Origin of the sequence: uncultured Sulfitobacter sp. (assembly GCF_947499945.1) — a bacterium.
Lineage (GTDB): Bacteria > Pseudomonadota > Alphaproteobacteria > Rhodobacterales > Rhodobacteraceae > Sulfitobacter.
Map to the genome: position 1 here is coordinate 172,326 of NZ_CANMQD010000001.1, position 114,077 is coordinate 286,402.

The 114,077-nt window shown below is 56.8% G+C and carries 117 protein-coding genes (2 of these 117 cut by a window edge); 47 read left to right on the top strand and 70 right to left on the bottom strand.

Annotated elements, in window-relative coordinates; translation table 11 throughout:
- The 7 genes from Q0775_RS00830 to Q0775_RS00860 form a co-directional block, all read left to right on the top strand.
- Positions 1-1,109, top strand: partial view of a glycosyltransferase family 2 protein gene (locus Q0775_RS00830; RefSeq protein ID WP_298857211.1) — the 3' portion only. 1,291 nt of this gene lie to the left of the window's left edge; 1,109 of the gene's 2,400 nt are visible here — the last part of the coding sequence; the start codon falls outside the window, past its left edge; the stop codon is at positions 1,107-1,109.
- Positions 1,110-1,808: an FkbM family methyltransferase gene (locus Q0775_RS00835; protein WP_298857212.1), complete on the top strand. Its 699-nt coding sequence runs from the start codon at positions 1,110-1,112 to the stop codon at positions 1,806-1,808.
- Positions 1,808-2,863, top strand: a complete 1,056-nt coding sequence (locus Q0775_RS00840; RefSeq protein WP_298857213.1) for a glycosyltransferase family 2 protein — start codon at positions 1,808-1,810, stop codon at positions 2,861-2,863. The genes Q0775_RS00835 and Q0775_RS00840 overlap by 1 nt, the downstream gene beginning before the upstream one ends.
- 114 nt (positions 2,864-2,977) lie before the next feature.
- Entirely contained in the window at positions 2,978-3,913 is a 936-nt protein-coding gene (locus Q0775_RS00845) for a phosphoadenosine phosphosulfate reductase (RefSeq protein ID WP_298857214.1), read from the top strand.
- Positions 3,914-3,945: 32 nt separating this feature from the next.
- Positions 3,946-4,977 (top strand): dihydroorotase, encoded by a 1,032-nt coding sequence (pyrC, locus tag Q0775_RS00850; RefSeq protein WP_298857216.1) that lies wholly within the window; start codon positions 3,946-3,948, stop codon positions 4,975-4,977.
- Between the two features lie 51 nt (positions 4,978-5,028).
- Positions 5,029-5,706 carry an orotate phosphoribosyltransferase gene (locus Q0775_RS00855; RefSeq protein ID WP_298857218.1) on the top strand — a complete coding sequence of 226 codons (678 nt, stop codon included), beginning with the start codon at positions 5,029-5,031 and terminating at the stop codon, positions 5,704-5,706.
- Positions 5,707-5,847: 141 nt separating this feature from the next.
- The gene (locus tag Q0775_RS00860; protein WP_298857220.1) at positions 5,848-7,344 is read left to right on the top strand and encodes a replicative DNA helicase; all 1,497 of its coding nucleotides are present in this window, start codon (positions 5,848-5,850) and stop codon (positions 7,342-7,344) included.
- A 141-nt stretch (positions 7,345-7,485) separates the two neighbouring features.
- Here Q0775_RS00860 and Q0775_RS00865 read toward each other — a convergent pair whose 3' ends face one another.
- Complete coding sequence (locus Q0775_RS00865) at positions 7,486-8,799, bottom strand: dienelactone hydrolase (protein WP_298857222.1); 1,314 nt, start codon at positions 8,797-8,799, stop codon at positions 7,486-7,488.
- Positions 8,800-8,971: 172 nt separating this feature from the next.
- On the opposite strand from Q0775_RS00865, the gene alr reads away from it, so the two are divergent.
- From alr to Q0775_RS00885, 4 genes are all read left to right on the top strand, one after another.
- The gene (gene alr, locus Q0775_RS00870) at positions 8,972-10,006 is read left to right on the top strand and encodes an alanine racemase (protein WP_298857224.1); all 1,035 of its coding nucleotides are present in this window, start codon (positions 8,972-8,974) and stop codon (positions 10,004-10,006) included.
- Complete coding sequence (locus Q0775_RS00875) at positions 10,003-10,452, top strand: paraquat-inducible protein A (RefSeq protein ID WP_298857226.1); 450 nt, start codon at positions 10,003-10,005, stop codon at positions 10,450-10,452. Before alr ends, Q0775_RS00875 begins: the two co-directional genes overlap by 4 nt.
- Before the next feature lie 137 nt (positions 10,453-10,589).
- Positions 10,590-11,399, top strand: a complete 810-nt coding sequence (locus Q0775_RS00880; protein ID WP_298857228.1) for a DNA repair protein — start codon at positions 10,590-10,592, stop codon at positions 11,397-11,399.
- 188 nt (positions 11,400-11,587) lie between these two features.
- On the top strand, positions 11,588-11,719 hold the full coding sequence (locus Q0775_RS00885) for a hypothetical protein (RefSeq protein WP_298857230.1): 132 nt from the start codon (positions 11,588-11,590) through the stop codon (positions 11,717-11,719).
- 163 nt (positions 11,720-11,882) lie between these two features.
- Here the strand turns inward: Q0775_RS00885 and Q0775_RS00890 are convergent, their stop codons facing one another.
- Positions 11,883-12,344, bottom strand: a complete 462-nt coding sequence (locus Q0775_RS00890; protein WP_298857232.1) for an SH3 domain-containing protein — start codon at positions 12,342-12,344, stop codon at positions 11,883-11,885.
- A gap of 61 nt (positions 12,345-12,405) precedes the next feature.
- Here Q0775_RS00890 and radA point away from each other — a divergent pair, with 61 nt between their 5' ends.
- From radA to Q0775_RS00945, 11 genes are all read left to right on the top strand, one after another.
- The gene (gene radA, locus Q0775_RS00895; protein WP_298857234.1) at positions 12,406-13,773 is read left to right on the top strand and encodes a DNA repair protein RadA; all 1,368 of its coding nucleotides are present in this window, start codon (positions 12,406-12,408) and stop codon (positions 13,771-13,773) included.
- A 30-nt stretch (positions 13,774-13,803) separates the two neighbouring features.
- Positions 13,804-14,361, top strand: a complete 558-nt coding sequence (locus Q0775_RS00900; RefSeq protein WP_298857236.1) for a CvpA family protein — start codon at positions 13,804-13,806, stop codon at positions 14,359-14,361.
- 124 nt (positions 14,362-14,485) lie between these two features.
- Positions 14,486-15,562, top strand: a complete 1,077-nt coding sequence (locus tag Q0775_RS00905; protein ID WP_298857239.1) for a PAS domain-containing sensor histidine kinase — start codon at positions 14,486-14,488, stop codon at positions 15,560-15,562.
- 103 nt (positions 15,563-15,665) lie between these two features.
- A complete protein-coding gene (purF, locus tag Q0775_RS00910) occupies positions 15,666-17,150 on the top strand; it encodes an amidophosphoribosyltransferase (RefSeq protein ID WP_298859888.1) in 1,485 nt (494 codons plus the stop codon).
- A gap of 1 nt (position 17,151) precedes the next feature.
- Positions 17,152-17,724: a hypothetical protein gene (locus Q0775_RS00915; protein WP_298857241.1), complete on the top strand. Its 573-nt coding sequence runs from the start codon at positions 17,152-17,154 to the stop codon at positions 17,722-17,724.
- A gap of 125 nt (positions 17,725-17,849) precedes the next feature.
- On the top strand, positions 17,850-18,242 hold the full coding sequence (locus Q0775_RS00920) for a DUF1801 domain-containing protein (protein ID WP_298857243.1): 393 nt from the start codon (positions 17,850-17,852) through the stop codon (positions 18,240-18,242).
- A 114-nt stretch (positions 18,243-18,356) separates the two neighbouring features.
- Entirely contained in the window at positions 18,357-18,623 is a 267-nt protein-coding gene (locus Q0775_RS00925; protein ID WP_298857245.1) for a type II secretion system protein N, read from the top strand.
- Between the two features lie 42 nt (positions 18,624-18,665).
- Positions 18,666-19,310, top strand: coding sequence for an SDR family NAD(P)-dependent oxidoreductase (locus tag Q0775_RS00930; protein ID WP_298857247.1), 645 nt, complete (start codon positions 18,666-18,668; stop codon positions 19,308-19,310).
- A 60-nt stretch (positions 19,311-19,370) separates the two neighbouring features.
- Entirely contained in the window at positions 19,371-20,156 is a 786-nt protein-coding gene (gene surE / locus Q0775_RS00935; RefSeq protein WP_298857249.1) for a 5'/3'-nucleotidase SurE, read from the top strand.
- Positions 20,153-20,818 (top strand): protein-L-isoaspartate(D-aspartate) O-methyltransferase, encoded by a 666-nt coding sequence (locus Q0775_RS00940; RefSeq protein WP_298857251.1) that lies wholly within the window; start codon positions 20,153-20,155, stop codon positions 20,816-20,818. Before surE ends, Q0775_RS00940 begins: the two co-directional genes overlap by 4 nt.
- Before the next feature lie 60 nt (positions 20,819-20,878).
- Complete coding sequence (locus tag Q0775_RS00945) at positions 20,879-22,123, top strand: LysM peptidoglycan-binding domain-containing M23 family metallopeptidase (RefSeq protein WP_298857253.1); 1,245 nt, start codon at positions 20,879-20,881, stop codon at positions 22,121-22,123.
- A gap of 17 nt (positions 22,124-22,140) precedes the next feature.
- Here Q0775_RS00945 and Q0775_RS00950 read toward each other — a convergent pair whose 3' ends face one another.
- From Q0775_RS00950 to tatA, 4 genes are read right to left on the bottom strand one after another with little or no spacing between them, the layout of a single operon-like run.
- A complete protein-coding gene (locus Q0775_RS00950; RefSeq protein ID WP_298857256.1) occupies positions 22,141-22,986 on the bottom strand; it encodes an ATP-binding protein in 846 nt (281 codons plus the stop codon).
- Complete coding sequence (gene tatC, locus Q0775_RS00955; protein WP_298857258.1) at positions 22,983-23,909, bottom strand: twin-arginine translocase subunit TatC; 927 nt, start codon at positions 23,907-23,909, stop codon at positions 22,983-22,985. Before tatC ends, Q0775_RS00950 begins: the two co-directional genes overlap by 4 nt.
- The gene (tatB, locus tag Q0775_RS00960; RefSeq protein WP_298857260.1) at positions 23,906-24,373 is read right to left on the bottom strand and encodes a Sec-independent protein translocase protein TatB; all 468 of its coding nucleotides are present in this window, start codon (positions 24,371-24,373) and stop codon (positions 23,906-23,908) included. The genes tatC and tatB overlap by 4 nt, the downstream gene beginning before the upstream one ends.
- A 6-nt stretch (positions 24,374-24,379) precedes the next feature.
- Positions 24,380-24,601 carry a twin-arginine translocase TatA/TatE family subunit gene (gene tatA, locus Q0775_RS00965; RefSeq protein ID WP_298857262.1) on the bottom strand — a complete coding sequence of 74 codons (222 nt, stop codon included), beginning with the start codon at positions 24,599-24,601 and terminating at the stop codon, positions 24,380-24,382.
- Between the two features lie 177 nt (positions 24,602-24,778).
- Here tatA and Q0775_RS00970 point away from each other — a divergent pair, with 177 nt between their 5' ends.
- On the top strand, positions 24,779-25,444 hold the full coding sequence (locus Q0775_RS00970) for a YafY family protein (RefSeq protein ID WP_298857263.1): 666 nt from the start codon (positions 24,779-24,781) through the stop codon (positions 25,442-25,444).
- On the opposite strand, the gene Q0775_RS00975 is transcribed toward Q0775_RS00970, so the two are convergent.
- The 6 genes from Q0775_RS00975 to Q0775_RS01000 all read right to left on the bottom strand — a co-directional run bounded on the left by Q0775_RS00975 (position 25,441) and on the right by Q0775_RS01000 (position 30,627).
- On the bottom strand, positions 25,441-25,797 hold the full coding sequence (locus Q0775_RS00975) for a Lin0512 family protein (protein ID WP_298857265.1): 357 nt from the start codon (positions 25,795-25,797) through the stop codon (positions 25,441-25,443). The two genes, Q0775_RS00970 and Q0775_RS00975, sit on opposite strands and share 4 nt — an antisense overlap.
- A complete protein-coding gene (locus tag Q0775_RS00980) occupies positions 25,794-26,141 on the bottom strand; it encodes a Lin0512 family protein (RefSeq protein WP_298859890.1) in 348 nt (115 codons plus the stop codon). Before Q0775_RS00980 ends, Q0775_RS00975 begins: the two co-directional genes overlap by 4 nt.
- A gap of 9 nt (positions 26,142-26,150) precedes the next feature.
- The gene (locus Q0775_RS00985) at positions 26,151-27,236 is read right to left on the bottom strand and encodes an ABC transporter ATP-binding protein (protein ID WP_298857267.1); all 1,086 of its coding nucleotides are present in this window, start codon (positions 27,234-27,236) and stop codon (positions 26,151-26,153) included.
- A gap of 39 nt (positions 27,237-27,275) precedes the next feature.
- Entirely contained in the window at positions 27,276-28,631 is a 1,356-nt protein-coding gene (locus Q0775_RS00990) for a sodium:proline symporter (protein WP_298857269.1), read from the bottom strand.
- A gap of 95 nt (positions 28,632-28,726) precedes the next feature.
- Entirely contained in the window at positions 28,727-29,848 is a 1,122-nt protein-coding gene (locus tag Q0775_RS00995) for a DNA alkylation repair protein (RefSeq protein ID WP_298857270.1), read from the bottom strand.
- Positions 29,848-30,627 carry an SDR family oxidoreductase gene (locus Q0775_RS01000; protein WP_298857272.1) on the bottom strand — a complete coding sequence of 260 codons (780 nt, stop codon included), beginning with the start codon at positions 30,625-30,627 and terminating at the stop codon, positions 29,848-29,850. Before Q0775_RS01000 ends, Q0775_RS00995 begins: the two co-directional genes overlap by 1 nt.
- Positions 30,628-30,766: 139 nt before the next feature.
- Between Q0775_RS01000 and Q0775_RS01005 the strand changes: the two genes are divergently transcribed.
- From Q0775_RS01005 to Q0775_RS01020, 4 genes are all read left to right on the top strand, one after another.
- The gene (locus Q0775_RS01005) at positions 30,767-31,777 is read left to right on the top strand and encodes a Hint domain-containing protein (protein ID WP_298857274.1); all 1,011 of its coding nucleotides are present in this window, start codon (positions 30,767-30,769) and stop codon (positions 31,775-31,777) included.
- Between the two features lie 116 nt (positions 31,778-31,893).
- Positions 31,894-33,513: a peptide chain release factor 3 gene (locus Q0775_RS01010; RefSeq protein WP_298857276.1), complete on the top strand. Its 1,620-nt coding sequence runs from the start codon at positions 31,894-31,896 to the stop codon at positions 33,511-33,513.
- Complete coding sequence (locus Q0775_RS01015) at positions 33,513-34,466, top strand: glycosyltransferase family 2 protein (protein WP_298857278.1); 954 nt, start codon at positions 33,513-33,515, stop codon at positions 34,464-34,466. The genes Q0775_RS01010 and Q0775_RS01015 overlap by 1 nt, the downstream gene beginning before the upstream one ends.
- A 123-nt stretch (positions 34,467-34,589) precedes the next feature.
- Positions 34,590-36,221 (top strand): DEAD/DEAH box helicase, encoded by a 1,632-nt coding sequence (locus Q0775_RS01020; RefSeq protein WP_298857279.1) that lies wholly within the window; start codon positions 34,590-34,592, stop codon positions 36,219-36,221.
- An 84-nt stretch (positions 36,222-36,305) separates the two neighbouring features.
- Here the strand turns inward: Q0775_RS01020 and Q0775_RS01025 are convergent, their stop codons facing one another.
- From Q0775_RS01025 to Q0775_RS01165, 29 genes are all read right to left on the bottom strand, one after another.
- Positions 36,306-37,973, bottom strand: a complete 1,668-nt coding sequence (locus Q0775_RS01025; protein ID WP_298857280.1) for a ribonuclease J — start codon at positions 37,971-37,973, stop codon at positions 36,306-36,308.
- Positions 37,970-38,749: a type III pantothenate kinase gene (locus Q0775_RS01030; protein WP_298857282.1), complete on the bottom strand. Its 780-nt coding sequence runs from the start codon at positions 38,747-38,749 to the stop codon at positions 37,970-37,972. Before Q0775_RS01030 ends, Q0775_RS01025 begins: the two co-directional genes overlap by 4 nt.
- A 21-nt stretch (positions 38,750-38,770) precedes the next feature.
- Positions 38,771-39,505 (bottom strand): biotin--[acetyl-CoA-carboxylase] ligase, encoded by a 735-nt coding sequence (locus Q0775_RS01035; RefSeq protein ID WP_298857284.1) that lies wholly within the window; start codon positions 39,503-39,505, stop codon positions 38,771-38,773.
- Between the two features lie 8 nt (positions 39,506-39,513).
- Entirely contained in the window at positions 39,514-40,953 is a 1,440-nt protein-coding gene (gene nuoN / locus Q0775_RS01040; RefSeq protein ID WP_298857286.1) for an NADH-quinone oxidoreductase subunit NuoN, read from the bottom strand.
- A gap of 10 nt (positions 40,954-40,963) precedes the next feature.
- Positions 40,964-42,526, bottom strand: coding sequence for an NADH-quinone oxidoreductase subunit M (locus Q0775_RS01045; RefSeq protein WP_298857288.1), 1,563 nt, complete (start codon positions 42,524-42,526; stop codon positions 40,964-40,966).
- Positions 42,526-44,622, bottom strand: coding sequence for an NADH-quinone oxidoreductase subunit L (gene nuoL, locus Q0775_RS01050; RefSeq protein ID WP_298857290.1), 2,097 nt, complete (start codon positions 44,620-44,622; stop codon positions 42,526-42,528). The genes Q0775_RS01045 and nuoL overlap by 1 nt, the downstream gene beginning before the upstream one ends.
- Positions 44,623-44,626: 4 nt before the next feature.
- Complete coding sequence (gene nuoK, locus Q0775_RS01055) at positions 44,627-44,932, bottom strand: NADH-quinone oxidoreductase subunit NuoK (protein ID WP_025062630.1); 306 nt, start codon at positions 44,930-44,932, stop codon at positions 44,627-44,629.
- Between the two features lie 202 nt (positions 44,933-45,134).
- The gene (locus Q0775_RS01060) at positions 45,135-45,737 is read right to left on the bottom strand and encodes an NADH-quinone oxidoreductase subunit J (RefSeq protein WP_298857299.1); all 603 of its coding nucleotides are present in this window, start codon (positions 45,735-45,737) and stop codon (positions 45,135-45,137) included.
- Positions 45,734-46,162, bottom strand: a complete 429-nt coding sequence (locus Q0775_RS01065; protein ID WP_298857301.1) for a carboxymuconolactone decarboxylase family protein — start codon at positions 46,160-46,162, stop codon at positions 45,734-45,736. The genes Q0775_RS01060 and Q0775_RS01065 overlap by 4 nt, the downstream gene beginning before the upstream one ends.
- Complete coding sequence (locus Q0775_RS01070) at positions 46,159-46,689, bottom strand: hypothetical protein (RefSeq protein WP_298857303.1); 531 nt, start codon at positions 46,687-46,689, stop codon at positions 46,159-46,161. Before Q0775_RS01070 ends, Q0775_RS01065 begins: the two co-directional genes overlap by 4 nt.
- The gene (gene nuoI, locus Q0775_RS01075) at positions 46,686-47,174 is read right to left on the bottom strand and encodes an NADH-quinone oxidoreductase subunit NuoI (RefSeq protein ID WP_298857305.1); all 489 of its coding nucleotides are present in this window, start codon (positions 47,172-47,174) and stop codon (positions 46,686-46,688) included. The genes Q0775_RS01070 and nuoI overlap by 4 nt, the downstream gene beginning before the upstream one ends.
- 1 nt (position 47,175) lies before the next feature.
- Complete coding sequence (gene nuoH / locus Q0775_RS01080) at positions 47,176-48,216, bottom strand: NADH-quinone oxidoreductase subunit NuoH (RefSeq protein WP_298857307.1); 1,041 nt, start codon at positions 48,214-48,216, stop codon at positions 47,176-47,178.
- A gap of 6 nt (positions 48,217-48,222) precedes the next feature.
- The gene (locus Q0775_RS01085; RefSeq protein WP_298859892.1) at positions 48,223-48,579 is read right to left on the bottom strand and encodes a hypothetical protein; all 357 of its coding nucleotides are present in this window, start codon (positions 48,577-48,579) and stop codon (positions 48,223-48,225) included.
- A gap of 23 nt (positions 48,580-48,602) precedes the next feature.
- Positions 48,603-50,618, bottom strand: coding sequence for an NADH-quinone oxidoreductase subunit NuoG (nuoG, locus tag Q0775_RS01090; protein WP_298857309.1), 2,016 nt, complete (start codon positions 50,616-50,618; stop codon positions 48,603-48,605).
- Positions 50,619-50,622: 4 nt separating this feature from the next.
- Positions 50,623-51,024 (bottom strand): DUF5333 domain-containing protein, encoded by a 402-nt coding sequence (locus Q0775_RS01095; RefSeq protein WP_298857311.1) that lies wholly within the window; start codon positions 51,022-51,024, stop codon positions 50,623-50,625.
- 111 nt (positions 51,025-51,135) lie between these two features.
- Entirely contained in the window at positions 51,136-51,468 is a 333-nt protein-coding gene (locus Q0775_RS01100) for a hypothetical protein (protein ID WP_298857313.1), read from the bottom strand.
- Between the two features lie 92 nt (positions 51,469-51,560).
- A complete protein-coding gene (locus tag Q0775_RS01105) occupies positions 51,561-51,800 on the bottom strand; it encodes a hypothetical protein (RefSeq protein WP_298857316.1) in 240 nt (79 codons plus the stop codon).
- A 4-nt stretch (positions 51,801-51,804) separates the two neighbouring features.
- Entirely contained in the window at positions 51,805-52,113 is a 309-nt protein-coding gene (locus Q0775_RS01110) for a hypothetical protein (protein WP_298857318.1), read from the bottom strand.
- Positions 52,110-53,408 (bottom strand): NADH-quinone oxidoreductase subunit NuoF, encoded by a 1,299-nt coding sequence (nuoF, locus tag Q0775_RS01115; protein ID WP_298859894.1) that lies wholly within the window; start codon positions 53,406-53,408, stop codon positions 52,110-52,112. Before nuoF ends, Q0775_RS01110 begins: the two co-directional genes overlap by 4 nt.
- A gap of 5 nt (positions 53,409-53,413) precedes the next feature.
- Positions 53,414-53,638, bottom strand: a complete 225-nt coding sequence (locus Q0775_RS01120; RefSeq protein ID WP_298857320.1) for a DUF5337 family protein — start codon at positions 53,636-53,638, stop codon at positions 53,414-53,416.
- Between the two features lie 15 nt (positions 53,639-53,653).
- Complete coding sequence (locus tag Q0775_RS01125) at positions 53,654-54,598, bottom strand: hypothetical protein (RefSeq protein ID WP_298857322.1); 945 nt, start codon at positions 54,596-54,598, stop codon at positions 53,654-53,656.
- A gap of 37 nt (positions 54,599-54,635) precedes the next feature.
- The gene (locus Q0775_RS01130; protein WP_298857323.1) at positions 54,636-55,889 is read right to left on the bottom strand and encodes an NADH-quinone oxidoreductase subunit E; all 1,254 of its coding nucleotides are present in this window, start codon (positions 55,887-55,889) and stop codon (positions 54,636-54,638) included.
- 8 nt (positions 55,890-55,897) lie between these two features.
- Positions 55,898-56,278: a hypothetical protein gene (locus tag Q0775_RS01135; RefSeq protein WP_298857324.1), complete on the bottom strand. Its 381-nt coding sequence runs from the start codon at positions 56,276-56,278 to the stop codon at positions 55,898-55,900.
- Between the two features lie 17 nt (positions 56,279-56,295).
- The gene (locus Q0775_RS01140) at positions 56,296-56,568 is read right to left on the bottom strand and encodes a hypothetical protein (protein ID WP_298857326.1); all 273 of its coding nucleotides are present in this window, start codon (positions 56,566-56,568) and stop codon (positions 56,296-56,298) included.
- Between the two features lie 12 nt (positions 56,569-56,580).
- A complete protein-coding gene (locus Q0775_RS01145) occupies positions 56,581-56,982 on the bottom strand; it encodes a hypothetical protein (protein WP_298857328.1) in 402 nt (133 codons plus the stop codon).
- The gene (locus tag Q0775_RS01150) at positions 56,979-58,205 is read right to left on the bottom strand and encodes an NADH-quinone oxidoreductase subunit D (RefSeq protein WP_298857329.1); all 1,227 of its coding nucleotides are present in this window, start codon (positions 58,203-58,205) and stop codon (positions 56,979-56,981) included. Before Q0775_RS01150 ends, Q0775_RS01145 begins: the two co-directional genes overlap by 4 nt.
- Before the next feature lie 197 nt (positions 58,206-58,402).
- Positions 58,403-59,008 carry an NADH-quinone oxidoreductase subunit C gene (locus Q0775_RS01155; RefSeq protein ID WP_298857333.1) on the bottom strand — a complete coding sequence of 202 codons (606 nt, stop codon included), beginning with the start codon at positions 59,006-59,008 and terminating at the stop codon, positions 58,403-58,405.
- Positions 59,005-59,544 carry an NADH-quinone oxidoreductase subunit B family protein gene (locus Q0775_RS01160; protein WP_298857335.1) on the bottom strand — a complete coding sequence of 180 codons (540 nt, stop codon included), beginning with the start codon at positions 59,542-59,544 and terminating at the stop codon, positions 59,005-59,007. The genes Q0775_RS01155 and Q0775_RS01160 overlap by 4 nt, the downstream gene beginning before the upstream one ends.
- A complete protein-coding gene (locus tag Q0775_RS01165; RefSeq protein ID WP_298857338.1) occupies positions 59,535-59,900 on the bottom strand; it encodes an NADH-quinone oxidoreductase subunit A in 366 nt (121 codons plus the stop codon). The genes Q0775_RS01160 and Q0775_RS01165 overlap by 10 nt, the downstream gene beginning before the upstream one ends.
- Positions 59,901-60,184: 284 nt before the next feature.
- Between Q0775_RS01165 and Q0775_RS01170 the strand changes: the two genes are divergently transcribed.
- Both Q0775_RS01170 and Q0775_RS01175 read left to right on the top strand, forming a co-directional pair.
- Positions 60,185-61,195, top strand: a complete 1,011-nt coding sequence (locus tag Q0775_RS01170; RefSeq protein WP_298857341.1) for a hypothetical protein — start codon at positions 60,185-60,187, stop codon at positions 61,193-61,195.
- 344 nt (positions 61,196-61,539) lie between these two features.
- Positions 61,540-62,532: an HWE histidine kinase domain-containing protein gene (locus Q0775_RS01175; protein ID WP_298857344.1), complete on the top strand. Its 993-nt coding sequence runs from the start codon at positions 61,540-61,542 to the stop codon at positions 62,530-62,532.
- Between the two features lie 53 nt (positions 62,533-62,585).
- Here the strand turns inward: Q0775_RS01175 and Q0775_RS01180 are convergent, their stop codons facing one another.
- The 12 genes from Q0775_RS01180 to Q0775_RS01235 all read right to left on the bottom strand — a co-directional run bounded on the left by Q0775_RS01180 (position 62,586) and on the right by Q0775_RS01235 (position 74,990).
- Complete coding sequence (locus Q0775_RS01180; RefSeq protein ID WP_298857347.1) at positions 62,586-63,368, bottom strand: crotonase/enoyl-CoA hydratase family protein; 783 nt, start codon at positions 63,366-63,368, stop codon at positions 62,586-62,588.
- Positions 63,369-63,428: 60 nt separating this feature from the next.
- A complete protein-coding gene (locus Q0775_RS01185) occupies positions 63,429-64,283 on the bottom strand; it encodes a hydroxymethylglutaryl-CoA lyase (RefSeq protein ID WP_298857349.1) in 855 nt (284 codons plus the stop codon).
- A 27-nt stretch (positions 64,284-64,310) separates the two neighbouring features.
- Complete coding sequence (locus Q0775_RS01190) at positions 64,311-64,967, bottom strand: glutathione S-transferase family protein (RefSeq protein ID WP_298857351.1); 657 nt, start codon at positions 64,965-64,967, stop codon at positions 64,311-64,313.
- Positions 64,964-66,907, bottom strand: coding sequence for an acetyl/propionyl/methylcrotonyl-CoA carboxylase subunit alpha (locus Q0775_RS01195; protein ID WP_298857353.1), 1,944 nt, complete (start codon positions 66,905-66,907; stop codon positions 64,964-64,966). The genes Q0775_RS01190 and Q0775_RS01195 overlap by 4 nt, the downstream gene beginning before the upstream one ends.
- Positions 66,908-66,909: 2 nt before the next feature.
- Positions 66,910-67,605, bottom strand: coding sequence for a hypothetical protein (locus Q0775_RS01200; protein ID WP_298857355.1), 696 nt, complete (start codon positions 67,603-67,605; stop codon positions 66,910-66,912).
- Between the two features lie 111 nt (positions 67,606-67,716).
- Positions 67,717-68,133 carry an ASCH domain-containing protein gene (locus Q0775_RS01205; RefSeq protein WP_298857357.1) on the bottom strand — a complete coding sequence of 139 codons (417 nt, stop codon included), beginning with the start codon at positions 68,131-68,133 and terminating at the stop codon, positions 67,717-67,719.
- 74 nt (positions 68,134-68,207) lie between these two features.
- Entirely contained in the window at positions 68,208-69,812 is a 1,605-nt protein-coding gene (locus Q0775_RS01210) for a carboxyl transferase domain-containing protein (RefSeq protein ID WP_298857359.1), read from the bottom strand.
- Positions 69,809-70,270, bottom strand: a complete 462-nt coding sequence (locus Q0775_RS01215) for a hypothetical protein (protein ID WP_298857361.1) — start codon at positions 70,268-70,270, stop codon at positions 69,809-69,811. Before Q0775_RS01215 ends, Q0775_RS01210 begins: the two co-directional genes overlap by 4 nt.
- Complete coding sequence (locus tag Q0775_RS01220; RefSeq protein WP_298857363.1) at positions 70,267-71,787, bottom strand: AMP-binding protein; 1,521 nt, start codon at positions 71,785-71,787, stop codon at positions 70,267-70,269. Before Q0775_RS01220 ends, Q0775_RS01215 begins: the two co-directional genes overlap by 4 nt.
- Positions 71,784-72,947 carry an acyl-CoA dehydrogenase family protein gene (locus Q0775_RS01225; protein WP_298857365.1) on the bottom strand — a complete coding sequence of 388 codons (1,164 nt, stop codon included), beginning with the start codon at positions 72,945-72,947 and terminating at the stop codon, positions 71,784-71,786. The genes Q0775_RS01220 and Q0775_RS01225 overlap by 4 nt, the downstream gene beginning before the upstream one ends.
- A gap of 170 nt (positions 72,948-73,117) precedes the next feature.
- Entirely contained in the window at positions 73,118-74,314 is a 1,197-nt protein-coding gene (locus Q0775_RS01230; protein ID WP_298857367.1) for a DegT/DnrJ/EryC1/StrS family aminotransferase, read from the bottom strand.
- Between the two features lie 4 nt (positions 74,315-74,318).
- Entirely contained in the window at positions 74,319-74,990 is a 672-nt protein-coding gene (locus tag Q0775_RS01235; protein WP_298857369.1) for an HAD-IIIA family hydrolase, read from the bottom strand.
- Positions 74,991-75,137: 147 nt separating this feature from the next.
- On the opposite strand from Q0775_RS01235, the gene glmU reads away from it, so the two are divergent.
- Genes glmU through Q0775_RS01255 form a run of 4 tightly spaced genes read left to right on the top strand, consistent with a single transcriptional unit; the run spans position 75,138 to position 79,539 of the window.
- Positions 75,138-76,490, top strand: a complete 1,353-nt coding sequence (glmU, locus tag Q0775_RS01240; RefSeq protein ID WP_298857372.1) for a bifunctional UDP-N-acetylglucosamine diphosphorylase/glucosamine-1-phosphate N-acetyltransferase GlmU — start codon at positions 75,138-75,140, stop codon at positions 76,488-76,490.
- A 1-nt stretch (position 76,491) separates the two neighbouring features.
- Complete coding sequence (glmS, locus tag Q0775_RS01245; RefSeq protein WP_298857374.1) at positions 76,492-78,312, top strand: glutamine--fructose-6-phosphate transaminase (isomerizing); 1,821 nt, start codon at positions 76,492-76,494, stop codon at positions 78,310-78,312.
- Positions 78,312-78,869, top strand: coding sequence for a pyridoxamine 5'-phosphate oxidase family protein (locus Q0775_RS01250; protein ID WP_298857376.1), 558 nt, complete (start codon positions 78,312-78,314; stop codon positions 78,867-78,869). Before glmS ends, Q0775_RS01250 begins: the two co-directional genes overlap by 1 nt.
- Positions 78,862-79,539 (top strand): DNA alkylation repair protein, encoded by a 678-nt coding sequence (locus Q0775_RS01255; RefSeq protein WP_298857378.1) that lies wholly within the window; start codon positions 78,862-78,864, stop codon positions 79,537-79,539. The genes Q0775_RS01250 and Q0775_RS01255 overlap by 8 nt, the downstream gene beginning before the upstream one ends.
- 95 nt (positions 79,540-79,634) lie before the next feature.
- On the opposite strand, the gene Q0775_RS01260 is transcribed toward Q0775_RS01255, so the two are convergent.
- The gene (locus Q0775_RS01260) at positions 79,635-80,243 is read right to left on the bottom strand and encodes a hypothetical protein (RefSeq protein WP_298857380.1); all 609 of its coding nucleotides are present in this window, start codon (positions 80,241-80,243) and stop codon (positions 79,635-79,637) included.
- Between the two features lie 56 nt (positions 80,244-80,299).
- Here Q0775_RS01260 and moaA point away from each other — a divergent pair, with 56 nt between their 5' ends.
- The 3 genes from moaA to Q0775_RS01275 are packed head-to-tail and all read left to right on the top strand — an operon-like array spanning position 80,300 to position 83,627.
- Positions 80,300-81,307: a GTP 3',8-cyclase MoaA gene (moaA, locus tag Q0775_RS01265; RefSeq protein WP_298857382.1), complete on the top strand. Its 1,008-nt coding sequence runs from the start codon at positions 80,300-80,302 to the stop codon at positions 81,305-81,307.
- Between the two features lie 5 nt (positions 81,308-81,312).
- Entirely contained in the window at positions 81,313-82,590 is a 1,278-nt protein-coding gene (locus Q0775_RS01270) for a 3-deoxy-D-manno-octulosonic acid transferase (RefSeq protein WP_298857384.1), read from the top strand.
- On the top strand, positions 82,587-83,627 hold the full coding sequence (locus Q0775_RS01275) for a glycosyltransferase (protein WP_298857386.1): 1,041 nt from the start codon (positions 82,587-82,589) through the stop codon (positions 83,625-83,627). The genes Q0775_RS01270 and Q0775_RS01275 overlap by 4 nt, the downstream gene beginning before the upstream one ends.
- A 77-nt stretch (positions 83,628-83,704) precedes the next feature.
- On the opposite strand, the gene Q0775_RS01280 is transcribed toward Q0775_RS01275, so the two are convergent.
- From Q0775_RS01280 to Q0775_RS01305, 6 genes are all read right to left on the bottom strand, one after another.
- The gene (locus Q0775_RS01280) at positions 83,705-84,868 is read right to left on the bottom strand and encodes a M20 aminoacylase family protein (RefSeq protein ID WP_298857388.1); all 1,164 of its coding nucleotides are present in this window, start codon (positions 84,866-84,868) and stop codon (positions 83,705-83,707) included.
- A gap of 70 nt (positions 84,869-84,938) precedes the next feature.
- Positions 84,939-86,105, bottom strand: a complete 1,167-nt coding sequence (locus tag Q0775_RS01285; protein ID WP_298857390.1) for a M20 aminoacylase family protein — start codon at positions 86,103-86,105, stop codon at positions 84,939-84,941.
- A 12-nt stretch (positions 86,106-86,117) separates the two neighbouring features.
- Positions 86,118-87,461, bottom strand: a complete 1,344-nt coding sequence (locus Q0775_RS01290; RefSeq protein WP_298857391.1) for an FAD-binding oxidoreductase — start codon at positions 87,459-87,461, stop codon at positions 86,118-86,120.
- A 13-nt stretch (positions 87,462-87,474) separates the two neighbouring features.
- A complete protein-coding gene (gene argE, locus Q0775_RS01295) occupies positions 87,475-88,638 on the bottom strand; it encodes an acetylornithine deacetylase (protein WP_298857393.1) in 1,164 nt (387 codons plus the stop codon).
- Complete coding sequence (locus Q0775_RS01300) at positions 88,635-89,342, bottom strand: SDR family oxidoreductase (protein ID WP_298857395.1); 708 nt, start codon at positions 89,340-89,342, stop codon at positions 88,635-88,637. The genes argE and Q0775_RS01300 overlap by 4 nt, the downstream gene beginning before the upstream one ends.
- 5 nt (positions 89,343-89,347) lie before the next feature.
- Entirely contained in the window at positions 89,348-91,180 is a 1,833-nt protein-coding gene (locus Q0775_RS01305; protein ID WP_298857397.1) for an ABC transporter ATP-binding protein, read from the bottom strand.
- A gap of 351 nt (positions 91,181-91,531) precedes the next feature.
- On the opposite strand from Q0775_RS01305, the gene Q0775_RS01310 reads away from it, so the two are divergent.
- The 4 genes from Q0775_RS01310 to Q0775_RS01325 all read left to right on the top strand — a co-directional run bounded on the left by Q0775_RS01310 (position 91,532) and on the right by Q0775_RS01325 (position 96,705).
- A complete protein-coding gene (locus Q0775_RS01310) occupies positions 91,532-93,253 on the top strand; it encodes a peptide ABC transporter substrate-binding protein (RefSeq protein WP_298857399.1) in 1,722 nt (573 codons plus the stop codon).
- A gap of 106 nt (positions 93,254-93,359) precedes the next feature.
- Entirely contained in the window at positions 93,360-94,427 is a 1,068-nt protein-coding gene (locus Q0775_RS01315) for an ABC transporter permease (protein ID WP_298857401.1), read from the top strand.
- The gene (locus Q0775_RS01320) at positions 94,420-95,421 is read left to right on the top strand and encodes an ABC transporter permease (protein ID WP_298857404.1); all 1,002 of its coding nucleotides are present in this window, start codon (positions 94,420-94,422) and stop codon (positions 95,419-95,421) included. The genes Q0775_RS01315 and Q0775_RS01320 overlap by 8 nt, the downstream gene beginning before the upstream one ends.
- 210 nt (positions 95,422-95,631) lie before the next feature.
- Positions 95,632-96,705, top strand: a complete 1,074-nt coding sequence (locus Q0775_RS01325) for a YeeE/YedE family protein (protein ID WP_298857405.1) — start codon at positions 95,632-95,634, stop codon at positions 96,703-96,705.
- Here Q0775_RS01325 and Q0775_RS01330 read toward each other — a convergent pair.
- The 4 genes from Q0775_RS01330 to Q0775_RS01345 all read right to left on the bottom strand — a co-directional run bounded on the left by Q0775_RS01330 (position 96,641) and on the right by Q0775_RS01345 (position 101,754).
- Complete coding sequence (locus Q0775_RS01330) at positions 96,641-97,930, bottom strand: DUF3422 family protein (RefSeq protein WP_298857407.1); 1,290 nt, start codon at positions 97,928-97,930, stop codon at positions 96,641-96,643. The two genes, Q0775_RS01325 and Q0775_RS01330, sit on opposite strands and share 65 nt — an antisense overlap.
- A 125-nt stretch (positions 97,931-98,055) precedes the next feature.
- Positions 98,056-98,523, bottom strand: coding sequence for a hypothetical protein (locus Q0775_RS01335; RefSeq protein WP_298857409.1), 468 nt, complete (start codon positions 98,521-98,523; stop codon positions 98,056-98,058).
- 201 nt (positions 98,524-98,724) lie between these two features.
- Positions 98,725-100,164, bottom strand: coding sequence for an NAD(P)(+) transhydrogenase (Re/Si-specific) subunit beta (locus Q0775_RS01340; RefSeq protein ID WP_298857411.1), 1,440 nt, complete (start codon positions 100,162-100,164; stop codon positions 98,725-98,727).
- A gap of 15 nt (positions 100,165-100,179) precedes the next feature.
- A complete protein-coding gene (locus Q0775_RS01345) occupies positions 100,180-101,754 on the bottom strand; it encodes a Re/Si-specific NAD(P)(+) transhydrogenase subunit alpha (protein ID WP_298857413.1) in 1,575 nt (524 codons plus the stop codon).
- 323 nt (positions 101,755-102,077) lie between these two features.
- Between Q0775_RS01345 and Q0775_RS01350 the strand changes: the two genes are divergently transcribed.
- Positions 102,078-102,830, top strand: coding sequence for an SDR family oxidoreductase (locus Q0775_RS01350; RefSeq protein ID WP_298857415.1), 753 nt, complete (start codon positions 102,078-102,080; stop codon positions 102,828-102,830).
- Positions 102,831-102,882: 52 nt separating this feature from the next.
- Here Q0775_RS01350 and Q0775_RS01355 read toward each other — a convergent pair whose 3' ends face one another.
- The 4 genes from Q0775_RS01355 to Q0775_RS01370 all read right to left on the bottom strand — a co-directional run bounded on the left by Q0775_RS01355 (position 102,883) and on the right by Q0775_RS01370 (position 104,808).
- Positions 102,883-103,662, bottom strand: a complete 780-nt coding sequence (locus Q0775_RS01355) for a gamma-glutamyl-gamma-aminobutyrate hydrolase family protein (RefSeq protein WP_298857417.1) — start codon at positions 103,660-103,662, stop codon at positions 102,883-102,885.
- 96 nt (positions 103,663-103,758) lie between these two features.
- Positions 103,759-104,184 (bottom strand): heme-binding protein, encoded by a 426-nt coding sequence (locus Q0775_RS01360; RefSeq protein WP_298857419.1) that lies wholly within the window; start codon positions 104,182-104,184, stop codon positions 103,759-103,761.
- 142 nt (positions 104,185-104,326) lie between these two features.
- Complete coding sequence (locus Q0775_RS01365; RefSeq protein WP_298857421.1) at positions 104,327-104,482, bottom strand: DUF2256 domain-containing protein; 156 nt, start codon at positions 104,480-104,482, stop codon at positions 104,327-104,329.
- Between the two features lie 77 nt (positions 104,483-104,559).
- Positions 104,560-104,808 (bottom strand): hypothetical protein, encoded by a 249-nt coding sequence (locus tag Q0775_RS01370; protein ID WP_298857423.1) that lies wholly within the window; start codon positions 104,806-104,808, stop codon positions 104,560-104,562.
- A gap of 127 nt (positions 104,809-104,935) precedes the next feature.
- Between Q0775_RS01370 and pepN the strand changes: the two genes are divergently transcribed.
- The 3 genes from pepN to Q0775_RS01385 are packed head-to-tail and all read left to right on the top strand — an operon-like array spanning position 104,936 to position 108,459.
- Positions 104,936-107,479, top strand: coding sequence for an aminopeptidase N (gene pepN, locus Q0775_RS01375; RefSeq protein ID WP_298857425.1), 2,544 nt, complete (start codon positions 104,936-104,938; stop codon positions 107,477-107,479).
- A gap of 18 nt (positions 107,480-107,497) precedes the next feature.
- Positions 107,498-108,028, top strand: a complete 531-nt coding sequence (locus tag Q0775_RS01380) for a hypothetical protein (RefSeq protein ID WP_298857427.1) — start codon at positions 107,498-107,500, stop codon at positions 108,026-108,028.
- Entirely contained in the window at positions 108,025-108,459 is a 435-nt protein-coding gene (locus tag Q0775_RS01385; RefSeq protein WP_298857429.1) for a hypothetical protein, read from the top strand. Before Q0775_RS01380 ends, Q0775_RS01385 begins: the two co-directional genes overlap by 4 nt.
- On the opposite strand, the gene Q0775_RS01390 is transcribed toward Q0775_RS01385, so the two are convergent.
- On the bottom strand, positions 108,456-109,199 hold the full coding sequence (locus Q0775_RS01390) for a transglycosylase SLT domain-containing protein (RefSeq protein ID WP_298857433.1): 744 nt from the start codon (positions 109,197-109,199) through the stop codon (positions 108,456-108,458). The genes Q0775_RS01385 and Q0775_RS01390 overlap by 4 nt on opposite strands.
- Before the next feature lie 273 nt (positions 109,200-109,472).
- Between Q0775_RS01390 and Q0775_RS01395 the strand changes: the two genes are divergently transcribed.
- The 3 genes from Q0775_RS01395 to Q0775_RS01405 all read left to right on the top strand — a co-directional run bounded on the left by Q0775_RS01395 (position 109,473) and on the right by Q0775_RS01405 (position 113,214).
- On the top strand, positions 109,473-110,906 hold the full coding sequence (locus Q0775_RS01395; RefSeq protein ID WP_298857435.1) for a hypothetical protein: 1,434 nt from the start codon (positions 109,473-109,475) through the stop codon (positions 110,904-110,906).
- Positions 110,907-111,059: 153 nt separating this feature from the next.
- The gene (locus Q0775_RS01400; protein WP_298857436.1) at positions 111,060-112,610 is read left to right on the top strand and encodes an AMP-binding protein; all 1,551 of its coding nucleotides are present in this window, start codon (positions 111,060-111,062) and stop codon (positions 112,608-112,610) included.
- 190 nt (positions 112,611-112,800) lie between these two features.
- Positions 112,801-113,214 (top strand): cytochrome c, encoded by a 414-nt coding sequence (locus tag Q0775_RS01405; RefSeq protein ID WP_298857438.1) that lies wholly within the window; start codon positions 112,801-112,803, stop codon positions 113,212-113,214.
- Between the two features lie 97 nt (positions 113,215-113,311).
- On the opposite strand, the gene hemN is transcribed toward Q0775_RS01405, so the two are convergent.
- Positions 113,312-114,077 carry the 3' portion of an oxygen-independent coproporphyrinogen III oxidase gene (gene hemN, locus Q0775_RS01410; protein ID WP_298857440.1) on the bottom strand. It continues 590 nt past the right edge of the window, so only the last 766 of its 1,356 coding nucleotides appear in the window; its start codon lies off the right edge, out of view — the gene reads right to left on this strand; its stop codon occupies positions 113,312-113,314.

Genomic DNA, 114,077 nt, shown 5'->3' on the forward strand with positions numbered 1-114,077 from the left:
CCCCCCACAACAAAATGGGATCAGTCAACGAGGAAGAACTGGCCGCCGCCTACACCCCGATCACCCCGCGCGAGCTGCCAGAGGGAAACACTGGCAATGTCATTGTCGGATGTATGAAGAACGAGGCACCTTATATTGTAGAATGGGTCGCCTACCACCGCGCCATGGGTGTGGATAATTTCCTTATTTATACAAATGGATGTGAGGACGGCACCTCAGAAATCCTCGACCGCCTACAAGAGATGGGCGTTCTCCAGCACCGCAACAACGACGAATGGAAGGGGAATTCGCCACAGCAATATGCCCTAAACCAGTCGCTCAAAGAGCCGCTGATCAAAAACGCGGAATGGATCATCCACATCGATGTGGATGAGTTTATGAACGTGCGCTGCGGCAATGGGACATTGCAGGATTTTCTCGCTGCTGTGCCAGACGCCACCAATGTCGCCATGACGTGGCGCATGTTTGGTCATAACGGGGTAACGCAACTCAATGATGATATGGTCATAGACCAGTTCGAGACTTGCGCCCCCAAGTTCTGTCCAAAGCCGCATACTGTCTGGGGCTTTAAGACCATGTTCAAGAACATCGGTGCTTACGAAAAAATCTCCTGTCACCGGCCCAACAAACTCGACGAGGCATTCAAAAACAAGGTCAAATGGGTCAATGGCTCGGGCAAGGATATGACCCGCGAAGTGGCCGAAAACGGCTGGCGTTCATCAAAGAAATCAGTGGGCTATGATCTGATCCAGCTTAACCACTATGCCCTGCGTTCCGCCGAAAGTTTCCTGATCAAACGCCAGCGTGGGCGCGCACTGCATGTCGACCGCTCCATCGGGATCAACTACTGGATCCGCATGGATTGGTCCGATTTCCGCGACATCACAATTAAGAGGAACATGCAGCGCCTCCAGCTTGAGTACAAGCGTCTGATGCAGGACGATATTTTGCGCGGCTGGCACGAAAAAGGCCGCGACTGGCACTGCGCAAAGGCAGCCGAGCTGCACCAGAACCCTGAATTCGCGGACCTCTACAAAGAAGCGCTCGCCGTCAAACTTACCGAGACTGAGCGCGTGGCCTATGCCCTTGCACTGGATTTGGAGAGCTAGATGAGTGACGCGGGCGTTACCCCCAACCCCTTTGTCATGTCAAAGGGTATCAAGTTCCCCAAGGACGGGCACTTCATTACCGGACAGTTGCGAACCGCCCTGCGTGAGAACCGCTATGAGGCAAAAGAGGCGCAATGCGTCCTTCGGCTGGTACGCGACGAAGATACAGTGATTGAGTTGGGCGCAGGCATCGGATTTATGTCCACACTGGTCGCCACGCGGCGTAATATCAAAGGCGTTTTTGCCTTTGAGGCCAACCCCGCCCTCATCCCCTATATCCAGTCCGTGCATGCCGCCAATGATCTGACCAACGCCCATGTCACCCATGGCATTCTGGGCAAACGCAATGGCAGCGCAAAGTTCTATGTGCGCAATAATTTACTGTCTTCTTCCATGGAAAAAATTGAGGGCGACACAGCCGAGAATACACGAGAAGTGAAGGTCGATGTTCTAAACGCGTCCCATGTGTTTAAGGAGATTCAGCCTAATATCCTTATCGCCGATATAGAGGGGGCCGAGGCGCATCTTCTGCCCCACCTCGATCTCACGGGCCTGCGCGGCGCTATGATCGAGCTGCACCCGCAATATATCGGTCCAGAAGGGGTCAACACAGTGTTCCGCGCCATGATAGACGCAGGCCTTGCCTATTATCCTCGCGGCTCCACTCATAAGGTCGTCTGTTTCAGACGCGCGTGGTAATGCCCCATCTTGCGATTTTGTGTGTGCGCAATGAGGCCGCATTCCTGCTGGAATGGCTCGCCCATCACCGCGCTGTGGGGTTTAACAATTTTCTGATATTTTCCAATGATTGTCAGGACGGAACCGACGCCATGCTCGACCGATTGGAAGAGATGGGCCACGTCACTCACATCCGCAATGATGGCCCCTATGACAAGGGCGGGATACAATTTACCGCGCTCAAGAAAGCAGCCAAGCACCCGTTGGTCAAACAGGCCAAGTGGATTTTGCCGCTTGATGTGGACGAGTTCGTCAATATTCACTGTGGTGATCACACACTTGGCGCCCTGCACGCAAACATCCCCGATGCCACTGCCATAACGCTCACGTGGCGTCTGTTCGGCGCTGGCGACAATGTCAGGTACGCCGATGCACCTGTGCTCGAAACCTTCACACGCGCAGCCCCTACAGTGATGTACTGGCCGTGGCGGGCGTCGATGTTCAAAACCCTCTACCGCAACGATGGCACCTACAAAAAACCTGGTGTGCATCGGCCCCGCGACACCAACGAGAAAAAGTTGGGCAATGCCCGCTGGTTTGATGGCAACGGCACCGCCCTTCCCGAACAATTCACCACCAAACGCATCTTTTCCAACTTCGGCCAAGACAACTATGGCCTTGTTCAGCTCAACCACTACCCCCTCGGCGCCATGGAAAGCTATCTGCTCAAGGCGGACCGTGGTCGCGCCGTGCACAGCGCTGATATGCTGGGCGTTGATTACTGGGTGGAGCGGAATTTCAACACCGACGAGGATCTCAGCATCCAAAGTCTGGGCGCACCACGAAGCGCCGAACTCGACGCTCTCAAAGCGGACGAGTCCCTCGCCAAACTGCACGCGGATGCCGTGCAGTGGCGCAGCAACCGTTTTGACCAGCTCATGCAGAAAGAGCCGTTTCGCGCCCTCTTTGGGCGACTGATGATGACCCCTCCATCCCGCCCTGTACCGCGCAACGCCGCACAATTCATGATAAACTACGCCAACCTTGCACGCCGTACGCCCAAGAACCAAGCCTGACACCTTGCCATAATATAGCGCGAATTTTGCGTAATTTCGCCCCATTGCTTTGCTACCCCTCATCTTGAAACCGCATGCACCTCACGCCATGCGGGTCAATTTGAGGACGCAGACATGGCAGATGAAAACCTGACATTCGAGACATCCCTTGCGGGTATGAAAAAAGCCAACTGGATCGCCGCCGTAGAAGAGCTGTGCGACGAAGACGGCTATTTCGAGCGTTTGGGAAAACGGCATTATGCTGCTTTCATTGAGAAATCATCAACGCTGCTGGTCTCCTTCGAGACACTTCAGGGCATCCCCGCCCTCTCGCCACTGGCCCAACCCTTGGGCTGGGAAATGATGCAAGCGCACGGCTGGTCCAGCCTGTGCATTGCCTCCAACGGCGATACGTGGTTCCGCGACCACGCCGTCTATGGCTATTTCGACCGCTTGATCGACGATGGCTTCTTTGACGATTTCGAGACTGTCATTTTCTATGGCGCTGGCCCATGTGGCTATGCCGCCGCTGCCTATTCAGTGGCCTCCCCCGAGGCCCATGTGCTCGCCGTGCAGCCGCAAGCAACGCTTGATCCGCGCATTACCGAATGGGACGACCGATTCACCGATATGCGTCGCACCGATTTCACCTCACGCTTTGGGTATGCCCCCGATATGTTGGATGCTGCGGCAGCGGCCTATGTTGTCTATGATCCGCGCGAACACCTTGATGCGATGCACGCGGCACTTTTCACAAAATCCCACACCCGTAAGCTGCGCCTGCGCCATATGGGGGATGCCATCCAGACTGATCTGTTGGAGATGGAGCAACTTGGTCCCCTCCTGCTTGCAATAAGTAGAGGCACGCTGGACGATCTGACTTTCGCCCGCATGATGCGCGCACGCCGCGATCATCCCCCCTATCTGCGCAATCTCTTAGCGTCATTGGATGGCGACGGGCGTGAAACGCTCGCTCTCGCGCTGGCCCGCAATGTCACGTCCCGCATGCACGCCCCCCGTTTCACCCGACGCCTTGCTGCGGCGGCAAAATCAGATGGCGATGACGACTAGCGCAGCCATTAATGTCATGCTAGCACGCTGCCATGACAAAAATCCTTACGATCCGCCGTCCTGATGACTGGCACCTGCACCTGCGCGATGGCGATATGCTCCGCGCGGTGTTGCCGCATACCTCCCGCCACTTCGCCCGTGCGATCATCATGCCGAATCTGGTGCCGCCTGTGGTTACTGCCGCTGATGCACGCGCCTACCGCGACCGGATCATGGCCGCCCTGCCCGATGGGGATGATTTTACGCCCCTGATGACGCTTTATTTGACCGAGGATACCGATCCGTCCGACGTGGCCGCCGCCCATGCCGAGGGATTAATCACCGCAGTTAAACTCTACCCCGCAGGCGCCACCACAAATTCAGCCTCCGGTGTCAGCAACTTTGCGAATGTTGCTAAGGTACTAGAGAAAATGGCCGAAATCGGCCTGCCGCTCTGCACGCACGGCGAAGTGACCGATGCTGATGTGGACATCTTCGACCGCGAGGCCGTGTTTATCGACCGCATCCTCGATCCCATGCGCCGCGACCACCCCGGTCTGCGCGTGGTGATGGAGCATATCACCACCTCCAACGCCGTCGATTATGTGAAGGCCAACGACAAAAACCTTGGCGCGACGATCACAACGCATCATCTGGTGATCAACCGAAATCACATTCTCGCAGGTGGCATCAAACCGCATTACTACTGCCTGCCTGTGGCCAAACGCGAAGAACACCGCCTCGCCCTGCGCGCTGCCGCGACTTCAGGTGATGCCCGCTTCTTCCTCGGCACTGATTCCGCACCCCATACGGACGTGAACAAACTTCTGCCCTGCGGCTGTGCAGGCTGCTTTACCGCGCTCAATACCATGTCAATTCTCGCCGAAGTGTTTGAGCAGGACGACGCGCTGGATAACTTGGAGGCCTTCGCCTCCCTCAATGGCCCCGCCTACTACGGACTGCCCGCGAACGAGGCCACACTGACCCTCACGCGCAGCGTCCCGACCTATCCGGCCCACATCCATACATCCGAGGGGCCCGTGACCGTCTTTGATCCCGACATGCCGCTTAATTGGTCCGTATAACTCTATTCTGCCCCCTAAACTCAATCAAACCTCTGCCACCAAGGACCCGTCATGATCCCTACCACATACCCAGACGCATCCGAGATCGCCCGCCTGACCGCCCGCATGCTGCTGGAGATTGGTGCCGTGAACTTTAATACGGACGAGCCCTACACGCTGGCCTCTGGTCTGCCGTCGCCCAGCTATATTGACTGTCGCAAGCTGATCTCCTACCCGCGCATCCGCTCGACACTGATGGATTTTCTGACCATCACCGTTATGCGGAATGCGGGTTTCGAAGCCTTCGACAACATCGCAGGCGGCGAGACGGCAGGTATCCCTTTCGCAGCTTTGGTGGCGGAACGCATGGCCCTTCCCATGACTTACGTGCGTAAAAAGCCAAAAGGCTATGGCCGTAATGCCCGCATTGAAGGTGACATGTCCGAGGGCCAGCGCGTGCTATTGGTTGAAGACCTGACCACGGATGGCGGCTCGAAACTCAGCTTTGTAGATGCGATCCGCGAAACGGGAGCGACCTGTGGCCATACGGCTGTAATATTTTACTATGACATCTTCCCCGAGACAAAAAAAACGCTCGGTGATCACGGTGTAGAACTTCATCACCTGTGCACATGGTGGGACGTTCTGGCCGAGGCAAAAGCCCAAGGCTCGTTTGCTGAATCCACACTCAACGAGGTGGAAAAATTTCTCAAATCTCCCCGTAAGTGGCAGGAAGCCCGTAAAGGCTAATACCATAACTTGACGCAGCGCGCCTTGTAGACGCAAGATGTAGCTGCGCAGAAACCTGCCAAAGGTTATCCACAAAAACATACAATTTGCGCACCGACTCCCCCTTCGCTATGACAGCGACGGGGATAACGGGGGTACGATATGAACGAGATTTCGACACTGGGCACTGCAGGCATTGCCGTTCAGGCTGCGGAAACGATGCCGCATTCCATTGAAGCTGAACAGCAGCTGCTAGGCGCTATTCTCACCAATAACGATATCTTTGATCGAATCGCGTCGATCATCAGCGACAAGCATTTCTATGATCCGGTACATGCCCGCATCTTCGAAATTGCCGCCGCCCGCATCGCCAAAAACAATCTCGCCAGCCCTGTTACCCTCAAGGCGTTCATGGAAGATGACGAAGGCCTTCAGGAGTTGGGCGGCCCCGCCTATCTTGCCCGTCTCGCGGGTGCCGCGATCTCGGCCTTTGCCGTGCGCGACTATGCCAACATGATCTACGATCTGGCCGTGCGTCGCGATCTCATAGGTCTTGGCCGTGATATCGCTGCAAAAGCGGCCACCGTTGACGTCGCAAGCGAGCCGCGCGAGCAAATTGTTGAAGCCGAGCAAGCCCTTTATAAACTCGCCGAACAAGGTCAATCGGAGACAGGCTTCCAGAGCTTTCTTTCTGCAATCAAGAGTGCTGTAGATGTAGCGAACGCGGCCTACCAGCGGGATGGCGGCCTATCTGGTGTCTCTACAGGGCTGATAGATATGGATAAAAAGCTGGGTGGTTTGCACCCTTCCGACCTTTTGATCCTTGCGGGTCGTCCTTCAATGGGAAAAACCTCGCTCGCCACCAACATCGCCTTCAACGTTGCCAAGGCGTATAAACGCGGACAACTGCCCGACGGCTCTGAAGGCGCCATTGATGGCGGTGTCGTCGGATTCTACTCGCTCGAGATGAGCGCCGAACAGCTGGCTGCACGTATCCTGTCCGAGGCCTCGGAAATCCCGTCCCAGCAAATTCGCTCAGGTGATATGACCGAGCCGGAGTTCCGGCGTTTTGTCGATGCCGCCAAGGCGCTTGAGGCCTGCCCGCTTTTCATCGACGACACGCCTGCTCTGCCGATCTCGCAGCTTGCCGCCCGTGCGCGCCGCCTCAAACGGACCCATGGCCTTGATGTACTGATTATCGACTACCTCCAGCTGGTGCGCGGCACGGGCAAGAACGAGAACCGCGTGAACGAGATTTCCGAGATCACGATGGGCCTTAAAGCAATCGCAAAAGAGCTTCATATCCCCGTAATCGCACTGTCCCAGCTCTCGCGGCAGGTGGAGAACCGCGAAGACAAGCGGCCCCAACTCTCTGACCTGCGTGAATCAGGCTCGATCGAGCAGGATGCCGACGTGGTTATGTTTGTGTTCCGCGAAGAATATTATAAAGAGCGTGAGAAGCCAGGCGATCACGAGTTGGACAAAATGGCTGTTTGGCAGGACGAGATGGAGCGGCTGCATGGTCGCGCCGAAGTTGTTATCGGCAAACAGCGTCACGGCCCCATTGGAACCGTCGAGTTGAGCTTTGAAGGCCGCTTTACCCGCTTTGGCAACCTTGTGAAGCCATGGCAGCAAAATGCAGATGAACAAGAATTCTAATTGCCATGTATAACCTTGGGTAAAAGTATTGCCGCGCCAACTGAATCTTTTTTAATACAATAACTTACACGCTAAAGCTTATGTGAGTGAACTTTATGCAAAAAGAGCCGCATTCTCATGCGGCTCTTTGTTTTTTATCTATTATTGAGGCGACTTGGCCTCATATTTCAGTCCTTTGGCCGTCCCTTTGGCAAATCCTTTCCAATGGGTGTGGTCCTCTTTCTCGGTGCCGTCTTCATTCATCGACCACACGCCTGCGTTGGAATCCTCAACCAGCGTCAGATAACCGGCAGCGGCCTCGTCGCCCTTGAGGCGTTCATCCATCCATGCCGTTATAAAATGCTGCGCGATGTTGTTCATTCGCACGGTATCCCAAACCGGATCGCTATAGTGCTCCGAAATGTCAAAGCCCTTTTCCTCGTTGAAATAATAGCTCTCGGCCGGTGCTGGCATCGGTGCTGCCGCGTTATGGCCGCCGTTTACGTAGGTAAGCAGAGCCGTCTCTACCCCACTCACATTATCCCAGATCGCGCGCACACCGTTATCGTATAGGGAGGTATCGTCCTGTGAGCCTGCGATGAACAGCATCGGGATCTTCACCCCCGCAAGGCCTTCAGCGTCCCAGAACCCTGTGTTCATCCCCCAAGGCCCTATGGCGACCGCCGTTTTGATCCGTGGATCGGGCAGCGCGTTATGGGTGTCCGAGCCTACCTGATGGATGCCCAGTGTGCCGTGCGGTCCACCCCAGCTGTAGCCAACCGAGGCTTCGGTCACACCACCGCCTGCAGTGATGATCGCGCCGTAGCCACCCATAGAATACCCGATGAGCCCTGCATTACTGGCATCATACAGCCCTGCAAATTCAGCACCTTCCGCCGCTTTGCCCGCCATTTCTTCCAGCACAAACAACTGGTCAAGCGAGCGGTTTACAAGCGTCGAGCCGAAGGCTGATTGGGTGCGGTACGTGCTGTCGGTATGGTCGATGGAGGCAACGACGTACCCTTTGGAAGCCAAATTCTCTGCCAGATGCGACATCAAAAACCGGTTCCCAGGGTAGCCGTGGCTAATCAAAACCAGCGGATAGGGCGTATCTGTAACCGCAGGCGCCGCGTTGCGTATGGCTTTGCCTGTCAGGGTGACTTCAGTCGTGCCGTCGCGCAAATAGGCCCTCAGCTCATTCGAGCCTGTAGCCCCTTCCGCTGCCGGATACCACATCTCGACCGTCAGCGGACGGTCATAGCGCGGCAATTCCGCAGGTTTCTCGGCGGCGGGATCAATGGCTAGGATATTGATCTGGTTCGGGTTCACCAGTTCCAGCTGGCGCACGCCAATGGGCACGTCACCATAAGCGGCAAGTGCAGGCGCATTGGGCAGTTGGCCGTCAATTGGATTGGCAACCGCAGCACCAGCGACAAGCAACGCCGTCGGGACAAGGGTTTTCGCAAGTGTTTTCATTATCGTCTCCTCCTCTTTTAAAAACAGTGTAGAGCCATCGCCTCACCTCACAAGTGATAGTTTTTTGACGTAGCGGCGGATTGTACAGCAAATCAGCCTCAGGTGCGCGGTTCTCTGGGCCATTCGCACTGATCATCTTGACGCCGCGCCAAAGACAGTCAAAACCTGCCCCATGAGCACCGGAAAACTGACAATCGACCTCAACGCCATCGCTGCCAACTGGCAGGCGCTGTCCAAAATCGCGCAGGTCGAGACAGGCGCAGTCGTTAAAGCAGACGCTTACGGCTTGGGCGTCGCACAAGTGGCCCGCCACCTTGCTACTGCAGGCGCGCGTCAGTTTTTTGTAGCTGTGGCCGAAGAAGGTGTGGCCCTGCGCCGAGCCCTTGGTTCAGGGCCGGTTATCTCTGTCTTTTCCGGCCACATGCACGGCGATGCTGATCTCATTGCGGGGGCCAATCTAGTACCGCTAATCAATTCCGTTGATCAAATGCTGCATCACGTCGAAGCCTTGCCCGCCCATCCTTTTGGCATCCAGCTTGATACAGGAATGAACCGTCTGGGGATGGAGCCGTCCGAGTGGTCGGCCCTGCGCGAAATCGCACTGGCGCAGAACCCGACCCTGCTGATGTCGCACCTTGCCTGCGCGGATGAGGTTGATCATCCGATGAACGAACAGCAACGCGCGCTTTTTGACGATATGACCCAAGGCCTTGATGTGCCGCGCTCTTTATCAGCAACAGGTGGCACGCTGCTGGGTGAGGACTTCCACTATGACATGGTCCGCCCCGGCGTTGGGCTCTATGGTGGACTGCCCTTTGCAGCAGCCCAACCCGTTGTGACCCTTGATTTGCCCGTGGTCCAGATCCGTGATGTCGCCGAGGGCGAGACCGTTGGATATGCAAATGCATGGACCGCAGTGCGCCCCTCGAAAATCGCAACTGTCTCTGGCGGTTATGCCGACGGGTTAATCCGCGCGATGGGAGCCAAGGCCAGAATGCATTCGGACGGCATAGCCGTTTCCGTCGTGGGCCGCGTATCGATGGACCTGATAACTCTGGACGTGACCGACCTGCCGACCCCGCCCAAATCCTTGCAACTCATCGGCGCACATCAATCCGTTGATGCTGTTGCAGATGCTGCAGGCACCATCGGCTATGAAATCCTGACCAGCCTTGGTGCACGCTATGCACGGAACTGGCGTGAATGACCTTGCTGCGCATCGCTAATCTGTCGCTGCTTATCCTTTATCCGGTTGCATGGTTCGCGCCGCTGATGCGTGCAGGCCTACTGCCCCTGTTCGGCCTGAGCGAGATTTCTGTTATGACGGGCCTACAGTCGCTTTGGGCTTCTGATATTTTTTTGGCGCTGGTCGTGACCATCTTTGCTCTCTTTGCACCCTACTTGAAAACAATCGGCCTTGCCCTGATCCATTTCGACCTGCTCAGCCCGAGGGTCGAAAAAGTGCTGGAAATTCTGGGCAAACTGGCAATGGCAGACATCTTTTTGATTGCCCTCTACATTACCCTCACAAAAGGAATCGGTATCGGGCGGATCGAAGTTGCTTGGGGGCTGTATCTCTTTACCTTCTGCATCCTCGCGTCCCTTGTTATCAGCTGGAAAACACAACAATCCTTACTCAAAAGCGTTGATTAACTGCCGCATAGGAAACAAATCGGGGAGTTGATCCCATTTGTTGGTTAATTTTCCCTTTGCAGACTTGCGCAAGGTCTTTAAGTTGTAACTTACGGTGGTGAGCGAGAAATTGCCCACACAGTCACCTGAGGATAGTAATGCAACAGCTGAAGACCATCGGGGTTTTTTTTCAATTTGTGATGCAGCGTCTGGCGCTGTTTTTCTTCGCAGCCTGTGCTGCGGGCCTTGCCACTGCGACGATAATGGCCGCTTTGGGCAACTGGGCGTGGGTTGAAATTCCGGTGAGTTACGCAGGAGAACCTGTTGAAAATGCAGGAATGTACCTGCAAATCTTTGCCACCGTTCTTGCTGCGGGTATATGCTTTTTCTTGCCGTCCAATGTGCGCATCATGCAGCTTGAAAATTCGCACCGCCGCTTCACCGTCTCAATGGACGATGTGGCACGTGCTTACGGCGCTGTGCATGCCGCTGACCGTGGGCGCACGTTTCAACTCAGCTCTGAGTTTGACGCTGTGCGCGAACGCCTTGCCTACCTGCGCGACCACCCTGACCTGAGTACGCTTGAGCCTGCCCTGCTGGAAACAGCCGCGCAGATGAGCCACATCAGCCGCGAGCTTGCAGAAGTGTACTCAGATGAGAAAATCGGCCGCGCCCGCGACTTCCTCAAACAGCGTCAGGAAGAGATCGAGCAATTTAACAGCCGCCTTGATCAAGCCAAATCCATCTCGACCGAAATGAAACATTGGTTGCACGAAGTCGAACTTGAAGAGAGTGTCGCCGCCGCACAGCTTGCGCGCCTGTCCGAAGAGATGAGCGAAATCCTTCCCCAGCTTGGGCGCGAGACGGTGTTGCGTGTACAAGATGCTGAGCAGCTTGAAGAAGAGACACCTCTCGACAGCACCGCGTTGGACAACAGTGTCTACGAGCTGCCGAAGGCTGCGGAATAAATTCTAGTTGATATGGCGTGAGTGTATCCGACCAAAGGTACTTTCTGCTTTGAGTGGCCGCGCTGCCAATTGTCTTTGGTCCAGACCACTACGAGTCCATTACCGGCATAAATGATGCGTTTGCCAGCATGCTGCGCCCCCGGCCCTTCGTGCAGGTTCAAAAAGCCCTCTGACGTAGGCTGGACATAATGCGTCTCGCCGTCAATGTGCGTGTAGGTCCCGACAAACCGATGCGCTGCCCGCGCGATTTCCCCATTCTCCAGCTTCACAAAAAGCTGTCGCCCCGCTCTGCCATCAACATGACAGAATCTGCGGGGTAATGTCGTGCCACGATCATATGGGACGTTCCCCGCCCTGCACGCAAATCAAGATAACCTGATCAGCATCAGCTACAAAACAGGTATCTGCTGTGGCAGCAGTTGCCATGAGCACGAGCCCTGCCGCCAAAAGAAAAACTCTCTATAACCCGCGCAACACAGATTATCATTTAAGATAGCGGGAGTGTGCCCAACCTGTGCGCCCATTGCTGTGGCGCACGTGAATCCAGTTGCCAGAGCGGCCAATCATTTTCACTTCGGTACCAGTATATAGACGCTGCTTGATGCGGTAGCCTGTCCCCGGCCCGGAACGCATATTCAGAAACCCGTCATTCGTCGGCTGTACATACAAGAGCGGTCCATTACTGCTCACCACCCGAACAAGGAAACTCTGGGAAGCCCAGCCGATTTCACCGTTTGACAGGCGCACCTTAAGCCAGTTGCCCCGTTTGGCCAGACGTGTGACCTCGTTACCAGGGTACAGGCGCGTGATGATCCCGTGATTGGTGCCAGGCCCTGCACGCAGGTTGAGATAGCCGTCAGACATGCCTTGGGCGGTATAGGTTTGGGCCAAAGCAGCCGTCGCCACAAAGAAAAATCCAAGGATTAGTGCAAGTCTTCTGATCATATCGTGTCCCTCGTAATCGTTTCTTATTGATCCTGCCCCCTGCAAAGGTCATCAAAGCGGCATGGCAAAACCAATCAAAAATTTCTCGTGCAGCAAATGCGCTGCATCTTTTCCAAAATGGTCTGGTCGCTGCGATAATTGCGGGGAATGGAACACTATTCAAGAAGATAAGGGCATCAGTGCAGGTCCCCCCTCCAAGTCCTTGGGGGCGCGGCGCGGGTCGTCGATGGAGCTGATGGACCTCGCGACTGAAGAGGCACCACCGCCGCGCACCATGTCGGGCTTGGGCGAATTGGACCGCGTGCTGGGCGGTGGCCTTGTCGCAGCCTCGGCTATTCTGGTCGGCGGTGATCCGGGCATTGGGAAATCCACCCTCCTGCTCCAAGCCGCCGCAGCCTTTGCCAATCGCGGCCTCAAGGTTGTCTATATCTCGGGCGAGGAAGCCTCCGCGCAGGTCCGCATGCGGGCCCAACGCCTTGGCCTGTCCGAGGCGAAGGTCAAACTGGGCGCAGAGACAAATCTGCGCGATATCCTCACCACACTGGATAAAGAGCGTCCTGCGCTGGCAATTATTGATTCGATCCAAACCATGTGGGCCGATAATGTTGAAAGCGCGCCTGGCTCGGTGTCTCAGGTTCGCGCCGCCTCCCATGAGTTGACCAGTTTCGCCAAGCGCACGGGCACGTCTGTTGTACTGGTGGGCCACGTCACCAAAGAGGGCCAGATCGCAGGCCCGCGCGTGGTTGAGCATATGGTGGACACAGTCCTCTATTTCGAAGGCGAGCGCGGCCACCCCTTCCGTATCCTACGCTCCGTTAAAAACCGTTTTGGACCCGCCGACGAGATAGGTGTGTTCGAGATGACAGGCCGTGGCTTGGCCGAAGTGACCAATCCCTCCGCTCTTTTCCTATCCGAGCGTGGCGCACCCTCTGCGGGATCGGTAGTCTTCGCAGGTATCGAGGGTACCCGTCCTGTGCTGGTCGAAATCCAAGCCCTCGTCGCCCCCTCGCCCCATAGCCAAGCCCGCCGCACCGTTGTCGGCTGGGATGGCGGGCGTCTCGCAATGATCCTCGCAGTGTTAGAAGCACGCTGCGGGATTCCTTTTGCGGGGCTTGATGTCTACCTCAATGTGGCAGGCGGCATGAAAATATCAGAGCCTGCTGCCGATCTTGCAGTCGCTTGCGCGCTTTTGAGCGCACGCGAGGATACTGCATTACCCGCGGAAACCGTGGTTTTCGGGGAACTTAGCCTGTCAGGCGCACTTCGACCTGCAACACAGACGGAAAACAGGTTGAAAGAGGCGCAAAAACTTGGTTTTACGTCCGCAATAGCACCCAAAGGCGGCAAGGCCGTGGTTGTGGAAGGCATCACAATGCGCCCCATGACCGATCTGACTGCATTTGTGGGCGAAATATTCGGCGCGGGCTAACGCGCCCCCAAGATAAAAGGCGAGACGAGCATGGAAGGTTTTACCATCATTGACGGCGTTGTGGCGCTAGTCATCGTGATGTCGGCACTGCTCGCCTACGGTCGCGGATTTGTACGTGAGTTGATGGCGATTGTCGGCTGGATCGCTGCCGCCGTTCTCGCTTATCTTTTTGCGCCTCAGGTTGAACCGCTGGTACGCGAAATCCCTGTTGTAGGCGATTTCCTCGCTGACAGCTGCGAATTATCGATTATCGGCGCTTTCACACTTGTTCTGGCGATCACACTGGTTGTCGTATCCTTGTTCACGCCTTTGTTTTCCTCACTGGTTCAGCGCTCTTTCCTTGGTGGATTCGATCAGGCGATGGGGTTTATTTTTGGTGTAGCGCGCGGCATCTTACTGGTGGCGATTGCCTTCTTTGTCTATTCGACCGTCATCACAGGCCAGCAGTTTACCATCGTGGACGAGAGCCGATCATCCGCTGTGTTTGGCCGCTTCACTGACGACATCCAGAACTCCGACCCCGATCAAGCACTCGGCTGGATTACCGGCCGCTATGAGCAACTGGTATCAAGCTGTTCTGAAAGCTAATCGCTTACGTTTAAGTAAGTCGTAACTGTCAGCCACTATGCCTGTCTCCAAAGCGGAGAGATGATACATGGTGTTAAACGACTTCTTTAAACTTGTTGACTGTGTACCAACGCCCATTTTTGTTATGGACGTCATCCCCGGTAAGGCGCCCGTCTATGCGCACTATAACGTTGCAGCGCTGGAAAAAACGGGACGTTCGTTAAGCGATATTGTTGGCAAAACCTCGATTGACGTGTTCGGGTCCGAATTTGGTACCGCCGCCTGTGAGGAGCAACAAAAAACGATCACATTGGGCAAGCAGCGCAAATATGAATACGAACTGCCGCTGAAAGACGAAATTCGCATCGTGCGGACCACGCTCACCCCGCAATTTGACGCAAAGGGACGCGTTATTCGTCTGATCGGAAATCCAATTGACGTGTCTATCGAATGGGTTGCTCAAAACGCCAAGACAAAGCTGGAGACCATTAGCACAGAGGTTGAACAGTTTATCGCCATGGCAGCCCATGACCTGCGCACGCCGATGCGTAATGTTCTGTCATTGGCCGAACTGCTCGAAGAGGGTTTTGAGAACCATGGTGACGGTAAGATTGAGTTGATCGAACTACTTAAAGACACTTCCGAGAAATCTATGAGTTTGATTTCCGATGTCCTCTCCTATGCAAGCACACTCAATCTTTCTAGCACGACCACACTCTATCCTTTTGAAACCATGTGCCAGAATCTGATGCATGTGCTTGATCCTCAGGGACTGCACCGTATCGAATGTACCTCCATCACCTTGTCGGGCGAGAAAAGCGTCATGCAGATTGTGTTGCACAACCTCATCGACAATGCACTTAAACACGGCAATACCGCCAACCTTACGGTGCGCTGCCATGCGCGGATGTTGGGTACGTCCGAAGTGGAAGTGACGGTAAGCGATGATGGCGCCGGGTTTGACAATCCGGGCAAGCTTTTTTTGGAAACGGGACAGTTTCTTGTGGACAGCGGATATGGCCTTCTTGCCATCCGCAAACTAATTCTTGCTCGCGGCGGTAAAATAACGGCGTTTAACCATGCCGAAACGGGCGGCAGTGCAGTGCAATTCACATTGCCGAGCCAGACCGTAACCCTGTCCGAGGGTTCAGAGCGCTTTTCCCGCTCTGAACCCTCCGCCATGACCGAGCATCACAAAGGCCATCCGCGCACCAGTGTATGAAAACTGCAAACGCCGCGTGACTCTCCGCTTCAGGTTTCGTAAGACGCTCTTAACTTTTGCCGGTCTCAGGAGCACTCCCTTGTCCCACACCCCGCCCAAGATAATGCCGCCCGCTCACCCTTTTGACGCGTCTTATCTCTCGGACACTGAGGATGGTGATAAACTAAAGGAAGAATGCGGCATTTTTGGTGTGATCGGTGTTGCCGATGCAGCAAATTTTGTAGCTCTTGGCCTGCACGCGCTCCAGCACCGAGGTCAGGAAGCGGGTGGAATCGTCACCCACTGCCCAGACGCCGGCTTTCAATCTGCCCGCCGCTTCGGCTATGTCCGCGATAATTTCACCAGCCAGAAAGTCATGGAAACCCTGCCCGGTTCACTGGGCATTGGCCATGTGCGCTACTCTACATCAGGCTCAAAGGGGCAGACCGCGATCCGCGATGTTCAGCCGTTCTTTGGCGAGTTTGCCATGGGCGGTGCCGCAATCGCGCACAATGGCAACATCACCAACGCCAACGCCCTGCGCCGCGAGTTGATCGAGCGCGGCTCGATCTTTCAATCCTCCTCGGACAGCGAATGTATCATTCATCTCATGGCCCGCTCCCTCCAGCAGAACATCCCCGAACGGATGGAAGATGCACTGCGCCGTGTTGAGGGTGCTTTTTCTATCGTCGCCATGACCCGTACCAAGCTGATAGGTGTGCGCGACCCACTTGGCGTGCGCCCTCTGGTGCTTGGCAAACTCGGTGACGGCTTCGCGCTCAGCTCCGAGACTTGTGCCCTCGACATCATCGGTGCGGAGTTTGTGCGCGAGATCGAGCCCGGCGAGATGGTGGTCATCACCGAAAAAGGTGTGCAAAGCCACTTCCCCTTCCGTCGCCAGCCGTCCAAATTCTGCATCTTCGAGCATGTCTATTTCTCCCGCCCCGACAGCATCCTCGGTGGCCGCTCTGTTTACGAAACCCGCGAGGCAATTGGACGTGAGTTGGCCAAAGAAAGCCCTGTTGACGCTGATATGGTCTGCCCCGTGCCTGACTCAGGCACCCCAGCCGCCATCGGTTTCAGCCTGGAAAGCGGCATTCCCTACGCGATGGGCATCATCCGCAACCAGTACATGGGCCGCACGTTTATTGAGCCGACCGAGAGCATCCGCAACATGGGTGTGCGTCTCAAACTGAACGTAAACCGTGCGCTGGTAAAAGGAAAACGCATCATTTTGGTAGACGATTCGGTTGTGCGTGGAACCACCAGCCGCAAGATCAAAGAAATGATCCTTGATGCTGGTGCTGCCGAGGTCCACTTCCGAATTGCTTCCCCGCCAACTGCATGGCCGTGCTTCTATGGCGTAGACACGCCTGACCGCGACAAACTGCTGGCCGCCACCATGTCCGAGGATGAGATGCGCGACCACTTGGGCGTCGACAGCCTCAAGTTTATCTCACTCGACGGTCTCTACCGTGCAGTGGGCGAGGCAAAAGGCCGCGACAAAGCCTGCCCACAATATTGCGACGCCTGCTTCTCTGGCGAATATCCCGTAACCCCTTCAGACAAAATTACTGAGGGTTTCAAGATGAAGTCGGCCGCCGAGTAAGATGCTTGATCCCAAAGCAGGACGCGCCCGTGTTGTTCGGGATGGTGACAAACTTGTCGTGTCAATCAAAGCAAAGCGGCACTTTTTTTTAAGCGCGTTCATCGGGTTTTGGCTACTTGCATGGGCCTTTGGATGGGTGGCGGTTGCGAGCACCCTGCTTTTTGGAGACACGGGATCGACCAGTCTTTTTCTCTTCGGATGGCTGGGGGCTTGGACTGCTGGCGGCGCGATGGCCATTGCAACGTTCCTCTGGCTTGTCGCTGGCCGTGAATCGATTGAATTCTCGACACGGCAGGTCTCAATTACCCGACACATCCCGATTTGGTCGAAAAAGGTGGACTGCGATTTCTCGCAAGTCAAAGGGTTGCGCGTCGAAGAAAAGATCAATGGCCCTGTTCAGAACCAAGTACCCAACTGGTTCAGCCGGAAATCAGGGAACATACGGTTAGATTACGGCGTACACTCTTTGGGCTTTGGGATCGAGTTGGACCAAGCAGAGGCAGCACAGGTTGTTCGCACCATACTTGCTGTCTTTCCTGAACTTGGAACAGATCCGTCACTGCCAACGGCCTGACACTCTGCGCGGCCACTCGCGATAAGAACGTGCTACGAAGACCCTCAGCCGCACAAGCGCCTTTTCATGTCCCATCTTTTTCTTACTGTCAAAACCTGTCAGCGCATTTGTGCTATACTCCTCCCATGACAGATGCATTTGAAACCATCCTTGCAACATGGCCCCCAGAGGCACGCGCGCAATTCAACGAGATGCGCGCGCTGATTCTAAAGGCAGCAGCAGAAGCCGATGTTGGCCCCATCGAGGAAAGCCTCAAGTGGCGCGAGCCTGCATGGCGGCCCAAACGTGCCAAGCAAGGGACTACGCTGCGCCTGAACTGGCACGCAAACCTGCCCAGCACCATTGCGTTATTCGTGGGTTGTCAAACAACCCTCAGCGCAACCATGAAAGACATATACCCGACTGATTTCATTTACGAATCCAATCGCGGCCTGCGCCTCAAGCTAGGTGAACCCTTGCCTGAACAAGCTATCGACCATCTCGCCAGATTGGCCTTTACCTACCACCGAAAAAGCTGACCAGCGCCCTTTCGCCGAAGACATGGCAAGGGTCTGCCGAGGGATGCCACGCCCCCTTCTCCCGCTGACGAACAAGGCATAGCTGACGCACTGAAACGTAATTCAGGAGCGATCATGGCCACCCAACACGAAGGCACCCCCACACCCGCAATCGTCGAAACCCACGCCACCCAAGAGGCAAAGTTGGGCCGCATTGCCCTGCTTGGGACATTTGGCTCGGCCAATGCTCCCCGCGCCATTGTTCGCTTGCCCCGTGGCAATACCCAGACTGTCACAATTGGTGACGCACTTGCCGGTGGCACAGTCGCGGCCATCAGTGCGGACCGCCTGATCCTGTCGCGGATGGGCAATGAGCAGATTTTGCGGATGCCGCGCGGTTAAGCGCCCCTTGACGACACGCACTCGCCCGCGCATATCCCTCCCATGATACAGAAAACCGCATTGATCACAGGCGCCTCGCGCGGCCTTGGTGCCGCCTTCGCCGAAGCGCTTGCGCCCACCCATCACATCATCGCCGTGGGCCGCACAGTCGGCGCGCTCGAAGAGCTTGACGACCGTATCAAAGCACTTGGTGGCAGTGCCACACTCGCCCCGATGAATGTGACGGACACGGCCGCCATGCAAACCCTGTGTCGCGGTATCTATGATCGCTGGGGCAGCCTTGATATGTGGCTGCATACCGCAATCCATGCCGCGCCGTTGACGCCGACCCACCACATTGATGCAAAAGACTTCGAAAAGTCGATTGCGGGCAACATCACTGCAACGGCAACACTCATCAACTATGTCGCCCCCCTGCTCGGCACAGAGGGCCAAGCCGTGTTTTTCGATGATCCCATCGCAGGCGAGAAGTTTTTTGGCAGCTATGGTGCGACAAAAGCAGCGCAAATCGCTCTCGCCCACAGCTGGCAGGCCGAAACTGCCCGCATAGGGCCGCGCGTCGAGATTGTGACACCGCACCCCATGCCAACAGCCACCCGCGCCCGTTTCTTCCCCGGTGAAAGCCGCGAAAACCTGCATGATATCCATGCAGAGGCCGCGCGTCTTCTGGCAACACTCCAGAAATAACCACAGCCTCGCTTGCCCGTATGAGCCGCCTCGCCTATCAAGGCGAAAAGGGGCAATTTCATGCGTATTCTTGTGACGAACGATGACGGCATTAACGCGCCGGGTTTAATTGTGCTTGAGGGCATTGCAAAGTCATTGGCAGGACCAGATGGTGAGGTCTGGACGATTGCCCCCGCCTTTGAGCAATCAGGCGTTGCGCACTGCATTAACTACGTCAAACCAACGCTCATCACCGAGCTAGAGCCACGTCGCTATATGATTGAGGGCAGCCCCGCTGACTGTATCCTATGCGCCCTCTATGACCCGATGAAGGATGCACGCCCCGACCTGATCCTCTCCGGCGTGAACCGTGGCAATAACGCCGCCGAAAATACGCTCTATTCCGGTACCATCGGTGCCGCGATTGAGGGCGCACTTCAGGGTGTCCTGTCTATCGCACTGTCGCAATTCTATGGCCCTGACAACCGCGACCTTGAGAACCCTTTCGAGACTGCAGTACAGCATGGCGCAGACGTCTGCCGCCGCATCCTAGCGCAACAGCCAAAGGACGAAAATGGCTATAGCGTGTTCTGGAATGTAAATTTCCCCCCTGTCGCCGCCGCTGATGTCAAAGGCATCCGCACAGCACCCCAAGGGCGCAGGCCGGGCGTGAACTTCTCGACGATACCGCATGATGCCCCCAATGGGCGCCGCTTTTTGTGGATCGCTGGCGGCAACCAACAGGTTGCCCCTGCGGACGGCACAGACGCAGCCGTTAATCTAGAAGGTTATATTTCCGTTACACCCATGCGTGCAGACCTCACGGCCCATGACGCCTTCCCTGATCTGAGCGACATCAACACATGAACGACCTGCCAGAAGACACCCCTTCAGAGGCCGAGCGCAAAATGCAATTCCTCTATGCGCTGCGCTCCAAAGGCGTGACAGACAAGAATGTACTGAGCGCTATGGAGGCCGTGGACCGTGGCCCCTTCATCCGCGGCCTTTTTGCCGAACGTGCATATGAGGACATGCCCTTGCCCATCGCCTGCGGTCAAACCATCAGTCAGCCTTCGGTTGTTGGTCTGATGACCCAAGCGTTGGAAATTACGCCTCGTGACAAGGTGCTGGAGATTGGCACTGGCTCCGGCTATCAGGCCGCAATCCTCAGCAAGATTGCCCGCCGCGTCTATACTATCGACCGCCACCGCCGCTTGGTCCACGAAGCGCGTGCTGTATTTGAGGCACTCGACCTCAACAACATCACCGCGATCACCGCCGATGGGAGCTTTGGCTTGCCCGAACAGGCCCCCTTTGACCGCATCATCGTAACAGCCGCTGCCGAAGACCCCCCCGGCCCCCTGCTTGCCCAACTCAAAGTTGGCGGCATTATGGTGCTCCCCGTAGGTCAGTCGGACGCCGTGCAACACCTTATTCGGGTGCGGAAAACCGCCGATGGGCTAGAATATGACGAAATGCGCGCAGTTCGCTTTGTTCCGCTTCTGGAGGGGTTGGGCAAAGACACATAATCTGGTAGTGTAATGCAAAATCTCGGGTACACGAGATGGGCAGTGACAAGGACATACCAGATGACACGACAAAACGCGCGCACTAACCTGCGCCTTTCGCTTCTTGCGGGTGCTGCATGTATCACGCTTGCGGGCTGCTCCGAGCCCCTCGATTTTGATCTTCGCGGCCTCGGCGGCGGCTTTACAACCGCCAATGCCGCAACAGCCCCCCTTGCGGCGCGGCCTTTGCCCGATGACCGTGGCGTGATTTCATATCCCAACTATCAGGTCGCCGTGGCCCGCCGTGGTGACACGCTCAAGGATGTCGCCTCCCGCCTTGGGCTAAACGCTGCGACCCTCGCCAAATACAACGGCATCGACGCGGACGTTCCCTTGCGCAAGGACGAGATCATCGCCTTGCCCACCCGCGTAGCAGAGCCATCTCCCGCTACAGGTTCCGCAACAACTGGCCCGATCAAACCCGTCGATATCACATCAGTCGCAGGGGGTGCGATTGACCGCGCTCCTGCCACCCCCAGCGTTCAGACAACTGCGCTGGCCCCTGCGCCGTCCGCGACGCCGCCCGCTCAAACGGGAAAGGAACCGATCCGCCACAAGGTCGAGCGTGGAGAGACTGCATTTACGGTGGCGCGCCTCTACTCGGTGCCGGTGAAGGATCTGGCACAATGGAACGGACTTGGGGCAGACTTTGCCATCCGCGAAGGGCAATTCCTGCTAATCCCTGTACCCTCACAGAGCCCACCCAAAGTAGCCCCCGCGCAAACTGCCGCAGCAACCCCGCTGCCAGGTGCCGGGTCTTCCACGCCTACACCCCCTTCGGCGACCAAACCGCTGCCTGCAGAGAAGATTAAACCGGCGGCAGCGGCGCCTGTGCAAACCGCAACAGCAACCACAAAGCCGGCAGAGCCGCCAAAGCCTGTCGCCGATGTGGGCAAAGTCACCAAGCCTGTCGCCACTGGCAAACTGGTCAAACCCGTGAGCGGGACAATCATCCGCGACTATTCAAAGGGTAAGAACGAGGGCATTAATATCAAAGCCGCCCCCGGTACAGCAGTTAAAGCAGCAGACGCTGGAACAGTTGCCGCAATCACAAAAAGCGCAGACGGCATACCAATCGTCGTTGTGCGCCACACTGGCAACCTGCTCACCGTCTATGCGAACGTGACGGACGTGAACGTGAAACGGGGCGATACAGTCTCACGCGGTCAAAGCATCGCTAAATTGCGCAGTGGTGATGACTCGTTTGTGCATTTTGAAGTGCGCGAAGGCTTCGACAGCGTCGATCCCAACCCCTTCATCAATTAGGAAAATAGCGTTGCGCGTTACCCGCGCAGCGCGACCCCCCGCCGTCCTGCCAAATCGGTAAAGAACTGCCATGCCACACGGCCCGAACGACTGCCCCGTGTGGCCTGCCATTCAATCGCTTGCGCCCGCAGGTCTGCGTCGTCAATCTCGACGCCATGCGCATCACAATAGCCGCGGATCATCGCAAGATACTGGTCCTGATCGCAAGCATGAAATCCCAGCCAGAGGCCAAAGCGATCCGAGAGCGAAACCTTCTCCTCTACCGCTTCCGCAGGATTAATGGCCGAGCCGCGCTCGTTCTCAATCATATCGCGGGGCATCAGGTGGCGGCGGTTCGACGTGGCATAGAGAATGACATTCTCCGGTCGCCCCTCAATCCCACCATCTAGCACCGCCTTGAGCGATTTATATTGGGCATCATCATGGCCAAAGCTCAGGTCATCGCAGAACAGAATGAACCGCTCGGGTGCGCCACGCAGCAGGTTGAGTAAACGCCCGACCGACGGCAAGTCCTCACGCTGCAACTCTACCACTTTCAACTGCGGAAATTTCGCATCAAGTGCGCCGTGCACAGCCTTGACAAGGCTGGATTTTCCCATACCGCGCGCGCCCCAAAGAAGCGCATTATTCGCGGGCAATCCCGCCGCAAACTGCCGTGTGTTTTGCAGCAGCGTATCACGCGCACGCTCCACCCCCAGCAACAGGCCAATTTCAACCCGCGCCACATGGTCTACAGGCTCAAGTCGGTCTGGCCCCGTGTGCCAGACAAAGGCAGACGCACTGGCGAAATCAGGTGCGGACACAGGCGCCGGAGACATCCGCTCCAACGCCTGTGCAATCCGGTCCATCGGATCATCTATCATTTCAAATCGTCCTTGGTGTCCTCAACGATGGGGTCTTCACGGTCCATCTCGTCCGCCATTGCGTCAAAGTCGGCCTCGTCCTCTTCATCATAAAAACCATCTGCACGCAGCTGCTTTTCACGCTTGGTGTCGACACGGCTCACCAGAAAAATTGATACTTCATACAGGCCATAAACCACCACAAACAGGATCAGCTGCGTAACAACATCAGGGGGCGTCACAAGTGCCGCCAGCAGCAAGATACCCACCAGCGCGTACTTACGAACATTGCGCAGACCCGGCGCATCAACCAACCCTGCCTTACCCATCAGCGTCAGCAGCACAGGCAATTGGAAACACAACCCAAAGGCCACGATCATTTTCAACGTGATATCAAGGCTCTCGTTCACCTTACCGTTGAAGACAATATCAATGCCGGAGGTCGTCGCCTCCCCCGTGGCGATCATCGCCGAGAGGTAGCTGGCTGCATCCGAAAATCCGAGGAAGAATTGCATCGCCAGCGGCACAACCACATAATGCGCAAAGGCCGCCCCCATGAGGAACAAAACAGGCGAAGCAATCAGGAACGGTAAAAATGCATTCTTCTCGTTCTTGTACAGACCCGGTGCCACAAAACGCCAAAGCTGCGTGGCAATCACCGGAAAGCTGATCGCAAGGCCGCCCACCATAGAGATACGAATGAGGGTAAAGAAGTACTCCTGCGGGGCAGTGTACTGCATTACAGGGTTGGGGTTGCCCAGATTGCGCATGGTGTTTTCAATCGGTACCAGCAGGAAATCGAGGATCGCGCTGCCGAAGGAAAAGCAGATGATCATCCCCACAATAAACGCCAGAACCGAGCGGATGAGCCGCGTGCGCAGCTCTGCCAGATGCTCGATCAGCGGCGCGGCACTATCGTCAATGTCATTTTCGGTGGCACTCATATGTCCGCTTTCTTTGCCGCTTGGCTCGCTGCGAGAGCCGCCTCAAGCTCTTCGGCCTTCTCAAGCGCTTCTTTCGCTTCGCGTGCTTTGCGCTCTGCTGCCATACGCGCACTGTTGGCTTCGATCTTTGCCGAAGCGTCGGCTTTCTTCGCAGCCAACTTGCCTGTCTCGCTCTCGGGATCGAGGTTGGTCAAGCTGCTTGCCGCGTCCTTGACCCCGTCCATGGCGGCACCCACGGGATTCGTCGCCGCCTTAAGCGATTTGTTCAGACCGCTAGCCATTTCGCGCACGCCCGTATCGTCAGCCGCATCATTCATCGCTGATGAAAATTCGCGGGCCATCCCTTTGGCTTTACCGACAAACTGGCCCACGCGGCGAAACATCACCGGCAGATCCTTGGGGCCTACGACGATCAACGCCACAACCCCCACCACCAGCATTTCGGTCATGCCAATATCGAACATCTGGTCTTACACCTTGTCCTTGGTCTCAACATCAGGCTGGGGCACATCGGCCACGTCGTCTGCTTTATCGTCCAGCAGCTCTTTTTCGCCTTCGTTGATACCCTTCTTAAAGCTCGTGATGCCTTTGCCGACTTCACCCATCAGGGACGAAATTTTACCCCGACCAAAAAGCACCAATACAACAACCGCGATGAGCAGCAGACCTGGCAAACCAATATTGTTCAGCATGTTTCTTCTCCTATCAAAAAAAATATTGCCCCCATAAATGGAAGGCTGTCAGCAGAATGTTTAGCAAGGATGTTGCACTGCCAACATGGCAAAGGCTCAGAACAGCCCCGCCAATCACAGATTTTATGCGTGGTTTTCGACCTTGCCGCACCCAACTGACAGGTTTATGTCAGTATCATGTGCCGTTCCAACCGCCTCTTCGATCTGCTCCAGACCCTGCGCGATGGTCACTTGCACACCGCGCAGACCTTGGCAGAGGCAACTGGCGTGAGCGTGCGCACCCTCTACCGCGATATGGAAACACTGGTCGCCTCTGGCGTACCTGTCATCGGCACAAGAGGCACAGGTTACCGCCTGCCGCCCACTGTCACCTTGCCGCCGCTCACCCTGACGCCAGCGGAACTGGAAGCGCTCAACCTCGGCCTTGCCATCGCGTCCGAGGTGGCCGACCCCGATCTGAAATCAGCAGCGCTCAGCCTCACCGACAAACTTGATGCAGTGCTGCCCGAAACTGCCGTTGCCGAAGCAGACGCGTGGAAATTCACGAAAAATCCTTTTGCAAATACCGCACGCGGATTTGCCCAGATGCCAACCCTCCGCGCCGCGATCAAAGCACGCCAAAAGCTGCGGATCACCTATACGTCAAAAGACGGCGCAGTCACTTCGCGCACCATCCGCCCCCTGCATATGGAATATATGAGCCGCGTTTGGACCCTCACCGCATGGTGCGAGTGGCGCAGCGCCCACCGCGCCTTCCGCCTTGACCTGATCAACACCGCCGAAGCCCTGCCTGAGCTGTTCACTGACGAGGCAGGCAAAACACTAGCCGATTACCGCCCCTAGCCCTTGATCTGCCAGTCCGTCTGCGGTGGTAAGAACGCTTCAACGCTTGCTTGGGCAATTACAATCGTCTCGCCATTAGAGGCCACATTCAAACCGCCATGCACTGCCACAACTTCGGCCCGTCCACGCGGCAATGTCGCGCGTAAGGCATCAAGGTCAAGTGCATCAGGTTCCTGCACACCTACGGTCACTTGCACACGCATCGCATCATGGGGCAACTCCAGCACTCCGAACAAGGGCAAGGAGGAATGACGAAACGCATCCTCAATCGCACGCTTGGCAGCTTTGGTATAATCCATACCGTACAGGTCATTGCCCATGCCCATCTCGATGATAATCCGCTGTTCGATCATGCGCGTTTCTCCATGTCAAAGCCAACAGACAGCGCCACATTGGCCATAATCGTGGGGTTGCCTGTCCCCTCGGGGCGCGGCACGTCGAGGCCCCCCTTGGTCACGTTCACTATCACGTCGCCATAGGGAAAAACCGCCCGAAGCACGTCAACATCCACCGCTTCAGGATTTTGCACCCCCACGTCCAGCACAATCCGCATGTCCGCTTTGTCAAAACCGAACAGCTCCGCCAGATTGATCGAGTTGTGCCAAAGCGCATCGCGCAACGCCCGCTCCGCCGCTTGGGTATAGTCCCCCCGCCGCAGCGATGTTCCCATCCCGAATTCCACCATCAGTTTTTGCATCTGCATCCCCTAATCCTCGGCCCGAAAGACAAAGCATTTGTCGCGCCTGATTGTCAGCCACATCACAGTACCCGCCGAAGGCATAAACACATTCGGCACAGTCGCCTTTAGGCTTGAGCCGTCGTGATCCATGCGAAATTCCACAAGGCTCTCGTTGCCCATAAACCGCGCCCGCTCCACCACAGCACGCGCAGGGGTGCCATCGGCCGCTGTGGGCAACGGACCCTTGCCTGCACGGTCAAAATCAATGCGCACGTGCTGGGGGCGGAACACGATATCAACCGCGGTGCCATCCGGCACACCCGGCGCAAGGAAGCGCCCGAAGGCCGTATGCGCCAGGGCACCCGACACATCCGCCCGCACCACATTGGCGTCCGAGAAGAAGGCGACCGCAGCACGGTCAATGGGGCGCGTGTAGACGTTATAGGGCGCACCTTGTTGCACAATCTTGCCATCGCGCATCAGGGCAATCTCGTCCGCCATGCGCATCGCCTCGTCCGGCTCATGGGTGACCAGCAAAACGGCCGTGTCCTCTTCTTTGAGGATGCTCAAGGTCTCGTCACGGATGCCATCGCGCAGGCGGTTATCAAGGCCGCTAAATGGCTCGTCCATCAGCATAATTCGCGGCTTGGGCGCTAGCGCACGGGCCAGCGCCACGCGCTGCTGCTCTCCGCCCGACAACTGGTGCGGGTAGCCGTCGATGAATCGCAGCAAATCCACCCGCGCCAGCAATTCTTCCACCCGCGCGCGTTTCGACGCCTTACTGCCACGCAGCCCGTAGCCCACGTTATCGGCCACACTCAGATGCGGAAACAGAGCAAAGTCCTGAAACATCAGACCAATCTCGCGCCGCTCAGGCGGAATGCGAAACACCGTGTCACAGATCAACTCACCGTCCACATGGATGGTCCCGCTGTCCTGCATCTCGACCCCTGCAATCATGCGCAGGGTCGTGGACTTGCCACAGCCCGATGGCCCCAGCAGGCACGTCACCTGACCCGGCATAATCTTGAGGCTCACATCATCCACAACGGCACGGCCATCAAAGCTGCGGTGCAGATTGCGGATTTCCAAACGGGGCGTGTCGGTCTTCATGACTGGCGTTATCCGATCATTTCTGTCGGATAGCAGCTATCAGCGCCGCCGCGCCCCTGCAAGCACTGCGGCAAAGCCTGTGCTAAGAACGCAGAGGCAGATCAGCAAAAGCTGCTCGTATTTGTGCCCCTCCATCAGCCACGGCGCGACGATTTCCCAACCCCGCGCAAAATAGACAAAGGCACCCAGCATCGCCGCGCCAAAAGCCACTAGATATGCCCAGACCGCGATCTGCCGCCCCATAACCAGCCCGACAACCAACACAGGTGTCAGGAACATAGAGGCCGTCCCGCTCACCGCCACTGCATCAAACAGCGTCGCATTGCCCCACAGCGTGAGAAGCGTCCCCGCCAGCATAAACACCACCATTACCAACCGCCCAGCGGTCAGAGTGCGCGGCAAGCCTCCTTCCTCCACCACCAGACGAGAAGCCGAGGAAAGAGCGGAATCAAGTGTGCTCAGCGCCGAAACCAGCAGCGAGATCATCAGCAAGCCAAACACCCACGGCGGGAACATCACAGCCCATGTGCCGATCAGCTCCCCCTCATAGGCAGCCCCCACCAGCCCCGCCTGAATACCGAAAAAACCGAACCCGATGATGCAGGTCGTGCTGATCCAGAAGGCATGCAGAAACGAGCGGCGCGTGGTATCACGATCCGCAATAAACCCGCGGTCCATCATCACGGGATCATGGGCCGGATAGGAGAATACCTGTAACGCCGCCACCGCCAGCAGCACCCAGCCATTATAGCTTCCTGCTGTCCCCCGCGCCGTGACCACTGCGCCCAGATCAAACGCAGGCGAGATCACCAGCGCCACAAATGCCACGCCAAAGACCACCAGAAACACAACCATCTGCACCACATCCGTGCGCAGCGCCGCCGACAGCCCACCCCATGCGGAATAGGCCAGCCCCAGTAGGGCCACGATCCAGATCGCCGCTGTGCCGCTGCCTTCCAGCACCGCGTTAAAGATGAGGCCCACAACCACCAAATTTGCAAACACCTCCGACAACAGCCGCAAGGCGATGACAAAGTTATAGCACCCGTTGCCCGTGCCCCCGAACCGCGCGCCGATCCAGTCCTGAACCGAAGTGGCACCGCCCGCGCGCAAGCGTCCGACGATAAAGCCTCCCGTCAGGAACGAACCGTAGTAGGCCGCATAAGCCAGTGTCCCTGCCATCCCGTAATAATAACCAAGGATCGCCGCGTTCATCAGGCTTCGCGCAAAAATCCAGGTCGTGACTTGGCTCAGCACCAGCACCCACAGCCCCGGACTTTGCCCTTGCTCATCCTGCCCGCCAAAAAAGCCTTCAACGCTCGCACGGCGCGGCGCGGCGAGGATCGAAGCCAGAACAATCGCGCCAAACACGGCAATTAGAACAACGGGATGCATGGGAAACCTCTCACAGAACTTTCCCGCAGCGCTAAGTCACGGCACCTCTGATATCCATCCCCAAAACCGCGATCTGTCAGAAACGTGAAGGACCGTCAGTCGGTCAACGCAAAATCAGCGTTTGCCACATCGCGCCCGTTCACCTGAACCGTGATGACATGCGCGCCAGCGTGCAACGCAAACGTGCTCATCCCACCTTTGAACTTGTGGGATTTCTTCAGTATCAAAGGCCCGTCCGCTTTGACCTGCCCCACTTTCAGCTTGAACACTTTCTGAGCCGATTTGCCCGAAGGTCGCGCAAACTCGATGCGATAGTCCACCAGCACAGGCACGGCCATATCGCTGGTCAATTTGATCTCGAACGCCAGCGCATCTCCAATCGTGACGCTATTATCCGCCAAAACGATCTGCGCCACGACAGGTACATCCGCCGCATAGCCCAAAGCTTCCATAGCACCAGCGTGCCCTTGCTTAATCAAGGTCCGAAGGGCGTGCCGTTTTATCCAGTTCAACTCTTTCGCGTCCTGCCGACCCGCCCCCTCCCACTGCGCAAGGCGCGCCAGAACGGCATCCGGCACTACTTTACTCAGATCATTGAGGTGGTTCGCCACCGAGCGGGTCACAAACCGCGCCTGATCCGAATGGAGCATGTCGAGCAGCGGCAAAGTCTGCTCTGGCGTCAACCCCACATTCTGCGCCCATGGCAGCCGTGGCCGCGTCCCCTCACTCACCAAACGGCGCACATGGTAGTTGTCGTCCATGGCCCAAACAGCCATCTCCGCCAAAGTCTGCTCAGGCCAGCGGTTGAGGAAGTGGCGAATGTAGAACTCCATCGAGAACCGCTGTGTCGCTTGATAGAGAACCCCCATCGCGCGGACACGGTGCGCTTCCAACCCATGCCGCGCGGCCAGAATACCATGCACACAATGGATAAAATGGCCGAAATCATCATCAGCATTGGAAGGATCCAACTGCGCAGGCAAAGCCGCTTCAAGCTGATCAGCCATAGCCTCGAAGTCATCTGCCAACTGCTCTTCCAAACAGTCCGCCATCCACTCCATCCGCGCCATCAACTCACGCTCGGCAAACCCCGAGAGAACCTGCGCAGCAAAACGGTCAGGATCAAAGTCAGGCACGCCAGCGGCAAACTCCGCCGCCAGCCGCCCGACTGTATCCGCGTTAAACAGGTGATCCTTCAGCGAAAACTTATCAACCATTACATAGTGATATTCGTCGCGCCACCGTCCAGCAGAATAGACTGCCCCACGATGAACCCCGCATGCTGCGAGCACAGAAACGCACAAGCCGCGCCAAACTCGTCGCGCGTGCCGTAGCGCCCCGCAGGGATCGTCGCCGACCGCTCGGCCCGCGCCTCGTCCAGCGTGATCCCTTTGGCCGCAACCACACCACCGTCCAGCGCATCTGCGCGGTCCGTCGCATGAATACCGGGAAGCAAATTGTTGATCGTGACACCCTTGCCTGCAACCTGACGAGAGGTGCCAGCAACATATCCCGTAAGGCCCGTACGAGCCGCATTGCTCAATCCCAGGACAGCAATCGGGGCACGAACAGACTGTGATGTAATGTTGACCACGCGGCCCCACCCACGGTCCATCATGTCAGGCACCAATGCTTTGATCAGCGCAATCGGAGCAAGCATATTGGCATCCAGCGCTTTGATGAAGTCTTCACGCTCCCAATCGGTCCACATGCCCGGAGGGGGTCCACCCGCATTATTAACCAAAATATCAACGCCTTGCGCTACTTCGATTACAGCGGCTTGCCCCTCTTCGGTCGCCACATCAGCCGCCACGGTGACGATGTTTACGCCGTAGGTACTGCGTAGCCGCTCGGCGGAAGCCTCAAGCGCTTCGGCACCCCGCGCGTTCATCACCAGATCTACACCAGCTGCGGCCAAATGCTCGGCACAGCCCAGCCCGAGGCCCTTTGACGAAGCGCAAACCAGCGCTTTTTTTCCTTTTATTCCCAAATCCACATCTTCTCTCCCTACCTAGTTTTGCACAGTGCTATCGCAGCGCACGGGAACGCGCCAGCAAAACACCCCTCCATTGACCGCAACCCGCCACAATTCTAAGGTATGCAAACGGCTAAGCAGTCTAAAAAAGGCACTCCAGATGTCCAGCAGTTCCCTCTCGTCACAAAGCGTTCCTGTCTACGTCGCAGGGCAAATCCGCGCCACTGACGGAGCCAACATGGGCGATGTGATTTCCTTCGCAAGCGAGTTGATCCTCGACGACGTATACGAAGTTGACTTCGGCGCAGACCCTTCCCGTTTGTCACTGGTTGCCCGCGATGACGCCAGTTTTTCAATTGGCCATGACACCACCATCGGCACCCCCGGCGCTGTGGTGCATCTCGACAGTGCACTTACCTTCATGTCCCCCGACAGCAGCACCGCCGACGCCATTCTGCTGGTCGAAGTAGACGAAGCGGGCGATGTGGTTGAAATCTATCTACTGCCCTTCAGCGCGTTGAACTCAAAAGTGGAATACCGTCTTGTCGGCATCGACCGCGAAAACGGGCACAGTAAATTCGCCCAAGTTGCCTGCGTCAGCTTTACCCGCGGCACACAGATCACCATGGCCTCTGGCGCACAGCGCCCTGTGGAGGAACTGGTCGTCGGTGATCGCATCCTGACCCGTGATGACGGTGTACAAACCCTGCGCTGGATCGGCACCTCCACCACCCGCGCGGTGGGTGAATTCGCCCCCATCCGCATCGCCGCTGGCACGCTCAACAATACCGCAGATCTTCTGGTCAGCCCCGATCACCGCCTTTTCATCTATCAACGCACCGATGAGTTGGGCGCTGGACGCTCCGAGCTGTTGGTAAAAGCACGCCATTTGGTCAACGGGACAAGCGTGACAATGGATGAAGGCGGCTTTGTCGATTATTTCCAGCTTCTCTTTGACAGCCACCAGATCATTTACGCCGAGGGCATCGCCGCCGAGAGCATGCTGATTAACAGCCGTACCCGCCCTGTCCTGCCCGCTGATTTATCCGAAAGCCTTGGCAAACATGTCAAGGGGCACTCCGATCTGCCCCATGCAGGCCTCGACGTGAACGAAGGACTGCTCAAACATCGCGACGCCGCCGCAATGCTCAAAAAGGCGTCCAGTCGCTGAGGCTCGCAGCTGCGTCTTGCCTCTGGGCCAGTGTAGGGTATGTGTACCGCCCGAATACATAATGCAGCGCAGCCCAAAGCCCGCGCCGCAAAACCAGATCAGGAATGAGCCGTAACATGCTGGATACAAATAAAAACAGACCTGATCTGCCCCTCGAGATCGCCCGCCGCCGCACCTTTGCGATCATCAGCCACCCCGACGCGGGAAAAACCACGCTCACGGAAAAATTCCTGTTGTTCGGGGGTGCGATCCAGATGGCGGGTCAAGTGCGCGCCAAGGGCGAGGCCCGGCGGACCCGCTCCGACTTTATGGCGATGGAAAAGGACCGCGGCATTTCCGTCTCCGCCTCCGCCATGTCGTTCGACTATCAGGGCAAGGACAAGAATTACCGCTTCAACCTTGTCGATACACCCGGTCACTCGGATTTTTCCGAGGACACCTACCGCACGCTAACGGCAGTAGATGCTGCCGTTATGGTCATTGACGGTGCCAAAGGGGTGGAAAGCCAGACACAAAAGCTGTTTGAAGTCTGCCGCATGCGCGACCTGCCCATCTTGACCTTTTGTAACAAAATGGACCGCGAAAGTCGGGATGTCTTCGAGATCATTGACGAAATTCAGCAAAATCTCGCGATTGACGTGACCCCTGCCAGCTGGCCCATCGGCGTAGGCCGCGATTTTGTCGGCTGTTATGACATCCTGCGCGACCGCCTTGAGCTGATGGACCGCGCCGACCGCAACAAAGTGTCGGAGTCGATCAAGATCGAAGGCCTTGATGATCCCAAACTGGCCGAACACGTGCCCGCCAATCTGCTGGAGAAACTCAAAGAAGACCTTGAGATGGTGCGTGAATTGATGCCACCGCTTGATCCTGTGCTCATGGCCGAAGGGTCGCTCACCCCGATTTGGTTTGGCTCTGCCATCAACTCCTTCGGCGTCAAGGAACTCATGGACGGCATCGCTATTTTTGGACCGGAGCCGCAAATCCAGAAGGCCGAGCCACGCGAAATTCTGCCCGAAGAAAAGAATGTCACCGGCTTTGTCTTTAAGGTGCAGGCAAACATGGACCCAAAACACCGCGACCGCGTTGCCTTTGTCCGCCTTGCATCCGGGCATTTCGAACGGGGCATGAAACTCACCCATGTACGCACCAAAAAGGTAATGACCATCGCCAGCCCCGTCATGTTCCTCGCCGCTGACCGCGAATTGGCAGAAGAGGCATGGGCAGGCGACATTATCGGCATCCCCAACCACGGCCAGTTGCGTATCGGCGACACACTCACCGAGGGCGAAGCGATTCGCGTCACAGGCATCCCCTCTTTTGCGCCGGAACTGCTGCAAGGTGTCCGTGCAGGCGATCCGCTCAAATCCAAACACCTCGAAAAGGCGCTGATGCAATTCGCCGAGGAAGGAGCTGCCAAAGTGTTCAAGCCCTCCATCGGGTCGGGCTTTGTCGTGGGCGTTGTGGGCCAGCTTCAGTTTGAAGTGCTGGCCTCACGGATCGAGCTGGAATATGGCCTGCCCGTCCGCTTTGAGCAGTCACAGTTCACATCTGCCCGTTGGGTCGATGGCCCAAAGGCTGCCGTCGACAAATTCACCGAGGCCAACAAACAGCATATCGCCACCGACAATGACGGCGATATCGTCTATCTCACCCGCCTCCAGTGGGACATCGACCGCGTCGACCGCGACTACCCCGATGTCAAATTGACCGCGACAAAGGAAATGATGGTCTGATGGTGAAATGGGGCATTGTCGCGACGATCAAGGCGGACACCGCCACGATCCTGCGCTTCGCCGCCTACCATCTCGAACTTGGTGCACACCGCATCTACATCTATCTCGACGCGCCCAACCCAGAGGCCCAAGAGGCCCTGCGCGAACACCCCAAATGCCGCGTTGTGCGCTGTGACGACGGCTATTGGGACCGCCACAACAATGGCAAACGCCCCCCCATGCACCAGCCGCGCCAGACGCTGAATGCCACCCGCGCCTACAACCGCGCGAACGAGGTCGACTGGCTAATGCATATGGATGTAGACGAGTTTCTAGTCGCCGAGGGCCAGATCACCTCTCACCTTGCCGCGCTGCCCGACGATATCCAGTGCGCCCGCGCGCGGCCCATGGAACTGCTCGCAGGGGGTGATCCACAGGTCGAGGCCGCGTTCAAAACCTTCATCCCCGCAGGCAAACAACGCGAACAAGTGGTGGCAAAACTCTATCCCACTTTCGGCCAGCACCTAAAAGGTGGGTTCCTGAGCCATATCGCCGGCAAGATATTTGTGCGCACGGGTATCAAAGACCTCAAATTCCGGATTCACAACGCGTTTCTCGACGGTGAGACAAATCCCAACCATATCGAAATGCCCGACATCCACCTTGCCCATTTCCACGCCACGGATTGGGACACATGGCACAGCCATTTTGCCTATCGCCACATAGAGGGGTCATACCGCGCCGATCTTGGCCCTGCGCGAAGCCGTGATCGTGGCGGCATCACCATGCACGAGCTTTTCGCCCTCATCGAGGAGGAGGAAGGAAAAATGGGCCTGCGCGTGTTCTTTGACGAGGTATGCTCAGATACCCCCGCCCTGCGCATGCGTCTGGATGCAGCCGGACACCTCTATTGTACACGCTTCCCATTTAACACAACTCTAGCGAAACACTTCCCTGACTTCGCAAATATTTGACGCTCCCGCTACAAATTGCTATGCGCTGTGGAGATATGTTGCGGCAGGTGCCGCCCCTTGGGCCAATCGGGCCGACATACGCGCTGACGCGGGCCAAGATGTGTCCGCAACTAACGGATACACATGATAAAATTTTCTGATTTAAGCCTGAACCCCAAGGTCCTGAAAGCGATTGAAGAGGCGGGTTACGATACGCCAACACCGATTCAGGCAGGCGCCATTCCACCCGCCCTCGCAGGACGCGACGTTCTGGGCATTGCACAAACCGGTACAGGTAAAACCGCCAGCTTCACGCTGCCGATGATCACCATGCTGGCCCGTGGCCGTGCGCGTGCGCGCATGCCGCGCAGCCTTGTGCTCTGCCCCACGCGGGAGCTGGCCGCCCAAGTCGCCGAAAACTTCGAGACTTATGCCAAATACACCAAGCTGACCAAGGCACTGCTGATCGGTGGTGTTTCGTTCAAGGAACAAGACAAGCTGATCGACAAAGGCGTTGATGTACTCATCGCCACACCTGGCCGTCTGCTCGATCACCATGAGCGGGGCAAACTGATCCTCACCGACGTTAAGGTCATGGTTGTGGACGAAGCGGACCGCATGCTCGATATGGGCTTTATCCCCGATATCGAACGCATCTTCGGCCTCACTCCGTTTACCCGCCAGACCCTCTTCTTCTCCGCCACCATGGCACCCGAGATCGAGCGGATCACAAACACCTTTCTCAGCAACCCCGAGCGGATCGAGATGGCCCGTCAGGCCACGACTTCGGAGACGATTGAGCAAGGTGTGCTGATGTTCAAAGCATCGCGTAAAGACCGCGAAGCCACCGAAAAGCGCAAAGTTCTGCGCGCCCTTATCGACGCCGAGGGCGACAAATGCACAAACGCCATCATCTTTTGCAACCGGAAGATGGACGTGGACGCCGTTGCCAAGTCATTGAAAAAATACGGCTATGACGCAGCGCCCATTCACGGAGATCTGGATCAAAGCCAGCGCACCAAGACGCTGGATGGCTTCCGCGCTGGTGATTTGAAATTCCTCATTGCCTCTGATGTGGCTGCACGTGGCCTTGATGTGCCCTCAGTGAGCCACGTGTTTAACTTTGACGTGCCCAGCCACGCCGAAGACTATGTGCACCGGATTGGCCGCACTGGTCGCGCAGGACGTGATGGCAAAGCGATCATGATTTGTGTGCCACGCGACGAGAAAAACTTTGAAGATGTTGAGCGCCTTGTCCAAAAGGAAATTCCGCGTCTCGAGAACCCTCTGGGTGGTGATAAACCTGCCGAGGCAAAGGCGCCTGCGGCAAAGTCTGACGCAAAGACCGGAACCTCTGACAAGCCAAAGCGTAGCCGCTCACGCAGCCGCAAAACCGACGATGCGCCAAAAGCTGAGGACACAGTAGCAACCGAAGCACCTGTCCTTGAAGAAGCCAAAGCACCGCGCAAATCCACGCCACCAAAGGCCAATTCCCGCGCGATGGAAGCGCCGAAAGATGCGCCACAATCAGAGCCAAAGCAAGAGCCTGAGCTCAATGTCGCGCCCGAGGCCAAGTCAGAGCCAAAGCAAGAAGCGACCACAGCAGACGTGCCGAAGGACAGTGATAACAACGATCGTCGCACTTCACGCTCACGCGGTGGCCGCAATAACAACAACAACAATGACCGTGGTGGTAACAACAACAAGGTCGTAGGCCTTGGTGATCATACCCCTACCTTCATCGAGCTTAGCTTTGCGGACCGCCCCAAAGACTAAGTCACTACCGTTAAACAAAAAAAGCCCCGCATATCCTGCGGGGCTTTTTTTATATCTAGCGTGAGGCCAAAGGCCCCGAGGGGATCAGCTCAAACGGCTGACCACGACGGTGACTTCCGGCTTTTTACCAATCTCGTTCTGCGAAGACTGACGTGCAACTTTGCGCAAACCGTCATCGAGTGCCTTGTCATCCCGCAGGGTTTTCGCCCCTGCCCGACCAAGCCATTGCCCCAAATCATGCTCGACCACATCGGTCAGCTCAGTCTTGCTGATGCCCTTTTCAGGCAAGCCCATAGTGTCGACCCAAGGATCGCCGAGCGGCTCATCGTTTTCATCCATCAGAACGGTCACGGTCATATGGCCGTTAAGTGCCATGCGGATACGATCCCGCACCACACCGTCCAATGCGCCAACCTGACATGAGCCATCCAGATAGGTACGGCCCGTCTCAACATATTCCGCGACTTTCGGTGCATTGCCAGACAAATCAATCATCATACCATTGACGGCCAGAACACCCGTATAGCCTTTGCCATTGGCAATTTTTACATGCTCACGCAAATGGCGGTGCTCCCCATGCATCGGGATAACCGCTTGTGGCTTAAGCAGGTCATGCAGCGTCTCGATGTCAGGACGATTCGCATGCCCAGATACATGATACTTACCGGAGCTGTCATCGACCACATCGACACCAATCTCGGAAAACTGATTAATGATGCGGATCACACCTTTTTCATTGCCCGGAATGGTCTTGCTTGAGAAAAGGAACATGTCCCCCTCCTGCATCGTTAAACCCATATATTTGCCACGAGCAAGCTGCGCGGAGGCTGCACGACGCTCCCCTTGCGATCCAGTCACCAGCAGCAACAAATTCTCGCGCGGTACATCACGCGCCTGCTCAGGGCTGATCGTGGGCGGGAAGTCGGTCAGAACGCCTGTCTCGACAGAGGCCTCAACCATCCGCTTCATCGCACGGCCCAGCAGCACGACAGAGCGTCCCGCTTTTTGACCTGCAACCGCCAGTGTTTTCACACGTGCAACGTTAGAGGCGAAGGTTGTCGCGACAACCATGCCCTGTGCACCCGCCACCAATTCGGTGATGGCCTCTGGCAATGTCGCCTCGGAGCGACCTGCCTCGGGGCTAAAGACATTGGTACTGTCGCAAATCAAGGCTTTGATACCATCTTTGGCGATCTCTTCGAATGCAGCGGGGTCAAAGGCTTCGCCGACACCAGGTGTCAGGTCCACTTTGAAATCGCCCGAATGCACGATACGGCCCGCAGGCGTATCAATGATCAAAGCCGAGCTTTCGGGGATTGAGTGCGAGATCGGCTGAAAGCCTACCTTGAACGGCCCTGCCTCAACTTGATGCGGGAAGGTGCCCACAATCGTCACCGCGTCATCGGGGTGATTGTATTCGGACATCTTGCGCTTGGCGATATTGGCCGTAAACTTCCGCGCATATATCGGCGCCTGCAAACGGTCATAAGTATGGGCGATGCCACCCACGTGGTCTTCATGCGCATGCGTCACGAAAATCGCTTCGATCTGCTTTTTACGCTGCACCAGCCAGTCGATGTCGGCGATGATCAAATCAACGCCCGGTGAAGTGTCCATATCGGGAAACGCCACACCAAGGTCAACAACAATCAGCCGCTCCTTGCCGGGTTTACCGTAGCCATAGACATAGGCATTCATGCCAATTTCGCCCGCCCCACCGAGGGGAAGGTAGATTAATCTTTCAGTGCTCATTCGCTCACGAGTTCCTTGTTATATTTATGTATCACGGTCAGGCCGTGCATCGTCAAATCATCTTGATATTCGTCAAACAGGGCTTCTGCCTGTTGAAACAGCGGGGCCAGCCCGCCAGTGGAGATCACACGCATCTCGCGCCCACGCTCCGCCTTTATCCGCGCACATATCTCACGCACGAGGCCGATGTAACCCCAGAACACGCCCGATTGCATACAGGCCACCGTATTGGTGCCCACCACGTGGGTCGGTTGGGTAATATCGATATGCGGCAAAGCTGCGGCCGCGTTGTGCAAAGCCTCCAGAGAGAGGTTCACACCGGGCGCAATAACGCCGCCAATATAAGCCCCGTCAGTGTCGGACACGTCGAAGGTGGTCGCCGTGCCAAAATCCACAATGATCAGATCCCCGCCGTAAAGGTCAAACCCCGCCACCGTATTTACCAGCCGGTCAGGCCCTACCGCCGTCCCCGCATCTACCCGCACATCGACAGGCAACGCGCATTCAGGCTTGCCCACCACCATCGGACGGGTATGGAAATACCTATCCGCCAGCACCCGCAAGTTCCACACCACACGCGGCACAGTGGAGGAAATGACCATATCAGTGATCTCGGCATCAATGTCGTTGAGTTTCATTAGCGTACTGAGCCACACGTAGTACTGGTCCGCCGTGCGCTGCCATTCCGTGGCAGTGCGCCATGTGGCGATAAATTCGGTGCCGTTCCAAATGGAAAAAACGGTATTCGTATTACCGCAATCAATCGCCAAGAGCATAATCCGCCCTCCTTACAGTTTTTAGAAATAGACATCCGCCGCAGTGATCGCCACGCGACCTTTTGCCGTGTTGAGGATGAGGTTACCGCTTGCGTCGACATCTTCAAAGACACCAATCGTCTCGTCACGCATGGTACATGCCGTGACAACTTCGCCAATCCGCGCCGCGTGAGAAAGCCACGCCGTGCGAATGGGGGCAAAGCCGTATGTCGTGAACTGATCCTCCAGCCGCGCATAAGCGCTCGCGAGCACATCCAGAAAAGCCTCGGGCGCAACAGCCACCCCTGTCTCAGCTAACACACTCACTGGCGTTACGGCCCCCTGCTCCACTTGCGCCGCCGTCGGCGCATGGGCAAGGTTCACACCAATCCCGATCACAAGGTTCTCGCCCACAGTTTCCAACAGGATTCCCGCGACTTTTCCGCCGTTGAGCAAAACATCATTGGGCCATTTGAGGGCAAAGGAGTCCTCGCGCCCCGTTACCGCAACAAAGGCCTCTCGTAACGCAAGGCTCGCCACAAAACTCCGCAGCGCCGCATCCGCAGGGCTGCCCGTCCGGCGCATGATCAACGTTCCCGCAAAATTATCACGCGGCGTAGACCACGCCCGCCCGCGCCGTCCGCGCGCTGCCGTCTGCTCAATCGCTAAAATCCACGCTGGACCTGTGAGTGTCGGCGCCATACGCGCCGCCTCGGACAATGTGGAATCGAGCGTGTCAAAGACATGCCTTGAATAGCCTTGGGGCCACTCAGCCATGGGATCGCTTAATTAACAAGCGTCGCCGCCGCCAAACCTGCAACACTTTCGATACCGAACATGTTGATGATCCCCACCAGCATAATTACCGCAGATGCGATAAGGAACCCACCCAAAAGACCGCCACGGTTGCTGTCAACCGCATCGGAGCGATCCTCACCAAAGTACATGAGGAACACGATCCGCAAATAATAATAGGCACCGATAGCTGAAGCGACCGCACTTGCGATGACAAGCCATGTCAGCCCGCTCTCTAGAGCAGCGCGCCAGACATAAAGCTTACCAAAGAACCCAAGGAAAGGCGGCACACCCGCAAGGCTGAACATCAGCACCAGAAGCGTGAGCGCACGGCCCGGGTTGTTCTTGGAATAAAGGCTCAGCGCCGAAATATCGGTAACAGGCTGGCCGTCTTTCTCCATAAGCAAAATGAAGGCAAAGACACCGATGTTCATCGTCACATAGATCGCCATATAGATCAGCATCGCCTGAACGCCAAAGGCAGTTCCCGCCGCAAGACCCATCAACGCATAGCCCATATGGGCAATCGATGAATAGGCCATCAAACGCTTGATGTTGGTCTGGCCGATCGCCGCAACTGCACCGAGGAACATCGACAGGACCGACAGCAAGGCAACGATCTGCTGCCAATCCCCCACTGCGTTGCCAAAGGCATCGTGCAGAACGCGTGCAAACAGACCCATCGCAGCAACTTTCGGCGCCGTGGCAAAGAACGCAGTAACGGGCGTCGGTGAACCCTCATAGACATCTGGTGTCCACATGTGGAACGGTACTGCCGACACTTTGAACGCCATCCCAGAAATCAGGAACACGATACCAAACAACATACCGAGCGAAGTTTCCCCTGCCTGCGCTGTGGTTATGATACCCGCGAACGATGTGGTTCCCGCATAGCCGTAAACCAGCGACGCACCATAAAGCAGCAGACCGGAGGACAGCGCGCCAAGTACAAAATACTTGAGACCCGCCTCGGTCGATTTCACGCTGTCACGGCGCAAAGAGGCCACGACATAAAGGGCCAGCGACTGAAGCTCCAAACCCATATAAAGAGCAATCAGATCACCGGCAGAAACCATCATCATCATGCCGACGACACTCAGCGCCACAAGAATCGGATACTCGAACCGCAGTAAATCACGCTTTTTCATATAAGCTTCGGACATGATCAGCACACAGGCCGCCGAGATCAGGATCACAACTTTTGCAAACCTTGCAAAGCCGTCATTCACAAACATACCGTTGAAGGCTTGGACAGTCTCACTTGAACTGCTCGCGACCATAAGTGCGACGACAACCAACACCGCAGAGATGCCCCAAAGGATCGGGCGTGCCAGCTTGTCCTGCCCGCCGTAGGCCCCCACCATCAGCGCTGCAATAGCACTGAGTGCGAGGATAATTTCGGGCAGGATCACTAGGATATCGTTAGTCATGTCTTTCGCCTTAATTATGGGCTTCGGCGGTGTGCGTCACAGCCTCGGCTGCGGCAACGGCCGTATCATAGTTTTCAACCAGCGCCGCAACAGTCGGCCCGATCACATCCAGAATAAGAGCAGGATACACGCCCAACAGCAGTGTCATCACCACCAGCGGCGCAAAAATCCACTTCTCACGCGCGTTCATATCTGTGATCGCTTTCAGGCTTTCTTTGATGAGGTCCCCCATCACCACACGGCGATAGAGCCACAGCGCATAAGCCGCCGAGAAGATCACACCCGTCGTGGCAACGGCCGCAACCCACGTGTTCACTTGGAACACAGCCATCAGCGTCAGAAATTCACCAACAAAGCCGGACGTGCCCGGAAGGCCCACGTTGGCCATGGTGAACAACATGAACAGCATCGCGTAAACCGGCATTCGGTTCACCAAGCCGCCATAGGCGTCAATCTCGCGTGTGTGCATGCGGTCATAGATCACGCCCACTGCAAGGAACAGCGCACCGGAGATGAAGCCGTGGCTGATCATCTGGAAGATCGCCCCGTCCAAACCTTGCTGGTTCGTCGAAAAGATGCCCATGGTCACGAAACCCATGTGCGCAACGGAGGAATAGGCAATCAGCTTTTTCATGTCGTCCTGCACGAGTGCCACCAGCGATGTATAAACAATCGCAATGGCAGACATCCACAGGATCAGCGGCCCAACCACTTCGGAGCCTACCGGAAACATCGGCAGCGAGAAGCGCAAGAAGCCGTAGCCGCCCATCTTGAGCAGGATCGCAGCCAGCACAACAGAACCCGCCGTGGGCGCCTGCACGTGCGCATCAGGCAACCATGTGTGCACAGGCCACATCGGCATCTTCACTGCAAAACTGGCAAAGAAGGCCAAGAACATCAGGGTTTGCATGCCGCCGACAACTTGCCACCCCATGATGCTAAAGCTCTCCGAAGCAAAGGTGTGGTTGAGCAGGCTGATGGAGCAGCCACCGATACAGGTTGTGCCCGCGTCTGCAAACATTGCAACCATCGCCACCAGCATCAGCACGGAGCCGAAGAAGGTATAGAGGAAGAATTTGAAGCTCGCATAAATACGGTTCGCCCCGCCCCAAATCCCGATAATCAGGAACATCGGGATCAGGCTCGCCTCAAAGAATAGATAGAACAGGATCAGATCAAGCGAAACGAACACACCGATCATCAGCGTCTCAAGCACGAGAAACGCGATCATGTATTCTTTAACCCGCACATTCACATCCCAAGATGCAGCGATCACTAGCGGCATCATGAAAGTGGTCAGCATGACAAACAGGATTGAAATACCGTCGACACCAACGCGGTAGTTGAGACCCAAGAGCCATTCAGCCTCATCAATCAGCTGGAAGCCCGTGTTCATGCTATCAAACTGGAGATACATCACAACGGACGCGATAAAGGTAAACGTCGTCGCAACCAGCGCCAGCCACTTGGCATTGCGCTGTGCCGCTTCATCGTCGCCGCGCAGGAATACGGCTAAAATAACAGCGGCAAACGCGGGAATAAACGTCACGATGGACAGAAGATTATTTTCCATCAGTTCGCTCCTCCAGTCATCGTCATCCATGTCACAAGGATCGCAATCCCGATCACCATGGCGAAAGCATAAGTAAAGATATAACCGGACTGCGCTTTACCAGCGAGGCGGGTGAAGAAAGGGATGATCCCCATAGCAAGTCCGTTCAGACCGCCATCGATAACATTACCATCGCCCCGCTTCCACAAGAAGCGACCGATCGCTTTCGCAGGCTGCACAAAGACAAAGTCATAGAGTTCGTCAAAATACCACTTGTTCAGGAAGAACAGGTACAGCGGCTTTTGCTGTGCAGCCAGACGTGCAGGCAGTGTCGGGTTCCAGATGTAGAACCACATCGCCATCAAAAAGCCGAAGAGCATTGCTATAAATGGGCTAACCTTAACCCATTTCGGGGCGCTATGGGCATCTTCCAGAACGGTATTGCCCGGCGCAAAGTGCAGCGCACCCTCCCCCGGTTTACCCGCAAAGCTGGCACCGTGATGCGCATCGCCGTGATCATCCGCTTTGTCGCCTCCATGGCCGTCTTCGGCTCCATCAACAGTCGCAGCACCCTCGGCGGCCATTTCGGCGACAGGAATGCCATAGAACTTACCTACGTATTCCGCCGAGCCGAAAAAGCTTTTGTAGAACACCATGCCAGAGAAGACCGCACCGATTGCCAGAACACCCAGCGGGATCAACATAACCATCGGAGATTCGTGCGCATGCTCATGCGTGTGCTTGTCGCCGCGCGCCTCGCCAAAGAAGGTGAGAAAGATCAGGCGCCATGAATAGAAGGACGTCATGGCCGCAGCAATCACCAGCATCCAGAAGGCGTACATGGCACCACCGCCCCATGCGCTCTCGATGATCGCATCTTTGGACAGGAAGCCTGCAAAACCGAAGTGCGTGAGCGGGATACCAACACCGGTAATCGCCAGCGTACCAATCATCATCGCTGCAAAGGTAACGGGGATCTTTTTCCGCAAACCGCCATAGTTTCGCATGTCCTGCTCATGATGCATCGCATGAATGACCGAGCCGGCACCAAGGAACAACATCGCCTTGAAGAACGCGTGCGTAAGCAGGTGGAACATAGCGGCGGAGTACATGCCAACACCGGCAGCCACGAACATATAGCCAAGCTGGGACATGGTGGAATAAGCAATAACCCGTTTGATATCGTTCTGAACCAGACCGATGGTCGCCGCCACAAAGGCCGTAGTCGCCCCGAGGAAGGTCACGAACATCATCGCCTCCGGTGCATATTCCATCAGTGGCGACATGCGGCACACAAGGAAGACACCCGCCGTAACCATGGTTGCGGCATGGATCAGCGCGGAAACAGGTGTCGGCCCTTCCATCGCGTCAGGCAACCATGTGTGGAGGAACAACTGTGCAGATTTACCCATGGCACCCACAAAAAGCAGGAAGGCGATCAGGTTCGCCGCGTTCCACTCGGCCCAAAGGAAAGAGATCGACTGCTCCGCCAATTGCGGCACAGCGGCAAAGATATCGTCAAACTTGATGCTGTCGGTCAGCATAAAGATCGCAAAGATACCGAGGGCAAAACCAAAGTCGCCCACACGGTTGACCACAAAAGCTTTGATTGCCGCAGCATTGGCAGATGGCTTTTTGTAATAGAAACCGATGAGAAGGTAGGAGGCAACGCCCACCCCTTCCCAGCCAAAGAACATCTGAACAAGGTTGTCAGAGGTCACCAGCATCAGCATCGCAAAAGTGAAGAACGACAGATATGCAAAGAAGCGCGGTTTGTAGCTAACGCCTTCAGCGAAGTGCTCGTCGTGTGCCATATAGCCAAAGGAATACAGGTGCACGAGGCTCGACACAGTGGTGATCACAATCAGCATGATTGCTGTCAGACGGTCCATGCGGATCGCCCAGTCGGTGGAGAGCGAACCACTCTCGATAAAGCGTAAAATCTGGATGCTCTCGGTGGTACCGTCAAAAGAGATGAACACGATCCAGCTTAGGATGGCCGAGAGGAACAAACCACCTGTAGCAATCCAGCAAGCGGCGTTTTCGCCAATGATTTTCCAGCCAAAGCCGCACAAAAGGGAGCCGATCAGCGGGGCGAAAAGAAGTGTAATTTCCATGTCCTCAGCCCTTCATCACATTGACGTCTTCCACGGCAATGGTGCCGCGGTTTCTGAAGAAGCAGACCAGAATGGCCAGACCAATCGCTGCTTCTGCAGCAGCAACCGTAAGAACGAAGAGGGTGAAAACCTGCCCCACCATGTCACCAAGGAAACTGGAAAACGCGACCAGATTGATGTTCACCGCCAACAGCATCAATTCAATGCTCATCAGCAGGATGATCACGTTCTTGCGATTGAGAAAAAGGCCAAAGATGCCAATGACAAACAGCGTCGCCGCTACTGTCAGATAATGTTCCAGTCCGATCATGGTCGTCCCTCAGTTCCTCCCCCAGCGGGGGAATAGTCAATCAGCGCCAATGGCGTGTTGGCGCTGCATATTTCACAAGAAGCTATAGCCGCCAAGCACAATGATCAGCACCACGATAACGACGATCAAAGTATTGCGTGACATCAGTTTTCTTCCCTTAATTTCAATATTCCACATCCCTCAGGATGAACGTTTAGTTCTTTTACAAGCCCTGTCCGGGCTTCACATCGTGGATCTTAATCGCCTTCGCCGGGTCGCGCATCATCTGGGCAACTACATCTTGACGCTTCACATCTCCACGGTGGCGCAGGGTCAGCACAATCGCGCCAATCATAGCAACCAAAAGGATCAAACCCGACAGCTGGAATACCAAGAAATACTCATCATACAGGATCAGGCCCAAGGCAGCTGTGTTCATCACTTGCGGATCAGTTACTTGGGCACGCAACCCCTCGGCCGCCGCGTTCGATTCCCATGCACCGAATGCCATTACAAATTGCATCAGGATAATCAGGCCAATGAGCAGTGCTAGCGGCATGTATTTCGCCATCTCCGCCTTCAACTCGGCAAAATCAATGTCGAGCATCATCACCACAAACAGGAACAACACCGCCACCGCGCCCACATAAACAATGATCAGCAGCATCGCGACGAATTCCGCACCCAGCAGCACGAAGAGCCCCGCTGCAGAAAGAAACGACAGGATAAGCCACAAAACCGAATGCACCGGATTACGGCTGATGACTGTGAACAGCCCCCCTGCAATCACGCAAATCGCAAAGAGATAGAATGCAAAAACGCTCATGCGTCACCTTCCTTAGTATTCGATTTGGCCTCAGCCGCCGCCATCTCGTCCAGCACGGGCTGGGCAATTTCGGTCGCACGCTGCATCGCGGGAATACCCGCAAACAGGGCCATCTGACCGATTGTCTCGATAATTTGTTGTTTGTGCGCACCTGCTTCAATGGCATGGCGCACCGTCTGGCGCACAGCAATCTCGTTTTGCGCGCCCTGCATGGTCAATCCCGCTAACGTCAACAAAAGCCGCGTTTTGGCATCCAGCCCGTCGGGGTTCATCTTGTTGCCAAAGAACGTCTCCATCATGTCCTTCGGCATCTTCCCCATCATGTCCTCAAAACCTTTGGGCGTGAACGCATCCATCGCAGGAAAGGACTTGGCCATCTCCTGCGCTGTGCGCATCATATCTTCCCACGGGTTTTTATCGGTCATTTTTCCACTACACCTTCATCATCGGGGTACATTGTCACTTCAAACATCCCCTGTGCATCGCTCTCCACCCATTCAGCAGGGTGGCGCAACTTTGCCGACGCAATCGTGTCTTTCAACGGGTTCAAAATCTCGTGGAATGCCGCCCGTGAGCCAAGCTCGCCTGTGCATTTTCCATAGATCGGATGGGCATCTTCGCTAAAAACTTTCAACGTCCTCTCCGCAAGATCGGCAATACCCTCAATCTCCCGAATATCCTCGGCATAGGTTTCGGCCACAGCCAACATGCCCGCATCCAACATCGTCGCAGATTCACCCAGCGCCACTGCAATCATATCCACCGCAGTGACAGACGAAATCGCCTGCCCCTCATACATTTCCAGCGTCACACCATGCGACACCAAACCGCCATTCGCTTCCATCAAAACAGCATCAAGCGTCCCGAAAAAGAAATCAGGGCCCATATCATGAATCATCTCAATGAGTTCATCTTTTTCGGCGGTAAAAGGATATGTCGCAGGGCTACTCATCTGTAGGGCGCATCCATCTCTAGGTTGCGCGCAATCTCAGCTTCCCAACGGTCGCCATTCTCCAACAATTTATTCTTATCGTAATACAGCTCTTCGCGCGTCTCAGTGGAGAACTCGAAATTCGGACCCTCGACAATCGCATCCACAGGACAGGCTTCCTGACAGAAACCGCAATAGATGCATTTGGTCATATCGATGTCATAGCGCGTCGTGCGGCGCGAACCATCCTCGCGCGGCTCCGCATCAATCGTGATCGCCTGCGCAGGGCACACGGCTTCACACAGCTTACACGCAATACAACGCTCTTCACCGTTGGCATAGCGGCGCAACGCGTGCTCCCCACGGAAACGGGGCGACAGTGGCCCCTTCTCATGCGGGTAGTTGATCGTCGCCTTCGGCTTGAACATGTACTTAATGCCCAGCTTCATGCCTTGGTAGAAATCCTGAAGCAGGAAATACTTCGCGTGGCGGGTATAGTCAGTCATATCAGCCTCCTACCGTGTAGCGGGCGTAGATGCCCCAGAACCATTCGAACTTTGCCGCAAATGCCACAAACACGACCCAGAACAATGAGAACGGCAGGAACACTTTCCAACCCAGACGCATCAGCTGATCATAGCGGTAGCGCGGCGTGATCGCTTTGATCAGCGAGAAAAAGAAGAACACGATGCCCATCTTGGCGATCATCCAGAAGATGCCATCGGGCAAGCCGGGGATCGGGGACAACCAGCCACCAAAGAACATCAGCGAGATCAGCGCGCACATCAGAACCACGGCCACCAGTTCGCCGATCATGAACAGGAGGAACGGCGTGGAGGAATACTCAACCTGATACCCAGCAACCAATTCTGATTCCGCTTCGGGAAGGTCGAACGGCGGACGGTTGGTTTCAGCCAGCGCCGAGATAAAGAAGAGGATCAACATCGGGAAGTGCGGCAACCAGTACCAGCTCAGCAAACCATAGTCGCTCTTCTGCGCTTCAACGATACCGCTAAAGTTCATGGAACCCGTAGAGATAATCACACCAATAATAATCAAACCAATCGAGACTTCATAGGAAATCATCTGCGCGGCAGAGCGCAGGGAGCCAAGAAAGGGATATTTCGAGTTCGACGCCCAACCGCCCATGATCACGCCATAAACCTCAAGCGAGGAAACTGCGAACACAAACAGGATCGCCACGTTGATATCCGACAGCACCCAGCCATCGTTGAATGGAATCACCGCCCAAGCGACCAGCGCCATCACAAGCGTCACCATCGGTGCCATAAAGAACACCGGACGGTCCGCACCCGCAGGCACAACGATCTCTTTGACGATGTATTTGCCAAAATCCGCAAACGATTGCAGTAGGCCGTAAACGCCCACCACGTTGGGACCGCGGCGCAACTGCACCGATGCCCAAATCTTGCGATCCAGATACATGAGGAACGCCAATGCAACAAGCAAAGGAATCACAACCAGAAAAATCTGACCGACAATCAGCAGGATCATCCCCAGTGTCGTATTTAAAAAGAAGTCAGCCATAGGTCCTCACACCGTCGGGATGCCTTTTTCACGGCAGTTTTGCGTCACCACCTCAGCATCAATAGTCTTCAAGCCTGATGGCAGGCTCGGCGAGATCGTGTAAACAGCATCGGCCCGCCAAATGCCACCCTCAATCGCCACATTTGTGCGTACATGTCGTGCAAATCCGTAGCCACGAATGAGCGTATATTGCGCTGCAGCACATTCCGCATAGGCCGCGACATTTTCGGAGGCACGCGCCTTTGTCATAGCAACATTAAACTGCACCAAATCACCATCAAGCAGCACAGTTTTCACCCCTTTATATTCAGGGATGAAATCTTCTGCTGTCGGAGTGGGAGGCTCACAAGCGGCAAGCGCCATAAGCCCTATCACACCTACCCGTTTCACTCCGCTGCCAATGCCTCGGTGCGACGCGTTTTTGCACCGGCTGAAAGCTCCGCCATCAGGCTGGAGGCCCGTGCAATCGGATTTGTCAGGTAGAAATCAGAGATCGCATAGGCAATCGGACCATCAGCCATCTTGCCAGCAGGCTCTGCCACCCACTCGTTTTCGGCCACTTCGTCAACACGGCCCAGATGCGGGTGCGCTTTGACCAATGCTGTGCGCAATGCGGCCAGCGAATCGTATGGCAGTGCGTCGCCCAATTCTGCACTCAAGGCACGCAGAATGGCCCAGTTCTCCTTGGCCTGACCCGGTGCGAATCCTGCACGCTGCGCCAGTTGTGGCCGCCCTTCGGTATTCACGAACAAGCCACCCTCTTCGGTATAGGCCGCTGCGGGCAGGATGATGTCGGCGCGGTGCGCCCCACGGTCCCCATGGCTGCCCTGATAAATCACAAACGGGCCCGCAGGAATGTCACCCTCATCGGCACCAAGGTTATAGATGACCTCCGCCGCAAGAACATCCGCAATGCCGCCTTCGGCAGTTGCCCCCACATCCATCGCGCCCACACGGCCCGCTGCGGTATGCAGCACCAGCATCTTACCACCTGATTTCTCGGTAATTGCCTGAACTGTGGCCAGCACTGCCGCACCATCCTCGGCCGCCAATGCGCCCTGACCCACAATCACAATGCAGTTTTTGTCGGCCAGATCGCCCATATCGAGGTCGAGGACATGCGCCAGTGCAGCGCGGTCGGTGCCCATATGTTCGTACTCATAGGTCAAATCGACAGCGGTACCAACCAATGTGATGTCACAGCCTTTGGTCCAGGCTTTGCGAATACGCGCGTTCAACACAGGCGCCTCGACGGCAGGGTTGGTCCCCACCAGCAGGATTTTGTCAGCCGTATCAATATCTTCAATCGCCGCAGTCCCGACATATCCGGAACGGTTCCCCGCAGGAAGCTTTGCCCCATCGGTGCGGCATTCTACAACACCGCCCTGCCCCTCGATCATCTGCTTGAGTGCAAACGCCGCTTCAACAGACGCCAGATCACCGACCAGACCGGCAACCTTCTTGCCTTTCATCGCGAGCGCTACCGCCGCCAAGGCTTCGGGCCATTCGGCTTTGCGCAGCTTTCCGTTCTCACGAATATAAGGCGTGTCCAGACGCTGCTTGCGCAGACCGTCCCAGACAAAACGGGTTTTGTCGGAAATCCATTCCTCGTTCACACCGTCATGGTTGAGCGGAAGGAAACGCATCACTTCACGCCCCTTGGTATCGACGCGGATATTGGAGCCGAGGGCATCCATCACATCAATCGACTCGGTCTTGCTCAATTCCCATGGACGCGCGGTAAAGGCGTAAGGCTTCGAGACCAACGCACCCACAGGGCACAAATCAATGATGTTGCCCTGCATATTACTGTCGAGAGTTTGGCCCAAATAGGAGGTAATCTCCGCATCTTCGCCACGGCCCGTCTGGCCCATCTGCGCAATACCCGCCACTTCGGTGGTAAAGCGCACGCAACGGGTGCACGAGATACAACGCGTCATATGCGTCTCGACCAGTGGGCCCAGATCAAGGTCTTCGGTCGCGCGCTTCGGCTCGCGGTAGCGGGAGAAATCCACACCATAAGCCATCGCTTGGTCTTGCAAATCACACTCGCCGCCCTGATCGCAGATCGGGCAATCCAGCGGGTGGTTGATGAGCAGGAATTCCATCACACCTTCACGGGCCTTCTTAACCATGGGCGAGTTGGTCTTGACCACTGGCGGCTGGCCCTCAGGACCGGGGCGCAAATCGCGCACCTGCATCGCACAGCTTGCCGCAGGCTTGGGCGGGCCGCCCACAACTTCAACAAGACACATCCGGCAATTGCCAGCAATCGTCAGCCGCTCGTGATAGCAGAAACGCGGCACTTCCACGCCTGCCTGCTCACACGCCTGAATGAGCGTCATCGCCCCTTCGGCTTCAACTTCTTTACCGTCGATGATGATCTTGCGAATGTCACTCATGGTATCACTTTTCTCTCAGCAATGAGCCGATGCGGCTCGCTTTTTGAATCTCTTTACGCCCAAGCGCGCAATAGCTTTGCGGATCAGAGGTCACAACCCCGTTAGCCCGCAAATATGCTTCGCCTTTTGCACGCATCCGCGCCTTCTCGGCATCCGAGTCGCCATAGGCTTCGATCTCGTCGTCTGTATACCCTAACTCACGCGCATGTTTACGCGTTGCACGGTAGAGTGACAGCGCCTTAACGACGCGGGGTGCGATGTCGGGGCACTTCTTGCGTATCTGGTCTGCAACAGCAACATCAAAAACCGCCTGATCAATCTGTGCCACATCTCTGAGCGGCGGTTTTGCTGCAACTGCTCCTGCACTTACCGCAAAAAGACTTACCGTTAGAATAAGGTGACGCATGTTACTTTCCTCGTATGCTTTGGGGGCTTTTGCCCTTGTTTGCATGTGCGGGGTTGGTCCTTGTTATGCAATATCAGCGCACAATGGGCCATCTATTTCCCCCGTCTTCGTCTATCTTGCGTTCGGGCACCGTCCCTGCAGCGTCAATGTGTCTTTTTCGATGTTGAGTTGCCCCTCGGGCGCATCCGGCCCGGCCGTCCAGATGATGTCGGAACTACCATAGGTGTTCACGCAATAGACGGTCGCCTCAAAGCGTCCCGCCTCTCGCGCACCTTTGAGGGATTTCGACACCGGCTTAACCGTCACGGTGAATACGTCGAATTGACGTTCCACTTTCCGGATCTTGGAGGTGTAGAACTGACCGTCAAAAAAGATGCGATCCTCAGCCGAGGTACAACCCGCAAGCAGCCCCGCGCACAGCGCTATGCCAGTCCAAATCTTCATCACCGTCTCCTCCACACATTTATGTGCGGTTATTTTTAACTATTTGCCCATGTTATTGCGCAAATCAACAGGCAGGGCCAGAGCTTCTTCGCTTACCGGCGCTTGCGATCCCGCAAGGGCGCTATGCCATCCAATGCTTTGCGCAAAAATGCGATGGCCAGATTGAGCCCGACATATACCATGCCAATTGTGGGAACATAAAACCAAGCCGACATCAGATTATTGGAAACCGAGCTATAGGTCGCCCAAGCAGGCACTGCAAAAACGATCACAGTCAGCGCAAACGCGCCCAAGCTCAGCAGCCCGTCCCATATATTTCGGAAAAATCCCATTGCCCTACCGCGTGGCCACAACGGGCCAGCGTGCAAACACCAAAACAAACAATGCTACAAATGAAATCAAGACCATGGCAATCTGATAAAGCGGAATAACCAAGGGGATCGGCCCCAATACTTGATAGAAAGTGATCCACCCGCCGCCAAGGTATATCCCGATCTGGCTAAACACTGGCACAAAGGTAAATAACGAGGTCCAGCGCGGCAGCCCCGCTTTTCTTAGAATACTAGCAAACAGAACAAACTGGATCACCGCGATCACAAAAGGGATCGCGATGAAATTGAATGCTTCAGCCAGCAATGCGCTCACTCGGCTGCTACAGGTGCAACACTGCTACCGCGCTTGTGCGCAATACGCTCCTCGATGTCGCCACGGAAGTGGCGGATCAGACCTTGGATCGGCCAAGCAGCCGCATCGCCAAGCGCACAAATCGTGTGGCCTTCAACCTGCTTTGTCACGTCGAGCAGCATGTCGATCTCTTCTGGATCGGCATCGCCTTTTACCAGACGGTCCATAACCCGCATCATCCAGCCCGTACCCTCACGGCACGGCGTACACTGGCCACAGCTCTCGTGCTTATAGAACTTCGCCAGACGCCAGATCGCTTTGATCACGTCTGTTTGCTGATCCATGACGATCACTGCCGCCGTACCAAGGCCCGACTGCAATTCATTACGCAGATAATCAAAATCCATCGTCGCTTCGCGCATTGCTTTGCCCGGGACCATTGGAACCGACGACCCACCCGGGATCACAGCCTTGAGGTTATCCCAGCCGCCACGAATGCCGCCGCAGTGCTTTTCGATCAGCTCCTCGAACGAGATGCTCATCGCCTCTTCAACCACACAAGGGTTGTTGACGTGACCAGAGATCGCAAACAGCTTGGTGCCCGCGTTGTTCGGACGGCCAAAGCCTGCAAACCATCCACCGCCACGGCGCAGGATCGTCGGCACAACCGCAATCGATTCCACATTATTCACAGTGGTCGGGCAACCATAGAGGCCGGCCCCCGCAGGGAACGGCGGCTTCATCCGCGGCATGCCCTTTTTACCTTCGAGCGATTCCAGCAATGCAGTCTCTTCACCGCAGATATACGCGCCCGCGCCGTGGTGCAGATAGATATCAAAATCCCACCCCGACTTGGCCGCGTTCTTACCAACCAGACCCGCGTCATAAGCCTCGTCAATCGCCGCCTGAAGCGCCTCTTTCTCGCGGATATATTCGCCACGAATGTAGATGTAGCAGGCATTCGCATTCATCGCGAAGGAGGCGATCAAGCAACCCTCGATCAACGTATGCGGATCATGGCGCATGATCTCGCGGTCTTTACAGGTCCCCGGCTCAGATTCGTCCGCATTCACCACCAGATAAGAAGGACGTCCATCACTCTCTTTCGGCATGAACGACCACTTCAGACCTGTCGGGAAACCCGCACCACCACGGCCCCGCAGACCAGAGGCTTTCATCTCGTCGATGATCCAGTCGCGGCCCTTCTTGATGATTGCCGCCGTGCCATCCCAATGGCCGCGCTGTTGCGCGCCCTTTAGCGTGCGATCATGCATGCCATAGATGTTGGTAAAAATCCGGTCTTTGTCCTGCAACATGGTGCTCATCCGTCCTGTCCAGATTGGCGCGCGCGCCACATCCGGAATGCTTGTATAAATACCCACAGAAACACGGCAGCAATGCCAAGCTCCAACAGGCCCATTGTTTGATTGGACCATCCGAAAATGGTCCCTGCGGCTTCAATGCCAATAAAGGCAAACGCTCCCGCAACACTTACCAGAGCAAGGCGCCGTCCGTCGCGCGACAGTTTGTCGTCATTGTCTGCCACGAACAGCCCCTATCCTCAGGTCTTTTTCTTGCGCGAGAATTCAGTCTCGCCACCTTTGGCCAAAATTTTAGCCTGGGACATCCAGTCATCCCGCTCAATCCGGCCCTTAAAGCGCAAGCGCTCGTCGACCCATGCGATATCTTTCTTTTTGAACTTTGCCACTTGGTCAAAGTGGTAGATACCCAGATCGTTGAGCGTCTGCTCCAGCTTGGGACCCACACCGCTGATCAGCTTGAGGTCATCCGCACCACCGTCCCGTGCAGCACTCAACATCATGGCCGGCTTGGCGTCTGCTGCTGCCGCCTTTCCCGAGGCTTTTTCTTTCGGTGCTGCTTTGGCTTTGGGCGCAACTTTCGCCTGAGGTGCCGCTTTTGCTTTTGCCGGCGTACTCATGAGACCCGATGGCGCCTGCTCTGCTGTCGTAGAATGTACGCCTGTCCAGTTGCCCGCAGGCGCCGTTGTGTCACTTGCATCCGCGGGAATTGTCCCAGCTTCGGGGCCACCTACAGATTTGGCACGTGTTGTCGCAGTTGCCGATACGCCACTTGTCTCGCCTGCCGTGCCCGGCTTTGTACCTGCTGTGCCCGCGTCTGTGCCAGCCGTACCAGCGCCAATACCAGCCGCACCCGCAGAAACGCCTGCGGACCCGTCCTGTGCTACAGGTGTGTTCACGGCATTCGCCGCCGCCGCACGCTCTGCATTTCGCGCCGCCGCTTCGGTTGCATAGCGCGTTGCAGGCTTATCTTCCGCAGCCAGATCAGCAGCAGCCGTCTGAGACTTGCAAATGGTTAAACTCAGAAACAGCCCCAAAACAGTACCGATCAAACCACCGGTAAAGATCGCCTGCAATGCACCGAAATCAGCCATCCAATACAGCATGATCATCGCAATCACGCCCGCAAAAGCGGCAACGCCCCAGCTGGTGATCATACACTCTGTGTTATTTTGTTTTGAAGCCATGGTCGAAATCTATCCCCCAGATGGATTATGGAACGCGTTAATCGTAACGCCCGTCTTTGCTGGCTTTGGCGGAAAACTCTGTCTCCTCCCCCCGTGCCAACTTATCGGCCTGATCAACCCAATTGTCCCGCGACGCACGACCCTTGAAACCCTCAAGGTTCTGATCAACCCAAGCAAGCTCATCTTGCCCCCATTTTGCGATTTGGTCAAAATGGAAAAAGCCCATAGAATTTACCATAGTCTCAAGCTTGGGACCGATGCCCTTGATCAGCTTGAGGTCGTCCGCACCTGATTTGCGCGGCGCACTCATCGTCCGCGGCTTCTTGCCCGCGGTTGGTGCCGCTGTGCCAGATTGTGCTTTCACGTCTGTTTTTGCCTTGGGCGCAACGGTACCGCGCACGGGCTTTGCGGCTGTCTTGGCGTCTTTGCCAGCCACTTCCGCCACACCGTCAGAGGCAGCACCACGTGTCCGGTTTGCCGCCGCTTCTCCTTTGGCACGCCCCCCCTGCGCACCGTCGGGACCCGAAGGTGGCATCATATCATCGCGCTTTGCAGCCGTTGGCTTTTTGGCCTTGTTGGCCGCCTTGCCCTGCCATGGCGTCAAAAGCGGCACTTCAGTTCCGTCAATCCGCTTAACTGTGTCGCCAATATCTGTCGCCAATTGAACGGAGGCATTAAACTGCGTTTTGCCACTGTCATAATCCGTGAGCGAGGTAAGTCCGGTCAGCGGCTCGGAGGCATAGCGGCCGTTCTGCGGACCCGGTGTTGGCACTTCGCCGCGCGCCAATTCATCCAGCATCGCGGTAAACCGCTCTGCCGTAAGGTCCTCGTAATAATCTTTGCCGATCTGGGCCATGGGCGCGTTGGAGCATGCGCCCAAACACTCAACCTCTTCCCACGAAAACTTCCCGTCCGCCGAAAGCTGATGCGCATTCGGCGCAATCTTTTCCTTACAAATCCCGATCAGATCCTCGGCCCCGCAAATCATGCAGGACGTGGTGCCGCAAATCTGGATATGTGCCACAGAACCAACAGGTTGCAGCTGGAACATAAAGTAGAATGTTGCCACTTCGAGACCGCGAATATAGGCCAGCCCCAGCATCTCGGAGATATGCTCGATTGCGGGACGGGTGAGCCACCCTTCCTGCTCTTGCGCACGCCACAACAGCGGAATAATCGCAGAGGCCTGACGGCCCTCGGGATACTTGGTAATCTGCGCTTCTGCCCATGCTTGGTTCGCTGGGGTAAAGGCAAAAGCTTCGGGCTGGTCTGGGTGTAGTCGACGTAACATGGGCAGTCCTATTGGGTCAGAATACAGACAACGGGAATATTTGGCACAGTGCGTTGCGGCTTTTCACCCGCAAGCTCGGCCAATAAAACACGCTGTCGTTCAGCCTGATCGTCACCTTGATCGGCTATAAAGCAAAGATATTGATCTGTGTCGCGGCGCATACCGTATATGGCGCTACCACTTGCAGATGTAGCAAAAGGCGTAAACCCCTCAAGTGCAAGGTCAGAGGAAAAGCGGAATTCGCTCTCGCCTACTTCAAATTCAGAAGCTGCAACAGCGGACGCACCACAAAAACCAATCGCAAGCACAAGTGTGCCTAGCCCAGCAATTATCCCTGGGCTCCAAGGAGCATCTGCTCCCGTTTGGTCTTGGTCTTGGCTACGCACCATATCAGGTTTCCTAACGCCTATTCTTTACACTCAGGCGGCAAAAGCAGCAGCGTTTTATCGTCACTCGCAAAGACCACGATGCCCTCTGCGATCAAATTGCCGATCATCGTCACGGCATCGTCTGTCTCGATCTTAAACTTGGTCAATGTGGCCTGCGTCAACTCGGGCGATATTTTGCACCCGTTTTCCTGCATCACTTTGATTACATCGTGACGCTTTCCGTGGGCCGCATGGGCATGAGCTTGAGTCACAAAAAGAAAACTCGCCAAAACAGCCGAAAGACACTTCACTTCCCCGCCCCCTCAGTTGGCGCGGATCAGAGTGCACACATCACTCCCCCGCCCCATCAGAATTGCGGTTTGCCCATTTTTGCTCACCATTCTGGCCTTACGCTTAAGCGTTCCCGTCGCTGGCGAACAGCTTTGATCCGCCACGGACTGACTGCTTAGAAACGTATCAAGGACAAGCTGGACCGTCTTATCATCCTTGGCGCTGCGTTCCCCTGCCGGTTTATCCAATACAGGAAGAAGGGCTGCAGACTGCGCACTAAACGACTGACATTGCGCAACGGACAACGCACAAAGCTGGCCTTCCTGCTTGGGAGCTGCCGCAGCCCGACCCAGTGCGGCAGAGGACCCTGCCCCTTCATCACAAGCGGTCAGCGCAAACAGAGCGACTATTCCAAAGGCAGCAGCCCGTTTCATCTGTCTACCTCACCGAACACGATATCCATCGTCCCGATAATCGCCGCCACATCGGCCAGCTGGTGACCCTTAGCCAGATAATCCATCGCCTGCAGATGCAAATAGCCGGGCGCGCGTAGCTTGGCGCGGTATGGCTTGTTCGTCCCGTCAGCCACCAGATACACACCAAACTCACCCTTGGGCGCCTCAACGCAGGCATAAACTTCACCCGCAGGTACGTGGAACCCTTCGGTATAAAGCTTGAAGTGGTGGATCAGGCTTTCCATGTTCTGCTTCATGTCTGTGCGCTTGGGCGGCGTGATCTTGCCACGGGCAAGGATATCGCCCTTCCCCTCGGGTGCACGCAGCTTTTCAATCGCTTGCAACATGATGCTGGCCGACTGACGCATCTCTTCCATGCGCACCAGATAGCGGTCATAGCAGTCGCCGTTCACGCCCGTAGGGATCTGGAACTCAAACTCGTCATAGCACTCATAAGGCTGCGCACGGCGCAAATCCCACGCAAGGCCGGAGCCGCGCACCATCACGCCAGAGAAACCCCAGTCCTGAATGTCTTGCTCCGTCACCACGCCAATATCTACGTTGCGCTGTTTGAAAATACGGTTTTCAGTCAGCAGCGTATCAATATCGACCATAAACCCGCTCAGGAATTTATGCGTCCATGTCTCAATATCAGTGAGCAGCGCCTCTGGCAGGTCCTGATGCACACCACCGGGGCGGAAATACGCCGCGTGCAGACGCGCGCCACAAGCCCGCTCGTAGAAGATCATCAAATCTTCACGCTCTTCAAAACCCCACAGCGGCGGGGTCAGCGCGCCTACATCCATCGCCTGCGTGGTCACGTTCAGCAGGTGCGACAGGATGCGGCCAATCTCGGAATACAGAACGCGGATCAGGCTCGCACGACGCGGCACTTCAACACCCGTCAAACGCTCAATGGCCAAGCACCAAGCATGCTCTTGGTTCATCGGTGCCACATAATCCAGCCGGTCGAAATACGGCAGGTTCTGCAAATACGTTCGGCTCTCCATGAGCTTTTCTGTCCCGCGGTGCAGCAATCCGATATGCGGATCACACCGCTCCACAATCTCGCCGTCAAGCTCCAGCACCAGACGCAAAACGCCGTGCGCCGCAGGGTGCTGCGGGCCGAAGTTGATGTTGAAGTTGCGGATTTTCTGTTCGCCTGTGAGGGCGTCTTCGAAACCTTTGGTGCCGTCCATCATTTTACGTCTCCTGGCCACCGCTTAAATGCAATGACCCAAAAAAGAATAACTGCCACAGGAGGAATAACGGCCAAAAGTGCAAGCCAACTCGACAAACCTGAGCGCGGTAGAATACGCCAAAACGCAGCGATGTTGGTAGCAAAGGCCAAAAGCCAGAAAACCAACATGCCAATTTGTAGGAATGGAACAACATCCATCTACTTCGCCGCCTCCTTCTCATCACCCGGAAGGATATACTCGGCCCCTTCCCACGGTGACATGAAATCAAACTGGCGGTATTCCTGCACCAGTGACACAGGCTCATACACAACCCGCTTTTCCGCCTCGTCGTACCGCACTTCGGTATAACCCGTTGTCGGGAAATCCTTGCGCAGCGGATAACCGCGAAAACCATAATCCGTTAGCAAGCGGCGCAAATCGGGGTGACCCGAGAACAGGATGCCGAACATATCGAACACTTCCCGCTCGAACCAGTTGGCGCAGGGGTGAATATCGACCAATGACGGCACCATATCCTCTTCACGCACTGCAACGCGCAAACGAATGCGGTGGTTCTGGTACATGCTCAGAAAGTGGTAAACCATATCAAACCGCTTGGCCCGACCTGTGTAATCCACAGCCGTAATATCCACGAGCGAGTTAAACTGGCAGGTCGCGTCCGCTTTCAGGAACTCCACCAAACCCGCAATATTCGCCAGCGTCACATCAAGGTTCAGCTCACCGTGGGTCACATCCCAGCCCAGCACACAATCAGGCCGCTTGGCCTCGATGTATCCGCCCAGTTCCGTCAGTGCATCGCTCATCTTACAATTGTCCCCGTCCGTCGCATCTTCCGTTGCAACTGCATGATACCATAAAGTAGCGCCTCAGCCGTTGGAGGGCAGCCTGGCACATAGATATCTACTGGCACAATCCGGTCACAGCCACGCACAACGCTATAGCTATAGTGATAATATCCGCCGCCATTCGCACAAGACCCCATGGAGATCACATAGCGCGGCTCTGGCATCTGGTCGTACACTTTGCGCAGCGCAGGTGCCATTTTGTTGGTCAGCGTCCCCGCCACGATCATCAAATCAGACTGGCGCGGGGATGCGCGCGGCGCCGTGCCGAACCGCTCAAGGTCATAACGCGGCATGGACGTGTGCATCATCTCAACCGCACAACAGGCCAACCCGAAGGTCATCCAGTGCAGCGAGCCTGTGCGCGCCCAGTTGATCAAATCCTCGGTGGACGTGAGCAAGAAGCCCTTATCCTGCAACGACGCATTCAACTGCTGTGTGGCCACATCGCGGTCCATACCTGCAACGGCCGGACTATTTGTGGAGGTTACTGCCATTCGAGCGCCCCTTTCTTCCATTCATAAGCAAAGCCTGCCGTCAGCACGCCAAGGAACACCATCATAGACCAAAACGCTGGCATGGATATGTCGCCAAATGCCACAGCCCAAGGAAACAGAAACGCAATTTCCAGATCGAAAATGATGAACAGAATCGCCACAAGAAAGAATCGCACATCAAACTTCATCCGCGCATCATCGAATGCGTTGAACCCGCACTCATAGGCAGACACTTTTTCAGGGTCAGGCCTGCGCACCGCAATCACTGCCGCCGCAAGCAAGAGCGCAAGGCCCAAACCAATGGCAACAAAGAGAAAAATCAGGATCGGCAGGTATTCGCGAAGCATATCGTCCAAGGGTGGCTCCTCTCAAGGATGGCGAGGGCAAGAAGCGCCACTCTAGCTTTGGCTTCGGGTTTAGCGCCGTGGGCAGGTGGGGTCAACGGGAGGTGGGTGGAAAGGTGTCCCAGAAATAATTGTCCGTAATTAAATGCCCCAAGGGAGTTCCCGAAATCAGTGCCATCCAAACCCTGCTTTTTCGCAGCATTTCGGGGGGCATAAGCCCTGCCTATATTGTGCAGTCTCTAACAATACCTTCACGACGCCAGAATTTCGACCAGTTCGGACGGTAGCATTTGATAATGAATAGCATTGTAAGGAAATATTCCCCGTATTCGGTCCGGATCGCATCACTTGCAGCGATCGGTGCGTATATCTGCCAAACGGTTGCCTTCAGCTCGGGCAACAGTCTGAGCATGTTCAATCTGGTCTTCTTTATCGGCTGGGCCTTGTTCTCACTCATCACGCTTATATTCGCACCCTTTGCACTGCTCGCTCTTTGGCGCGTCTTCTGGAGCAATCGCACCCAAATTCGTATGCCAAAAAAGGACGAGTACAGTACCGAAAATGTCACCTTGATGGACGTGATCGATCTCTTTCAATTTGCAGGACAAGCAGCAAAGAAATACGCCCCATCCGGCCTGACATGGCTACATGCTCGAACGATGCAGCACCTGACCCGCCATAGGGCAGCCATGCGATTTGGTGCTCAAAAAGTCTCCGCGCAGGTACGGAAGCAATACGATATCGGGCTGGAGCAGGCACGCATGCAGTCCAGTCGGCTATCCTGGCCAAAGATATGGCGCGAGACACTGTGGTATTTCGCAGCGCTTGTGCTGACGCTCTTGCCCTTAATCGTAATTATCATTGGCATTGTTATCCTAGAGCATCTCGGCCCAAGAGTATCCGACACAAAAGATATGGTAAGGTCGGGCATCTTATTTGCGGTGCCATTCGCCTTCTTCATTGGCGTTGTCCTCAAGACAAAGTTCGACATGCCGCGTAAGCTCACCTATTCGCCAGATTTCCTGTACAGTTTTGGCAAATTCACGATGATATCGGGCCCCATTTCTTTAATTGTCGTGCTGGTCGTCTCGATAATGCTTATCCCTGTGACGGCAGGATGGTCCGTCGTCTTACCAATCGTATATGCCTACAAACTTTTTGGCCTGATGATGGCTCTTGCGGCAGTCGGGGCGGTGTTAACACTTATCGGGCAGAACATGGGCAGTAAGCAGGTCGATCTGCCACAGCCATCGCCCAAGCCTGATCCGCGCTGGATGGATGATCCAATCTGGACAGAGATGCCGTAGAAAACGTTGACCTAAACCACCAAAGCCGAATTCCAAGCCTTAGGACAAAGCCAATCCTCTGAACTGTGCACGCACTTTCAGTGGACTAAAAGGTTGCCTTAGCGCCGCACCCTAAGCGCATCACCGCGCGACAATAACGTAACATGCGGCAGTGCTAATGGCATACCTTGAACAAATGGCTGTGCAATCATGCAGTATAATGCAAATTTTCTATTACTTTGCCTTACTTAGTAAACAAAATGGCGGTTTCTGCACTTAACTGTGTCATACATTATAGCGTGCCCTTTACGCTCATATTTGTATCATATACCTGCCTGCCAATTGTACTAATGGATGGTTTATTTATGTCAAACCCCGCCGAGACCCTTAATAAGAAACACGCAATCGGCGTAAAAATCGCCCGCATCGGTTTGGGGATGATCGACTACGAAAAGGACACCATCCACTTTGATGCCCGCGGGGCTGCCCTACTAGATATTTCATCCGATGAACCCGTCGCGCGTTCCGTGGTCCACGCCCGTATCCACCCCGACGACCGCAACGTCCTTGACGAGCACATCAAGCGGATGATGGATCCTGCCAGTGAGGGGTTTTTCGAGCTGAACCACCGCGTTGTCCACGAGAACGGCAATGTACTCTGGCTCACGGCACGCAAGCAGGTCGAATTTGGCGCCCCCAATGCGGACGGCAGCTTACACCCCGCTTCCGGTCTTGTGGCGATCATCGACATTACCGACCATAAATCAGATCAGGACCGCGTTCAGTATCTGCTGGACGAGTTGAACCACCGTGTCAAAAACCTGTTGTCAGTCGTTCAAGGCATCGCCCGACTGACGTTCAGCACAGGCGACGTTTCAACGGCAAGAGAGCGTTTTTCCAAACGGCTTGGTGGCCTTACCCACAATCTTGATGCATTGGTCAAAGGGGATTGGACCTCTGCCGATTTATCAGAACTGGTCATAGCGCATCTTCAGGGCTTCAGCACAAACAACGCACAGATCAATGTCGACGGCCCCACGGTCCACCTCGATCCGTCGCAGGCACAAGCGATCGGTATGGCACTTCATGAACTCGCGACAAATGCATTCAAATACGGCGCGCTGTCTGTCGAGACCGGCACAGTTACAATTGCATGGCACATGACTGATGACGACCAGCTTTGCCTGACATGGTCAGAAGCAGGCGGCCCCCCTGTGACCGCGCCAAGCCAATCAGGCTTTGGTAGTAAGGTCATCAAGGAAATGACCTCCGCCTCGCTGCGCGGAGAGGTCGAGGTCGATTATCGCACCGAAGGACTGCTGTGGAACGTCACGTTTCCACTAGAGACCTCTGCCTGATCCAGTTTGGTTGGTGATCCAATCTTGACCAGGATGCAGTAGCGGACGGCGGCCTACACCACCCAAGCCGCCTTGCGCTTCTCGAAGAACGCGCCGATCCCCTCGGCCGCCTCCTCCGTCTCCCACCGCGCCGCCAGTGCAGCAATAGACATGGCGACCGCTTCTTCCGTCGCAGCCCCGCCCAAATCCTGCGCTAGCTTCTTTGCCGCCGCCACCGCACCCGGTGCACAAGTTAAATACGGCACAACTTCGCGCTCCACCGCCGCATCCAGCTGCGCTTCAGGCACTGCCCGCGCCAACAACCCCAGCTCGATAGCCTCCTCCGCACCAAACACACGGCCCGACATAAAGACGCGCCGCGCGCGCCCCTCGCCCATCCGGGCAATCACGTATGGCCCGATAGTGGCCGGAATAATCCCCAGCTTGGTTTCCGTCAGTGCCATCTTGAGGCTGTCGACGCCAACAGCCACGTCACAGACCGCAGCCATCCCCACACCACCGCCAAAGGCATTGCCATGCAGCCGCCCGATCAGGGGTTTCGGCAAACGGTTGAGCGCGCCCAACATGGTGGCAAGCTTCCCCGCCTCTGCCGCCCGCGTGGCCGCGTCCATGCCCATCTGCTCCTGCATCCAGCCCAAATCACCACCTGCGCAAAATGTCTTGCCCGCCGCCGCGAGGATCACAACGCGCACTCGGTCATCCGCAGCCAATTCAGCCGCCGCCTGCGCCAACTCCTCCAGCATCTGCGCCGACAGCGCATTGTGCTTGGCCTCCCGCGCCAGCGTCAATGTCGCAACACCGCGCCCATCAACACTAATGGTTATCGTCTCAAACATCCGCAACGCTCCACAAAATTTTTCACAAATTTTAGGCCCAGAATTTGTCCCAATTTCTGCTCACCCGCGCATCGCACGCGCCATGTCAGAAGCCTGACCAATCACATCCAGATCAAGCCCGGTTTCATACCCCAACCGCGCCAAATGCTCTGCCACAGCCTCGGTCGCAACATTCCCTGACGCTCCGGGCGCATAGGGACATCCCCCCAAGCCGCCAACCGCCGCATCAAACACCCGCACGCCGAGCGAGAGTGAAGCGTCAATGTTATCCAACGCACGGCCGCCTGTGTCATGGTAATGCCCCGCTAAACGGCCCACCGGCACCACATCACGCACCGCCAACAGCATCCGCGCAATCGTGTCAGGCGTCCCTGCCCCGATGGTATCGCCCAATGACACTTCATAACAGCCCATCGAAAACAGCTTATCAGCAACCCGCGCTACAGCATCAGGTGTCACCGTCCCGTCATGAGGGCACTCCACCACACAAGACACATAGCCCCGCACCGGCAAATCAATGTGCCGCGCCTCTTCCAAAATCGGCGCAAATCGCGCAATGCTCTCCTCAATGGACGCATTGATGTTCTTCTGGCTAAACCCTTCGGACGCACTCGCAAAGACCGCAATCTCGTCCGCTTTTGCCGCCACAGCATCCTCATATCCGCGCATATTGGGCGTCAACGCCGCATAGCGCACACCGTCCTTACGCGTGATCCCTGCCAGCACCTCCGCCGATCCTGCCATCTGCGGCACCCACTTTGGCGAGACAAAGCTGGCAATCTCGATGCGCGAAAACCCTGCCTCACTCAGCTTATTCACAAGCGCGATCTTCTCCGCCACCGGAATATCGCGCGCTTCGTTTTGCAGACCGTCCCGCGGCCCCACTTCGAAAATCTCACATGGTCCCAAGCTCATCGTAATCTCCCCTTTTGCCCCAGCCTATCAGACAGGCAGCGGCCATGGCTCAAAAAATTCATCCTCAAAGATTTTACATGTGTGCGGCAACGATGCCTCAAACGCCTCCCGCCCTGTAATGCGTTCGTACCAAGCCTCAACCGCCGTAAATCCATCCAGCCGCGCAAAGAACCGCGCGAGATAAACCGCCTGCCCCACCGACACATCCGCAGCCGAAAAGCCACCATCCAACAGATAGTCCCGCCCCGCCAACCGCGCCTCCAACGCGCCGTAGCATTTCAACAGCCGCGCCGCCTCCAGCTTCATCACGTAGGGGCTGCGCATATGATCCTCGCGCAGCGCCACATGCTGCTGCGTCAGGGCCGCTGCGTGCTGGGTAATCGTCTCGGCAAAGTGAATCCAGATCAACCACTGCACCCGCTCCGCATGCCCCGCAGGCCGCCCCAAAACATCAGGCGAGAACCGCTCGCACAGCACTTCGGCAATCGCCCCTGTCTCGAATATCGCCTCCCCCTCAATCTCCAGCGCAGGCACGCGCCCCGCTGGGCTCTTCTCCAGATAGACAGGATCACGCAGGGATTTGTCAAAGGCGTAGGTTTTGACCTCAAAAGGCACATCCAACTCGTGTAGCAACCACAAGCTGCGCATTGACCGTGTCTGCGGACAATGATGCAGCGTAATCATTCAGCCTCCACTTCAGCCTCAAGCCGCACAAGCGCCGCCCCTGCCTCCACCTGATCCCCCGCCACGGCCAAGACTTCTGCCACCACACCGTCCCGCGCGGCAAGCAGGCTGTGCTCCATCTTCATCGCTTCCAGAATGGCCAGCTTATCGCCCTTGGTCACGACCTGCCCCACAGCTGCAAAGACCTCACGCACCAGACCGGGCATCGGCGCTTCAATCAGATTGCCATCCCCCTGCGCACCAGCCGCCTGCATCAACGGGTCAATGCGCTCGAACACTAAACCATACCCGTCAAACACAGTTACCGTCTCCCCCGCGACAGCCACCCGCGCCGCAGGCAAGCCGCCAATCTGCCAGCGCCCGCCAATCCGATTGGCCTTCACCACATCATCGCCAACATGCCAGCGCTGCGCGTCAGGTCCCAAGACTTCCACCTTTGCGATTTGCTCTTGATCACCCCAGCCCAGCATCACCTGCTGCAACAAAGGCTCCCAAATCGTGAACCCTGTCTCGGGTCCAGTCTCCAACAGCCCCATCGCAGCCATCCCCGCCAGCGCCACATGCCGCGGCTCCACAACAGGCATAGCCGTCAGCGCGTCAATATCCCGCGCAATCAACCCCGTATCAACTTCGCCGCGCCGGAACCCCTCATGCCCCGCGAGCGCGCCAAGGAAAGTCAGGTTCGTCACGGTCCCCGCCACTTCTGTCCGGCTCAGCGCCTGCCGCAGCCGCGCCAGCGCCACATCGCGGGTCGGTCCATGCACAATCACTTTGGCAATCATCGGATCATAGAACGGACTGATCGTATCGCCACTGCGCACACCGCTATCGGCACGGCAATCAGGGTCAAACCCCAGATGCGTCAATGTCCCTGTCGCAGGCAAGAACCCCGCAGGCACATCTTCCGCATAGAGCCGCGCTTCGAACGAATGCCCTGTTATCTTCAACTCGTCTTGGCGCATCGGGAGGTCTTCCCCTGCCGCCACACGCAACTGCCACTCGACCAGATCAACGCCAGTGATCGCCTCCGTCACAGGATGCTCCACCTGCAACCGCGTGTTCATCTCCATGAAAAAGAACCCGTCGACCTTCAGCCCGCCAACACCGTCGACGATAAATTCAACAGTCCCCGCCCCCTTATAACCGATGGCCTCCGCCGCCCGCACTGCCGCCTGCCCCATCGCTTCGCGGACCACCTCTGGCATATCGGGTGCTGGTGCCTCCTCGATAACCTTCTGGTGACGCCGCTGAAGCGAACAATCGCGCTCGAACAAATGCACCGCAGTTTTGCCATCGCCAAACACCTGCACTTCGATATGGCGCGGCTGGGAGACAAACTTCTCAACCAGCACATCCGCATTCCCGAACGCCGTCTTCGCCTCCGCCCTTGCAGAAGCAAGCGCATCGGCAAAGCCATCCGCCGCCTCAACCAGACGCATCCCCTTGCCGCCGCCACCCGCAACAGCTTTGATCATCACGGGAAACCCGATCTTCCCCGCCTCCGCCGCCAGCAAATCATCCGACTGATCCGCCCCGTGATACCCGGGCACCACAGGCACCCCAGCCTCAATCATCAGTGCCTTCGCCGCATCCTTGAGCCCCATCGCACGGATCGCCGCACCAGACGGCCCGATAAAAACCAGCCCTGCCGCCTCAACCGCATCCACAAACTCCGGGTTCTCGCTGAGGAACCCATACCCTGGATGAATCGCCTGCGCGCCCGTATTTAATGCCGCCTGAATAATCACATCCCCGCGCAGATAGCTGTCCGCAGGGGCCGACCCGCCGATATGCACAGCTACATCCGCCATCGCCACATGCTTGGCCCCTGCATCCGCATCGGAATAAACCGCAACACAGCGCACCCCCATGCCCTGCGCCGTCTCCATCACGCGGCACGCAATCTCGCCACGGTTCGCAATCAGAATTGTATCAAACATATCTACCACCATGAGGTTGTTTCAGTATCGCCCAGGTGCTTCTGGACAAAATTCGGCAAAGGCCACGCATCAAAATCCATCCCCTCATATGCACCGTGAGGGCGCTCGCCGAAGGCATGAAAGTACAAATCCGAATGCAGCGTTACATCGAAATCCCGCAACGCCGCATCTACTTTTTCTTTGGTCTCTTCAATGCTCTGCTCCAGCTTGGTCGCGTCGCTTTTCACCCGCGACAGAGTGGCAGGCAAAATCTGGCTCAGCACCATCCGCCCCGCCGAAAGTGCGACCAGCAGGACAACATTCGCAATAAATCCCGCAATCGAGTTAACGATCAGATCACTGCCCGTCCCCTTCAGCCAGCCAAACCAGCCGCTGCTTTTCTTTTCCGCCACCAGCGCCAGACGCGCCGCCTCGAACTCCCGTCCGAAACTAACCCTGAACTGGCGCGCAAACTCCGCACGATTGAAATCCTCACGCCCCGCCCACAGCTTGAGCTTGGGACGCACAAAAATACCCTCGCGCGAGCGCTCCACAAATTCTTCAAAGTCGAAGATAAAGAAATACGCCTCGGGATCGGGGCCTGTGTGGATCAGATACACAGGGATCGCGACCTCACGCCCCAGTGTGGGCATCTCGGGCAGCCTAATCTCGGGCAGCCGCCCTTTGAGTTCCGAGAGCGCAGATTTTATTGTTTTCATCGCGCCACCTCTACAAAACAATCAGCCGATACGAGCCATGCACACCCATGCCTATGCCCTGCAATCGGGCCGAAATCTCTCCAGAGTTCGCACACACAATCGTCTCGAACATCAGGCGTAATCCTCCACCAGCTTGAACCGCTCGCACATGATCTTCATGTCTTCGGAGAACACACCTGCGCGGCGGAAATAGGCCTCGTACCCTGCGCGCCAATGCGCCAGATCGCGAAACTCGCCTTGGGCCGCGACAAACGCCTCGTCCATGTCCGAGAACCTGCGGGTTGAGACTTCGACAGTTTTCAACATGACCGCTGGTGTCCCGTCCCAGTTCAACGCCACATCGCGCCGTCCCACTTCGGGCCACGCATCCCCGCCCTTGCCGTAGGCCGATGCTGCCTCACAGGTCGCCGTCTTTTTGCCGCTACGCACCAGCGCAAGGATTTGCGCACAAAGCTCGGGACTGTCTCCGAAACGGAATGTCTCCGCCTCGGGATTGGCATCAATAATCTCTTGCAACGTTTGCGTCATGGCAATCTCCAAAGCGTACACTGATCGGTGCACAAGGGGTGTACAGGGGGTGTAGCAATGTCACCCCCACAGTTTTACATGCGGAACACGCCGAATTTCGTAGGCTCGATCGGTGCGTTCAGGCTCGCGGACAGGCTCAAAAACAGCGTGTCACGTGTCTTGCGCGGATCGATGATCCCGTCGTCCCATAACCGCGCGGAGGCATAAAGCGGATGCGACTGCTCCTCGAACATATCAATCGTAGGCTGTTTAAATGCCGCCTCTTCCTCCGCAGACCACGCACCACCCTGCCGCTCGATCCCGTCACGCTTCACCGTCGCAAGAACCCCTGCCGCCTGAGCGCCACCCATCACCGAAATGCGGCTATTGGGCCATGTCCATAGGAACCGCGGCGAATAAGCCCGCCCCGCCATGCCATAGTTTCCAGCCCCGAAAGAGCCGCCCACCAGCATGGTGATCTTGGGCACATTGGTACAGGCAACGGCGGTCACCATCTTGGCCCCGTGGCGTGCAATCCCCTCGTTCTCATACTTCCGCCCAACCATAAATCCTGTAATATTTTGAAGAAAGACCAATGGTATATTACGGGCCGAACACAGCTCGACAAAATGCGCCCCCTTCTGCGCAGCCTCGGAAAACAGCACACCATTGTTGGCGATGATGCCCACAGGACAGCCTTTCACATGAGCGAACCCCGTCACCAAAGTCTCGCCAAAGCGCGGCTTGAACTCGTCAAACCTGCTGCCATCCACCGTGCGCGCAATCACTTCGCGAATATCATAAGGCGTGCGTAAATCCGCAGGCACCACGCCCAGAATTTCAGCCGGATCATAGGCCGGCTCTTCCACACTCTCCCACTGAACAGTGGCAGGCTTGGCGCGGTTGAGATAGCTCACCGCCCGCCGCGCAAGCGATAGCGCGTGGGCGTCATCCTCTGCCAGATAATCGGCCACGCCTGACAGCCGCGTATGCACATCACCGCCGCCCAAATCCTCCGCTGTGACGACTTCCCCCGTCGCAGCCTTCACCAAAGGCGGCCCCGCAAGGAAGATAGTCCCTTGTTCTTTCACAATAATCGTCACATCTGACATGGCAGGCACATAAGCCCCCCCCGCCGTACACGACCCCATCACCACAGCGATCTGCGGGATGCCCTTGGCGCTCATCCGTGCCTGATTGTAAAAGATACGGCCAAAGTGATCGCGGTCGGGAAACACCTCATCCTGATTGGGCAGGTTCGCCCCGCCACTATCGACCAGATAAATACAGGGCAGATTGTTTTCTTCAGCTATTTCCTGTGCTCTTAAATGTTTCTTTACGGTCATGGGGTAATATGTGCCTCCCTTAACCGTGGCATCATTGCAGATCACCATGACCTCGTGCCCCTGCACTGTGCCCACACCGGCAATCACCCCCGCACAGGGCGCCGCCCCGCCGTAAAGCCCATGCGCTGCAACTGCGCCCACTTCCAGAAAAGGAGAGCCTGCATCCAGCAAATTTGCCACCCGCTCGCGCGGAAGCATCTTGCCACGGCTGATATGACGTTCCCGCGATTTGTCACCACCGCCGAGCGCTGCGGCCTGAGCTACCTCGCGTACTTGTTCAAGCGCTTCGAGATGAGCGGCAGTGTTGGCTTTGAACGCTTCAGAGGACGGGAGTGCTTGAGAGGTGAGTTTCATTTATCTTCCTCGAATTTGGAAATCCAGTCCGGCAAAGCTCTGATCAATTGATAGCTTGTCAACGCGCTAGAAGCATTGCAAGCATGGTCAACTGGGTCGACAGTGCATGAAAAAAAAGCCGCAGCCGACTCAACCGATTTCAGCCGCATATCATAGAGAGTCTGCTGGACCTCGGGCGCGTCGATCGTTTCAGGCAGCTCCTCGAGAATGCGCTCGGATCGCGCCTGAAACTCAAGCGTCAATCCTTCAAAGCACGCATCGCTCCTTACAGCGAAAGTACAATAATTCAGAATTGTCTCGTAGCATGTTTCAGACTTAATGCTGTCCCGCCTGAGGCCTTGTTCCTTTTGCAAATCCGCCTCGACATTGCATCTGTCCACCCAAGCTGCGGGTTCTTGCGCCAAAGCTGGACCTCCAACCAATATAAGGACAAAGCCAACACGCTTTATAAATTTCATACCATTCCCTCCGCCATTGCCATCGCTTTCAACTCCCGCCGGATCACCTTGCCCGTCACCGTCATTGGCAGCGCATCCATGAACTCTATTTCCCTTGGATAAGAATAACTTGCAAGGTTTTCCTTAACCCACGCTTGAAGCTCCGACGCACTCACGTCCATGCTTTTTTTTAGAACGACATAGGCCTTCACAATTTCCGTGCGCAGCGCATCAGGTTTGCCCACCACACCGCAGGTCGCCACGGCCACATGGGTCAACAAACAATCCTCAATCTCCGCAGGGCCAATGCGGTAGCCGCTGGACGTAATCACATCATCCTCGCGCCCGACATAGCGCAGGAAATCGCCCTCCCAAACGCCGCGATCCCCTGTCAGCATCCAGTCGCCGCGAAACTTCGCTGCAGTCTCCTCGGGGCGGTTCCAATAACGCAGCATCATGGGCGCTGCACCACGCCGCACAGCCACATCGCCCTCACCCTCCGTAGGCGTACCCCCGTCCAGCACGGCAATCTCGAAGCCTGTCACAACCTTGCCAATACACCCCGCCCGCGCCGCAAACGCAGCACCGCAACTGCTTGCCACCATGTTGCATTCGGTCTGGCCATAGAACTCGTTGATCTCCACACCCAAGGCCTCGCGCCCCCACGCAAGCATCTGCGCACCCAGCGGCTCGCCCCCGCTCGCAACTGAGCGTAGACCCTCAATCCGCGCATCAGCCGCCTTGAGCATCCGCAGAGCTGTCGGCGGGAAAAATACATTTCGAACAGTGCCTTGCTCGATAATGCGCGCACATTCATCCACATCAAACTTCGCCATCCGCGCCGCCACCACAGGCACGCCCAGCGCCAGTGCGGGCATCGCCACATCAAACAGCCCACCAATCCACGCCCAATCTGCTGGCGTCCAAAGGCAATCCCCTTCCTGCCCCAGATAATCATGGCTCATCACCACACCAGGTAAATGCCCCGTCAAAACACGGTGCCCGTGCAGCGCGCCCTTTGGTGTGCCCGTTGTGCCAGAAGTATAGATCAGCACCGCAGGATCATCCGGCCCCGTCTCGGCAAAGGGGACTTCCGCCCCGCGCCTGCCAATCCGATTTGCCAGCATGGGTTGCGCCAGATCACCAACCATCTTTGCACCTTCCACATCGGTGAGGACCAGCTCCAGCCCACTGTCGCCGATCCGTGAGGCCAGCGCGTCATGCTTGAAGAGTTTGAACAAAGGCACTGAAATCGCGCCAATTTTCCAGATCGCGAGATGTGCTGCCAAACACCATGGCGACTGGCTTAGCAAGACACCCACACGGTCGCCCGCCACCACCCGCCGCATCAGGCTCCGCGCCAAACCGTCGGCCATCTCACCCAAACGCCCATAGGTCACATCAACCCGCGCATCGCCTGTCAAATCGATCACAGCTACCTGCGCCTCAGGCATGTCCAAACACTGCCGCGCCATGTTGAGGCGCGCAGGGATATCCCAGCGCCCCTCGCCATCAAGGCCCGGCAGTGCCCTATTCACGACATCGCCGCCATCATCTCGCGACCCACCAACATGCGGCGGATCTCCGAAGTACCCGCACCAATCTCCATCAGCTTGGCGTCACGGAAAATCCGCGCAACAGGGCTGTCGGACATATAGCCTGCGCCGCCCATCGCCTGCACCGCCTGATGCGCCTGCACCATCGCCTGTTCAGAGGCATAAAGACAGCAAGCCGCTGCATCCTGACGGGTCACATCACCACGATCACAAGCTTTGGCAACTTCATAAACATAGGCCCGCGCCGAGTTCATTGCCGTGTACATATCGGCCATCTTGCCCTGCATCAGCTGAAAGGAACCAACAGGCTGTCCGAACTGCTTGCGCTCCGCCATATATGGCATGATCTCATCCAGACAGGCCGCCATGAGGCCAAGGCCGATCCCCGCCAGCACAACGCGCTCATAGTCCAGACCGGACATCAGGACACGCACACCTTTACCCTCCTCGCCCAGCACATTCTCGAACGGCACTTCGCAGTCGTCAAAGATAAGCTCAGCGGTGTTGGATCCACGCATCCCCAGCTTGTCAAAATGGGGGGATGTGGTGAAACCCTTCATGGATTTCTCGATCAGGAACGCGGTGATCCCCTTGGAGCCTGCATCTTTGTCAGTCTTGGCATAAACCACCAGCGTCTCGGCGTCACAGCCATTGGTGATCCAGTATTTATTTCCGTTTAGGCGGTAGTGATCATTACGTTTTTCCGCGCCCAGCTTCATTGAGACCACGTCAGAGCCTGCTGACGTCTCGGACATCGCCAAAGATCCGACATGCTCACCAGAACAGAGCTTGGGCAGGTATTTGGCGCGCTGCTCGTCAGTTCCATTCAGGCTGATCTGGTTTACGCAGAGGTTGGAGTGCGCACCGTAAGAGAGTGAGACAGAAGCACTCGCACGCGCGATTTCCTCAACAGCGACAGTATGTGCAAGGTATCCCATGCCCGTGCCGCCCCACTTCTCGTTAACGGTCATTCCAAGCAGGCCCAACTCCCCCATCTCGCGCCACAGCTCGGCGGGAAACAGGTTAGCGGTGTCTACGTCCTTTGCCATAGGGCGCACACGCTCTTGCGCCCAACGATGCGCCATTTCGCGCAACGCATTTACATCTTCACCCAGATCAAACTGCATCGTGGCATTAAACATGGACCTTCTCCCTCGACCCGACTTTATTGAACACTTGTTCAATACTGGCAGATCAATTCTTACAGGTCAAGCGTCACAACGCATCATCAATCACATGGCATGCCTGAGGGCTGCGACACTTTAAAGTGCGCAAACCTAAAATATGAAATGTGCGTGAGCACCCCTTTAGATCACGCCGCCGATTGATAAATCCGACTGGTTTCCTCGCGGATGATCCGTGCAATCTGCGCACAATCCTCCAACGTAAAGGTCAGCGGCACACGCATGTCCACGATCCCTGCCAGCACTTTATCACTGTCAGGCATCGCAGGTGCGTCGACATAGCGCCAGCTGTCATAGCGGCTGGTGAAGCCTACGGGCTCGGCGTTGCCAAACCACTTCAACTCAACTCCACGCGCCGCACAGCAGCGCAGCAGTTCTTGGACTGAGGCGCCTTCCCATCCATCCAGCAAAAACTGGATCGAAGATCCGACGATGCTCTCCTCTTCCATGCGCTCAATCACCGCGAGGCCCACGGTGCCGCGCAGGCCAGCTTCGATCGCAAAATACCTCTCGTTCCAGCGGGCGCATTGCGTGGCAAGGTCAGCCAGTTGCGGCCGCAGGATCGCAGCGCGCAGGTTGTCCATGCGCCCCGAAATATTGGGTGTCTCGTATTTGATTTTGGCAAAAGTCTCTGGCGGTGGTCCTGCAAGGTGAGACTGATACAGCATATAACTGCCCGAATACATAATCGCCCGCGCAGCAACCTCGGGATCATCGGTCACAAACAATCCGCCCTCACCTGCATTCACATGCTTATAGGTCTGGCAAGAATAGCACCCTATCTTGCCCCATGTGCCAGAGGCCTTGCCCTTCCACGAAGCCCCCATCGTGTGGGCGCAGTCCTCGATCACGATAATACCCGCCGCGTCACAAATAGCCATCAGGCGCTCCATATCGCAGATATGTCCACGCATATGGCTGAGCAGCAGAACGCTCCCCTCATCTGCCTTGGCTTCCAGATCATCAAGGTCCAATACGAGCGCAGGGGTAACACCCACAAAAACCGGCACCGCCCCTACGGCAGCAATCGCACCCGGGACGGGGGCAAGCGTGAACGCATTGGTCAGTACACAGTCGCCTGCTTTAACCCCCACAGCACGCAGCGCTGTCGCCATTGCATACCCGCCAGACGCCACCGCAAGGCAGTATTTGGAGCCGATAGAGGCAGCAAACTCCTGCTCCAGTAGAACCGTCTGCGCTGTCTCGCCTGCGACAGTGTTGTATCGGTGCAAGCGTCCACTGCGCATCACAGCAACCGCCGCTTCGATTCCCGCTTCTGGGATCGGCTCTTGCTGTGTAAAGCTACCCTTGAACACGTCGCTCATTGCCTCACACCTTTCCTAACAAATGCTCCACCAGATCAGGAAGATCGCTATAGCGTTCCAGCAATGCCTCTGGCGCCAAGGCAGCCATATCACCCCCTGCGGGACCAAAGGTTACTAAAATCGACGCAGAACCTGCCGCTTTTGACGTTTTACGATCTGTGTCGCTGTCACCGACCAAGATGCACTGCGCCGGATCGCCCCCCGCACGGCGCACCGTTTCATTCAGATGCTCGGGGTGGGGTTTACGCACGTCCAGCGTATCCGCCCCCAGCATCGCGGCAAATTCCTCCAGTACGCCCAGTTGCGTCAGCAGGGTTCGCGCTAGCCCCTCGGGCTTGTTCGTGCAGATCGCTACAATATAGCCACGCGCTTTCAGCTCTGTCACTGCATCCATCGCGCCATCATAGAGCCGCGTATGCGTATCGATGTCACGCGCGTAATGGTACAGCAGCGCATCGTAATATTCGTCGATCAACGGATCATCGGTAGGCTTGCCCATCCGCTCCATCCCCAGTCGCAGCATGGCACGCCCGCCGCGCAAGGCCGTACCTGCATCCGTCGCAGGGTCCAGAACATCCCCCGCTCCCATATCGCGAAAACACGCATTGGCCGCAGCGATCAAATCTCCGCTGGTGTCGGCCAATGTCCCGTCAAGGTCGAATACCACTGTCTTCATCATGTTCCCCCGCAAAATCACTCTATTCCGCCTACCGTGCACCCCAGACTGTTGCAAGCCGCAACCCTAAGTGAACTGCCACACCTTGCGCGGACGCGCCCATCGGTTAAACAGTAAAAAAACAAATACATTTAGAACGGACACCACATGAAGACGAGCCTGATCATCCTTGCCGCTGGCAAAGGCACGCGGATGAACTCTGAGCTGCCAAAAGTGCTCCACCCGATTGCAGGCGATTCAATGCTCGTTCATGCAATGGCCGCTGGGGCAACGCTGGAACCTGTGAACACGGTTGTCGTCGCGGGCCACGGCGCTGCCGAAGTAACCGCCGCAGCGCAGGCCTTCGACGAGCAAGCGCAGACCGTTGTGCAGTCTGAGCAACTCGGGACTGCCCACGCCGTTGCCCAAGCCCGTGATGCACTGGCAGGTTTTGACGGCACTGCGATTGTCCTCTACGGCGATACTCCCTTTGTCTCCCCTGCGACGCTAGACGCGATGATGAGCGCTGCCAAAGATGCAGATGTGGTTGTGCTCGGGTTCGAGGCCGCTGATCCGGGTCGGTACGGCCGCTTGGTTATGGACGGCGCCTCGCTTGAGCGGATTGTTGAATTCAAAGACGCCTCCAAAGCGGAGCGTGCCATCACCGTATGCAACAGTGGCGTCATCGCTTGTAATGCCGCGCTCCTGTTCGATCTGATTGATGCGGTGGACAATGACAATGCTTCTGGCGAATATTATCTTACCGATATTATCAGTATTGCCCGTGGACGCGGCCTGAAAGCAACGGCAGTCACTTGTGACGAAGCGGAAACTCTCGGCGTCAATTCCCGCGCACAGCTGGCCGAAGCCGAAGCCGCCTTCCAAGCGCGCGCCCGCGCGATGCTGATGGAGGATGGCGTCACACTCCAAGCGCCAGAAACCGTCTTTCTAGCCCGTGACACCGTTATTGGTCGCGATGCGCTGATTGAACCGAATGTAGTTTTTGGTGCAGGTGTCACCGTCGAGAGCGGCGCACATATCCGCGCTTTCAGCCATCTTGAGGGCTGTCACGTCTCACGTGGCGCTGTTGTCGGGCCGTATGCCCGCCTACGCCCCGGTGCGGAGCTGGAAGAGAATGCACGCGTCGGCAACTTTGTAGAGATCAAGAATGCCGTGCTCGCCGAAGGGGCAAAGGTGAACCACCTCAGCTATATCGGCGATGCGTTTGTCGGTGCACATGCCAATATTGGCGCAGGCACCATCACCTGTAATTATGACGGTGTGATGAAGCACCACACGCACATCGGTGCGCGTGCCTTTATCGGGTCAAACACCATGCTTGTGGCCCCCGTCCATGTAGGCGACGGTGCCATGACAGGATCAGGTTCGGTCATCACATCGGATGTAGAGCCTGACGCGCTGGCCCTTGCCCGCGCACCTCAAGTCGAGAAACCCGGCATGGCCCGCAAAATGATGGACATGCTAAAGGCCAAAAAGGCCAAAAAACAGCGGAGCAGCTAATATGTGCGGAATTGTAGGGGTATTGGGCAACCACGAAGCAGCGCCCATTCTGGTGGAGGCGCTCAAACGCCTTGAATATCGCGGTTACGACAGCGCAGGTATTGCCACGGTAAACGAAGGTACACTTGACCGCCGGCGTGCGGTGGGAAAGTTGGTCAACCTCGGTGATCTGCTGGTCCACGACCCATTGGCAGGCAAATCAGGTATCGGCCATACCCGCTGGGCCACACATGGCGAGCCGAATGTTGGTAACGCACACCCGCATCAGGCCGGACCCGTCGCCGTTGTGCACAATGGCATCATCGAGAACTTCCGCGATTTGCGCATCGAGCTGGCCGAATACGGCCTTACGCCCGTGACCGATACAGATACCGAAACTGTCGCCATGCTGGCACAGCACTACATGGCAGAAGGCTTGTCTCCCACAGATGCAGCCGTCAAAACACTCAGCAAGTTGCACGGTGCCTTTGCGCTGGCCTTCTTGTTTGACGGGGAAGGCGATCTAATGATCGCAGCCCGCAAAGGCTCCCCTCTGGCCATTGGCTATGGCGATGGCGAAATGTTCGTGGGCTCTGACGCTATTGCGCTCTCGCCCATGACCGATCGCATAAGCTATCTTGAAGAAGGGGATTACGCGATCCTCACACGTGCTGGCGCATCCGTATTCAACGCCACAGGACAGCCCGTAAATCGCGAGATCCGCAAAATCGAGATCAGCGCCACGCGCGTTGATAAAGCGGGCCACAAACATTTCATGGCAAAAGAAATCGCCGAGCAACCCACAGTGATCGCAGAAGCTTTGGGCCACTATCTCAGCAAATCGGGAAAAATCCGCCTACCCGATCCGCAAATTGATTTCGCCAATGTGGACCGGATCACCATGGTCGCCTGCGGCACTGCTTTCCTCGCCTGCCTCACTGCGAAATACTGGTTCGAGCAAATCGCCCGCCTGCCCGTTGAAGTGGATGTCGCCTCCGAGTTCCGCTACCGTGAGCCACCGATCCCGGCGCGTTCCGTTGCTCTATTTGTGAGCCAATCTGGCGAAACGGCAGATACCCTCGCCGCTCTGCGCTATTGTACGGGCAAGGCGGATAAGATCATGTCCGTCGTCAATGTGCCTGAATCGTCTATCGCCCGCGAAAGCGATCTGGCCTTGCAAATCCACGCCGGTGTCGAGATCGGCGTGGCCTCTACCAAAGCGTTCACATGCCAGCTTACCGTGCTGTTCCTGCTCGCGCTTAAAGCTGCCGAAGACCGTGGTGCAATCACCGAAGAGCAGCGACAGGACCACCTCGCACAACTCCGCCGCCTGCCTGCGCTTATGGCAGAGGCGCTGGACCAAAGCGATGCTATCCGCGAGACAGCGCGCAAGCTTGCCAACGCCCGTGACGTGCTCTTCCTTGGGCGCGGACCTCTGTACCCCCTCGCCCATGAAGGTGCCCTTAAACTAAAAGAAATCAGCTACATACATGCCGAAGCTTACGCATCAGGTGAGCTCAAGCACGGCCCCATTGCTTTGATTGATGAGGAGGTGCCTGTGGTCGTTTTGGCGCCCCGTGACAACCTGTTCGATAAGACGGTGAGCAACATGCAAGAAGTAATGGCACGCAAAGGCAAGGTCATTTTGATCTCCGACCGTGAAGGGCTGAACGAGGCAAGCCAAGGCGTCTGGGACACGATCGAGATGCCCGATGTATCTGATGCCGTGGCTCCGATCCTTTATGCGATCCCCGCCCAGCTTCTTGCCTATCACACGGCAGTGGCCAAAGGCACAGATGTGGACCAGCCCCGCAATCTCGCCAAATCTGTGACTGTGGAGTAATGGCCAAGCAATTTAACGCCATCAGCGACGACCACCGCAGCTTTATAGAAGCGCAACATGTGTTCTTTTGCGGCTCTGCCGCACCTGATGGGCGGGTCAATATTTCGCCCAAAGGGATGGACAGCCTACGTGTGATCAGCCCCAATCGCATCATCTGGCGCAACTTGACAGGATCTGGCAACGAGACCGCAGGCCATCTGGCGCGTCTCAACCGTATGACCCTCATGTGGTGCGGATTTGAAGCACGTCCTATGATCATGCGTGCATATGGCACGGCTAAAACGTTGCATCCGCGCGACGCAGGGTTTGATGAGGCTGCCGCCCACTTCCCGCCTGCCTTGGGCGCACGGCAGTTTTATGACATGAGCGTCGAGATGCTTCAGACCAGCTGTGGCTTTGCGGTGCCTTTCTTCGATTACGCTGGCGAGCGGGATGTGTTAGCGAAATGGAATGAAGATAAAGGCCAGTCAGGCATTGAAACCTACTGGGACACCCGCAACCGCGAGACAATCGACGGAATGCCCACCCACATCGTGAAAGATACCCCCAATGCATGAACCCTACCTCTCGGCACTGACCGCCCTCGCCGATCCCGAGCGCGCGGCAGGCATGCGAGAGTATCACAAGGTTGACCGCGAATATCTCGGCCTGACAAACCCGCAAATCAACGATCTGACCAAGCAATGGCGCGAGGAGCTTTCTGTTGAGGACCGCGTAACCATCGCCGATGGTCTTTGGCGGACCAACATCTACGAGGCCCGCGTCGCTGCTGCCAAAATGCTGACGCAAGCGCGAATGCGCGAGGGGGATGAGGCCGCATGGCAGCTTATCGCCACATGGTATCGCGATTTTGATAGCTGGGCGATTGCCGATCATGCATGTGCCGCGGGCGCAAAACGTCTGGTCGCAGATCCTGCGCGTATCGAGCGCGTGGAAGGCTGGACCCGCTCAGAGCATATGTGGACACGCCGCGCAGCACTGGTGATCACGCTGCCGTGGACCAAGATGAACAATCCCAAGCCTGCCGATCTCGAAGTGCGTGAGCGTGTTCTGGGCTGGGCCGCAACCTATGCCGCAGACCCGCAGTGGTTTATCCAGAAAGCCATAGCATGGTGGCTGCGTGATTTGGGTAAGCATGATCCCGAACGGGTTCGGACTTTTATCGCAGCTCACGGCGAAGCGATGAAGCCGTTTGCACGCAAAGAAGCGGTGCGTCTGCTAAAATAACCCCTCCCCTAGAGGACGGGGCATCAGATTGATTTAATAGGTAAAATTAAGAGAGGCGCGTGGAATTGGACACGCCCCCTTTTTCGTTTGATCTTCTAACCGCCCAAGGTGACTTCGATTTCGGTAAGGTCGGTCACAGACGCGCCGATCACCCGCATGGCAGGCAGGGACAAGCGACTGCCGCCTGTGACGGGACCATCGATCGGGATCAGTGTAACGGCAGAGGATTTCCCGTTAGATTTGTTTGTCACGCGCCCCTTTGTTTCCGACTTTACCAATGGCGTTTTGAGCCAGAACCCCGGCTCTGTCGGGCTACCTAGACTGGCGACAGTTGTTCCAAGTGATTTGGCAATTGCAGCGGGAGCTGCTGGGGCTGCGGCCTCTTTGCGCTGCTCGGCAGTTGTTGTGTCCAGCGCCTCTTGCGTTTTGGCCGCTTTGGGCGGTTTCGGCGCGGCAGTCAATTTGGGGTCCACAGGCACAGCGGCAACATCAGCGGCAGTCGCCGCAGGAAGGGCAGCAGCCGTTTCGGCAGCGGCAGCCGCTTCTGTGACGGCCTGTTCTGCCGCTTGCGCAGGGGTGCCTACATCATTGGGTTGACCCAAGCCAAGTTGGGCGCAGGCCGTAAGTGCCGTGGATGCCACAAGGGCGGTGATGAGCTTTAATTTACATGTCATGGCGCTTTTGTAGTCCAGCTTTTGCGCCACTCCAACCCCCTCAAATCAGACTTGCTCAGGGCACCTGCCCTCTATACCACTAAGGCATGAATGCTCCATTGATAGACCCCTTCGCCCGCGCCATCACATACCTGCGCGTTTCCGTCACGGACCGCTGCGATTTCCGCTGTGTTTACTGCATGTCGGAGAACATGACATTCCTGCCAAAGAAGGAATTACTTACGCTCGAAGAGCTGGACCGCATGTGCTCCACCTTCATCGGACTGGGTGTGGAAAAGCTGCGCATCACAGGCGGAGAGCCGCTTGTCCGGCGCGGCATCATGACATTCTTTGACGGAATGAAGCGGCATCTGGATTCGGGTGCGCTAAAAGAGCTGACGCTGACCACCAATGGCAGCCAGTTGGAAAAGTATGCCGCCGATCTTTATGCGGCAGGTGTGCGGCGGGTGAATATCTCGCTCGACACACTTGATGAGGCGAAGTTTGCCAAAGTCACGCGTTGGGGCCGCCTGCCCCAGGTTTTGCGTGGGATTGATGCGGCGCAAGCGGCGGGCCTTCGGGTCAAGATCAACGCAGTTGCGCTCAAGGGCTTTAACGAGCCGGAACTTGCCCAAATCACCGAATGGTGCGCCGAGCGCGACATGGACCTCACATGGATCGAAGTTATGCCCATGGGCGACATCGGCAATGAGGACCGCATCGGTCAATACTGGTCGCTCAAGGACGTGCGCGCCAAATACGCGGAGCATTACACCGTCACCGATCTGGCCGAGAAAACCGGCGGGCCTGCACGCTATGTGCGCCTTGAGGAGACAGGCCAAAAGATTGGCTTTATTACGCCGCTGAGCCATAATTTCTGCGAAAGCTGCAACCGCGTGCGCCTGACCTGCACGGGGGAAATTTATCTGTGTCTGGGCCAAGAAGACAGCGCCGATCTGCGTGCCCCCCTGCGCGCCCATCCCGAGGATAACGGCCCGCTGGAGGATGCCATTCGCGCGGCCATCAACCTTAAGCCCAAGGGCCATGATTTCGACTATTCGCGCCAGAAACTCGACGGTCAGATGCCCCGCCACATGAGCCACACAGGCGGCTGAGGCCCATGCGCGCACCATTGTTGTACACTGCCTATGTCGGGCTGAGCATGCTGCTTGTGCCGTTTGCCGCCCGAAGCACTATTGCAAAACTGCGCCGCGCTGATGTCCCTGCCCACCGCGCCCATGAGCGCCTTGGCAACGCGACAGAACCGCGCCCTTACGGCACCCTCATCTGGTTTCACGCCGCCTCCGTCGGAGAGAGCCTGTCAGTGCTGGCGCTCATCACCCGCATGGGTGTGGCCCTGCCCGATGCACATTTCCTGATCACCTCGGGCACGGCGACGTCGGCCGCCTTGATCGCCCAGCGCATACCGCCGCGCAGTACCCATCAATTTGCCCCTCTCGATGCGCCAGGCCCCCTAAAACGTTTTCTCAAACACTGGCACCCTGACGCAGCCGTTTTTGTCGAAAGCGAGCTTTGGCCGCAGATGCTGCGCCGTACCCGCGCCACGGGTGCAAAGATGGCATTGGTCAATGCACGGCTTTCTGAAAAATCTATCGCTTCTTGGGCAAAACGACCCAAACTCGCCGCCTATATTCTCGACGTCTTCGACCTGATCCTGACCCAGAATGACGCAATGGCAGAGGCGATGGTGCGCATCCAAGCCCCCGCCCCCCGCGTGGCGCGCGGCCAGAACCTCAAATCCTTCGCTGGGCCCCTTCCGCACGACGAGGATTTAATTTTCGAGGCGCGCGCCGCATTAGGCCATCGCCCAGTCTGGATCGCCGCCTCCACCCATCAAGGCGAAGAGCAGACTGTGCTGGCAGCCCATAAAAAACTGCTCAAAACGCGCCCCGATCTTCACCTCATCCTCATCCCACGCCACCCTGAACGCGGTACAGAGGTGGTGCAGCGCATTGCAGATACTGGCATGGAATACACCCGCCGAAGCCGTGGCGATCTACCCGACAAGGCCGTCTATCTCGCCGATACATTAGGCGAATTGGGCAGTTGGTATGCGCTCAGCCCAGTTGTCTTCCTCGGCGGGTCCTTACTGCCCATCGGCGGACACAATCCCTTCGAGGTAGCGCAATCAGGTGGCACAGTCCTCTCTGGCAATCATGTCTCCAATTTCGCCGAGACATTTTCGGCAATGGAAGCCGTAGGTGCGGCACGAATTGTGGCCGGTGCGGACGACCTCGCGGCCCAAGTCGACATGCTGCTGAGCGATGCGCAGACGCGGGAAAAAGCGATTAAAGCGGCGCAAGCCTTTGCATCCGAACAGACCGAAAAGCTTGATTCTATTGCCACCCGCCTTATCAATGCGCTGGACCTCAGATGACCAATTTTACAAACGTCCAAGTCATCGCACCAAATTTCAAAAAGCGTCTGTCGGGGGTGACAGCCACAATCGTACGGCTGGTGCCGATACAGGCTCGAGACATTGGCATCGTCGCCACCGGCCCTGTCCTCCCAGAGCACGTCCCCCAAATTCCGCTGCACGCGCTCATTACAATGCCCCGCCGCCCTGCGCGTGTCTGGCATGCGCGGCGCAACGTCGAGATGATCGGCGGGCTCGCGCTGAAATACCTCCTGCGCAAAAATCTAAAGCTGGTTTTTACCTCTGCCTCCCAGCGCAAACAGACAAAGCTGACCCGCTGGCTCATTCGCCGCATGGATGCAGTGGTCGCCACTTCGGACAAAACCGCCGGCTATCTCGAAAACCCCGCAACCGTCATCATGCACGGCATTGATCTGGAGGGCTACGCCCCCGCACCCGACCGCGCCGCCTTGCGGGCCAAGCTGGGCCTGCCCGTCGAGGGAATCTTGATCGGCTGCTACGGGCGCATCCGCCGATCCAAGGGGACAGACGTGTTTGCCACAGCAATGGCAGGCGTGAACAAACGCTTGCCCACTCATGCCCTGATCATGGGCCGCGCCGTGCCAAAGGATGAGAAGTTCCTGCAATCAATCAAGGACGAGGTTACAAAAACAGGACTGACCGACCACTTCCACTTTTTGCCCGAAGTCCCCGTTGAGGACATGGCAGACTGGTACCGCGTGCTGGACCTATATGTCGCGCCCCAGCGCTCAGAAGGCTTCGGCCTCACCCCGATCGAGGCGATGGCTTGCGGCGTTCCCGTAATCGCTACACGTGTGGGTGCGTTCGAGCAGATCGTCACACCGCAAACAGGACTGCTCGTCGATACTGACGACCCTGCGGAGCTCATAAACGCAATATGCGAAGCGTTCGAGCCGCCCTGTCCGATCAAAGACTGGGCCAAAAACACCCGCCCCCATGTAGCCGAACACTTCTCGATCGAGCGCGAAGCGGCAGAGTTAATCACTCTCTATCGCCGACTTCTCAAAAAAAGCTGAGCCGCACAAACTGCGGCCCACCTTTACTTTGCCAGTTAAACTTAAGTCCCGCAGGGTACGCATGGAGTGGCCCAAGGTTACGCGGCAGGCATTCTTTGTTCGACAATCCCCGCCCACCAGCTGCATCCAACCGGGATCACATCATCGTTAAAGTTATAGAGCGGATGATGCACCATGGCCGTGTCGCCATTGCCCACCAGAATATAGGCTCCGGGCCGCTCTTCGAGCATGAAGGCGAAATCCTCGCCCCCCATCACCAAAGGCGCTTCGGTGCAGTCACCAGAGATGCTGCGCGCCACATCAGCGGCAAATTCCGTCTGCGCCTCGTGGTTGACCATAACGGGGTAGTTGCGGTTGTACGTCACACGCGCCACAGCCCCCATTGCCGCCGCCACACCTGTGCAAATCTCGTTCACCCGCTTGTCCGCCAGATCGCGCAGCTCAGGCGTCATAGTGCGCACTGTCCCCTTGAGGCGAACCTTTTGCGGGATCACGTTGTAGGCATGTGATGACGTCTCAAAGGAGGTGATAGACACAACAATCGTTTTCACCGGATCAGCATTTCGGCTCACAATCGTTTGCAAGGCGCCAACGATCTGGGCCGCAACCACAGTTGTATCCACAGTCTCGTTCGGCTTGGCCGCATGCCCGCCAAGGCCTTCAATCTCGATATCGAGCAGGTCAGTCGCTGCAAAGAACGGACCCGGACGGATCGCAAAACTCCCCGCTGGCATGCCGGGCCAGTTGTGCATGCCGTAGACTTCCTGAATCCCCCAACGGTCCATCATCCCGTCATCGCACATTACTTTGGCCCCGCCGCCGCCCTCTTCGGCGGGCTGGAAAATCACCACAGCAGTTCCGTCAAAATTCCGCGTTTCCGCCAGATATTGCGCGGCGCCCAACAACATAGCTGTATGCCCGTCATGTCCACAGGCATGCATCGCGCCGTCCGTTTTTGAGGCATATTCCAGCCCCGTCTCCTCATGGATTGGCAACGCGTCCATGTCGGCCCGCAGGCCAACGACTTTTCCCGATCCCGTGCTTTTGCCCTTGATCACGCCCACCACGCCTGTACGCCCAATGCCCTCAACCACTTCATCACAGCCAAAAGAGCGTAGTTTCTCGGCCACCGTGGCCGAGGTGCGGTGCGTCTCGAACAGAATTTCGGGATGCTCGTGCAAATCACGACGCCACGCTGTGATGTCGCTGTGCAATTCGGCAAATCGGTTTTTAACGGGCATGAGGGCGTCCTTTGGTGATGGTTTTGAAAAGCCTATCGCAGCCTTTGGACCACCACCAGAGGGTATGACGTCACGCTACAGGCATCCGCCGCTCGACCAGTTCTGCAAACCACGAACAGCCCGCAGGAATAGCGTCATCGTTAAAGTTATATTCGGGATGATGCACCGTGGCCCCGCCCCCGTTGCCAAGCATGATATAGGCACCGGGTCGCTCTTCGAGCATATAGGAAAAGTCCTCGCCCGCCATAATAGGCGGCGTTGTGCGGTCCACACCGGGGCTGACGACCTCGGCAGCATCTGCCGCATAAACAGTCTCATCTGCATGGTTCACAGTAACAGGATATCCGCGGTCATAGTCGATCTCGGCCACACAGCCATGAGCACGCGCGGTAAGGTCCACAATTTCTCCCAGCCGCCGCTCCGCCAAATCGCGCACGTCCTTGTCCAATGTTCGTACAGTGCCGCGCATCGTGACGCGGTGGGGGATGATGTTGAACGCCTCACTGTCCGAGCGGAGCACACAGACCGACACAACGACTTGTGCCAACGGGTCCACATTACGGCTCGCGATGGACTGCAGCGCCACAATCACATGGGCCGCTGCCAGATTAGGGTCAATCGCCTCATGGGGGGCTGCTGCATGGCCTCCCTGACCCGTAATAATAATCTCGAACTCATCTGTGGCGGCCAACAGTGCACCCTCGCGGATGTGAAAACTTCCCACTTCTGCACTAGGCATATTGTGTAAACCGTAGACTTCATTAATCCCCCAACGCTCCATCAGCCCGTCTTTGCACATCTCAAGGCCGCCACCGCCGCCCTCTTCGGCAGGTTGGAAGATCAGCGCCACGCGCCCGTCAAAGTTTCGCGTTTCTGCCAGATATTGCGCGGCCCCCAGCAGGATCGCGGTATGCCCGTCATGTCCGCAGGCGTGCATCTTACCGGGGTTCTTGGAGGCATATTCAAGCCCCGTCGCCTCCTCGATCGGCAGCGCATCCATATCCGCCCGCAAGCCCACAGTGCGACCGGAACTGTTGGTGCGCCCCTCAATCACGGCCACCACTCCTGTTTGGCCAATGCCCGTGGTGATGTCAGCGATGCCAAAGCTGCGCAGCTTTTCCTCCACGAATTTGGCAGTTTCATGCACGTCGAATTGCAATTCGGGATATTGGTGCAAATGGCGGCGCCATCCGGTTATCTCGGCGTGCATCTCGGCAAAACGGTTCTTGATCGGCATGGAATATCCTCTTCAAACGTCCGGTCCGGGGACCATTTTTGTACCATCGGTAAACCGGTTGAATCTAAAACGGCTCATGTCATGCTCTGCAGGTCGCCCCGCCGCCAGATCAGCGAGGATGCGCCCCATCGCAGGCCCAATGCCAAATCCATGGCCGCTCATTCCCGTCCCGACAATCAGCCCCTCAATTGGCGTGTGATCAACCACAGGCACAATATCGGGCATGGTATCGATCATACCCGCCCATGTCGCCTTGAGTTTCACCTCACCCAATTTTGGGAATAACGTCGCAAAGTCACGCGCCAGTTTTGCCATTTTGGCTGGCACAGGTTTGGGATCAAGAATGCGCATCCGCTCGAATGGGGTCTGCTCATCCGCAGCCCACCGCCGCTTGGTCCCCCATGCGTCGGGAAACCCATTGGGCGCATAGGGTTTCAGCAAACAGCCGAAAGGGTCAAGCCGCAGTTGGTTGATAAAATTGGGCAATGCGCGAAAGGCATCAGGCCCGACAAACAGTTCGGACGGACCTTTGGGCGCAAGTGTATATCCCCCATCGCTGCGCCGCCGAAATGCAAGCTTTGACGCCGATGCCGCGGTTTGGCCCACATCCGCCAAAGGCTCAGTCGCCGCAACCTGAGAGCGCACGGAAAGCTGCGGCAAGGCCACGCCATGGTTGCGCAAGAACAGCGACGACCATGCGCCACCAGCCAGCACCACACGCGGTGCTGCAACACGCCCCTTTTCGGTCACCACACCTGCGACTTTTTTATTAACAATATCCAAGCACCGCACCGCGCATTGCTCGACGATGTACACACCCTCGCGCACGGCGATCTCGGCGAGTGCAGGCACCGCGACCCAAGGCTCCGCCCGGTAATCGGTATCCGTATAGAGCGCAGCCAGCGGTTTCTCGGCCATGTCAGGAAACATGCGCGTCAGTTCCGCTGCACCGATGATCTTGCTGCTTAGCCCGTTCGCAGCAGCATGGGGCAGCCATTCCTCATAGCGCTCTACCGCCGCGTCATCGCGGCCAAAATAGGTCACACCCGCTTGGGTCAGGCCGATCTGCGCATTTGTCTCGCGCGACAGGTCCTCCCATATCCTCTGCGCCTCGCTCATGATCGGGATTTCCGCAGGATCGCGGCCCTGCTGCCTTATCCAGCCCCAGTTACGGCTCGACTGTTCGGCAGCCACCAACCCCTTTTCCAGCACAACCACTTTTGCTCCGCCCCGCGCCGCAAAAAGTGCTGTGCAAATGCCAATAATGCCGCCGCCAATCACCACGAGGTCTACTGCATCGGGCAAAGCCCCCACATAACGTGGCGGCTGGTTCATGGTGATTGGAAAGCCCGCCATCAGCTTATCCCCCTTAGAGACAAAGCCGCTCTACCAGCTTTTGCATAAAAGTGTGGCCCGCGTTGAATTGGTCAATTTCGATAAACTCGTTTGGCTGGTGTGCTTGGGCGATGTCGCCCGGCCCGCAGATCACAGCACTATAGCCTGCTTGCTGGAACTGGCCTGCTTCCGTGCCATAGCTCACCTTGTGGCTGGCATTGTCGCCTGTGATTTGGCGCACCAGTGTCTCGGCCTCGCCATCCTCTTCGGGCTGCAAGGCTGGCACGTCAAAGCGCGGCGTGATCTCGATCCGCGTCTCTGGCACGACTGACTGCATAGCCTTCTCTACTTCGCGCACTTTTTCAAGGTAATCGATCTTCCACTTTTCTTTATCCTCGCCCGGCACCACACGAAAATCCATGGCAAATCGACAATCCTTGGCCGTGATATTATGCGCTGTGCCCCCCTCGATCATGCCCACATGCACAGTGGTAAAAGGCGGGTCAAACATCGCAGCCAACTCGGACGGTTTCGCCGCCATATTAGCGGTGTTTTGCTCGTTGGCCCACTCGATGAGCTTGGCCCCTGCCATGATCGCATTGACGCCCGTGTGCAGCAGTGAGGAATGAACTTCAAACCCGATCACATGGGTGTTAAACCCGCTACCGCCTTTGTGACCGGTCACCGCCTGCATCGTAGACGGCTCTCCCACGATCACAGCACTGCCTTTTGGCAAGAAGCCCTGCATCGCGGCAATCATCGGCGGTGCACCCGTGCACCCGACTTCCTCATCAAAGCTGAACGCAATCTGTAGGGGCCGTTTGACCCCCGCGTAATGCGCCTCGACCAGCGCCCACAAGGCCAGCGCATCAAAACCTTTCATATCGCAGGTGCCGCGCCCGTAGTATTTACCGTCCTTCTCGACCACCGTAAAGGGATCAGTGTCCCACGGCTGCCCGTCCACAGGCACAACATCCGTATGCCCAGACAGTACAATCGCCCCCTCGACCTCAGGCCCCACATGGGCAAAGAGCGCGTGCTTCGGCTGGTCTGGGTCGATGTAGCGGTGGGCCGTGATGCCATGACTGCCCAGATACTCATCAACCCAGTCAATGAGCGGGATGTTGGTATCACGGGACACGGTGGGAAAACTGATAAGCTTGGTCATCAGCTCCAGCGGGGTAAGACGGTCAGTCATAGTCGGTATCCTCCTGAAACGGTGAGAACTTCACCGGTAATGGCACGTGCCTTATCGCTTGCCAGAAAACACACTGCATCTGCAATATCTGATGGCTCTGCCAATTGGCCAAGCGCTGTCATCTCTTCAAACGCTTTGGTCAGCTCTGTATCGCGGGGTGCCTCGGGGAGGTTTACTGCCCCGGGTGCCACAGCATTCACGCGAATACCGCGTGGTCCCAACTCCTTGGCCATGGCACGTGTCCAGAGATCAAGAGCGGCCTTACTTGCGCCGTATATTGCGGCCCCTTTTGGTGGCAGCACAGCATTGACAGACGATATACCAATCACCGATGCCCCCCGCGCCATATGCGGCAAGGCTGCCCCAAGCAAGCCATGCGGCGCCAGCACATTCACGTCGAAGGCTTCCCGCAGTACGTCATGGTTAAACTCGTTAACGGGGGAGCCTGTAATCGTGCCTGCATTGTTCACAATCAGGTCAAGGCGGCCAAAACGCTCCATGACGGCATCCACAATCCGCGCATAGCTCCGCGGATCACGCAAATCCGCCTGTATCACCAGAACACCCGTAGGAAAACTCTCCGGCGCAGTTTTCAGATGCGTGATCGCCACTGCGTAATCGGCACCAAGTGATGCGGCAATCGCCCGCCCTATCCCCCGTGCAGCGCCCGTCACAAGGGCGACTTTCCTGACAGGGCTTTGCATAACGCTTAATATCCGCTGTCGGTAATCAGCACTTTGTGCCCATTGCCCAGATCGCGGTAAACGCTTGGCTCGGCCTTATAAGTTACAGGATGGATCGGCGACGGAATCGGTTTGAAGTTCAAATCCTTCTCTGCCTTGCGTTTGCGCGGATCCGCGATGGGCACAGCCTTCATCAAGGCTTGGGTATAGGGATGTGCAGGGTTCTCGAACACTTCGCGGCGCGGTCCCAGCTCAACAATGCGCCCCAGATACATAACGCCGACATGGTGGCTGACCCGTTCGACCACCGCCATATCGTGAGAGATGAACAGGAAGGACAGCTCCATTTCCTGCTGTAATTCCATCATCAGGTTCAAGACCTGCGCCTGAACCGACACATCCAGCGCCGACACCGCTTCATCGGCGATGATCAGCTTGGGGTTCAGGGCCAAAGCCCGCGCGATCGCGACCCGCTGGCGTTGACCACCAGACAGCTCGTGCGGGAAGCGGCGCATGAAACTGCGCGGCAGCTCGACGCGGTCAAACAGCATCTCAACCCGCTCGCCCACAGCCTTACCCTTGAGCGTCTCGAAATTATGGATCGGTTCGGCCACCTGATCCGCAAGGTTCATTTGCGGATTGAGCGAGGCAAAAGGATCCTGAAAAATCATCTGCATATCAAGCCGCGCTGTACGCAGGTCTTTTGGGTTGAGCGCCATGATGTCCTTGCCGCCCAGATTGATCTCGCCCGCAAGCGGATCAACCAGCCGCAAGATAGAGCGCCCCGCCGTAGATTTGCCGCAACCACTCTCGCCCACAAGGCTCAAAGTCTGTCCTTTGTTGATCTCGAAACTCAGGTCCTCAACCGCATGAACATTCGCAACCGTACGGCGGAAGAACCCGCCTGTCACTGCAAACCGCGTCGTGAGCCCTTTGACGGTCAGTAGCACTTCATTCGTGCCCTTTATCGGCACAATGGGCTTATCTTCCGAGCCGAGCAGCTTCATCGGCTCGGGATAATCCTTACCCGTCATCTCGCCCAGCTTTGGCACCGCTGCCAGTAGCGCCTTGGTATAAGGATGCTGAGGGTTTTCAAAGATTTCCTCAACGGTTCCCTCTTCGACCTTGTTGCCGCGGAACATGACGACGACACGGTCGGCCATCTGTGCCACCACCGCCATGTCGTGGGTGATGAACATCACCGCCGTACCGGTCTCCCGCTTCAGGCGGTCCATCAGCGCCAGAATTTCCGCCTGAATGGTCACATCGAGCGCGGTCGTAGGCTCATCCGCGATGAGCAGACGCGGCTCACAGGCCAGCGCCATAGCAATCACAACCCGCTGGCGCATACCGCCCGACAATTCGTGCGGATATTGGGTCAGCCGCTTTTCCGGTTCGGGGATGCGCACTTGCGTCATCAGTTCAAGTGCGCGCGCCTCGGCCTGCGCCTTGGTCATGCTTTTGTGCAGGCGCAACCCCTCGGTCAGCTGCATGCCTACTGTAAATACAGGGTTCAGCGCCGTCATCGGCTCCTGAAAGATCATTCCGATCTCGTTGCCTCTGATCTGACGCATTTTGTCAGGCGGCATACGGGCCAGATCAACCTCGTCCCCCTGCCCGCGATCAAAGAGCATCTTGCCCCCTGCAATCTCACCGCCGCCATATTCTACCAAGCGCATGAGCGACAGCGACGAAACCGATTTACCCGAACCTGATTCTCCCACAACACAAACCGTCTCACCCGGTTTTATATCGAACGAGACATCCTCAACTCCGACTACAGGACCGTCTTTGGTCTGAAACTCCACCCGAAGTCCCTGAATCTGGGCAATCGGCGCTGTGTCAGAGAGATCAAGCATGGCAATCCTTTCAGAGTGGTGACGCAGGTCATTGCATCCTTGAGAGGTACGCTATCGCCGCGCACAGCGCAGGTCAAACGCTCTGCGCTGCCGCATACAATGACAGGTTGCACAAAACTTAAGCTGCACTGTTTTTCATCATCGCTGCCCCACCGAGAGGGTTGCAATTTTCTCTGCTTATGTTTTGATCCTGTCACGCGCTCTGGGGGTCGTGGACATCAAAGTATGATTTGGCGTTGAAAAATGACTGTTCGTACGGTGCACCTAACCCCACTTCCCGAGCGACACCATAAACGCCCACATAAGTTGGGTGATACTGCATGCTAACGCATGTCCAACCTGGAGTACCTTATGACTTTGAAATCCACCCTACTCGGAGCCGTCGCACTGACCGCTCTGGCGCCAATGGCATTTGCCGATGGCCACTCAGGCGAGCGTGGCCGCGATGGCGACGTTAAGGTCCTGTATTGGCAGGCGCCTTCAATCCTGAACCCGTTCCTTTCGGGCGGCACGAAGGATGTTGAATCCGCTTCACTGATCGTAGAGCCGCTTGCGCGCTTTACCGAGACTGGCGCAATGGTGCCATGGCTCGTTGACGAAGTACCCACAGTCGCAAACGGTGGTGTTTCCGAAGATCTGACAACGATCACATGGAAAATCACTGATGGCCTCAAGTGGTCAGACGGGTCCGACTTCACCTCCGAAGATGTCCGTTTTACTGCCGAATACTGTATGCACCCCGAAGGCGGTTGCGCACAGGGCGCAAAGTTTGACGGCGTAAAAAGCGTTGAAGCCGTCGACAAGCTGACTGTTAAAGTCACCTTTGAAGGCCCAAAGCCAAATCCTTATGGCCCCTTCGTTGGCGGTGAGAGCCCCATCATTCAGGCCGCACAGTTCGCGGACTGCCTTGGTGCAAAAGCACCCGAATGTACCGAAGCCAACTTTAACCCGATCGGCACTGGCCCGTTCAAGGTTACAGAATTCCGTCCAAACGACGTAATCACGCTGGCCGCAAACGAGAACTTCCGCATGGAGGGCAAGCCTGCCTTCGCAAGCATGACGTTCAAAGGTGGCGGCGATGCTGCTGGTGCGGGTCGCGCTGTTCTGGAAACAGGCGAGTTTGACTATGCATGGAACCTCCAGCTGGCACCCGACGTGATTGCCAAGATGGAAGAAGCAGGCAAAGGCGTTGCAATCGCGGGCTTTGGTCCACTGGTTGAGCGTCTGGAAATGAACCTGACGAACCCGTCACCTGATCTGCCGCCGGAAACACGTTCCACCGTAGCAGAACCACACCCTTTCCTCTCTGACTTCAAAGTGCGCAAAGCATTGTCCATGGCAATCGACCGCGAACTGCTGACCGAAGTTGGCTACGGCAAGGCCGGTCGCCCGACATGTAACCTCGTCCCAGCGCCCGCGCTCTACAACTCCGACAACACAGAGTGCTTGGTCCAAGACCTCGATGGTGCAAAAGCACTGCTTGACGAAGCCGGTTGGACAGACAGCGACGGCGACGGTGTACGCGATAAAGACGGCGTAAAGTTGTCCATCCTGTACCAGACATCCACAAACGCTGTGCGTCAGGATTTCCAGGCGTTGATCAAAGACTGGTGGGAGCAAATCGGTGTTGAAACCGAGCTGCGCAATCTTGACGGTTCCGTCTTCTTTGGCGGTGACCCGGGCTCCCCTGACACGTTCCAGAAATTCTACGCAGATGTAGAAATGTATGCGAACACGTTCAATGGCACGGACCCACAGTCCTACTTGTCTGCCTACCGTTGCGGCAACGAGCCTAAGCCAGACAGCCAGTGGCAGGGTGAAAACATCAACCGCTTCTGTGACCCCGCCTATGACGCCCTGCTCGATGAGCTGGCAGCAACAGGCGATCTGGAAAAGCGCGGCGAGATCGGTCGCAAGCTGAACGACATGGTCACCAAAGACACGATGACAATTGTGCCGCTGGTCAACCGTGCCCGCGTTTCCGCGCACTCCAACTCTCTTGGTGGTGTTGTGCTGAACACATGGGACTCCGAGCTGTGGAATGCCGCAGATTGGTACCGCATCAAGGATTAATGGTTGTGGCGGGGTCCTCCCCGCCCTACCGTTAACCACTATGGGCGGGGGAAACCCCGCCCATTTCCCATAACTCCATAAGACTGATCAACAAAGGCGCCGCTAGATGCTGAACTTCACCATCCGTCGACTGCTTCTATCCATTCCGACGCTTTTATTTATCAGCCTCGTGATTTTTATGCTGCTGCAACTCGCCCCAGGTGATCCGATGGCGCAGGTCCCCCTGACCGTTCCGCCAGAGGTAAAGCAGAAGATGCGCGAAGCACTCGGCCTTGGCGCGCCTGTGCATATACAATATCTCAAATGGCTGGAGCAATTCTTTGTCGTGGAACCGATGGTCCTGATCGATCACTGGACCGCCAACAGCTTCTTTTTTGGCTGGCTGCCCGACACCCAGCTTTCCATGACTGTGGACGCAGTCACTGGCGAACTGGTGCAAAAACAGCGCGTCATCAGCTGGCAAACCCGCTCTCCCGTGATGGACATCGTTATGCAGCGGATGCCGCAAACGCTTTGGGTTGTGGGTCTGTCCTATGTGGTCGGTATCCTCATCGCGATCCCGATCGGCATCTACTCCGCCTACCGTCATTATTCGCTGTTCGATCAAGCCGGTACATTTGTCACCATGGTCGGGTTTTCCATTCCGCCCTTCTTCACAGGCCCTCTGCTCATCGTAATCTTTTCCGTGACCCTTGGCTGGCTGCCCTCGATCTATGACACCACGCATGTCGTGACCGATTGGGAAAGCTTCAAAGTGCAGTTTTTGCAAATGATCATGCCCGTCATGGTGCTGGCCCTGCAAACCACGGCCCAGATCAGCCGCTACATGCGCTCTGCCATGCTCGACAACCTCAATCAGGACTACGTGCGCACTGCCCGCGCCAAGGGACTGAGCGAGAGTGTCGTCGTCATGGTCCACGTGCTGCGCAACTCCATGATCCCTGTGGTGACCATCATCGCCCTCGGAATGCCTGCGATCTTTGGCGGCGCGATCATTACCGAAAACGTGTTCAAGGTGAACGGCATCGGCCAGCTCCTGCTGACCGCCCTTTTCGCCAATGACCTGCCCATGGTCATGACACTCACCTTCATCTTTGCGATCCTCATCGTACTGTTTAACCTCATCGCCGACATCCTCTACGGCGTTCTTGACCCAAGGATCCGCTATGACTGAGCAAGCCATTCCCGCCAGCCCAATCGAAGCCGATCTGGAACTCTATGGCGCACTCAAAGACAAAGAACCATCAAAGCCCCCACGCAGCCAGTGGCGCGATGTTTGGGACCAGTTCCGCAAGCACCGCGGCGCAGTTTGGGGGGGCGGGTTTCTGCTCTTCATCACGCTCGGCGTGCTGCTCGGCCCCTACCTGTGGCAGCTTGAACCGACCAAACTCGACATCCGAAACAAGAACTGGCGCCCGATCTATACCCTCCTTTGGGAGAGTGGCGCAAAAGCAGGCTGGGCACATCCCTTTGGCACCGATCAGCTTGGCCGCGATATCCTTGCCCAGATGATCTATGGCGGCCGCGTCTCCATGGCTGTGGGCTGGTCCGCGATGATCCTGTCGCTGGTGATTGGTACTGCTGTTGGCGTGGCCTCGGGCTATTTCAAACGTGCTGATTTCGTCCTGATGCGCCTCACTGATCTGTTCCTCAGCTTGCCGATCCTGCCGTTGGTATTGCTGGCTGTGACACTTTTCCGTCAGCCCCTCACGTCTGCCTTCGGCAGCCCCGAGTCTGGCATGTTTGTCCTCATCGTTTCGGTCATCGCGCTCACGTCGTGGATGCAAACCGCCCGTATCGTGCGCGGCGATATTTTGGCACTCAAAGAGCGCGAGTTTATCCTCGCCGCCCGCTCCATCGGATCAACGCCGCGTCATATCATTTTCCGCCATTTGCTGCCCAACGTAATCTCGCCGATCATGGTGTCGGCCACCCTTGGCCTCGCCACGGCGATCATCACCGAGAGTGCACTTTCCTTCCTCGGCGTAGGCTTCCCCTCCGACTTCCCCACATGGGGCAAGCTACTTGCCGATGCTGTACAGCGGATGCAGGAATACCCCGAGCGTGTGATCCTGCCAGGTATCCTCATTTCGATCACCGTGCTCAGCGTGAACTACCTCGGTGACGGCCTGCGCGACGCACTTGACCCGCGGATCCGCGGACGCTGAGACAGCGGAATAAGACTGACCATACGGCTTTGCGGCGCGGCACAGAACAGATGTGCCGCGCCGCGTGTCTTTTGAGGACCATGATCCCAAAATTGCGACCAAACAGAACGCTGTTCTCATGTGTAGCGCCTAATGCGCGGATCACGCCCTTGATCCCTCCCCATTCCTACTCCAAATGGAAATCTGTTCTGTTTGGAAAGGTCTACCCCCATGTTCGAAGAACTCGGTTTTGAAAACCTCACCGCCCCAGAGGCAGTCGTTTATTTCGCACTCGTCATTGGCGTGGCTTTCGGCGTCTTGGCCCAGATCACCAAATTCTGTTTCCGCCGCACGTTGGTAGGTGAGGACCGTCGCGCCGCTGCGGGTGTCTGGTTCACCGCCTTGGCAGTCGCCGTTGCCGGTACCCAAGCTGCCGTGAGTGCAGAACTGATCGAATTCTCCGATCACCGCCTGCTGGCAGGTGACCTCCCATGGCTCGCCATTGTTGTCGGCGGCCTCTTGTTCGGCGCTGGCATGGTCCTCACACGCGGCTGTGCGTCGCGCCTCACCGTGTTAGGCGGCAGCGGAAACTTACGCGCCCTCACGGTACTGGTTGTCTTTGCCATCACGGCCCACGCCACGATGAAAGGGTTGTTCGCACCCATCCGTGTGGCCCTCGGCAACGTTACTGTCCCGCTGGGCGACATGACGACCCTCGCTGCCCTCCCCGGTGGCGCGTGGCTCTTTACCGCCCTGATCATCGCAGCTGCCGTCTTCATTGCTGCCCGCTCTGGCGTCCACCCCACCATGCTCATCACAGCAGCCCTGCTTGGCGCGCTGGTGCCACTGGCATGGGTCGGCACAGGCTTCATCCTCTATGATGACTTTGACGTGATCCCGATGGAGAGCCTCTCATTCACCCGGCCCGCATCCGACACATTGTTCTGGACCATCGCAGGCACCTCCATCTCGCCCGGTTTTGGCACAGGCCTCATTGGCGGCGTGCTTTTGGGCGCATTCGCGGCCAGCGTGGCCACAGGCACCTTTGTCTGGCAGAGCTTCGAGAGCGCCGCGCAAACAGGCCGCTACATGGGCGGCGCTGTTCTCATGGGCATTGGTGGCGTGCTGGCCGGTGGTTGCACCGTAGGCGCAGGCCTGTCGGGCGTGCCGACGCTGTCAATAGCAGCGATCCTCGCCATCACGACAATGGCTGCAGGCGCATGGATAACTCATGCCCTGCTTACCCGATCCGCTTCCGCACGCGGCGCACGGCCCACCACACGAGACCTACAACCGGCAGAGTAACTGCAGCTGTAAGAAGGCCTTTGGACAGGCCTGTGATTTCGGTCAATGGATAGAGCACATAACTCGCCAGCGAGACGGCATAATAGCTTATCGCCACTACAGACAAGCCTTCGACAGTATGTTGCAACCGCAGCTGTAAATCCGCCCGCTTGTCCATGCTTTCCAAGATCGACTGGTTCTGCGCCGAGCGCTCCACATCCACACGCGTCCTAAGCAAGTCGGAGGCACGCAATGCCCGCGCCGACATCCGCTCCAACCGCCGCTCCATTGAGATAACAGTGCGCATCGCAGGCTCATACCGCCGCGCCATAAACTCACCAAAGCCTTGACGCCCCTCGAACCGCTGCTCGCGCAGCGCCGATATCCGCTCGTCCACAATCGCCTTATAGGCGGCAGTCCCTGCAAAACGGAACGAAGTCTGGGCAACGACATTCTCCAGCTCAACCGACACATCCAAGAGCGCGTTCAATGTCTCCTCGGGGCGCATCTCCTGTGCACTCATTTTCGCCATCAAATCACTAATGCGCCGGTCCATATCACCCACCCGTCCACCGATCTCACGCGTGAGGGCGAAACCAAGCATCGACATGGTCTTATACGTTTCGATCTCCAGCAGCCGCTGAATAATCCGCCCAATCCGCCGCGTGCCAGTCTGTATGGGGACAAAGGCCGCAAACCGCGTGTGGCCAGCAGGGTCAATTCGGAAGTCACTGGCAACCACGGCCGCGCCATCCAGAACCTGACCCACCGCAAGGCTCTCGGGTACAAACCATTCGCGCAACTGCTCCAGCAAGGCGTCAGATTTTTTCGGCATCGGCATCAAACGCAGCAAGCTTGACGTCAGGCGCTGCCCCGGTGCCGCGTTGAGCCAATCTGCGGGAAACACGTCAAACTCCGCAGGATCAAAGGGGCGCTCGCTCAGGTCTTCGCCAAATGCGGTGTAGGTCACAAACTCGGTGTGTTGCTCCCATTTCAGATGATACTTCCCCATCGGTCCATAATAATGCGTGGCATCCTTTTCGGGGAGAGGCGCACCATAGTGTTTCAGCAGCGCCACCAGATGCGCCATATCCAAACCACGATCACGGTCCCGCGCGGCGGAATCGCCCGCTTGTTTAATCGCCAGAAACGCAACAGTTTGCGGTGCTTTTACATTCGGGAACGGCCTTGCGTGCAACTCCCCCGTGAGGGCATAGCGCAGCGGATGGTCAGTGATGGGGGCCATGGGGCACTTCCTTAGAATGACGATATCCCTGTTTGATCCTACACAGGTCTTATCCACAACTTAGAAGATGCCAGCTTAAAGGCAACTTACGCGTACCACTGCATACTTTTCCACCTATCGGAAATTCAGGCCTCCTTCCACACACGCAGCGCACGGCCTGCAAAACTGCCGCTGCTGAGGGCAACCACAGCGGCAAAAATGATCTGAAACCCATTACTGCCATAAACTTGCGGTGCAACAGCTTCCAGAAATCCACCGACGAAATTTGCACCAAAGACCAGCATCAACATAGTGAGCGTCAAGCTCTCACCCGCTAGCCGCACCCTGCGCCCTTCCCGTCCAAGCACCCAACCACGCTGGATGAGGTACCCCCCGTATATCCCCGCACCATACGAAAGCGCAAAAACCACCCAGATCGGAGGGCCTGCTGACAGCCCTACAACCGCGTTCAGCGCCGACAGACCCAAAAGCGGTAAGGCATAAAACATTATAATCGGCACCAGCCGCTCATGCCGCGCACGCAGCCCCAGAATAACAAGCAGAATAAAGAGCGGCCAAACCCAGATTGGTGTGCCTGTGAGAACTGCTGACATGGGGTATTTCCTTCGATTAATTTGAACTGCGCCCTCCAAACCATCACGTCAAAGACCCCACCACCGCCATTACGTGAAACGCCCCAAACCATGCGCCAAACCATTCACGCATCGCGAATGACGCCGCTTAGAACGCAAAACGCCCCACCGTTTCCAGTGGGGCGTTTCAAATTTTCAGTCATTTCCTTGAAAGGAAACTGATCAGTCGATCATCGGAAGGAGTTTATCCAACGACGCCTTCGCATCGCCATAGAACATGCGCGTGTTTTCCTTAAAGAACAGCGGGTTTTCGATACCGGAATACCCTGTACCCTGACCGCGCTTGGAAACAAACACCTGCTTGGCCTTCCAGCATTCCAGAACCGGCATACCAGCGATTGGGCTGTTCGGGTCGTCCTGCGCGGCGGGGTTCACGATGTCGTTGGACCCGATAACAATCGCCACGTCGGTTGTGGGGAAATCATCGTTGATCTCGTCCATCTCCATCACGATGTCATAAGGCACCTTCGCTTCCGCGAGCAGAACGTTCATGTGACCGGGCAAACGTCCCGCGACAGGGTGAATGGCGAAACGCACATTCTTTCCCTTGGCGCGCAGCTTGCGGACCAGTTCGGCCACACCTGTTTGCGCCTGTGCCACAGCCATACCGTAGCCTGGGATGATGATAACGCTATCCGCTTCGTTGAGTGCTGCTGCAACTCCTTCCGCCTCAATCGCAATCTGTTCCCCTTCAACGGCCATTTGCTCACCTTGCGGTCCACCAAAGCCACCAAGGATCACGCTGACAAACGAACGGTTCATTGCCTTACACATGATGTAGGACAGGATCGCACCTGAAGAGCCAACCAGCGCACCCACAACAATCAAAAGATCATTGCCCAGCGAGAAGCCGATCGCCGCCGCAGCCCAACCAGAGTACGAGTTGAGCATGGAAACAACCACTGGCATATCCGCGCCACCGATACCCATGATGAGGTGATAGCCGATAAACAGCGCCGCCAGCATCATCAGGAACAGCGGGAAGAATCCGCCCGTGTTGAAGTACCAAACCAGCGTGATGACCGAGACAGCCGCCGCGGCGATGTTGAGCATATGCCCACCGGGAAGCTTTTCAGCCGCCGATGATACTTTGCCCGCCAGCTTGCCATAAGCAATCACGGAGCCAGTGAACGTCACCGCACCAATGAATACGCCAAGGAACAGCTCAACGCGCAGGATGTTGATCTCGACTACCGACTTCTTGGCAATCAACTGTGCAAACGTGCCCAGTGCTGAGGTATCCCCCCCACTGGCCAGAATGCCCGCGACGCGGCCAATTTCGAAATGCGCGATCAAACCGACGAAAACCGCCGCCAGTCCCACGAGGGAGTGCATTGCCGCCACCAGCTCTGGCATCTGCGTCATCTGCACTTTTGTCGCCAGCTGATACCCGATGGCACCGCCACCAGCGATCAGGATCAGTGACAAAAGCCAGAAGCCCGAGCCGGGTCCGATCAGTGTCGCAGCCACAGCCAAAGCCATGCCAACAATACCATACCAGACGGCACGCTTGGCGCTCTCCTGTCCGGACAAACCGCCCAGCGAGAGGATGAAAAGAATAGCGGAAACGACGTAGGCCGCTGTTGTGAAACCAAAATCCATGTTCTGAAGCTCCCCTTAAGATTTCTGGAACATGGCGAGCATGCGCCGTGTCACGAGGAAGCCACCGAAAATGTTGATCCCACACATGAAGACCGACAAAGCAGCAAGAACAACCACCAGTCCCGAGCCGGAGCCGATCTGCATCAGCGCTCCCAGAATGATGATCGAGGAAATCGCATTGGTAATCGCCATCAGCGGAGTGTGCAGGCTGTGCGCCACGCCCCAGATCACCTGAAAACCAATAAACACTGACAGAACAAACACGATGAAGTGCTGCATAAAGCTGGCAGGCGCCACAAGGCCCACGGCCAACAACAACGCGCCACCAATCGCAAGCAAGGTCACTTGGTTCTTGGTCTGTGCCTTGAACGCGGCCAACTCGTTGGCACGCTTCTCTTCAGACGTCAGCTCTTTTGCCGCAGGCTTTTTGGGCGCTGCTGCAATCGCAGCCACTTTGGGTGGTGGCGGCGGGAAGGTCACTTCACTCGCATGGGCAATCGTCGCCCCGCGGATCACGTCATCTTCCATGTTGTGATTGATCACACCGTCTTTTTCAGGCGTAAGATCCGTCAGCAAGTGTCGGATGTTTGTCGAATAAAGCGTCGAAGCCTGCGTGCCCATACGGCTCGGGAAGTCGGTATAGCCGATGATGGTCACGCCATTCTCGGTCACGATCTTCTCGTCCATAACGGTCTGCTTACAGTTGCCGCCCTTCTCTGCCGCAAGGTCCACAATCACCGAGCCGGGCTTCATCGCCGCGACCATATCGGCGGTCCAGATTTCCGGCGCTTCACGGTTGGGGATCAACGCCGTGGTGATCACGATGTCAACTTCGGGCGCCAACTCGCGGAACTTCGCCAACTGCGCCTCACGGAACTCGGGGGACGAGACAGAGGCATAGCCGCCCGTCGCCGCGCCGTCTTGCTGCTCCTCTTCAAAATCGAGGTACACGAACTCGGCGCCCATGCTCTCGACCTGCTCGGCCACTTCGGGCCGCACGTCAAAGGCCAGCGTAATCGCGCCCAAAGATGTCGACGTGCCAATCGCGGCCAGACCGGCAACACCCGCCCCCACAACCAGAACCTTCGCTGGCGGTACCTTACCCGCCGCCGTGATCTGACCCGTAAAGAAACGGCCAAAGTTGTTGCCCGCCTCAATCACCGCACGGTAGCCCGCGATATTGGCCATTGAGCTCAGCGCATCCATCTTCTGGGCGCGCGAAATACGAGGGATCATCTCCATCGCGACGACAGTAGCGCCCTTCTTGGCCGCCGCTTTCATCTTCGCTTCATCCCCTACAGGAGAGAAGAAGGAGATTAGCGTCTGCCCCTCGCGCAGCTTTTTCATCTCGGAGGCATCAGGCACGCGCACTTTGGCGACCACATCAGCGGCCTTCCACAAAGCAGCGGCAGTTTTCACAACCTCGACACCAGCCGCAGCATAGGCCGCATCATCAAACCCTGATGCCAATCCCGCGCCTGACTCAATCAGGCACTCATGCCCCAGTTTTTGTAATTGAAGCGCACTGTCGGGCGTCATTGCCACGCGGCGCTCGCCCTCGAATACCTCTTTAGGTGTACCGATCTTCACTCAAAATCTCCCAAATTCTTGTTTGGTGCCGAAACTGGCGTGTCGTGCTTAGTCCTTGGACCTAGCGCGGAGGCTTCTGACAGACAAGCGCCGCACCCCCTGTTTGCGCACAATGGTGCAGCTTTTTTGGGCCATTGAAGCAATTTCATGCAAAATATCCGCAGTTTTAGCCATTGTAACATTATTTCGCGCTGCGCATCAGCCGCGCAACAATACATCGCAGCGTAAAAAGAGAATCACCACTCTGCCGTTACGTAAGATACAGCGCCCCTTTGCGCTTGCGCCTCACCACCCTAGGCTCTCCACAAAATAGGGAGAGAGTTATGTCATTGAACGGAAAACACGCACTCATCACAGGTGGCGGCACGGGCATCGGCCTTGCCATCGCGCACATGCTGGTGGAGCGCGGCGCACATGTCACCATCACAGGCCGCCGTCAGGAAGTACTTGAGGAGGTCGCAGCTAAGGGCATGACCCCGATGGCAATGGATGTGCGCAACGAGGACGATGTAGTGGCCAAAATCGCCAAAGCAGTGGCGGCCCACGGCCCCATCCAGATTTGTGTCCCAAACGCAGGCCTCGCCACAGGCAAAGCGGCCCATAAGACCGACATGGATTTCTGGCGCGAGATGATGTCGACCAACCTCGACGGCGCCTTCCTCACCATCCGCGAGAGCCTGAAGGGCATGCGCGAGACGGATTGGGGCCGCGTCATCGCAGTCTCCTCCATGGCGGGTCTAAAAGGGCTTCCCGGTGCGGCCTGCTACTCCGCGTCCAAACACGGCATGATCGGCCTGATCCGCTCGCTCTCCGAGGAATATATGGGCAAGCCCTATACCTTCAACTCGCTCTGCCCCGGATACGTGGACACGCCCATCGTAACCCGCAATACCCAGAGCATCTCGGAGCGCGCAGGCATCTCGACCGATGCAGCTCGTGATATGATGGTAAACGCAAACCGCCACAAACGCCTGATCACGGTAGAAGAAGTGGCCGCAGCCGCCGCATGGCTTGTCGGTCCCGACAGCGGCAGCATCAACGGCCAAAGCATCGAGATCGCTGGCGGCATGATGTAGTTTGGTCAATGAAAAAGCGGCGGGGTTGTCCCTCGCCGCCTATCTTATCGCCTCAAACCGCGCGTGCTATCGCCGCAGGGCGCTGGCCTGCCGACCATTCCCGCGCCGCCGCACCAAAGGCTTCGAACAATGGCCGCGAAACTGGATCCTTCGCCGCCTCATATTCGGGATGCCATTGCACCGCCAAAGTAAAGCCGGGTGCGCCGTCTACATAGATCGCCTCGGGCGTGCCGTCCTCTGCATGACCATCCACGACAATACGCGGTCCCGCCGTCTTGATCCCCTGCCCGTGCAGCGTGTTGGTGCGCACAACTTCCGCCCCCATTACACGGTGGAACACACCCCCAGTGGTAAAGCGCACGTCGTGGCGCAGCTCGAATTTCTCTTCCATCGTGCCTTCGGGTGGCATGCGGTGGTTCATACGACCCGGCAACTCGCGAATTTCTGGATAGAGCGTGCCACCCATGGCCACATTCACTTCCTGAAAGCCGCGACAAATCCCGAACACAGGCTGCCCCACGGCGACGCAAGCACGCGTCAATTCCAAGGCAACCGCATCGCGTGCGCGGTCAAATTCGCCGTGCGCTGGGGTTTCTTCTTCGCCGTATTCCTCAGGATGCACATTGGGCCGCCCACCAGTCAGCAGAAACCCGTCACAACAGGCCATCAGTTCTGGAACGGACACAAGGTTGGGGCACGAAGGCACAAGGATCGGCATACAACCCGCAACTTCCGCAATCGCCTGAGAGTTCATGATCCCGCCTGCGTGGACAGGATATTGATCATTCAAAAGATAACTATTTCCAATGATCCCGATGACCGGACGACCCATATCCAAGAACTCCTTGCTGGATTAAATTTCACACAACCTAACGCGACAAGGTTAATCCCTCAACACTACATTCGCATCAGGCTGTGGAGACTGGATTTAACCCTCCCCAACAAGCTTGGCCGCTTCAATACCAGCCATCGCAGCAATCAGGTCATTGTCAGAAGTATCACCCGTGACACCTACGGCACCAATTACGGCACCTTTGCTGGAGCGCAGCAAAACACCACCCGGCACAGGGATTGTCTGACCGCCGAACGCGCCGTTCACCGCATCCATGAAATAGGCCTGCGCCTCGGCACGTGCCATCTGGGCCGTGCCCGCCATGCCAAGCATCACTGCGCCGTAAGCTTTGCCATGGGCAATGGCAAAACGACCCGGTGCTGCTCCATCCTGACGCTCAAAAGCCTGAACATGGCCGCCCGCATCCAGCACCACAACCGACAAAGGCTTCAGCCCCATGTCGGCCCCTTTTTCAAATGTCTTGCGGATGATTACCCGTGCTTTATTCAGTGATACATTCATGTCTTTGCCCTCACTCCTGAATTTGATATGCATGGACCGTCTGATCCGCGCCTGTTTCTCCCCGACGGGATAGCAGTACGGAGCGAAAACACCAGTGCGCGTCTGCCCATTTGTCGACGAATTTCGCCCCTTCAGTGTACCCTCACACCTTTGCTTTGGGCCGCGCCCGCTTGCACCGCTCAGAGCAATAACGCACCTCGTCCCAGACAGCCGCCCACTTTTTACGCCACGTGAAAGGCTTTTCGCAGATCGCACAAATTTTTTGCGGGAGGTCGGATTTTTTAAGATGTTTTGCCATGTATGTACAGATAGCACGTCACAACACATAAAAAAGGGCGCCCTGCCGGGCGCCCAACATACTAGTTACTAATTTTTTTAGTCAGTAGCTGTCGGTGTTGCAGAACTGTTTGTCCCCGGTTCGTAAACATCGGTGGCGACGGTGTCTGTTTCAGCATTCACGCCGCTCGTGTTGCTGACCGCCTCGCCATCACCTGTGTTCACCATATTAAAGGCAACCAGACCGATCATCATCAATGCTCCGAAAATCATCGCCCCTTTGATGCCCCAAAGAGATGGGCGATGCTTGGCTTCTTGGCTCTCGATGTTTGTGTCAGGTGCAGACATGTTCTGATCTCCTATTTCATGTGTCCCCCACCTTGCGAAGGGGGTGTTGCATATCTAACGTGCCACCAACCCCAAAGGTTCCATAAAAACCGTTTCAGTCCACATCATTCCCCCTAGGAGCCATGCCATGCGCGATGCCGCCCCCCAGACGATCTACCTCAAAGATTACACCGCATTCGGCTGGCAGGTGGAGAGCGTAGCACTGCACTTCACCCTTGATCCGCACAAGACCCGGGTGCGCTCTCGGATCGCCTTTGCCCCCAATCCGGACGCCCCCGCGCAAGACTTTTTCCTGCATGGCGAAATGCTCAACCTTATTTCGGCCAAAATCGATGGGACAGATGTTACACCCATCCTCACCGCCCAAGGGCTGACCTGCGACGTGCCTGATAGGCCGTTCATCTGGGAGGCCGAGGTTGAGATCGACCCGAGAGGCAATACAGCCCTCGAAGGGCTCTATATGTCGAACGGAATGTACTGCACCCAATGCGAGGCAGAGGGCTTTCGTAAGATCACCTACTACCCCGACCGCCCCGATGTGATGAGCGTCTTTACTGTCACCATCGACGGCCCCCACCCCGTGCTGCTCTCCAACGGAAACCCAGTCAGCGTTTCGGAGCATCACGCCGAATGGCATGATCCGTGGCCCAAACCTGCCTACCTTTTTGCTTTGGTTGCGGGGAAATTGATCCCGCACTCCGATACCTTCACCACGATGAATGGACGCGAAGTGACGCTGAACCTCTATGTGCGCCCCGGCGATGAGGGCAAATGCGCCTTTGGCATGCAAGCGCTCAAGGACAGCATGAAATGGGACGAGGACGTGTATGGCCGTGAATACGATCTGGACCTCTTCAACATTGTGGCCGTCGATGACTTCAACATGGGCGCGATGGAGAACAAGGGCCTCAACATCTTCAACTCCTCCGCTGTGCTGGCTTCCCAAGCCACCTCGACCGATACCAACTTTGAGCGGATCGAGGCGATCATCGCACATGAGTATTTTCACAACTGGACCGGCAACCGCATCACCTGCCGCGACTGGTTCCAGCTCTGCCTCAAAGAAGGACTCACCGTTTTCCGCGACAGCCAGTTCACCTCCGACATGCGCTCTGCCCCCGTCAAACGCATCGGCGATGTGATTGATTTGCGCGGCCGCCAGTTCGCAGAGGATCAGGGTCCGCTGGCCCACCCCGTACGTCCCGAGAGCTTTCAGGAGATCAATAACTTCTACACCGCCACGATCTACGAGAAGGGCGCCGAAGTCATCCGCATGCTCAAGACCCTCGTCGGCGATGAGGCCTACGCCAAGGCTGTCACACTCTACTTCGACCGCCACGACGGCGACGCCGCCACGATCGAGGACTGGCTCAAGGTATTCGAGGACACCACCGGGCGCGATCTTACGCAATTCAAACGCTGGTATTCCCAAGCAGGCACACCGCGTTTGCACGCCAAGGAGACATGGGAGGGTGACACGCTCACCCTTACTTTCACCCAAACAACGCCGCCCAGCGCGGCCACGCCAGCTCCGCAACCCTACGTCATTCCTATTGCCGTGGGCCTGCTGGGCAAAGACGGCGCGGAGGTCACGCCCACAACAATTCTGGAAATGACGCAAGCCACCCAAGGCTTTACCTTCGCAGGCCTGTCCGAACGCCCCATCTCCTCCATTCTGCGCGGCTTTTCCGCGCCTGTTGTGCTGGAGCATGCCGCCGATCATGCGCATCTGCTTGCCCACGACACCGATCCCTTCAACCGTTGGGAAGCAGGCCGTACACTTGCCCGCAACACCCTGTTGGACATGATCCTGAAAGGCACACGCGCCGATCCCGCCTACCTGCGCGGATTGCTCGCGGTTGTGAGCGACAAAACCCTCGACCCCGCCTACCGCCAGCTTATGCTGGCCCTGCCCACGCAGTCCGATCTGGCAACTGCCCTCCATGACGCGGGTCACACACCCGAACCTGACATCATCCACGCCGCCGTCGAGACCCTGCGCGAGGCTATGGCCAACGCGCTGCGCGATGTGCTGCCCGACCTCTATGAGGACAACCTCGTGACTGAGACCTACGCTCCTAACGCCGAGCAATCAGGCAAACGTGCTCTTGGAAATTCCGCCCTCGCCCTGCTCACCCTCAGCGACGGTGGCAAACTGGCGCAAGAGCAATATGATCACGCCGACAACATGACCCAGCAACTCGCCGCACTCGCCTGTCTGATCCGTGCGGGCCGTGGCGACGCAGCGCTCAAAGCGTTCGAGGCCCAATGGAAAGACGACCGTCTGGTGATGGACAAATGGTTCGGCCTGCAAGTGATCGAGGCCGACCCCGAAGATGCGCATGAAGTCGCCGCAGGCCTCACCGACCACCCCGATTTCAATTGGAAAAACCCCAACCGCTTCCGCGCGGTCTTCGGCTCGCTCATCATGCACCACGCAGGATTTCACCACGCCTCTGGTGCTGGGTACAAACTGCTGGCAGATTGGCTGATCAGGCTTGATCCCGTCAATCCGCAGACCACCGCGCGCATGTGCTCCGCCTTCCAGACATGGAAACGTTACGATGCTGATCGCCAGGCCATGATAAAGGCGCAATTAACCCGTATACTGTCCACTCCTGACCTAAGCCGCGATACCACCGAGATGCTCACAAGGATCGCGGACGCCTAACCACAGAAGTAGACGAATATGACTGAAATCCTCCTGCTGATCGCCGCTATTGCCGTCGGTGCCTATATCTATCGCCGGATGCAGCGGGGGGCGTTCATCACCGTTGGCGTGATCGCGGCGCCTACCCCGATCCGCGCGGCGGCCAGACGTCTTGGCTACCGCGCTCAACCTAATGTGCATTCGACCAACAGCATCCACACACCCGAGCTGTGTGTAACGGCCATGGCAGCCGCCTTTGCCCGTATGGACAAAACCCGCAAACTCCCTGACGATGTGCTGATCGCATCGCTGCAAAAGCGCCTGCAAATCAGCAAGGAAGAGGCCACCGACATGGCAATCCTCGCTCCGTGGCTGGTGGCCCAAGGGGGCGGTGCAACCCCCGCGTTCCAACGTCTGACCAAGCGGCTCAAACAACTCGACCATGGTCCCGACTTTGACAAACTGATGCGTGTGCTCGGCGATGTCACCGCCGCTGGCAAAAAAGGCATGCCAAGTGCGCAGCAAGCCGATGCCATGGGCGCACTGGCCCGTATCTTCCGCACCGCATGACCCTGCCATATACCTACATCAGCCAAGGCCGCCGCCCCGCAACCGTGATCACCGTACTGGTCATCTGGGCCGCCCTTATTACCGCTCTTGTATTATTGGAGGCAGAGCCGCTGATCCTTGCCGTGATCGGAGCATTCACCCTGCCCGCCCTCTACGATCTCGTGCGTAACCCGCACAGCACCCTCACGCTGGACGAGACCCACCTGCGCTGGACCAGTGGACGTCAGGACGCCGAGATCGCTCTGTCAGAGATTGACCACCTGCGCTTTGACACACGCCTCGATATGTCTGTGCGCCTGACCGTCGTACGCCCCTCAGGCGTGAAAGTCCGCGTGCCATTTCCCGCGACACCGCCCCACGCCACGTTCGAGCCGCTGGCCCGCTCCGCAGGTCTTACCACCCGCCGCTACCACTTTTCACTGATCGGTTAAGGTCGGGCTTTTGGACGCGTGGCATTCACCGGCTTGCAGTAATTTTGCCGCTTGAGCCAGTTCGCCATATCCGCACGCTTGCGGTTATTTCGCATCGGACCCCAGTCAGCCGAGACACCACGCCATTTGCTGTCGCGTCCGTGGATCACGCCGTCGCGCTTGACGGTATAGGCCATGATGCGCACCGCACAGCTCAGGTTCGCTGCACCACTTTTAAGCGCCTCACCCGTACCCGCCGCACAGTCATAGCCCCGCGCCGTCGCTGGCAAAATCTGGAGCAATCCATACCACCGCCCGCCGCCACCCACTGCCCAAGGCTTGTAGGTGCTCTCGTGTTTGGCAAGTGCCGACATATAACCGACCCAAAACGCACGCCGTTTGAGGTCATTGTTATTCTTGTAGGCCGGACACCAATTGGCGATGTCACGCGGCACCATCTCGATCAGCGGACTGCCGTGGTTTTTGAGCGCCGACATCGCCGCACGAGTCCAAAGGGTATGCCCTTCCATATGCTGCCACCGCGTGCGCGGCACATAGGCATTGCGCACAGGGGGACGCACCGTGATCTCGACACCGTTGATCATAGCGCCTTCGAACCGAACTTCTGCACCGGGTGCGAGCTCCAGCTCAGGCACCACGATAATCTTCTGCTGCGCCATACTGCCGCCAGTCATCACACCCAAAACCACCACAATGAGCGCACCGCGCAGCGCAACTCCAAGGCCCCTCTGGGGTAGCACTATATGTTTTATCCATCTCATGTCGCGCAGTATGATCCGCACTATTCCCCTGTGACAAGCACAATAGCGCTGGATTGTTCATACCCCCGCAACACTGAGCCACCCATCCGCCAATAACCGCTTATCCCGCAACAATCCGCCCCATTTGCGCCACCAAGCCCCATGACGGCCCAGCGAATATCGCGACATAACCGCCCCAACGCCACGTTCGCGCCCCAATGATTGGCGACAAAGTGCGCTCACGATCCCGCTATTTAGCTCACGGAAACATGTATGACGCAGTTTGCATCTCTTTTTCGGAAATTCTCCAATTCCCGCTGGACCGCGACGTCCACAGATGAGGCCGTGGAGGATGAGGTCGTGCATGACACAAAACAGCCAGCCAGAACCCGCAGTGCGCCATCTCCTTTCAGCAAACCCAAAACCGTGTCCGCCGCCGAGGCAGATATCCAACAGCATGACGCAAATATGCAAGATGTGGCCCCCTACACCGTCCCAAAACCGAAAAACCGCATCCCGAACAAACCAACCTATTACAAAAGCAGCAGCAAGGCGCTTAACAATCTGAGCATTCCCTGCCCCGATCCCACCCGCGAAGAACGTATCCGCGACGGCCACCAGAACCGCGCCCTGCGCCTTGTGCGCCAAGAGGACTGGGACAAGCTGATCAAATTGATCACCGTTGCAGATCGTGACCGCAACATGACTCCAGGCGGTATGTCCGTGGCCGAATTGATGGCCTTTGGTGCGCGTGCCGATGTGGTGCTGGCAATTGAACACGCCCTGCTGGACCGCGTCCCCGAAAAGGATGCCCCCATGCTGCGCGGCATCGAAGCGCTCGAATATGTTCTCGCAGAATATCCCGACTGCTATGTAATCGGCTGCATCGTCGCCCAAGCGCATATCGACATCGCATGGTCATGGCGCGGCATAGGCTGGGATGTCGAGATCTCCCCGCGCAACCGCGAAGCCTTCGAGGCGCATTTTGCCCGCGCCCGCGATATCGTCACCCACTTTAACGGTGTACCCGCCGAATCCGCACTTTTGGCCAGCACGGCCTGCGCTTTGCTGCGCGGCGATCAGTACAACACGGAATCAGTCGCCGACCGCTATGAGGCGTTGATTGATCTGAACCCCGCCAACACTGGCCCGTTACGGGCCCTTGGCACGCATATGTTGCCCCGCTGGTACGGCTCCTACGCAGCGCTCGAGCTGGAGGCACGCCGCACTGCCGCCCGCACCCAGGAAATTTGGGGCGCAGGTGGGTATACTTGGGTAATGTTCGACGCGATCAGCGTCGACGACGAGGCCTGTTCGCGCCTTGATCTGCAATACTTCATCGAAGGGTTGCGCGACATCGTCAGCCGCCGCCCCGAGCCACACACAGTCAACCTGCTGGCTGCCTATTGCGCCAATACGATGGGTCAGGCGTTTTCGGGCAATGATGCCGCCGATCACATCCGCGCCCAGATTGCAGGCTGTGCCGACTGGCTTGTACGCGAACACCTGACCGAGCTGCACCCGATGATCTGGGCCCATGCCGCCCAAGGGTTTGCCAACAATCTGCGCGTCTCCTCAGCCTCGCGCTTTGCGGCGGCAGGTCAGGACGATGCCCTGCGCATCATCGCAAGTATGTTCAAACGCGAGATAGCGGAGGGCAAACGCATCGTATTTACCGATGAAGGCCCCGTTGCGACGGCTACATAGAAACCACCTAGGCTTAAACATCGCTGCCGCAGCACCCTGAAATCTGACCCATTTTACCGCAACGTAAAACAGTTTAAACGGATGAGGCCATGTGCCGCCTCTGGACACTATATTGCGTCTCTGCCTAAGATTATGTCTCAGGGAGAGAACCATATGACATATAAAACCGCCGCCGCAGACATTGCTCTGCGCGATCAATCCATTACCGAGCGTATTTTTGAAAACCTCGCCGCACGCCCCGACGAGGTTGTATTGACAGACGGGTTGTCTGGTGATGCCATGACCGCCGCCCAGTTTATGGCGCAGGTCAAACAGCTTGCTGGAGGTCTGACTGCGCGCGGTGTCGGCACGGGCAAGACTGTAGCGCTGATGTCGCCCAACCTGCCCCACTATTGCGTGGTCTTCCATGCCGTTGCATGGGCTGGCGGAACAATCACTACGATCAACCCGACCTATACCGCGTCCGAGGTCGCCCACCAGTTGCGCGACAGCAACGCCGATATCCTCATCACCATTCCGATGTTCCTTGAGACCGCTCAAGAGGCCGCCAAGGCCGCCGCAAACCAGCCTGTGGTTGTCATGGGCGATGCACCAGATGGGACAGAGCCGCTCTCGGCCTATTACGGCACCCCGATCGAAGCTCAAGTCTCGGTTGATTTGGACGAGCACCCTGTTGTGCTGCCCTATTCCTCTGGCACAACAGGCTTGCCCAAAGGCGTACGCCTGAGCCACCGCAATCTGGTGGTGAACGTGGACCAGATCCTTGTGAGTGCGGATTTCAAAGCAGGCGAAGTTGCCGCTGCTTTCCTGCCATTCTTCCACATTTACGGCATGAACGTGCTGATGAACGTCCACCTTGCCGGGGGCGGTGCACTGGTCACCATGCCGCGCTTTGATCTAGAATTGTTCTTGCAAATCTCTCAGGATCACAAATCACGGCGTATGTGGATTGTACCGCCCGTGGCACTTGCACTGGCCAAACATCCGATCGTAGACAACTATGACCTGTCCAGCCTTGAGCAAATCTTTTCCGGCGCTGCCCCTTTGGGCGGTGAAGTCTCTGACGCGGTTGGCAAACGCCTCAATTGTGTGGCGATCCAAGGTTACGGCATGACCGAACTCAGCCCAGTGTCCCACACCACCCCCGTTGACCATCCTAAATCGGGCGCGTCAGGCCTCGCTTTACCAAACACCCAGTGCCGCATCGTCGATCCCGAAAGCGGCAAGGACCTACCATCTGGCAAAGAGGGTGAGCTTTGGATCAAGGGACCGCAAGTAATGAAAGGCTACCTCAACAATGAGAAAGCCACCGAAGAGACCCTGACCGAGGATGGCTGGCTCAAGACAGGCGACATTGCCTACATCGACGAGGACGGCTTCATGTTCATCATGGATCGCCTTAAAGAGCTGATTAAGTTCAAAGGCTTCCAAGTCGCTCCAGCCGAGCTTGAGGCAAACCTTGTCACCCATCCCGACATCACAGATGCCGCCGTCATTGGTATTCCAGATGACGAAGCGGGCGAATTGCCCATCGCATTTGTGGTCACGACGAATCCTGCCCTCACGTTGGAGGACATTCAAGCGCATATGGCCAAGACCCTGTCGAAGTACAAACTGGTCCAGCGCGTAACTTTTGTGGATGAAATCCCGAAATCCGCATCAGGGAAAATCCTGCGCCGCGTTCTCAAAGGCCAAGTAACCTAAAAACGCCGACAAAATGCAGCAGGCCCACTTCGGGGTCTGCTGCCACGCTAGTATACGCCGATCCCCTCCCTTTTCCCGCTCCTCACCCACAGGCCAGATTGCGTTGACTTAGTCATGGGCCTAAAGTGGTGGAAACGTAATTGTGCGGCCATGTCATTCCTGTTGGCCCAAGAATATCGAAGGACATTCCATGACATTGCTCAAACCACTTGTACCGCTGGCATGCATGGCAATTTTGGGGGCCTGTGCCACGGCACTCACGCCCGACAAATCAAGCGTGACACGCGGCAAAACCATCTTTGCCAAAGAATGCTCTGCCTGTCATGGCGCAAACGGCGATGGTGCGGGATCCGCCTCCCTCGGCCTCGGCATGACGCCGCCCGACCTCACCGGTCTCACCGCACGAAATGATGGCGCTTTCCCCCGCGCCTTTGTGCAGCGCTTCGTCCTTGGCCAAATCGAAAAAGAAGACCCCGACGCAGCCATGCCCGAATTCGGCACCGTAGGTCTGCAACACGCGGCAAAGGATGGCGCCCCCGCTGGAGAAGTAACAGCCGAGGATATGATTGCCCTGCTCGACTATATCGAGACAATTCAAAAATAACGCGGCAACCACGACCCCAAACACGCAACAGGAGGCAGACTGCCATCTGTCCCCTGTTGCATTGGACCACCCAAGTCCGCAGGCCTGCTACAAAATCCTAGATCGCCGCCGCGTGGGCCACGCCCTCTGCGGTAAACGTATCCACATAACTCGCCACAACCCGCACCAACGCATACGTCTCGGGCAGCATTTCAAGCCCTCCCGTCGTCAACCTGAACACATCGGGATACTGCGACATCAGCGAGACTGCCGTTTTGCGGATTGCCGCAGTGTGATCAGGAAACCGCTCTTGCAACGCTTGTGTCGGGAATGAAAAACGGCACATCAACTCTTCGATCATCGCAGCGACCACATCGTCCGTGGGCGTCATCAGATACCCTTTATGTCCCGCAAACCCTGTCGCCAAAACACGCTCCTGATAGGCCGAAGTGGCAGGCGCGTTTTGCTGGTAGCCTTCTTTGAAGCGTGAAATCGCAGAGGCACCAAATCCGATCAATGTCGCACTCGGATCATCGGTATAGCCCTGAAAATTGCGCCGCAACCCGCCCGTCTGGAGCGCTTTGTACAAGCTGTCCGTCTTCTTGGCGAAATGGTCGATGCCTACAGGCTCAAAACCCTTCTGGGTGAGCACATTATGCGCGATATTGGCAAGGTCAAACCGTGCCATCGTATCAGGCAGCGTCTCTTCCTTGATCAACACTTGCCGCTTGGACATCCACGGTACATGCGCATAACCGTAAATCGCCAACCGGTCCGGATCCATCGCGATCACATGATCTAGCGTAGTGCGGAAACTCTCTTGGGTTTGGAACGGCAAACCATAGAGTAAATCGAGATTTATCGCATCGACACCACGCCCCCGC

Bases quoted from the DNA above. Each gene is read 5' to 3' on its own strand.
- Q0775_RS01210 (WP_298857359.1), bottom strand. From the start codon at position 69,812: ATGAAACTCACCTCTCAAGCACTCCCGTCCTCTGAAGCGTTCAAAGCC.
- Q0775_RS01205 (WP_298857357.1), bottom strand. From the start codon at position 68,133: ATGACGCAAACGTTGCAAGAGATTATTGATGCCAATCCCGAGGCGGAG.
- Q0775_RS00930 (WP_298857247.1), top strand. From the start codon at position 18,666: ATGATACAGAAAACCGCATTGATCACAGGCGCCTCGCGCGGCCTTGGT.
- Q0775_RS00860 (WP_298857220.1), top strand. From the start codon at position 5,848: ATGAACGAGATTTCGACACTGGGCACTGCAGGCATTGCCGTTCAGGCT.
- Q0775_RS01155 (WP_298857333.1), bottom strand. From the start codon at position 59,008: ATGAGCGATGCACTGACGGAACTGGGCGGATACATCGAGGCCAAGCGG.
- Q0775_RS00925 (WP_298857245.1), top strand. From the start codon at position 18,357: ATGGCCACCCAACACGAAGGCACCCCCACACCCGCAATCGTCGAAACC.
- Q0775_RS01355 (WP_298857417.1), bottom strand. From the start codon at position 103,662: ATGGGTCGTCCGGTCATCGGGATCATTGGAAATAGTTATCTTTTGAAT.
- Q0775_RS01060 (WP_298857299.1), bottom strand. From the start codon at position 45,737: ATGAGCGTTTTTGCATTCTATCTCTTTGCGATTTGCGTGATTGCAGGG.
- nuoG (WP_298857309.1), bottom strand. From the start codon at position 50,618: ATGAGTGACATTCGCAAGATCATCATCGACGGTAAAGAAGTTGAAGCC.
- Q0775_RS01070 (WP_298857303.1), bottom strand. From the start codon at position 46,689: ATGAGTAGCCCTGCGACATATCCTTTTACCGCCGAAAAAGATGAACTC.
- Q0775_RS01020 (WP_298857279.1), top strand. From the start codon at position 34,590: ATGATAAAATTTTCTGATTTAAGCCTGAACCCCAAGGTCCTGAAAGCG.
- Q0775_RS00980 (WP_298859890.1), bottom strand. From the start codon at position 26,141: ATGCAAAAACTGATGGTGGAATTCGGGATGGGAACATCGCTGCGGCGG.
- Q0775_RS01235 (WP_298857369.1), bottom strand. From the start codon at position 74,990: ATGAAGACAGTGGTATTCGACCTTGACGGGACATTGGCCGACACCAGC.
- Q0775_RS01125 (WP_298857322.1), bottom strand. From the start codon at position 54,598: ATGGCTTCAAAACAAAATAACACAGAGTGTATGATCACCAGCTGGGGC.
- Q0775_RS00880 (WP_298857228.1), top strand. From the start codon at position 10,590: ATGCAACAGCTGAAGACCATCGGGGTTTTTTTTCAATTTGTGATGCAG.
- Q0775_RS00985 (WP_298857267.1), bottom strand. From the start codon at position 27,236: ATGAAGACCGACACGCCCCGTTTGGAAATCCGCAATCTGCACCGCAGC.
- nuoH (WP_298857307.1), bottom strand. From the start codon at position 48,216: ATGGCTGACTTCTTTTTAAATACGACACTGGGGATGATCCTGCTGATT.
- Q0775_RS01005 (WP_298857274.1), top strand. From the start codon at position 30,767: ATGTCCAGCAGTTCCCTCTCGTCACAAAGCGTTCCTGTCTACGTCGCA.
- Q0775_RS00885 (WP_298857230.1), top strand. From the start codon at position 11,588: ATGCGTCTCGCCGTCAATGTGCGTGTAGGTCCCGACAAACCGATGCGC.
- tatA (WP_298857262.1), bottom strand. From the start codon at position 24,601: ATGCTGAACAATATTGGTTTGCCAGGTCTGCTGCTCATCGCGGTTGTT.
- nuoF (WP_298859894.1), bottom strand. From the start codon at position 53,408: ATGTTGCAGGACAAAGACCGGATTTTTACCAACATCTATGGCATGCAT.
- Q0775_RS01105 (WP_298857316.1), bottom strand. From the start codon at position 51,800: ATGGGATTTTTCCGAAATATATGGGACGGGCTGCTGAGCTTGGGCGCG.
- Q0775_RS01310 (WP_298857399.1), top strand. From the start codon at position 91,532: ATGACTTTGAAATCCACCCTACTCGGAGCCGTCGCACTGACCGCTCTG.
- Q0775_RS01065 (WP_298857301.1), bottom strand. From the start codon at position 46,162: ATGACCGATAAAAACCCGTGGGAAGATATGATGCGCACAGCGCAGGAG.
- Q0775_RS01255 (WP_298857378.1), top strand. From the start codon at position 78,862: ATGCATGAACCCTACCTCTCGGCACTGACCGCCCTCGCCGATCCCGAG.
- pepN (WP_298857425.1), top strand. From the start codon at position 104,936: ATGCGCGATGCCGCCCCCCAGACGATCTACCTCAAAGATTACACCGCA.
- Q0775_RS01280 (WP_298857388.1), bottom strand. From the start codon at position 84,868: ATGCCCGTTAAAAACCGATTTGCCGAATTGCACAGCGACATCACAGCG.
- nuoK (WP_025062630.1), bottom strand. From the start codon at position 44,932: ATGATCGGACTGGAACATTATCTGACAGTAGCGGCGACGCTGTTTGTC.
- Q0775_RS01405 (WP_298857438.1), top strand. From the start codon at position 112,801: ATGACATTGCTCAAACCACTTGTACCGCTGGCATGCATGGCAATTTTG.
- Q0775_RS01010 (WP_298857276.1), top strand. From the start codon at position 31,894: ATGCTGGATACAAATAAAAACAGACCTGATCTGCCCCTCGAGATCGCC.
- Q0775_RS01130 (WP_298857323.1), bottom strand. From the start codon at position 55,889: ATGTTACGTCGACTACACCCAGACCAGCCCGAAGCTTTTGCCTTTACC.
- Q0775_RS01015 (WP_298857278.1), top strand. From the start codon at position 33,513: ATGGTGAAATGGGGCATTGTCGCGACGATCAAGGCGGACACCGCCACG.
- Q0775_RS00940 (WP_298857251.1), top strand. From the start codon at position 20,153: ATGAACGACCTGCCAGAAGACACCCCTTCAGAGGCCGAGCGCAAAATG.
- Q0775_RS01200 (WP_298857355.1), bottom strand. From the start codon at position 67,605: ATGAAAACAATAAAATCTGCGCTCTCGGAACTCAAAGGGCGGCTGCCC.
- purF (WP_298859888.1), top strand. From the start codon at position 15,666: ATGCCGCCCGCTCACCCTTTTGACGCGTCTTATCTCTCGGACACTGAG.
- Q0775_RS01230 (WP_298857367.1), bottom strand. From the start codon at position 74,314: ATGAGCGACGTGTTCAAGGGTAGCTTTACACAGCAAGAGCCGATCCCA.
- Q0775_RS01330 (WP_298857407.1), bottom strand. From the start codon at position 97,930: ATGGCCCCCATCACTGACCATCCGCTGCGCTATGCCCTCACGGGGGAG.
- Q0775_RS01325 (WP_298857405.1), top strand. From the start codon at position 95,632: ATGTTCGAAGAACTCGGTTTTGAAAACCTCACCGCCCCAGAGGCAGTC.
- pyrC (WP_298857216.1), top strand. From the start codon at position 3,946: ATGACAAAAATCCTTACGATCCGCCGTCCTGATGACTGGCACCTGCAC.
- Q0775_RS01145 (WP_298857328.1), bottom strand. From the start codon at position 56,982: ATGAAACGGGCTGCTGCCTTTGGAATAGTCGCTCTGTTTGCGCTGACC.
- Q0775_RS01250 (WP_298857376.1), top strand. From the start codon at position 78,312: ATGGCCAAGCAATTTAACGCCATCAGCGACGACCACCGCAGCTTTATA.
- Q0775_RS01190 (WP_298857351.1), bottom strand. From the start codon at position 64,967: ATGATTACGCTGCATCATTGTCCGCAGACACGGTCAATGCGCAGCTTG.
- Q0775_RS01290 (WP_298857391.1), bottom strand. From the start codon at position 87,461: ATGGCGGGCTTTCCAATCACCATGAACCAGCCGCCACGTTATGTGGGG.
- Q0775_RS00945 (WP_298857253.1), top strand. From the start codon at position 20,879: ATGACACGACAAAACGCGCGCACTAACCTGCGCCTTTCGCTTCTTGCG.
- Q0775_RS01360 (WP_298857419.1), bottom strand. From the start codon at position 104,184: ATGAATGTATCACTGAATAAAGCACGGGTAATCATCCGCAAGACATTT.
- Q0775_RS01225 (WP_298857365.1), bottom strand. From the start codon at position 72,947: ATGTTTAATGCCACGATGCAGTTTGATCTGGGTGAAGATGTAAATGCG.
- nuoI (WP_298857305.1), bottom strand. From the start codon at position 47,174: ATGACTGACTATACCCGCCACGCGAAGTATTTCCTGCTTCAGGATTTC.
- glmU (WP_298857372.1), top strand. From the start codon at position 75,138: ATGAAGACGAGCCTGATCATCCTTGCCGCTGGCAAAGGCACGCGGATG.
- Q0775_RS01095 (WP_298857311.1), bottom strand. From the start codon at position 51,024: ATGCGTCACCTTATTCTAACGGTAAGTCTTTTTGCGGTAAGTGCAGGA.
- Q0775_RS00950 (WP_298857256.1), bottom strand. From the start codon at position 22,986: ATGATAGATGATCCGATGGACCGGATTGCACAGGCGTTGGAGCGGATG.
- Q0775_RS01180 (WP_298857347.1), bottom strand. From the start codon at position 63,368: ATGTTTGAGACGATAACCATTAGTGTTGATGGGCGCGGTGTTGCGACA.
- Q0775_RS00890 (WP_298857232.1), bottom strand. From the start codon at position 12,344: ATGATCAGAAGACTTGCACTAATCCTTGGATTTTTCTTTGTGGCGACG.
- Q0775_RS00865 (WP_298857222.1), bottom strand. From the start codon at position 8,799: ATGAAAACACTTGCGAAAACCCTTGTCCCGACGGCGTTGCTTGTCGCT.
- Q0775_RS01300 (WP_298857395.1), bottom strand. From the start codon at position 89,342: ATGCAAAGCCCTGTCAGGAAAGTCGCCCTTGTGACGGGCGCTGCACGG.
- Q0775_RS01315 (WP_298857401.1), top strand. From the start codon at position 93,360: ATGCTGAACTTCACCATCCGTCGACTGCTTCTATCCATTCCGACGCTT.
- Q0775_RS00970 (WP_298857263.1), top strand. From the start codon at position 24,779: ATGTGCCGTTCCAACCGCCTCTTCGATCTGCTCCAGACCCTGCGCGAT.
- Q0775_RS01215 (WP_298857361.1), bottom strand. From the start codon at position 70,270: ATGAAATTTATAAAGCGTGTTGGCTTTGTCCTTATATTGGTTGGAGGT.
- Q0775_RS00915 (WP_298857241.1), top strand. From the start codon at position 17,152: ATGCTTGATCCCAAAGCAGGACGCGCCCGTGTTGTTCGGGATGGTGAC.
- Q0775_RS00995 (WP_298857270.1), bottom strand. From the start codon at position 29,848: ATGGTTGATAAGTTTTCGCTGAAGGATCACCTGTTTAACGCGGATACA.
- Q0775_RS01270 (WP_298857384.1), top strand. From the start codon at position 81,313: ATGCGCGCACCATTGTTGTACACTGCCTATGTCGGGCTGAGCATGCTG.
- Q0775_RS00855 (WP_298857218.1), top strand. From the start codon at position 5,029: ATGATCCCTACCACATACCCAGACGCATCCGAGATCGCCCGCCTGACC.
- tatC (WP_298857258.1), bottom strand. From the start codon at position 23,909: ATGAGTGCCACCGAAAATGACATTGACGATAGTGCCGCGCCGCTGATC.
- glmS (WP_298857374.1), top strand. From the start codon at position 76,492: ATGTGCGGAATTGTAGGGGTATTGGGCAACCACGAAGCAGCGCCCATT.
- Q0775_RS01285 (WP_298857390.1), bottom strand. From the start codon at position 86,105: ATGCCGATCAAGAACCGTTTTGCCGAGATGCACGCCGAGATAACCGGA.
- Q0775_RS01365 (WP_298857421.1), bottom strand. From the start codon at position 104,482: ATGGCAAAACATCTTAAAAAATCCGACCTCCCGCAAAAAATTTGTGCG.
- Q0775_RS01395 (WP_298857435.1), top strand. From the start codon at position 109,473: ATGACGCAGTTTGCATCTCTTTTTCGGAAATTCTCCAATTCCCGCTGG.
- Q0775_RS01150 (WP_298857329.1), bottom strand. From the start codon at position 58,205: ATGATGGACGGCACCAAAGGTTTCGAAGACGCCCTCACAGGCGAACAG.
- Q0775_RS01320 (WP_298857404.1), top strand. From the start codon at position 94,420: ATGACTGAGCAAGCCATTCCCGCCAGCCCAATCGAAGCCGATCTGGAA.
- Q0775_RS00990 (WP_298857269.1), bottom strand. From the start codon at position 28,631: ATGCATCCCGTTGTTCTAATTGCCGTGTTTGGCGCGATTGTTCTGGCT.
- Q0775_RS01350 (WP_298857415.1), top strand. From the start codon at position 102,078: ATGTCATTGAACGGAAAACACGCACTCATCACAGGTGGCGGCACGGGC.
- Q0775_RS01030 (WP_298857282.1), bottom strand. From the start codon at position 38,749: ATGCTCTTGGCGATTGATTGCGGTAATACGAATACCGTTTTTTCCATT.
- Q0775_RS01045 (WP_298857288.1), bottom strand. From the start codon at position 42,526: ATGGAAAATAATCTTCTGTCCATCGTGACGTTTATTCCCGCGTTTGCC.
- Q0775_RS01335 (WP_298857409.1), bottom strand. From the start codon at position 98,523: ATGTCAGCAGTTCTCACAGGCACACCAATCTGGGTTTGGCCGCTCTTT.
- Q0775_RS01385 (WP_298857429.1), top strand. From the start codon at position 108,025: ATGACCCTGCCATATACCTACATCAGCCAAGGCCGCCGCCCCGCAACC.
- surE (WP_298857249.1), top strand. From the start codon at position 19,371: ATGCGTATTCTTGTGACGAACGATGACGGCATTAACGCGCCGGGTTTA.
- argE (WP_298857393.1), bottom strand. From the start codon at position 88,638: ATGACTGACCGTCTTACCCCGCTGGAGCTGATGACCAAGCTTATCAGT.
- Q0775_RS01275 (WP_298857386.1), top strand. From the start codon at position 82,587: ATGACCAATTTTACAAACGTCCAAGTCATCGCACCAAATTTCAAAAAG.
- Q0775_RS01035 (WP_298857284.1), bottom strand. From the start codon at position 39,505: ATGGCTGAGTGGCCCCAAGGCTATTCAAGGCATGTCTTTGACACGCTC.
- Q0775_RS01085 (WP_298859892.1), bottom strand. From the start codon at position 48,579: ATGGCGCTTGCCGCTTGTGAGCCTCCCACTCCGACAGCAGAAGATTTC.
- Q0775_RS01340 (WP_298857411.1), bottom strand. From the start codon at position 100,164: ATGGATTTTGGTTTCACAACAGCGGCCTACGTCGTTTCCGCTATTCTT.
- Q0775_RS01175 (WP_298857344.1), top strand. From the start codon at position 61,540: ATGTCAAACCCCGCCGAGACCCTTAATAAGAAACACGCAATCGGCGTA.
- Q0775_RS00835 (WP_298857212.1), top strand. From the start codon at position 1,110: ATGAGTGACGCGGGCGTTACCCCCAACCCCTTTGTCATGTCAAAGGGT.
- Q0775_RS01185 (WP_298857349.1), bottom strand. From the start codon at position 64,283: ATGAGCTTGGGACCATGTGAGATTTTCGAAGTGGGGCCGCGGGACGGT.
- Q0775_RS01305 (WP_298857397.1), bottom strand. From the start codon at position 91,180: ATGCTTGATCTCTCTGACACAGCGCCGATTGCCCAGATTCAGGGACTT.
- Q0775_RS00840 (WP_298857213.1), top strand. From the start codon at position 1,808: ATGCCCCATCTTGCGATTTTGTGTGTGCGCAATGAGGCCGCATTCCTG.
- Q0775_RS01400 (WP_298857436.1), top strand. From the start codon at position 111,060: ATGACATATAAAACCGCCGCCGCAGACATTGCTCTGCGCGATCAATCC.
- Q0775_RS01025 (WP_298857280.1), bottom strand. From the start codon at position 37,973: ATGAGCACTGAAAGATTAATCTACCTTCCCCTCGGTGGGGCGGGCGAA.
- Q0775_RS00975 (WP_298857265.1), bottom strand. From the start codon at position 25,797: ATGATCGAACAGCGGATTATCATCGAGATGGGCATGGGCAATGACCTG.
- Q0775_RS01195 (WP_298857353.1), bottom strand. From the start codon at position 66,907: ATGTTTGATACAATTCTGATTGCGAACCGTGGCGAGATTGCGTGCCGC.
- Q0775_RS00920 (WP_298857243.1), top strand. From the start codon at position 17,850: ATGACAGATGCATTTGAAACCATCCTTGCAACATGGCCCCCAGAGGCA.
- Q0775_RS01160 (WP_298857335.1), bottom strand. From the start codon at position 59,544: ATGGCAGTAACCTCCACAAATAGTCCGGCCGTTGCAGGTATGGACCGC.
- Q0775_RS01170 (WP_298857341.1), top strand. From the start codon at position 60,185: ATGAATAGCATTGTAAGGAAATATTCCCCGTATTCGGTCCGGATCGCA.
- Q0775_RS00875 (WP_298857226.1), top strand. From the start codon at position 10,003: ATGACCTTGCTGCGCATCGCTAATCTGTCGCTGCTTATCCTTTATCCG.
- Q0775_RS01135 (WP_298857324.1), bottom strand. From the start codon at position 56,278: ATGGTGCGTAGCCAAGACCAAGACCAAACGGGAGCAGATGCTCCTTGG.
- Q0775_RS01370 (WP_298857423.1), bottom strand. From the start codon at position 104,808: ATGTCTGCACCTGACACAAACATCGAGAGCCAAGAAGCCAAGCATCGC.
- Q0775_RS01380 (WP_298857427.1), top strand. From the start codon at position 107,498: ATGACTGAAATCCTCCTGCTGATCGCCGCTATTGCCGTCGGTGCCTAT.
- moaA (WP_298857382.1), top strand. From the start codon at position 80,300: ATGAATGCTCCATTGATAGACCCCTTCGCCCGCGCCATCACATACCTG.
- alr (WP_298857224.1), top strand. From the start codon at position 8,972: ATGAGCACCGGAAAACTGACAATCGACCTCAACGCCATCGCTGCCAAC.
- Q0775_RS01100 (WP_298857313.1), bottom strand. From the start codon at position 51,468: ATGAAGATTTGGACTGGCATAGCGCTGTGCGCGGGGCTGCTTGCGGGT.
- nuoL (WP_298857290.1), bottom strand. From the start codon at position 44,622: ATGGAAATTACACTTCTTTTCGCCCCGCTGATCGGCTCCCTTTTGTGC.
- radA (WP_298857234.1), top strand. From the start codon at position 12,406: ATGGCAAAACCAATCAAAAATTTCTCGTGCAGCAAATGCGCTGCATCT.
- tatB (WP_298857260.1), bottom strand. From the start codon at position 24,373: ATGTTCGATATTGGCATGACCGAAATGCTGGTGGTGGGGGTTGTGGCG.
- Q0775_RS00905 (WP_298857239.1), top strand. From the start codon at position 14,486: ATGGACGTCATCCCCGGTAAGGCGCCCGTCTATGCGCACTATAACGTT.
- Q0775_RS00900 (WP_298857236.1), top strand. From the start codon at position 13,804: ATGGAAGGTTTTACCATCATTGACGGCGTTGTGGCGCTAGTCATCGTG.
- nuoN (WP_298857286.1), bottom strand. From the start codon at position 40,953: ATGACTAACGATATCCTAGTGATCCTGCCCGAAATTATCCTCGCACTC.
- Q0775_RS00845 (WP_298857214.1), top strand. From the start codon at position 2,978: ATGGCAGATGAAAACCTGACATTCGAGACATCCCTTGCGGGTATGAAA.